Raw genomic sequence first — 109,522 nt, 5'->3', positions numbered from 1 at the left:
AGCGAGCTGCTCTGCGAAGCCTTCCTGCACGCCTTCACCGGCCAGCCGCTGCCCTGTGACGACGACCTGCGCAAGGATCACCCGGACAGCGTCCCTGCCGAGGCCCGCGCCATCATGGAAGCCCTTGGCAAAGAGATCGAAGACTTCGACGCCGAGTAATGCGGCTGCCCATGGCAAACGATGCATCCCTTTCAATGACGCGGCCCGGTGCCGCGTCATGCTTATCTGCCGTCTCCCCCTTCAGCCTGCGTCACTACCAGAGCGACATGCAGAGCCACAGTCATGACCACGCCCAGCTGGTGATCCCCCTCGTCGGCCCCCTCGAGATCGAGGTGCAGGGCCGGGGATGTCGCCTCGCCCCCGGTTTTGCCTGCATCATCGCCCCTGGCCTTCGCCACGACTACGCCGCCGATCCGGCGCACGTGTTTCTGGTGCAGGAGAGCCACTGGCTGCCAGCCGCCCTGGGGGACCACCCCTTCGTCGAGCTGGATGAGGCCCAGCGCCACTACCTCGCCTTCCTGCACCGCATGGTGGCCGAGGGGCGCCACGTGGCCGGCATGGATCAGGTGTGGCTCGGGCTGCTGACCGAGGGACGCGGCATGGGCCCTGCCGTCGCACCCCGCATAGCCCCTCGTATCGCCAAGGTGCAGCGTCATATGGAAGCCCACCTCGCAGACCCCCTCACCAACGAGGGACTCGCCGCCATCGCCTGCCTCGGCCTGAGCCAGTTCAAACACGCCTTTCGCCAGCAGGTGGGCACGAGCGTCTCCCACTACCTCAGGATGCGGCGCATGGCGCTGGCCCGCACCCTGCTCGCCCGCACCCGGCTGCCCGTCGGCGAAGTGGCCAGCCGCTGCGGCTACCAGAACCAGGGGGCCTTTGCCGAGCGCTTCCTGGCCGAGACCGGACTGACCCCTTCCCTCTGGCGCCGGCAAAACGGCCGCCTGCCGTAATCGGTCGGCTCTTTGCCGAAGACAATCCCCGGGCATTCGAGGCATGCTGAGGCTCATGCACGGTATGGGCAACGAGGAGCCAAGATGCAGACCATAAGCTGGCAGGATTTCGAGATGGTGGAGCTCAGGGTGGGCACCCTGGTGCGGGTCGAGCCCTTCCCCGAGGCGCGCCGCCCCGCCTACAAGGTGTGGGCGGATTTCGGCCCCGAGCTCGGGGTGCGCAAGAGCAGCGCCCAGATCACCGACCTCTATCGACCGGAGGATCTGGTGGGCCGCCAGATCGTCGCCGTGGTGAACTTTCCCCCCAAGCAGATAGGCCCCATCCAGTCGGAGTTTCTGCTGACCGGCTTCTATCGCCCGGATGGCGCCGTGGTGATCGCCATCCCCGAGCAGGCGGTGGAGAACGGCGCCAAGCTGGGGTGAGACGACGGCAAGGCAACCAGAGAGCAGAAACAAGAGAGGCGACCCCCGGGGTCGCCTCTCTTGTTTGATGCTGACGGCCTGGCTTATTTCAGCAGGCTGAACAGCAGGGCCGAGACCGCCAGGGCACCGGTCAGCAGGATGAAGCCGTTGACCCAACGGTGACGGAAGCGGGCCAGCGCCTCCACCTTGTAGATGGCCACCACCGGCATGATGAAGAGGATCATGGCGATGACGGGACCGGAGAGGGTCTCCATCAACCCCAGAATGCCCGGGTTGATGATGGCGGCGCCCCAGATGGCGAAGAACATCAGGGCGATGCCGAGCTTGTCCGCCTTCGCCAGCGGCAGGCCGGTGGGCTTGGCGATCAGGCTTTTCAGGCTCTCGCGGGCACCGAGGAAGTGGCCGAGGAAGGAGGAGCTGATGGCGATAAAGGCGATGAGCGGCCCCAGGGTCACGATCACCGGGTTGTCGGTGATGTTGGCGAGATAGGAGAGCACGGAGACGTTCTGGGCCTTGGCCTCGGCCAACTGAGCCGGGGAGAGGCTCAGCACGCAGGAGAAGACGAAGAAGAGCACGAAGCCCACCAGCATGACGGTGGTGTTGCGCAGGATCAGGCCGCTCTTGGTTTCGGCCTGCTCCCCGTATTCCCGGCGCTGCACGTTGGCAAAGCCCGAGATGGCGGCGGCGTGGCTGAAGGCGAACACGGTGACCGGCAGCGCCAGCCAGACGGTGTTGAGGAAGCTCGTGCCTTCAAAGGCGGTCACTTCCGGCCACTGCCACTGGGGAATGAGGTAGCAGGAGAGGGCCAGCAGGATCGCCGCAAGCGGGTAGACCATGACGGCGAAGGCCCGCAGCATCGCCTTCTCGCCGGCCAGCATCACGGCGATCATGGCGAACACCAGCACGCCGGAGAGCATCACCCGATCCGGGGAGGCCAGGCCGAGCTGGTTGACCATGAAGCTCTCCACTGTGTTGGTCAGCCCGACGCCGTAGATGAGCAGGATCGGGAAGATGGAGAGGAAATAGAGCGCCGAGATGAGGCGCCCGGCCATCTTGCCGAAGTGCTCCTCGGCCACCTCGGTGAAGTCGGCCTGGGGGCGCGACGACGAGAGCACGAAACGCGCCAGCCCGCGGTGGGCGAGGAAGGTCATGGGACCGGCCAGCACGGCGACGATGATGAGGGGCCAGATCCCCCCCAGACCCAGGTTGATGGGCAGGAACAGAATGCCGGCGCCGACGGCGGTGCCGAACAGGCTGATGACCCAATGGGTGTCGTGGCGACGCCAGCCGGTGCTGGCCATGGTGGAGGGGGAACCGGACAGCTCCCGTGAGACGTCTGCAGATAAACTCATCGATAAATCACTTTTACGTAGTATTAAAATCTAAAAAGATTGTGCTCCTTTAGCATTTAATTCTCAAAAAGGGAGACTGGCAGATCTCACTGGCAAAGCCCTGTTCCACCAGTGAGATTGGGAGGAAATTTCACCCCGGATTATTCGATTAATCCTGACATTAACCAAAAGTTAGGAATATAAAACCAAAATTAAAACCGACGTCGATTTTTTGTTTCGATGAAATGCATGTTTTCAGAATTAAATGAAATTTATGCCAGTGCAGCCAGATTGGATGTGATGATCCACTGCCGTTATCGCCATCACTAGCGAATCTCCCTAAAATCCCCGTAACCAGCCAGTGGATCACACCAATGCAATCAGGCGACCCTGTGGTCGCCTGATTGCATTCCCTGCGAGCTGGTCGACCCGTCAGTGGGCCAGAATGCGACCCCAGGCGAGATCCGGGTCCCCCATCACGATGAAGTCCGGGTTCTCCAGCGACTCGGTCTCGTTGTAGCTCAGCGGTTGCAGCGCCAGGCTGAGGATGCGCCCCCCTGCCGCCTCCACGATGCACTGGGCGGCAGCGGTATCCCACTCCCCGGTGGGGCCCAGGCGCACGTAGCAATCCGCCACGCCTTCCGCCACCAGGCAGGACTTGAGGGAGCTGGAGCCGAGCGGGATCAGCTCGTAGTGGATGGCCGGGTTGAGGCGACGGGTCAGGTTCTCCAGTTTCTGGCGGCGGCTGATGGCCACCACCAGGGAGTCTGGCTGATCGTGTTCATGATGGATGGCGCTGATGGGACGGCTCTCGCCGTTCGCCTCCTTGAAGGCGCCGTGACCACGCACCGCCCAGTAGAGCAGATCGGATTCGGGGGCATAGATGACCCCGAGCACCGGGACATTGTCCCGCACCAGGGCGATCAGGGTAGCGAAGTCGCCGCTGCCTGCGATGAACTCACCAGTGCCGTCCAGCGGGTCCACCAGCCAGTACTGGCGCCAGTTCGCACGCTGGCTGAAGGGGATGTCGGCCGCCTCTTCGGTCAGCACGGGGACATGGGGAGTGAGCGCTGCCAGCGCCTGTTTGAGGTAGGCATCGGCAGCAAGATCGGCACTGGTGACCGGGGTCGCATCCTCCTTCAACTGGCGTTCGAACTGACCGCCGCGATAGATCTCGTGAAGGATCCTGCCCGCCTCACGGGCGATCTCCTTGACCTCGGGTATCCAGGCCAACAACTCCTGCATGGTGCTTACCTCTGCCTCTGATTGCCAAACAGACCCTCTGCGGGCTAATTTCCCTGCTCCGCCAGCCATTTGCTGGCCAGCAGCAGGGCACTGATGCTGCGCGACTCGGTGAAGTCCGGTCGTGCCAGCAACTCGTCGATCCGGTTGAGGGGCCAGGGGATCACCTCAAGAGGCTCGGGCTCGTCACCGACCCGCTGCTCGGGGTAGAGATCCCGCGCCAGCAAGATGTCCATCCGGCTGGAGAAATACCCCGGCGCCAGCGACACCTGCTTGAGCAGGGTCAGGCTGCTCGCCCCGAAGCCCGCCTCCTCCATCAGCTCCCGGTTGCCCGCCTCGAAGGCATTTTCACCGGGGTCTATCAATCCCTTGGGGAAACCCAGCTCGTAGGAGTGGGTGCCCGCCGCGTACTCGCGCACCAGCAGCAGGGTGTGGGCATCGAACAGGGGCACCACCATGACGGCACCCCGATTGCCGCCGCGCATCCGCTCGTAGACCCGCTCCTCGCCGTTGGAGAATTTCAGGTGAAGGGACTCCACCTTGAACAGCCGGCTCTCGGCCACGATCTCGGCCTTGAGGATCTCCGGCTTGCTCTTGTCATGGGCCATGGTCTCGACACTGAGGTGGACGGGATTGCGCTTGTGGGGATCGCTCATCGGAGGCTGACTGCTCGTTAAAAAATCGTGTTTCAAGAGTAAACGACTCCCCTGCCGAACACCACGGGGCAAAGAGGGGAAAGATGTCTGAAAAATCCGTTATAATGCGCCCCGTTTTTCCCATCACCACAGACATCGCGAGGCCCCATGTCGACTCCCCTGCCCTGGCACCAGATTGATACCGTGTTGCTCGACATGGATGGCACCCTGATCGATCTCCATTTTGACAGCCATCTGTGGCAAACCCTGGTGCCGGCGCGCTACGCCGAGCGACTCGGCCTGCCGCTGGCCGAGGCGAAGGCGCAGATAGACACCCACTATCATGCGGTCAACGGCACGCTCGACTGGTACTGCGTGGATTACTGGACCCGGACGCTCGGGCTCGACATCCGCGCCCTCAAACAGGAGATCCTGGAGAAGATCCAGTGGCGCCCCAACGTCATTCCCTTCCTTGCCGCACTCAAGGCCGCCGGCAAGCAGGTGGTGCTCTTCACCAATGCCCATCCCGCCAGCCTGTCGGTGAAGGATGCACGCCTCGGCCTCGCCCAGCACCTCGATCTGATGGTGAGCACCCATGAGCTCGGGTGGTCGAAGGAGAGCCAGCACTGCTGGCAGGCACTGGCCGAGCGGCTGGCCTTCGACCCGGCCCGCACCCTCTTCGTGGATGACAGCGAGCGGATCCTGGCCGCCTCGGCCGAGTTCGGCATCGCTCACCAGCTCGGCATCCGTCACCCCGACAGCCAGATGCCGCCGCTCACCTTCCAGCACTTCCCGGCGCTCGAGGACTACGCCGACCTGCTCCCTCTCGGCGCCTGACACGCACAAGGCCCTCTTCACGAGGGCCTTGTCACATCAGCTCAACAGCCTGCCGAGCGCATCCCGTTCATGAAAGCCCTCAGGCCGCATCGCGCGGGGCCAGCACCCCCATGCTGGCCAGGTAGTCGAGGGCGCTTGGGGTGAAGCCGACCTCCGTGAGGTGCGCCGCCGTGAAAGGGGCTGCATGCAGAGGCAGGCCGCGGCTCACCCGTTCCATCCAGTCCGGATTGCCAAGGGCCGCCGTGCCCACCGCCACCAGATCGGCGCCGCCGGCCAGAGCCCGCTCCGCCGAATCTGCGTCGCGAATCTTGCCCGCCACCATGAGCGGCACCCGCCCGGCCAACCCGACCCTTACCGCCTCCAGCAGGGCGCCGCCGTCGGGATCCCCTGCCACCGCCTTGAAGCTGTCCCCCATGGAGAAGTGCAGGTAGTCGATCCCCTCGTCCACCAGCAGGCGCGCCACCGCCAGCTGATGGGCCAGTTCGATGCCCTGGATATGGGCATAGCTCTCGGGGGAAAGACGCACCCCGACCAGGAAGCCCCGGGGTAGACGGGCGCGAATGCCGCGCACTATCTCCACCAGGATCCGCGCCCGGTTCGCGAGGCTGCCCCCCCAGCGGTCGGTGCGCCGGTTGTGCAGGGGGTTGAGGAAGTTGCAGAGCAGGAAGTGGTGGGCTGCGTGCAGCTCGACCCCGTGCAGGCCGGCACCATGGGCCCGCTCGGCAGCGATCACAAAGGCGTCAATGATCGTCAGAATCTCCGCCTCGCTCAGCCCCTTGACCCCGAGGGGGTAACGCCCGCCCGGCGCCAGCGCGCACGGGCCGACTGGCGCCCCGTCGTTCAGCTCTGGCAGAGCCCGCATCCCGCCGTGATGCAGTTGCACCACCGCCAGCGCCCCGGCCTGCCGCGCACTGTCGGCCAGGGCCGTGAAGGCCTGCTGCTGGGCGTCCGTCATCAGGGCAGGCTGCCCCGCCCAGCAGCGTCCGCCGGGCCGCACCTGGGTGGCGGCGGCAATGAGCAGGCCGAAGCCGCCACGGGCGCAGCGCGCCAGCCAGTCGAGCTCGGCCTGGCCGGGATCACCGCCTGCGCCGCTCATGTTGTGGGTCAAAGGGGCCAGCACGGCCCGGTTCTTGAGCCGCAATCCGGCTCGCTCGAAGTGGAAGCTGTCGCCCAGTGTCTTGTTCATCGTCCTCTCCCGGGATCGCAATGGCATGGCGGCCACTATAAACCCGGGCCACCAGGATATAATCAGGCGCACAAGCAAGACATTCATTCCCAGCAAGACACAATAGGCCACCCCTCATGCGTCACCACAAGCTCGACACTCTCTACCTGATGCGCCTGCTGGTCGCCATCGTCCGCTGTGGATCCTTCGCCGCGGCGGCGGCCCAGCTCGGCATCACCCCGAGCAAGGCGTCAAAAGATCTGCGCCACCTGGAGCAGAGCCTCGGCAGCGTGCTCCTGAGTCGCACCACCCGCCGGGTACAACTGACCGACGCAGGAGAGCTCGCTTACCGCCAGGCCGACCAGATGATCGCCCTGCACGAGCAGTTGCTGGACGGCCTGCAGCGCCGCCGCTCGGCACTGTGCGGGGAGCTGCGCATCACGGCGCCGGATCTTTGGGGAGAAGTGGTGCTGACTCCGGTGCTGCTGCGCTTTCGCGCCGACCACCCGGAGGTGCGGATCATCGCCGACTTCAGCAATACCCCGGCCGACCTGCTGCGCGACAACCTGCACGTGGCGTTTCGCAGCACTGAGCTCGGCACCCAGCCCTACCTGGCGCGCCCCATCGCGGTGGACGATCTGGTGCTCTGCGCCAGCGCCGACTACCTGGACCGCCACCCGCCCCTCAGCACACCGCAGGATCTGCACCAGCACAGCCTCATCACCCGCAGCCAGGAGTACGGCCGCCACGAGCGCTGGCCCCTGCTTGCCCAGGGGCGCGAGATCCCTCTCGAGGTAGCGGGCGAGCTGGCCTTCAGCAGCAAGAAGGCGATTCACCAGGGGATGCGCCAGGGACTGGGGATAGCCCGCCTGCCGCGCTACCTGGTGGCGGCCGAGCTGGCCGAGGGGGTGGTGCGCGAAGTGCTGCCGGACTATCGCCCCAAGGGGGCCCATTTCTACGCCCTCTATACCCAGCGCCGGGCCGAGTCGGCCCTGGTCGGCCACTTCCTCGACTACGTCATCGAGGCGCTCACCCCTTCATGAGCAGATCACCAGGTGGTACTGCTTCTTGCCCCGGCGCAGCAGCAGGTAGCGGCCGAACAGCCGATCGTCAGCGGTGAGCGGCTCATCCCGGCGGATCGCACCGTTGACGCTGACGGCCCCCGCCGCCAGCAGCTCGCGGGCGATCCGCTTCGAGTTGGCCAGGCTGCACTCCACCAGCAGGGTCACCAGATCCGTTTCCCCCTCGATGCAGCTGCTTGGCATGCCATCTTGCGCCAGCTGGGCCAGATCGCTCTCCCCAAGGCGGGCTACCTCGCCACTGAACAACGATTCGCTGATGCGCTGCACCGCCGCCAGCGCCCCCTTGCCGTGTACCAGTTCGGTCAGCTCGTCCGCCAGCACCTGCTGGGCCAGCTTGCGCCCCTGCCGCTTCGCATCCTCCGCTTCCAGCGCCTCAATCTCGGCCAGCGGCATAAAGCTGTAGTAGCGCAGGAAGCGGTAGACATCCTCGTCTGCGGTACCGAGCCAGAACTGGTAGAAGGCGTAAGGGGAGGTGAGCGCCGGGTCGAGCCAGATAGCGCCCCCCTCGGTCTTGCCGAACTTGGTGCCATCGGCCTTGGTGATGAGCGGCAGCGTCATGCCATAGACCTGAGCCTGATGCAGCCGCCGTGTGAGATCCATGCCGCTGGTGATGTTGCCCCACTGGTCGTTGCCGCCGATCTGCAGGGTGCAGCCGAGGCGTTGGTTGAGCACGGCGAAGTCCTGGGATTGCAGCAGGGTGTAGGAGAACTCGGTGAACGAGATGCCCTGATCCGGACGGGCCAGGCGCTGGCGCACCGATTCGCGGGCCAGCATGGCGTTGACCGAGAAGTGCTTGCCGATGTCCCGCAGAAAATCGAGGGCGGACATCTGCCCCATCCAGTCGGCGTTGTTGACCAGCAGCGGCGCCGCCAGCCCGTCGCTCGCCGGCAGCAGCGCTTTTATCTGGGCCGACAGGCTGGCGACCCAGCCCTGCACCGTCTCGGCGCTGTTGAGGGTGCGCTCGGTCGCCTTGAAGCTGGGATCGCCGATAAGGCCGGTGGCACCGCCCACCAGCGCCACCGGGGTGTGGCCCGCCAACTGGAAGCGGCGCAGCATCAACAGTGGCACCAGATGGCCGATGTGCAGGCTGCCAGCGGTAGGATCGAAGCCGCAGTAGACGGTGCGCGGGGTGGCAAGATGGTCGGCCAGCGCCACCGGGTCGGAATTCTGGGCCACCAGGCCGCGCTGGGTCAGCTCATCGAGCAAGTGAGGATTTGTCATGGAGGGCTCCAACAGCAAGAGAAAGAGGGCCATCCTCGCCGCTTGCGGTGCTGGCAGATATGTCCCCCAGGGGACAGTTTTGCCACTCTCGTGCTAGCATTCATCCATTGTGGGAAGCCTGCCCGCCACCCGGAAGCCATCGCCATGACCCAACCCCTCACCGCAGATACCCTGACCCGCAGCATGACTGAGGTGGTCGATGCCCTGCACGGCAGCGGCTTCCCGGCAGCCCTGGTGCGCCTCATCCAGCAACAGGTGGCGTTCGACTGTGCCCTGCTGCTCGGGGTGGGGCTGCGCCCCGTCTACCTCTACGACAACCTGCATCATCAGCGGGCCCTATTGTTCGACCGCTACCTCACCCGCCACTTCAGTCAGGATCCCTTCATGCAGGCGCTGGAGCAGGGGCTGGGTGCCGGGGTCTGGACCCTGGCGCAGGTGTCGCGGGGGCGGCTCGACCCCGAGTATCGCCACCACTTCTATCAGGCCACCGGCTGGCAGGAAGAGGTGGGGCTGATCCTGCCGGTGCGCGGCGGCCTCACCCTGATGCTGTTTCTGGGCCGCCTCGACAAGCGCAGCTCCCTCAGCCGTGACGAGCTGGCCAGGCTGGAGGCACTGTTCCCGCTGGTCCACTCCCTGTGTCGCCAGCACTGGCGGGAAGAGACACCCCGCCTGGCCCGCAGCCCGGCCAGGTCAGATGGCACTGACCTCAAGGGGGCGGTGGAGCAGGCTATCGCCAGTGTGGGGGGAGATCAGCTAACCCGGCGGGAGCGCCAGGTGGCGGGTTTGCTGTTGCAGGGGCTGGATACCGAGGCCATTGCCGGTGCACTCGGCATCGGCAGCGGCACGGTGAAGAATCACCGCAAGCATCTCTACGCCAAGTTGAACCTGCACTCCCGGGCCGAGCTATTCAGCTTCTTCCTCAATCACCTCATCACGGCGCCAGCCGGCGCGCCCCCATAACGACACCACCCCGCCGGGGCGGGGTGGTTCAAACCATGGGCAACGTCGTCAGATGCGGCCCTGATAACGCAGCGGGAAGCGCCCCTGCCCATCGGGCTGGCCGAGGAAGGGGAGCCCCTGCTTCATCTGGTCCGGCAGCTCGGGACCCGGTTTCAGGGTGCCCTGGAACAGGTACTGGCGATTGGCCTGCAACTCCAGCTTGCCCAGCACCTGCACCGCCTCCGAGCCCTGCTTGATCTCGGCCACCAGCCGGGAGTCGAGACAGGTGAGCGTGATCTCGGGATCCCCCAGGGCCAGCTTGCCCGCCGGGGTGTCCGCCTGTGCGTCATACCAGTGAAGATCCCCGTAAAGGTTGTCGCACCAGGGAGTGCCCTGGGCAAACTGATCGATCTTGAGCTGCAACTGACCCGTCGCCGTCAACGGGAAGGGGGGTCTCATCGGCACCCGCTCCAGCACCCAGGGGGCCGGCGCATTCAGGGTGATGTCGCGCCCGAAAGCGGCACCGTTCCAACCCAGGATCCCCTGCCCGTTGAGTCCGCTGCGCTCGCCAAAGCGCACCGACACCTCGGGCGCCAGCCGCAGCAGGGACCAGCCATCGAGATCCCAGCGCAACTGGGTGAGGGACTCGCTGGCATATTGCACCCGGGCGGCCTGACCGCTCCAGAGGGTGCCGCTCACCCCCTCCAACCGTACCAGATTGGGGGGCAGCGGCAGATGGCGCACCACCAGGGATGCTGGCAACTGGGCCAACAGGAAACCGAGATAGGCCAGCAGGAAGAGACTGGCGATCACTATTTTTCGCTTCATTGGGAACGACTCAACTGCAAACGTCTGACCTTGACCAGCCCGGGGGACAGCCCCTCGCGGGCCAGCTCGATGATCTGCACCTGGACGCCGTATTGATCCGAGAGGGTCGCAAGCCAGATCAGCAGATCATCGAACGGCACCGTGTCTATCCATACCTGCAGCTCCTGACCCTGGGGCTGCAAGCGGGCAATCTTGATCTTCTGGTTGAAGGCGGTGCGGTTCACCACGCCGTCCAGGGTACCGCCGGTATCGATCTGGCGCCCCTGTCCCCCCTGCATCGCCAGCACCTCCTGTCCCTTCTCCTTGAGCCAGGCCAGGGTCTGCTGCTGGTTCACCACCTGCCGCTCGCGCTCGGCAATGCGATTTGCCACCGGCTGCCAGATCGCCCAGTAGAAGAGCCCGATGAGCAGCACGCTGCCCCCCACCGCCACCAGCCGCTGCTCGCGGGCACTGATGCCGCGCCACCAGCTCTGCAGTTTGTCCATCATGACGACCTCCCCTTGAGCACCAGCGCCCCTTCGACCTTGCCTTCGGTGCTTCGCACCTCACCCTGCTGCACCTCGAAGCGCTTGCCCGCCAGCTCGCGGAAACGTTCGATCTCGGTGAAGCCGGGGGCCGTCACCTGCAACCTCAGCTCGCCCCGGGCTGCATCGAAGCGCAGCACTTCGGGCTTGAGGCCGGGCACCTCGGCAAACACCGGGGCCAGCTCGGTCAGGAGCAACAGGACGCCATCCTGCGGAGCCTGCCCCAACTGCTGGAGGTGCTGGGTCATCTGGCTGCGCACGTTGACGATGCGCGTCTCCCCCGGGAAGATCCGGGTGTAGACCTGCCGGATCTCAGCCTTGAGGGCCTTGTCCTGTTCCGCCAGCTGGTGCAGATGCACACCGCGCTGCACCAGGGCCACCAGCAACAATACGCCTGCCAGCACCGCCACCTTGCGCCACTGCAACCAGTAGCGGGCGTATTCGGTCTGGGGACGATAGGGCCCCTGCAACAGGTTGGCCTGGCAGGTCAGCGCCCCTCTCGCCAGCAACAGCATGGGCAGTTCCGGGTCAGCCCCCTGCCAGTTGCCCGCCGCCATGGCGGGGATGGGAGTATGGCAGTGAAGGGTGACGGGTTCGGTCTGCGCTGCCAGCAGCATGGCCAACAGAGATTCCTCCGCCACTATGCCCTGACGGGGGCCCTGGCGGACCAGCCACTCCTCCCCCAGCTGCAGGGCTGACCAGCCATCGGCGGCGAGCGGCAGCGCCAGCACGTCGGGCAGCAGGTGCAGGGTCTTGAGCCCTGCCTGCTCCAGCCAGCCGAGCCAGGAGTGCATCTTCCCCTTGTCCACCGCCATCAGATCCACCTCGCGGCCCTGATGGCCTAGCACCACCAGGTGCAGATCGTCCACGTCTGAGGCGATCTGCTCCTCCAGCAGATAGGGCAGGGCCGCCGCACTCTGGCGGCTGTATTTGCCCGGCAGATTGACCCGCCGGAAGATAAGATCGCTGCCGGGCACCAGGGTCACCACGGGGCGACCACCGGCACGCTCCTGCAGCTCGCCGAGGGCGTGCGCCGAGGCCAGGATGCCGGAGGCGATGATCTCCTGCTCCTGCGCCGACCAGACCAGCCAGTGCACTGGCTGCTGCGCATTGGTCCCCAGACGGATGACCAGACTCTCGCTCACTAATGTCTCTCCTGCCATGCCCGATCCTCCCTCAGGGGGGCGGGCGCACAGCCATGGGTTGCAGTCCAATCGGGGGATGCGCAGGGTAGCGAAACCGCCCCACGCCCCCTTGTTATTCGGCGCCGCCGCTCAGGCGACGCAGCATCACCAGCTTGTTGTCCTTGCCACGCTGGAAGACGGTCTCAAGCCTGGCGCGGGTCTCCCCCACCTCCGCCAGCAGGCGGGCCTCGAAGAAGCTGCTCTTGATGTCCAGGGCGCCATCCAGCCCGGTGATGGCACCCGGCTGAACCTGCAACTGCTCCGTCATCTCCTGCTTGTTCTTCCACCCCTTCTTGGGGCGGCTGGTCAGCACCCGCTTGGCATCGTCCAGCCCGATCTTCCCCTGGTAGAGCCCCACCAGCAGGGCCGCCTGCTCCGGCCGGATGGTGTTGATGTTCACCACCAGCTTGTCATTGGGCAGGGAGCACACATAGGGGGCCAACCGGGCGTACAGGCTGGCGCTCACCCCGCGCACTGCCCGCAATTCGTCGGTGCCCAGCATCCGCTGGTTAGCCACCAGGTAGGGGGGATTGAGTCCCTCGTAGTAGGCATCCTCGGCCCCGTTGCTCGAGACCAGCTGGGTATCCTTGTCGGTCCAGTCGCGGATGGCGTCCGTCAGCTGCACCGCTTCGTAATCATCCACCTCGAGCTGGGCGAGCAGGGCCCGGAACACCTTGAACTGGTAAGGCTGGGCGTCGAGATCGTCGCCGTTCTCCCCCTCCTTGAGGGGCACGCTCAGGCTGTTGAGGTTGAAGCAGGATTGCAGATCCCGCACCCGGCCCGAGAGAGTGCCATCCTCCACCGGGAAGACCCCGTCCTCCCGCGCCCAGTTCTGTCCCAGACTCACCCGATCCGGGTCATCCTTGAAGTCCTGGTTCAGCACCTTGATCACCAGGGCCTCCGCCGACATGGCATACCACCAGGCCTGCTTGCCCAGGGTGAGGTTGGCGGTGCGGCGCAGCTCAAGTTGCAGGCGGCCGCTCATGTTGCTGGCGACGATCACCATCACCGCGAGGATGAGCAGCACCACCAGCAGGGCCATGCCCCGCTGTCTGCCGGGGGCCGAAGGAGGGCGGGAGCGCTTAATTGCCATTGTCCGCCCTCTGGCCACCAGCGCCGTTCAGGAACTGGCGACGTCGAATAGTGCCGTCATCCTCCGTGACGGACAGGGGAAAACGACGATCAGTTACCATTCTCAGCCCTCTGGCCACCAGCACCGATCAGGAACTGGCGACGTCGAATAGTGCCGTCATCCTCCGTGACGGACAGGGGAGAACGACGATCAGTTACCATTCTCTGCCCTCTGACCACCGGCTCCGATCAGGAACTGGCGGCGGATGGTGCCGTAGTCTTCAAGCTCCAGCTCCACCGCCAGCCCATAGGGCAGCAGGTCGCGTTGGGTCCACTCCTCCTTCCACTGTCCCTTGTCGTAGAAATAGAGGCGCAGCGCCGTCACGCCAGTCAGCACGGGCTGAATGCGCGGCTCGGTGCCAATGGCCGGATCCGGATAGAGGTAGCTCAACCGCTCCAGGGTCTGCCCCTTGAGACGCCAACCCACTCGTTGCAGGCCGGAGCGCGGCAGTATGCCGTCCGGATTGAGCCAGCCGCCGCGAATGAAGGCCATGCCCCAGTCGTCGCTTTGCTGGCCGAAGCGGGACGCCGCCAGCAGCACCTTGTTGTTCTCGCCGTCGATGCGACCGCTGCGCGGCACCATCTGGGTGACGTCCCGCTCCAGCAGGCTGAAGGCGAGCTGCAGTTCCGAAAGGCGGGCCTCCTTGCGCTTGGCCACCTCGTCGCTGGTCAGCACCCCTTGCAGCACCTGATAGGCCCCCAGGCTCAGGGTGGCGAAGATGGCGATGGCCACCAGCATCTCAAGCAGGGTAAAGCCGCGGTGGCACGATGGGCGGGGGTTGCTCTGGATCATCGGCTGACACCGGCTCCGGATCATGGACGCACGTTGATGAATGTTCATCGGCTGAGATAGGTCCGGATCATGGCCACCGGGCTCTCGGCCTTGGGCGCGGTGCGCACTTCCATGTCCAGCGCCCTGAAGTTGCTGTCAGCCGTGGCGACGCCGCGATAGCGCCAGTACCAGGTCTGCCCGGCCATCTCCTCGTCCCCTTCCACCCAGCTGTCTCCCGGCCACTTGCCTTCGAGCTTCTGCTGCACCAGCTGATTCTCCACCACCCAGGTCGCCAGGGTCTTCTGCTCCAGATAATTGAGGCCGGCCAGGTGTTCGCTCGCGGTCTTCATCACCGCCAGCCCGGCGATGGCAAACACCGCCAGGGCCACCATGACCTCCAGCAGCGTCATGCCGCGCCCCCGGGCGGGGCCGCCCGACAGAGCGGTGCGACGCGCTAGAACGCCCCCTGCGGGCCTGGCGCTCCTCACTCTTCTTCCTCTTCATCCTGCAACAGGGAGAGACGACCGAACTCGTCCCCCCTGACGGTGCGCAGGTAGTGCAGATCCTCGTCCTGCTGGCTCAGGGTCAGCACGAAGGGAGAGAGCTCTCCCCCCGGAAAGACCAGGATCTGGGGTGTCCGCTCGCGCTCGTCCCGACCCTGCTCCTGGCGTTCGTCCGACGCAGTACGCCAGTTGAAACCTTCCAGCTCCACCGCCAGGGTCATCCCCTCCGGCAACGTCACCGGCCCCAGCAACTTGTCACCGGTCAGTGCACGCCACTTGCGATCCTTGGGATCCCGGGACATAAACTGCCAGCCGTTCTCCTCGACCCGCAGCCCCAGCAGCCTGCCATCCATCACCGAATATTCCTGGGCCTGCTGCAGGGTCGCCATGAAGCGGCGCGCCTGCTTGTCGAGCTCCCGATCCCCCCTGGCGCCCCCCATGCTGAGGGTGACGGCAGTGGCCACCAGTCCCATCAACATGGCGACCAGCAACACTTCCAGCAGGGTAAAACCGGCCTGGTGACGGGCCCAAGAGGCCACCTTCATTCAGGCAGCCCCGGGGTAGCGCAGTGAGCACGACGCGGCGGAATCACTTATTGGAAGTCCTTCAGGTTCCAGTTGCCGATGTCGTCATCGGTCCCGGCTTCGCCGTCCATCCCCATGGAGAAGATGTCGATCTTGCCGAACTGGCCCGGGCTCAGCAGCTGGTACTGGTTGCCCCAGGGATCCTGCGGCAGGCGCTTGATGTAGCCCCCTTCCCGGTAGCTGCGCGGCTCAGGGGATGCGGTCGGCTTGTTGACCAGGGCATCCAGCCCCTGCTCGGTGGTGGGGTAGCGGTTGTTGTCCAGCTTGTACATGTCGAGGGCGTTTTCCAGCGCCACTATGTCGGAGACCGCTTTTTGCTGATCCGCCTTCTCCTTGTTGCCCATCAGGTTGGGCACCACCAGGCTGGCCAGGATCCCCAGGATCACGATGACCACCATCACTTCCAGCAGGGTAAAACCCGATTGACGACGCTTTTGCATGACTGACTCCCTAACGAAATGAGATGGCATGAGCCATCAACGATTAACTGTTAAACCACGATCATTCGATTGAATTTGCAGGTTCGAATGGCGAAGCCTATTCGGGCACCCGACCCTCACAGATTCACCATGTTGTTGAGCTCCAGGATCGGCTGCAGGATCGACATCACGATAAACAGCACCACCCCGGCCATGGAGACCACCAGCATGGGCTCGAACACCCCGAGGGCGATGTTCACCTGGGTTTCGAACTCCCTGTCCTGGTTGTCCGCCGCCCGCTCCAGCATGCTGTCGAGCTCGCCGCTCTGCTCGCCCGAGGCGATCATGTGCAGCATCATGGGCGGAAAAATTCGAGTTTCATCCAGCGACTTGCGCAGGCTGGTCCCCTCCCGCACCCGCTCGGTGGCCTCACCGATGCGCATGCGGGCATAGTCGTTGGAGAGCACTTCGCCGGCGATCTTCATTCCCTCCAGCAGGGGGACGGCGCTGGCGTTGAGGATGCTCAGGGTGCGGGCAAAGCGGGCGGTGTTGAGACCGCGGCTGACCCGACCGATCACCGGCAGGCGCAGTATCACCTGGTGCCAGCGACGACGACGCTTGTCGTCGGTCAGCCACCAGCGCCAGATCAGGCCGCCAATACCAAGGAGCAGCAGGAACCAGAGGCCATAGTGCTGCAACAGCTCGCTGGTGCCGATGAGGAAACGGGTGGTGCCCGGCAGTTGCTGGCCCATGTGTTCGAACTGGGCCACCACCTTGGGCACCACGGCGGTGAGCAGTATGGAGATGACCCCCACCGCCACCAGGGTGAGGACGATGGGATAGATCATCGCCTGCAGCAGCTTGGTGCGCATGTGCTGGCGCTGCTCGGTGTAATCGGCGAGACGGTTGAGCACCTTCTCCAGGTGACCGGACTTCTCGCCGGCCGCCACCATGGAGCGGAACAGCTGGTCGAACACATGGGGGAAGGCCCCCAGCGAATCGGCCAGGGAATACCCCTCTACTACCTTGCTGCGCACCGTCGCCACCAGGCTGCGCAGGTGGGCCTTCTCGCACTGCTCGGCGACCGCCTTGAGGGCCTCTTCGATGGTGAGACCGGCCCCCACCAGGGTCGCCAGCTGGCGGGTGATGAGGGCCAGTTCTGCGGTGGAGGCACCACGGCGAAACAGCACGAAGCGGTTCGCCTCCCGCTTGGCCTTCTCGGTGGTCTCATTCACCTCGAGGGGGGTCAGCCCCTGCTCGCGCAGCAGCTGGCGCACCTGGCGGGCGGAATCCCCTTCCAGCACGCCGCTCTTGTTGCGCCCCTTGCCGTCGAGAGCCTTGTATTCAAATGCCGCCATTTCAGTCTTCCCGGGTCACGCGCAGCACCTCTTCGAGGCTGGTCTGCCCCTTGAGCACCTTGTCGATGCCGTCGCGGCGGATGCTGGGGGTGTGACCCCGGATCAGCCGCTCGATGGCGAGCTCGCCGCTGGCACTGTGGATCGCCTCGCGCACCGCCTCGTCCACCACCACCAGCTCGTGGATGCCGGTCCGGCCGCGATAGCCGGTGTGGTTGCACTGCTCGCAGCCCACCGGACGCCAGATCTGCTGATCCGGCGCAAGCTCGATGCCCATGGCCAGACGCTCCTGCTCGGTGACAGGGTGCGGTGCGCGGCAATCCGGGCAGAGGGTGCGCACCAGCCGCTGGGCCAGTACCGCCAGGAGCGACGAGGAGAGCAGGAAGGGCTCGATCCCCATGTCCCGCATCCGGGTGATGGCGCCGATGGCGGTATTGGTGTGCAGGGTCGACATCACCAGGTGACCGGTGAGGGATGCCTGCACCGCGATCTGGGCGGTCTCGAGGTCACGGATTTCCCCCACCATCACCACGTCCGGATCCTGGCGCAGAATGGCGCGCAGGCCCCGGGCGAAGGTCATGTCCACCTTGCTGTTGACCTGGGTCTGGCCCACCCCTTCGAGGTCATATTCGATGGGGTCTTCGACGGTCAGGATGTTGCGATCCCGGGAGTTGATCTCCGAGAGGGCCGCATAAAGGGTGGTGGACTTGCCCGAGCCGGTCGGGCCCGTCACCAGAATGATGCCGTGGGGCTTGCGAATGAGTTCGCTGATGATGTTGCGGTTGGCCAGCGTCATGCCGAGCTGCTTGAGCTCGAGGCGCACGTTGTTCTTGTCGAGCAGTCGCAATACCACCCGTTCGCCGTAGCTGGAGGGCATGGTGGAGACCCGCACGTCGACGGCGCGGCCGCCGATGCGCAGTGAGATGCGGCCATCCTGGGGCACCCGCTTCTCGGCGATGTCCATGCGCGACATGACCTTGATGCGCGACACCAGCAGGGAGGCGAGTTTGCGATGGGGGCGCAGGATCTCCCGCAGCACCCCATCGATGCGAAAACGGATCACCAGGGCCCGCTCGAAGGTCTCGATGTGGATATCGGACGCCTCTTCTTTTATCGCCTCGCTCAACATGGCATTGATGAGGCGAATGATGGGGGCGTCGTCGTCGGCGTCCAGCAGATCCTCGCTCTGGGGCAGCTCTTCGGCCAGGGCAAAGAAGTCCATCTCGTTGCCGAGATCCTCCATCAACTGACGCGCCTCGGAGGAGTCACGCTGATAGTGGGCCATCAGGAGCGTTTCGAACTCGTCGTTGCCAAGCTGCTCCACCGCGAAGGCACAGCCCGCCACCCGTCGCACCTCCAGCAGGGTCTGGGGGGCGATCCCCTGACGACAGAGCAGCACCGGGGCACCCTGGCGCTCGGTCAGGATGGCCCCGAAGTTGCGGGCAAACGCGAACGGCAGTTCCGGCAGGGGAGCCGGCAGCTCGCTGCCATCGAGCTGGTAGGCGGCCATCAGGGCTTGCTCTGCACGAAGGGCTGCTCCTGCACCTGGGCGCGCACGCCGGTGGCAGTCGCCTGCTGCTGGGCCTGCATTCTCTGGATCTGCTGCTGCACCTCGGGGGACATCATCACGTCCTGGCCATAGGCGGGCAGCACCTGGCGAGCCGGCGAGGTGGCATAGCCCTCTTCCGCAGCCCGGCTCAGCTGTTCGGCCCTGAACAAGGTGTACTTGTTGCTGGAGACCCCGGAGTAGACATTGGCGTCACGCAATATGGTCGGGCGGATGAAGACCATCAGGTTGCGCTTGGCGGTGGAGGTCTTGGAGGAACGGAACAGGTAGCCCAGCACCGGAATGTCCCCGAGCAGGGGCACCTTGGAGATCTGCTCCTGGGTCTGTTCGTCCATCAGGCCGCCCAGCACCACTGTCTCGCCGCTCTTGACCAGCACGGCGTTCTTCACGGTACGGGTATCGAAGGTGGGGCCCAGGTTGGCGGTCCCGGTCGCCTGCTTCTGTGCCACGCTGGAGACTTCCTGCTCGATGTTGAGCAGCACGGAATCTCCTTCGTTGATCTGGGGCGTCACCACCAGCTTGGTCCCCACCGTCTTGCGCTCTATGGTGTTGAACACCTGATCGCTGGTGGTGGAGCTCTGGGAGCCGCTCTGCACCGGCACTTCCTGACCGACGTTGAAGGAGGCCTCCTTGTTGTCCATGGTGACGATGCTCGGGGTGGAGAGGATGTCGTTCTTGCTGTTGGTGGAGAGCGCCGTCACCAGCGCCGCCCAGTCTCCGTGATAGAAGCCTGCCGCCATGCCGCTGAAGCTGCCCGCCAGGGATGACAGGCCGTCGGTGTTGCCGTTGTCTTTGTAATCCTTGGCGGCGATGGCCAGGGAGCCGATGGGCAGACCGGTGTCGGTGAACTGGGTGCCGCCGCCATTGGTGTTGGCCCACTGCACCCCGAGGTTCATGCCGTCACCATCCGATATCTCGACGATGATGGCCTCCACCAGCACCTGGGCACGACGAATGTCGAGCTTGGCGATGACCTGCTCCAGCTCGGCCATCACGTCCGGCTGGGCGGTGATCACCAGGGCATTGGTGGTCTCGTCGGCGGAGATGGCGAGCTGGCCGCCGCCGATGCTGGCACCGCCCGTGGCCGTGGCAGCCGCCCCGCCCTTCTTGTCGGCGGCGATGCTGGAGCTGACCCCCTTGAGGACGTCCACCAGATCCTTGGCCTTGCCATATTTCAGGTAGAAGACCCGGGTGTTGCCCTGGCTCTGCAGATCCCGGTCGAGCTGGCGCACCATCTGGATGATGCGGGCACGGGCCTTGGGCTCGCCGCTGATGACCACGGAGTTGGTGCGCTCGTCGGCCACCACCTTGGGGGAGAGCAGCAGCGAGGCGTTGGCCCCCTGATTGCTGCCATCCTTGTTGAGGTTGGTCACCAGCCGCACCATCTCGCCGGCGGAGGCGAACTTGAGCTTGATGACGTCCATGTCCTGATCCCCCGCCTTGTCCACCCGGCGAACCACCTCCACCAGGCGGTTGACCACGGCGGCGCGGCCGGTGATGAGCAGCACGTTGGAGGGCTCGTAGTGGACCACGTTGCCGCCGCCGGCGTTGTCGTTGAGCTGACGCAGCAGGGGGGCCAGTTCACGGACCGAGACATTGCGCACCGGTACCACCCGGGTCACCATCTCGTCACCCACGCCGGGGTTGGTGTCATCCACCACGGGGATGGCCGAGGTCTTGGCATCCTTGGAGCGCACTACCTTGAGCACGCCGTTGTTCATGGGCACCACGGCAAAGCCGTAAACGTCGAGCACGCTCAGGAAGAACTGGTAGTACTGATCCTCGTTGAGCAGGTCATAGCTGCGCACGTTGATCTTGCCGCGTACCGATGGCTCTATGATGATGGTTTTGTTCAGGTTCTTGCCGACCGTGTTGATGAACTCCTCGATGTCGGCGTTCTTGAAACTGGCGGAATACTCGGTGGCCCAGGCAGAACCGGCCATCATCAAGGCTGCCGCCATGGTGGCCAGACGCCAGCCCTTCCCTTTATTTGTCATTCTTGGTGCTACTCCAATTCATTATTCTGACAAGCCGACATAGACGTCGTAGAGCTGTCCTTGCCGCTCGACGGTGACGGTCATTTCCGTGGCGCCCGCCACCTGCTGCATCGCCTGCATGGCCTGGGCGTTGTCACGCAGATCCAGGCCGTTGATGCTGACCGCCAGATCGTTGGCGACCAGTCCGAGTTGATTGAACAGTTCCGGATTGCGACCCGGGTTGAGGCGATAGCCGGTCATGCGACCGTCCACCCGGACCGGAGAAATATTGAGGTAATCGGTGATCTTGCCCGGGTTGCCCAGCAGTTCGCTGCGCACGGAGGAGAGTCCCTCCTGGCGGGCCGGTTTGGGCAGGGGCTTGCCATACTCTTCCCCGTCCAGCATCAGGGTCTCGTCACGGCCGTCCCGGGCGATGATGACCCGATCGGCAAACACCTGGCGTATCCTGGCCTGGGTACCGTCGATGTAGTCTCCGATGCCGTAAGAGTTCTGTGTCCCGTTGTGGGCGATGATGGCGATGGACTTGGCGGGATCCGAGCTTGCCAGCACCCCGTTGAGCTGGGCGTTGAGCTGGGTTTTCGGGGCATCCGCCGCCACCGTCTCTGCCGCCTTGTCCGCCTGGGGTTGCAGCGCCTTGCCAAAGAGAGAGAGGCGGCTGAGGTTGCCAAGATCGAGGCGATCGCCGCCACTCCCCTGCACCGAGGTGACCGAGGGTTGCCAGGGGGTCAGGGGAGCGGGCTGGGCCAGTTCGTACAGGCGCCAGGTGAGCACGGCACACTGCTGGGCCAGCAACAGCAGCAGAAGCCAGAACAGGGGCTGGCTGAAACGGGAGAGTGGCATGGCCTTGCAGCGAGCCAGAAGGGAAGTCAACAAATCATCCCTGAACGGTAGCGTCATCTTTCTCAAAATTGTCTGGCATCCAAGTCGGTTGGCTATTGTGTACGGCAATGGACCCAGAGACAACCGACCGGATGGGACCAAGGGGTGAAAATTCAGTTTCCGTCACACCCGGATGCCCCCTGTTTCTATCCCGGGGCCCGCCTCTGGTATAATCAGGCACCTTTTCAGCCATCCCGGAGCCGATCCATGTCGAATCCAGCACAAAGCAGCACTCAGGTCCGTCTCGACAAGTGGCTGTGGGCCGCCCGCTTTTACAAGACCCGCAGTCTGGCGCGGGATCAGATCGACGGCGGCAAGGTGCACTACAACGGCCAGCGCACCAAGCCGGGCAAGGCGGTCGAGGTCGGCGCCCTGGTGCGATTCTGGCAAGGCCAGGACGAGCGGGAGGTGCGGGTGCTCGAGGTGAGCGAGCAGCGCAAATCCGCCCCGCTGGCCCAGCAACTCTATGAAGAGACAGAGGCCAGCCTGAAGAAACGGGCCGAAAACAGCGAAGCCCGCCGCTTCAACAGCCAGTTTGCCCCAAGCCCGGAGCGCCGACCCGACAAGCAGGAGCGACGCCAGCTTATCCGGGTCAAGCAATCCTAATCCGCGTCTGTGGCCCCGTTATGACGACAGGTGGAGGAATTAGTTCCTAACCACCTGTTTAACAATGTGTTTATTTTTCCCCAAGAACATCCTAGGAAACCATGATGAGTAACCAAGACCTCCTGTATCGCTATCTGTTCGAAGAGTACGAAGTGCGTGGGGAGCTGGTCCAGCTGGATCGTACCTACCGCCACATCATCGACGCCCAGAACTACCCGGTACAGGTGCAGCACCTGCTGGGCGAGCTGCTGGTTGCCACCAGCCTGCTGACCGCCACCCTCAAGTTCGAAGGCTCCATCACGGTGCAGCTGCAGGGGGACGGTCCGGTGCGTCTGGCCGTCATCAACGGCGACAACAACCAGCAATTGCGCGGCGTGGCACGCTATGAAGGGGAATTGCCGACGGACGGCAAGCTGCAAAGCCTGATCGGCAACGGCCATCTGGTCATCACCATCACTCCGGATCAGGGAGAGCGCTATCAGGGCATCATCGCCCTGGAGGCCGACACCCTGGCGGCCTGTCTGGAGCACTACTTCGCCCAGTCCGAACAACTGGCCACCCGCCTCTGGATCCGCACCGGCCACCACGAGGGCGAGCCCCGTGCGGCGGGCATCTTGCTGCAGGAGCTGCCGGCCCAGAGCGAGGATCACAGCGAAGATTTCGACCACCTGGTCCAGCTCACCACCACCATCAAGGACGTGGAGCTGTTCGGTCTGGACGCGGAAGAGATCCTCTACCGCCTCTACCACCAGGACAAGGTACGGGTGTTCGATCCCCAGGCCATCGAGTTCCGCTGCACCTGCTCCCGCGCCCGTTGCGAAGGGGCCTTGCTGCAGATAGACAAGGAGGAAGCGGTATCCATGGTGCAGGAGCTCGGCAAGATCGACATGCACTGCGATTACTGCGGCGCCCACTACGAATTCGACGGGATAGACATCGAAACCCTGTTCAGCAGGGCTCCCGGTAATGATGCAAACCAGTTACACTAATCAAAGGCGGGCAAAACCCGCCTTTAACTTAAATAACAAAAAAATACCCTATTTTATAAAGTTTGATGGCGATCGCTAAAAACCACCACCTAGGTGGTAGCATGAACGTCAGATAGAACCCTACACACCTCTGAACCCAGGAGAATACAATGACAATCGTGGTAGAACCCACCCTGGCCCAACAACTGAAGCTGGACCAATACGGTATCAAAAACAGCCAGGAAATCGTTCGCAACCCCTCCTATGAGCAGCTTTTCGCTGAAGAGACCCGCTCAGACCTTGAGGGCTTCGAACGTGGCGTCGTCACCGAGCTTGGCGCCGTCAACGTCAACACCGGCATCTTCACCGGCCGCTCCCCTAAAGATAAATATATCGTCAAAGATGCCACTACCCAGGATACTGTGTGGTGGTCTGACCAGGGTAAAAACGATAACAAGGCGATTACCCCGGAAGTGTGGTCACATCTGAAAGGGCTGGTCACCAAACAGCTGTCCGGCAAGCGTCTGTTCGTGGTGGACGGCTTCTGCGGCGCCAACCCGGACACCCGCCTGGCGGTGCGCATCATCACCGAGGTGGCCTGGCAGGCGCACTTCGTGAAGAACATGTTCATCCGCCCGAGCGAAGAGGAGCTGAAGACCTTCAAACCGGACTTCGTGGTGATGAACGGTGCCAAGTGCACCAACCCGAACTGGAAGGAGCAAGGTCTCAACTCCGAGAACTTCGTCGCCTTCAACATGACCGAGAAGATGCAACTCATCGGCGGCACCTGGTACGGTGGCGAGATGAAGAAGGGCATGTTCTCCATGATGAACTACTTCCTTCCCCTGCGCGGCATCGCCTCCATGCACTGCTCCGCCAACGTGGGCAAGGATGGGGACGTGGCCATCTTCTTCGGCCTCTCCGGCACCGGCAAAACCACCCTCTCCACCGATCCCAAGCGTCAGCTGATCGGCGATGACGAGCACGGCTGGGATGATCACGGCGTGTTCAACTTCGAAGGGGGCTGCTACGCCAAGACCATCAAGCTCTCCGAAGAGGCCGAGCCGGACATCTACCACGCCATCCGCCGCGATGCGCTGCTGGAGAACGTGACCGTGGCCGCCGATGGCACCATCGACTTCGACGACGGTTCCCGCACCGAGAATACCCGGGTCTCCTACCCCATCTATCACATCGACAACATCGTCAAGCCGGTCTCCAAGGCGGGTCACGCCACCAAGGTGATCTTCCTGACCGCAGACGCCTTCGGTGTGCTGCCCCCGGTCGCTAAGCTGACCAAGGAGCAGACCAAGTACCACTTCCTGTCCGGCTTTACCGCCAAGCTGGCCGGTACCGAGCGCGGCATCACAGAGCCGACCCCGACCTTCTCCTCCTGCTTCGGCGCGGCTTTCCTCAGCCTGCACCCGACCAAGTACGGCCAGGAGCTGGTGAAACGGATGGAAGCGGCAGGGGCTGAAGCCTATCTGGTCAACACCGGCTGGAACGGCACCGGCAAGCGGATCTCCATCAAGGATACCCGTGGCATCATCGACGCCATCCTGGATGGTTCCATCGAGAAGGCGCCGACCAAGGTACTGCCGGTGTTCAACCTGGAAGTGCCGACCGAGCTGCCGGGCGTCAACCCCGCCATCCTAGATCCGCGAGACACTTACGCCGACCAGGCCGAGTGGGATGCCAAGGCGGCCGATCTGGCCGGGCGCTTCATCAAGAACTTCGAGCGCTTCACCGACAACGACGAAGGCAAACGCCTGGTCGCGGCGGGCCCGCAGTTGTAAGAAACGCGCCTCGCGTCTCACAATCCCGTACCGGTCAGCCCTGCTGGCCGGTATTTTTTTGGCCGATGCGCGGCATATGGCTCCCGCCAAGCCTTGCCTTGACGGCCCTTGCGCGTTAGATTCAGCCAAACTTTATACAATATACAATTTTGCAACCTGCCCGTGACCCCAGCATGACCCCACCTTACAAGACCCGAACCCAGATGGTGATGGAGAACCTCCGTGGCCGGATATTGCGTGGCGAGTTTGCAGCGGGCGCCCCCCTGCGCCAGGACGCCATCGCCAAGGAGCTGGCGGTGAGCCGCATCCCGGTGCGAGAAGCCCTGATGCAACTGGAAGCCCAGGGGCTGGTGAAGTTCGAGGCCCATCGCGGCGCCGTGGTGACCATGCTGGATGCCTCGGCCATCGAGGAGCTCTTTTATTTGCGGGCACTGCTCGAAGCCGATACCCTGTTCCACGCCGTCGACCTGATGACGGAGGAGACCTTCGCCCAGGCGCAAGCCATCCTCGCCCAGTTTGATCTGGCGCTGGAGTCTGGCACCCAGATCGAACACTGGGCCGAGTTGAATCACCGCTTTCACGCCACCCTCTACCAGGCAGCCAATCGCCCCCAGGCACTGGAACTGATCGCCCAGATCAATCTGAGCTGCGACCGCTATGTGCGTTTCGAACTGCTGTTCGCCCAGGGCGGCGTGGACAAGGCCGAGCGGGAGCACGCTCGACTCCTTGAACTGTGCCGCGCCCGGCGCAAGCACGAAGCAGTGGTACTGCTCAAGCAACACATCGAGGCGGCAGGCCAGTCGATCAGACAGATCCTGGCAGGCGGCCACCATCAATGAACACTCACATCACCACAAGCTGGCAATAACGACATGAACCATTTCGAGATTATTGAAACCCGCGTCGCCCAGGTCAGGGCCACACTGGCCACGCTGGAGCTGGACGCCTTCATCGTTCCCCACGACGACGAGCATCTGGGGGAGTACATTCCCGCCTATGCCGAGCGGCTGGACTGGATCACGGGTTTCAACGGCTCCGCCGGGCTCGCCATCATCATGGCGCATCGGGCGGCCCTGTTCATCGACGGTCGTTATACCGTGCAGGCGCGCATGCAGGCGCCGGCCGAGCTGTTCGAGTTTCTCCACCTCAATGAAGACCCCCACGTGCAGTGGCTGGCGGAGCAGTTGCCCTCAGGCTCCCGGGTCGGTTTCGATGCCCGCCTGCACAGCCTGGCCTGGTATCAGAACGCCAACGCCGTACTGGCCGATCACGGCATCGAGCTGGTGCGCATCGACGAGAACCCCATCGATCTGCACTGGAGCGATCGTCCCGCCCCGACCAAGAGCCCTGTCATCCTCTACAGCGAGGAGCTGGCGGGCCAGTCCAGCCAGGCCAAGCGCGAAATGCTGGCCAGCGATCTGCGCAAGCGCGGGCTGGATGCGGTGCTGCTGACCCAGGCCGAGCCCATCAACTGGCTGCTCAACCTGCGTGGTCGCGACGTGGAACGCCTGCCGGTGGTGCTGGGCTTTGCGGTACTCTACGCCAACACCACCATGGATTTCTTCGTCGATACCGACAAGATCGACTGCTTCGCCTTCAGCCAGCACGTGGGGCAGGATGTCTCCGTCTACCCCATCGACAAGCTGGGTGACGTGTTGCAGCGCATCGGCGAGGATCAGCAGAAGGTGCTGGCCGACCCCAACACCGCCAACGCCTGGACCCAGCTCGTGATGGAAGAGGCAGGCGCCATTCTGGTGGCCGGCCAGGATCCCACCATGCTGCCCAAGGCGTGCAAGAACCCCGTGGAGCTGGCCGGCATGCGTGCCGCCCACCTGCGCGACGGCGTTGCCGTCACCCGCTTCCTGGCCTGGCTGGATCGCCTGATCGCCAGCGGCGAGTTCGACGGTGTGGACGAAGGCACCCTGGCCGACCAGCTGGAAGCCTTCCGCCACGAGCAGGAGCACTATGTGGAGCCGAGCTTCGACACCATCTCGGCACTCGGCCCCAACGCAGCCATGTGCCACTACCGCCACACCAACGGTACCCCGCGGGCCTTCGGCCAGGACAGCATCTATCTGGTGGACTCCGGCGCCCAGTACCTGGACGGCACCACCGACATCACCCGCACCGTCAAGGTGGGTGAGGTGACCGACGAGCACAGGGCCATGTTTACCCGGGTGCTGCAAGGTCATATTGCCCTGGATCAGGCCCGCTTCCCCCGCGGCACTGCCGGCATCCAGCTCGACGTGCTGGCCCGCATGCCCCTGTGGCAAGCCGGCTACAACTACGACCATGGCACCGGCCACGGGGTCGGCCACTTCCTCAGCGTGCACGAAGGCCCGCAGCGCATCGCCCCCAAGGGCAGCCTGGTGGCCCTGCAGCCGGGCATGGTGCTCTCCAACGAGCCGGGCTACTACCGGGAAGATGCCTTCGGCATCCGCTGTGAAAACCTGGTGGTGGTGACCGAACAGGAGGCCCGTGGCGAGCTGACGATGCTGGGCTTCGAGCGACTGACCTATGTGCCGTTCGACATCCGCCTCATCGATCGCAGCCTGCTGAGCCCGGCGGAGTTCCGCTGGATCAACGAATACCATGCGGAGGTCTACCGCCGTCTGAGCCCGCTGCTGGAGGGCGAGGATCTCGCCTGGCTGGAGCAGGCGACCAGCCTCCTCTGATGACACAGGGCCTGCGGGCCCTGTTTCTTTATCCGCGGCATGCCACAAATGCCCCCCTTGCATCGACTCCCCGCCCCTTCTACCCTGTGCCTCCTTTTTGGCTGCCCCGCAGCAGAGACCCGATGAGAGGAGCCCCGATGCACTCGTCCCCCGTATTGCGCCTTGCCACCCACACCGACATGCACGCCATCTGGCAGATAGATGCCGATGTCTTCGGCGAGGATGTCTACCCCGGTTTCTTCTTTCGCCAGGCCATGGATCTGTGGCCCGAACTGCTGGTTGTCGCGGAGCGGGAAGGCCGGCTGCTGGGCTATGCCCTGGGCGGGCTTGGTCAGGATCGGTCGCAGGGCTGGCTGCTCTCCCTCGCGGTGCGCCCCGAAGCGCGCGGCTTCGGCCTGGCCGAGCAAATGATGTTGCAGGTGGAGCAGGGACTGCTGAAACTGGAAGTTGAGCGGGTCAGACTGACCGTTGATCCCGCCAATCCGGCCCAGCGCCTCTACTTCAGGCTGGGTTATCAGCAGTTGGCAGAAGAGAGAGGCTACTTCGGGCCAGGCGAGGATCGCCTGCTGCTGGAAAAAGCCCTGACCTGACCATCCACCACCGGCACGGGAGCCTTCCGGCCACATAATTGGTTACACTTTGCGGGTTTAATGCGCAATCTGGTTGACGTAAAGTGCAATTCATCACCAGATTAATCCGATGCCCGCCCAGGAGGCCCATCATGTTCAAACGTATTGCTCTCGTCACCCTGCTGGCGGCCACCACCGCCATCACCGGCTGTGCCAACAGCGACGTCTACTCCGGCGATGTCTACACCAAGGATCGCGCCAAGCAGGTACAGACCGTCAGCTATGGCACCATCCTCTCCACCCGCCCCGTCAAGATCCAGGCCGATGAAAACTCGCTGATCGGCACCATTGGCGGTGCCGTGGTCGGCGGCCTGCTCGGCAGCACCATAGGCGGCGGTCGTGGCAGTGACATCGCGGCGGCCGGTGGCGCCATCGCGGGTGCGGCGGCCGGCAAGGCGGCAGGGGACAAACTCAACCAGGTTGACGGGGTCGAGCTCGAGATCAAGAAAGAGAACGGCGAATCCATCGTGGTGGTACAAAAGGCCAGCCCCACCTTTGTGCCTGGCGCCCGGGTCCGCATGACCCAGGGCAACGGCACCATCAACGTGGCCGTGGTGAACTGATAGCGCCGTTCAAGGTGCAACTGCCATAAAAAAGGTGAGCCCGGGCTCACCTTTTTGCGCTCTGCACCACTTAAGATTCACTCCCCCAGATGCAGCCAGGCCGCGATGGACAGCTGCAGGCCCACCAGGTCGGCATGGTGGAACAGGGCATGCAGTGATGCACGATCCCCGGCCACCTGCACCATCAGACGCTGTTGCGCCTGCAGGTCGGCCAGCCAGGAGGGGGGCACCGTCAGCGTGCCTGCTGCCTCGGCAACCAGGGATACCCCCTCGAGCAGGGCATGCAGCGCCCGTTGTTGTTCGCCAGCATCGCCACTCTCGAGCCAGAGCTGCTCATGATGCTGCCAGTGCTGCAGACCCAGGGTAATGCTGACCTTCTGATCTTTGCCCACAATCCTTTGCAGGGGCTGCACGGCCAGTGGCTTGCCAAGCCCAGCCAGCCTGTATCCGCGCTGCGCCTTGGACTGGGCACCCAGCCGCAATCCTCCCAGCGCCGCCAGCTTGCTCGCCAGGGTGAACAGGGCGCGGGCATCGCCGGATTTCAGCTCCAGCTCCAGCTCGTCGATCCCGATACGCCCCAGGGCACCGACAATCTCCCCCTGATCCCAGGCCAGCTCGATCTCGGCATCTCCGAATGCGATCAGCCAGTGGCGGCGCAGGAAATCGGTGCTGAACTGGGCCACCAGACGGCTCTGGAGTTCATCGCGCACCACCAGACTCGGCCAGATATCGGCAGGAAAGGCAGACAGGGTCGGAATGGTTCCCTCCACCGGGGTGTTGTACTCGGGTCTGGCGTGCAATCCGCCCACGACCTGCCCCCGGCACTTGATGGTCTGCTCGGAAAAATCATCGCTGCGACGAATGCGCAACCCCATCTCGAGCCCACGCAAACCCAGGTCGGGCGTGTCGAAATAGACGTTGCCAAGAGCGGCTTGATTGGAAGAGATAATCTCTAGTGAATTCAGAAGGTTGGAGATGGATTCTTGAATATTGCTGGTGACGAAAAACTTTATCTCGATCTCAGTTTGCATAGTCATTCCGGGCTGGCGGGCAACTTTGGGGGGCATGTTCGGGGTCGCGAGGATATAATGCCAGCGACAGTTCACGATTAATTCACGGTTTTATTGATGGCACAGTTCGGTTACCATGCGCCCCTCATAAAATCGTATCGAGTGTTTTTTCACCGACACAGGTTTGGCCATGCCAGTAAATACTATTTTGGGTCTTTTTGCCAAGTCCCCCATCAAGCCGCTGCAGAAGCATATCGTCAAGGTTCACGTGTGCTGCGAACAGCTCATTCCCTTCTTTGATGCCGTTGCCGAAGACCGCTGGGAAGATGCCGAGAAGATCCGGCAACAGATCGCCCAGCTGGAAAAAGAAGCGGACATCCTCAAGCGCGAAATCCGCTTGAAACTCCCCCGCGGCCTGTTCCTGCCGGTCGCTCGTACCGATCTGTTGGAGCTCTTGACCCAGCAGGACAAGATTGCCAACCGTGCCAAGGATATTTCCGGCCGCATGCTTGGCCGCAAGATGGAATTCCCCACCGAGATGCGCGCCGATTTCATGGCCTATCTCAAACGCTGTATCGATGCGACCGCCCAAGCCGAAAAAGCCATCGGAGAACTCGATGAGCTGCTCGAAACCGGCTTTAAAGGACGTGAAGTTGAAATGGTTGCCGAGATGATCCACCAGCTGGATCTCATCGAGGACGATACTGACACCATGCAGATCGGACTGCGCCAACAGCTGCAAGCCGTTGAGCACAAATACAATCCGATCGACGTTATGTTCCTCTACAAGATCCTCGAATGGGTAGGTGACCTGGCTGATCAGGCAGAGCGCGTTGGCGCCCGTCTGGAATTGATGCTGGCTCGTTCGTAATCGACTGACTGGGTAAACACTACTAATGGACATTATCGCAAATTACGGCACCACCCTGGTGCTCGTGGCGGCCTTGTTCGGCTTTTTGATGGCCTGGGGCATTGGTGCGAACGACGTCGCCAACGCCATGGGCACATCGGTCGGCACCAAGTCCCTGACCATCCGTCAGGCGATCATCATCGCCATGATCTTTGAATTTGCCGGTGCCTATCTGGCCGGTGGCGAAGTGACGGCCACCATCCGCAGCGGCATCATCGACAGCAACGCCTTTGCCGACACGCCGGATCTGCTGGTGCTCGGCATGATCGCCTCCCTGCTGGCTGCGGGTCTGTGGCTGATCCTGGCCTCCTATTTCGGCTGGCCCGTCTCCACCACCCACTCCATCATCGGCGCCATCGTGGGCTTCGCCGTGGTGAGCATCGGTCCGGAAGCGGTACAGTGGAACAAGTTTGGCGGCATCGTCGGCTCCTGGGTAGTCACGCCGGCCATCTCGGGCATCATCGCCTACTTCATGTTCATCAGCGTGCAGAAGCTCATCTTCAACACGGACAACCCCCTGGACAACGCCAAGCGCTATGTCCCCTTCTACATGTTCCTGACGTCCCTGGTCATCTGCCTGGTCACAATCAAGAAGGGGCTGACCCACGTCGGTCTGCACCTGAGCAATGGCGAAGGCGCGCTGCTCTCCGTCGCCATCTCCATCGCGGTGGCGTTTGCCGGCTGGATCTATATCCGCGGCCAGCAGTACAACCCGAAAGATGACAGCAAGATGCACTTCGCCAACGTGGAGAAGGTGTTCGGCATCCTGATGATCATCACCGCCTGCGCCATGGCCTTCGCCCATGGCTCCAACGACGTGGCCAACGCCATCGGCCCGCTCTCTGCAGTCGCCTCCATCGTGGCGGCCGGCGGCGAGATCGGCGGCAGCTCCCACATCGCCTGGTGGATCCTGCCCCTTGGCGGCATCGGCATCGTCATCGGTCTGGCCACCATGGGCGAGAAGGTGATGGCGACCGTCGGCACCGGCATCACCCACCTGACCCCGAGCCGTGGCTTCGCCGCCCAGCTGGCCACCGCCGCCACCGTGGTGATCGCCTCCGGCACCGGTCTGCCCATCTCCACCACCCAGACCCTGGTGGGTGCCGTCATGGGTGTCGGTCTGGCACGGGGCATCGCGGCCCTGAACCTGGGCGTGCTGCGCAACATCGTGGTCTCCTGGGTCATCACCCTGCCCGCGGGCGCCATCCTGGCCATCGCCATCTTCTACGTGCTGCAGGCCTGCTTCTCCTGAGCAGCCCACGCCGCACGACAAAAAGCCCGGGTCATTGACCCGGGCTTTTTTATGCTTCGCCCATATTACGCCGTCGATTGAGCGTCGATCGGCTGCGGCGCTTACTCCTCGATGAAGGTCCACTCGTCGCGCACCCGGCTGATGGCATCAAGCCGCCGCTTGGCAAGCTGCTCGCGGATTGCCTCCCCTTTGAAGCCGGCCGCCACTATCTCCTTGACCGGCACAGCCTGCGCCGCCTCCAGGGCCTCGGCGACATAGTCCGGCTGACTGTAGACCTTCTCTTCGAAGCCGGTACGACCGTGGAAGTCGGCGCGACAGGCATCGAGCAGCTGGGCAAAGCGCTCCGGTCTGCGCCAGGCATCGGCCTTGTCGAATACCTTGAGCAGGGTCGCGGGCTTGAGCTCGAAGGCAATGTGGATATGGGTGTGCAGGTCGCTCACCAGCAGCGCCAGATCGCGACACTCGTTCGGCACCCGGAAGCGCTCGCAAAAATCCCGAATGAGCGGCAACCCCTTCTGACCATGGCCGTGATGGCTCGGCCAGAAGGCGGGCGGAGTGAGCCCTTTGCCAAAGTCGTGGCAGAGGGACGCGAAGCGCACGGTCAATTCGGGGGAGAGACGACATGCCTGCGCCAGCACCATCATGGTATGGATGCCGGTGTCGATCTCCGGGTGCCATCTGGCAGGGGCCGGCACACCGAACAGGGCATCGAGCTCGGGGAAGAGCGCCTTGAGTGCGCCGCATTCGCGCAGCACCTCGAAGAAGATCTGGGGTGTCGACCCCAGCAGCACTTTTTCCAGCTCCTTCCAGACCCGCTCCGGGGTCAGATGGGCCAGCTCTCCAGCCTCCGTCATCTCGCGCATCAACCCCAGCGTCTCGGGGGCCACCACGAACCCCTGGGCATGGAAACGGGCGGCGAAGCGCGCCACCCGCAGGATGCGCAGAGGATCCTCGGCAAAGGCCGGCGAGACATGGCGCAGCAACCGCGCCTCTAGATCCTGCACGCCGCCGTAGGGATCGTGCAGTTGCCCATCCTCATCTTCGGCGATGGCGTTGATGGTGAGATCCCGGCGCAGCAGATCCTGCTCCAGCGTCACCTCGGGGGCGGCATGGCAGACGAAGCCGGTGTAACCCTGCCCCTGCTTGCGCTCGGTGCGCGCCAGGGCGTACTCCTGCTGGGTTTTGGGGTGAAGAAAGACCGGAAAGTCTCGGCCCACCTGGGTGAATCCGAGACCCAGCATCTGCTCCACCGTGGCGCCGACCACCAGGTGATCCCTGTCACCCTGGGGCAATCCCAACAGGCGATCCCGTACCGCCCCTCCGACCAGATAAATCTGCACGCGCACTCTCCCTCGATAAACTTGCCCCGATGATACCGCTTTTGGCCAAGAGAGACGATGTGCACCCGTCGCACCGGGCTCTCCATCACTCGGCCGGGCGGCTGCTTCCCGCCATCGTCCCGGGCGACTCAGCCCGTGGTTCGAGCCAGCTCCCCTTATGGTATCCGGGTCTTTGACATCCCTTTTGGGAGGCTTTAACCTGCCGCCCATAACAATGGAATGGATCCTTATGTACACACAGTTCTTCGGTCTGTCGGAGCCCCCGTTCTCCATCTCGCCCAACCCCAAATACCTCTATATGAGCGAGCGTCACGGGGAGGCCCTCGCCCACCTCAACTACGGGTTGCAGGACGGTGGCGGCTTCGTGCTGCTGACCGGGGAAGTGGGTACGGGAAAGACCACCGTCTCCCGCTGCCTGCTGCAGCAATTGCCCGCCGACACCGAGATCGCCTACATCCTCAATCCCTCTCTGACCGAGCGGGATCTGCTGGCCGCCATCTGCGACGAATTCCAGTTGCCCTACGGCGAAGAGGCCAGCCTCAAGCAATTGTTCGACCTTATCCGGGATCATCTGCTGGCGAATCTGGCGGCAGGCAAGCGCAGCGTGGTGCTGGTGGATGAAGCCCAGCACCTGCTGCCCGGCGTGCTGGAGCAGTTGCGACTGCTCACCAATCTGGAGACAGACGAGAAGAAACTGCTGCAGGTGGTGCTCATCGGCCAGCCCGAGCTGCAACAGATGCTGCGCCAGCCCCTGCTGCGCCAGCTGGCCCAACGGATCACCGCCCGCTATCACCTGCTGCCGCTGTCGCGCCAGGATGTGGATGCCTATGTCCGCTTCCGGTTGCAGGTGGCAGGCTGCGTCCAGCCCATCTTCACCCCCAGGGCCATCCAGACCCTGCATCGCCTCTCCGGAGGCATTCCCCGTCTCATCAACCTCATCTGCGACCGCGCCCTCATCGCCGCCTTCGCCCGTGGCAGCCACAAGATAGTGCACGGGGACATCAGCCAGTCCGCGTATGAGGTGAGCGGCATTCGCGACGAGGGAAGCTGGCAATCCGGCCTCACGGTCGCCCTGGTGGGCGCCCTGCTGGTCGCCACCGGCTGGTGGGGCTGGCAATTCTTCGGATTCTTCCCAGCCCGCCCCCTGGTCAAGGTCGAGGTACCGGTCAAGGTGGATGACACGCCGGAGCAGCAGGCCCAGCTGACCCGCGCCATCAATCAGGCGCTGGAGCCGGACGTCGCCATGCAGAATCTCTACAAGGTATGGGGCTACCAGGCCGAGCTGGAGGAGGCAACCTGCGACAATGCCCCCCGTGCGGGCCTGCGCTGCCAGGAGGGAGAAGCCTCCCTGGCGCAATTGCAGGCGCTGCAATACCCGGCCCTCATCAGTCTCACCGACGAGACCGGCGGCCTCTATTACGCCACCCTGGTCAGCCTGGGGGCGGACAAGGCTTCCCTGCTCATCGGCAACCAGAGCTGGCAGGTGGACAGGCAGTGGCTCTCCGACGCCTGGGGCGGCAGCTACACCCTGCTCTGGCGCATGCCCAGGGGCAACGTGCCCCTGATAGCGAGCAATGCCGGGGCTGCCCAGGTGCAGTGGCTGGACAACGCCCTTAGCCGCGCCATGCAGCAACCCGATCGCAAGGTGAGCCGCTTTGATGCCACCCTCAAGAACAAGCTGCAACAGTTCCAGCGCGAGCAGGGACTGACCCCGGACGGCATCGCCGGCAGCAACACCCTGCTGCGGCTGAATGTGGCCTCCGGCGAACCCATGCCCAGGCTGGAGGATGAATCCCTGCGAGCCAGCACGCCGGTCGATCTCGACAGCGTGGCGGATGATGAGACGGATCCCATGGTCGAGGAGGCCTCCTGATGTCCACCCTGCTCAAGGCCCTGCGCCGGGCCGACCAGCCCCAGTTCACCCCCCATATGCCGCTCATGGGTCTGCCCGTGAGCCAGGAAGAGGAGCCCAACCGCCGCTGGATCTGGTGGGCCCTGGTGCCCCTGGCCCTGGTGATGGGCGCCGCCGCCAACTATGGCTGGCACCTCTATCACCTCAAACCCGTGGAACAGCAGGTCGAAGTGAAGGAAGTGGTGACTCCTCCCTTCGTGCGGGTCGAACCCAGGCCCATGATCACCCGGCCGCTGCCGCCCCCCCTGCCGGAGCCAGTGGTCGCTCCAAGACCTGCCGCAACCCCGGCTGCGACTACCGCAAACCAGGGGGGACAGAGTCTGGCAGAACGGCTGATGGCCGCCCTCAACAACACGCCGCTGGTGGAAGAGAGTGCGCCACAGGCTCAGGTCCAGACCAGTGCCATCCCCCTCGGCGCCCTGGCTCCGGCCTTGAAACAGCAGGTGCCGTCCCTGACCTATGGTGCCCACAACTACTCCTCCGACCCGGCCAAGCGGGCCGTGGTGCTCAATGGACGGGAGTGGCGCGAGGGCAATGAGATCGCCCCCGGTGTCATCCTGGCAGCCATCGCCCAGGACTACATCGTCCTGCAGGTCGGCGGCCAGTATGCCAGCCTCAAGGCGCTGCAAGACTGGCGCGGCTGATCTGCCGGCATCCAGTGGCCCTCCCCCGGGAGGGTCAGCGCCCATTCTGAGGGAGCCCGAGAGCTCCCCTTTTTAATCAATAACCTACACTCGACCTTTGCCATGCGCCGGGTCGGGGATCGCCCTCCTGATGGCGGGCGGACTTATCATCAGAACATGAGCACACTGTGAGCCACTCAGACAACACCACCTTCGCCACCCGCATTCTGGACTGGTACCAGATCCACGGCCGCAAGACCCTGCCCTGGCAGCAGGACAAGACCCCCTACCGGGTCTGGGTCTCCGAGATCATGCTGCAACAGACCCAGGTTGCCACTGTCATCCCCTATTACGAGCGGTTCATGGCCCGCTTCCCCGACGTGCTGACCCTGGCCAACGCCCCCATCGACGAGGTGCTGCATCACTGGACCGGGCTTGGCTACTACGCGCGCGCCCGCAACCTGCACAAGGCTGCCCAGCAGATCCGCGATCTGCACGGCGGCCTCTTTCCGGAACAACTGGAAGAGGTGATGGCCCTGCCCGGCATCGGTCGCTCCACCGCCGGGGCCGTGCTCTCCCTCTCTCTGGGCCAGCCCCACGCCATCCTGGATGGCAACGTGAAGCGGGTACTCACCCGCTGGCTGGCGCTGGCGGGCTGGCCGGGCCAGAAGCAGGTCGAGCACGATCTCTGGGAGCTGGCGACCCGCCTCACCCCGCGCGTCGGGGTGGCCCAGTACAACCAGGCCATGATGGACATGGGGGCCACCGTCTGCACCCGCAGCAAGCCCGCCTGCGAGCGCTGCCCGGTGCAGGCCGATTGCCAGGGGCTGTCGCAGGGCAACCCCACCGCCTACCCTCACAGCAAGCCGAAGAAGAGCATTCCGGCACGCAACGGCATTATGCTGATCATCCGCCACGGCGATCAGCTGCTGCTGGAGAAGCGTCCGCCGCAAGGGATCTGGGGCGGGCTCTACTGCTTCCCGCAGGTGGAATCCCTCACAGAGGTGACCGGGCGACTGCGGGAGTTGGGGCTGGAGGATGCCGCCTATCAGGAGCTCGCTGGATTTCGTCACACTTTCAGTCACTTCCACCTCGACATTCGCCCTTTGCTGATCGAAATGGCTGTTCCGCCCGCCCCCCTGCTCATGGAAGCGGATACCCGACTCTGGTATAACTTACGCCATCCTGCCGAGGTGGGATTGGCGGCGGCCACGGCCCGTCTGCTCGCCTACCCGGACTTACAACCAGACTTGCAACCACAGAGGTCAACATGAGCCGTACCGTATTTTGCCTGCGCCTGAAGAAAGAAGCGCCGGGTCTCGATTTCCAACTCTACCCCGGTGAACTCGGCAAGCGGATCTTCGACAACATCAGCAAGGAAGCCTGGACCGAGTGGCAGAAGAAGCAGGTCATGCTGATCAACGAGAAGAAGCTGAACATGATGAATCTCGAGCACCGCCAGTTGCTGGAAAAAGAGATGGTCAGCTATCTGTTCGACGCGGGTGAAGTCCAGATCGACGGTTACACCCCTCCCAGCCAGTGAGCGGGAATCGAGTCAAAGGGCCAGCGTCCCCCTGAGTCGTCAATATGCCGCAGGGTGACACCAATCCTGGCTCAGGCCAGTCAGTGACGGGCGGCCCCACCGCCCGGTTTGAGGATCTTATGGGTCGTTTTTTTGGGCTGCTGTGCGCCCTGCTGTTTCTCTCTGCCTGTTCATCCACCCCCCAGACCAGCGGGAGTGGCGATGATGATCTGGTCAACGGCAAAGACGTGCGCGGTTTTGAACACATGATCAGTGCGCTCTCCCATAACGTGAACGAGATATGGGGGCGCGAGGCGCTGTTCGCGGGCAAGTTTGACTACGTCAAATACACGGATCAGTACAAGAGCCGCGCCCACATCGATTTCTCCAGCGGTCACATCATGGTGGAGACCGTCTCGGGTCTGGATCCCCGCGCCCACCTGCGCCGCGCCATCATCGAAACCCTGCTGACCCCGGACGATCCGGCAGAGGTCGACCTCTATTCCGACCGTGAGATCATGCCAGGTGGCGAGCCCTTCCTCTATGGCCAGGTGCTGGACAACCAGGGACAAGCGATCCGCTCCAGCTGGCGTGCAGAGCGTTATGCCGACTATCTGATCGCCAACGCGATGAAGAAGCGCACCCTCGGGATCCGCAACATCTTCTTCATCGACATTCCCATGGTGGCCAACCACGAAGACAGGCGCGGCTACAAATACGCCAGCATCATCCGCGATGCCTCCCGCAAGTACGGGGTCGCCGAGAGTCTCATCTACGCGGTGATCAAGACCGAGAGCAGCTTCAACCCCTATGCGGTCAGCCACGCCAACGCCTATGGCCTGATGCAGGTGATCCCGGCTACCGCTGGGCGGGATGTCTATGTGAGGGTCAAGGGCAAGGATGGCCAGCCGACCAGGGAAGATCTGTTCAATCCGGCCTACAACATCGATGTGGGGACCGCCTACCTGCACCTGCTGCAGACCGTCTATCTGGCGGATATCCAGGATCCCCAGTCCCGCCGCTATGCGGTGATCTCCGCCTACAACGGTGGTGCGGGAGGGGTGCTCAACACCTTCTCCAACGATCGCAAGGCGGCCCCCGGCATGATCAACCGCCTCTCCCCCGAGGCCGTCTATCAGGTACTGACCGAACAACATCCCAAGGCAGAGGCTCGCCGCTATCTCTACAAGGTCAATCAGGCCGAGAAGGGGTTCAAGCGAACCGTCGCAAGCCGGGCTGGCTGATGGCATGCAAGAAGGGCGCTCCTGGAGCGCCCTTCTCATTTACTGTGGCCAGAAAGCTTACTTGGCGATGAAGCCACCCTTGCTCAGGGGCGCAGCCCCCACCTTCTCCAGGTGTTCCACCTCGACTTCGGTCTTGTTCCAGCTGTGGTCCACCTCGCCGCGCACGCGGATCAGATCGTCAGGGCCTACCTCGGTACCGCGCCACACGTCACCGTCCACCTCCACTTCCACCTCGCCGCTGTCGTCACGGAACAGGTAGTTTTCGCCACCCAGGTGTTTGACCAGTTTGCCTTCCAGGGTCACCCACTGATCATCGGCCACGTCTTTCAACTGGGCGACCGATACCTTGTTCTGCTCCTTGGGGCCGGTGTAGGCCGCCATGGCGAAGGAAGAGACGGACATCAGGGCCACCAGGGCGATTGCTTTTGCGTTGTTCATTTCATGCTCCTGTCTTTGCGGTATGAGGGCATCTTGCCCGGGGGCGCGTGAAACAAACGTGAAGCCTCCCCATTCAGGGAGGAGTGATGTGATCGCAAGCGATTAAATGGCCACGGCATGCTGCAAAAATGTATTCGAGTGGATACCTTTTCACCTGGCCATGCGGGTTCCCAGCCCGCCGCCATCGAGGAACAGCCCGCAGGCCCGCCCTGCCCCATCCATGAGAACAGCTACATGAACAAATGGCTTTTGTGTTTATTGGGTCTCTTCGCCCTCACGGCCCATGCCGCCGAGACGCGTCCCCCCTTCTCCCGCATCGTGATGTTCGGCGACAGCCTCTCCGATACCGGCAAGATGTACGACAAGATGCGCGGTTACCTCCCCTCCAGCCCGCCTTACCATCAGGGCCGCTTCTCCAACGGCCCGGTCTGGCTGGAGCAGCTCACCCAGCACTTCCCGGGCCTCGCCATCGCCAACGAGGCGGAAGGGGGCGCCACTGCCGTGGCCTACAACAAGATCTCCTGGAACCCCAAGTATCAGGTCATCAACAACCTGGACTACGAGGTGACCCAGTTCCTGCAAAAGGATGGCTTCAAGCCCGACGATCTGGTGATCCTCTGGGTCGGTGCCAACGATTACCTGGCCTATGGTTGGAACACCGAGCAGGATGCCAAGCGGGTGCGCGATGCCATCAGCGATGCGGCCAACCGCATGGTATTGAACGGCGCCAAGCAGATTCTGCTGTTCAACCTGCCGGATCTGGGCCAGAACCCCTCGGCCCGCAGCCAGAAAGTGGTCGAGGCGGCCAGCCATGTCTCCGCCTACCACAACCAGCTGCTGCTGAACCTGGCACGCCAGCTGGCCCCCACCGGCATGGTGAAATTGTTCGAGATCGACAAGCAGTTCGCCGAGATGCTGCGCGAGCCGCAGAACTTCGGCCTGAGCGACACCGAACACGCCTGCTATGGCGGCGGCTATGTGTGGAAGCCGTTTGCCTCCCGCAGCGCCGCCACCGACAGTCGACTGGCCCCCTTCAATCCCGAGGAGCGCCTTGCCATCGCCGGCAACCCCCTGCTGTCTCAGGCCGTCGCAACTCCCATGGCGCGCCGCAGTGCGGGCGAGCTGAACTGTGAAGGCAAGATGTTCTGGGACCAGGTCCACCCCACCACAGTGGTACACGCTGCCCTGAGCGAGCGGGCTGCCGCCTTCATCGAACAGGAGTACGAATTCCTCCCTCGATAACGGAGGCCATCCTGCCAGGGCCGGCGCCTCGCCGGCCCTCTTGCCGACAAGGATAAGCAATCCATATGACACCCATCACAGATTCGAGTCACGGTTCCCCGGCGGTCTTCTGTCTCCACTATGATGCAGATGGATATCACAATATGTTTTATATCAGTTGCTTGTAGATCGAGAAAAGCGAGCTACGTTTAAACGTGTTGTGGTCGAACACAGGCCCAACCCACGAGGCGAGGCGACATGAATTCGCGCTCCCCACACACAAGATTGCAGAGGCATCTATGAACAAAACACTGATTACCTTGCTGGTTTCAGGCTTGCTTGCGGCCAACGCCCAGGCAGCCGGACAAGACAACACCTGGTATGGCGGTGCCAAACTGGGTTGGTCCAACTTCTACGGTGTCGATGAAAGCAATTCCATCGCCATCACCGACAAAGACGACGATGAAGTCGGCGCCGGTGCCTTCGCCGGTTACCAGATCAACCAGAATCTGGGTGTCGAACTCGGTTATGACTACCTTGGCAAGCTCAAGTACAGCGGCACCCGCAATGGCGCGGCCTTCAATGACTCCGTGCAAGCCCAGCTGGCCCAGCTCACGCTGAAACTGGGCTTCCCGGTTGCGGACAATCTGGACCTTTACGGCCGTGTCGGGGGCGGCTATGGCTGGACCGACAGCGATCAGCTGGAAAACGACAGCCGCTTCACCTTCGTCGGCGCGCTCGGTGCGGAGTATGCCCTGAGCCTGGATTGGGCAGCCCGCCTCGAATACCAGTACAGCACCCCGTATGGCAGCCGTGACGATACCGGCCTGCGCATGGACAACGGCCTGCTCTCCCTGGCCGCCGTCTACCGCTTCGGTCAGGTTGCACCGGCTCTGCCGGTCGCAGCTCCCGCCCCCGCGCCCGAGCCCGTGATGGTCGACAAGCAGTTCACCCTGAGCTCGGACGTGCTGTTTGACTTCAACAAGGCCACCCTCAAGCCCCAGGCCGGGCAGGCCCTGGATACCCTCTACAGCCAGATTGAAGAGGAAAGGCCCAAAGACGGTTCGGCCACCGTCATCGGCTATACCGACCGCATCGGCTCCGAGGCCTACAACCAGAAGTTGTCCGAGCAGCGTGCCCGGACCGTGGCCGATTACCTGATTGGCAAGGGCCTGCCGGCCGACAAGGTCAATGTGGAAGGGCGTGGCAAGCAGTCTCCCGTCACCGGCGACAGCTGCACCAGCAAATCCAAGCGTGAGCTGATCGTCTGCCTGGCCCCGGATCGCCGGGTAGAGGTCAAGGTACAGGGCGTCTCGGAAGTACAGCAATAACGACGACCCCAAACAAAACGGGAGGCCATGGCCTCCCGTCTTTTTTTATGCTTCCTCAGATGCGCGTGCGCACATCCGCCGCAATCTGATCGAGCAACAGTTGCCAGCCCTGCCCCAGCTCGTTCACCAGGGCGCCATACCCATCGGCAGGCAGCACCCGCTCCTGCTGGAAGGGAACATCTCTCAACACGACCCCCTCCTCCGTCAGCAGGCGCCAGCGACCGCTGAGCAGGGCGCGGCCGTCGTGCCGCCCCTGGAAACGCTCGACCGAGATGCTCAGCACAGGCCCCTTGCGGGCCCCGTCCTGACGCACCACCCAGCCAGGCAAGCGGCTGGAGAGGCCATTGAGGGTCAACTGGTTCAACTGGGCATCGAGGGAACCTGCCCAGCGATGGTACTCGGCAAAGTGCAGCTCCTTTCCCTCCAGCTGATAGACCAGGCTCATCCGGTCAAGCTGACCGGACAGGGCGACGGGCCGCAGCACCAACTGGTGCTGCGGCTGCGCCGTGGTGACACTCGACGGCGCCGTGTCGGCATCCAGCGAATAGTAATGCAGCGTGGTCGGCGCACTGCCACATCCCGCCAGCAGGCCCAGCAAGGCCAACGTCATCATCCGTTTTTTCATCATTTTCCTCGCTTGGGCTCGGGATCCCGCGGACGAGCGCGGTCAAAGATCAGCGAACTCGGCTGCTCGTTCAGTGAATGGACCAGAGGTTGCAACTCGCTCATCAGCTGGTTGAGGGATTGCACCGACTGGCGCAGCTCCTGATTGGTCTGGGAACCGGCATCATAGGTCTGCAACGTCTCCTGCAACTGCTTGAGGCTCTGGTTGAGGGAGGCCGGCAACTGCTGGGTCGACTGCTGACCGGTAAACTGCTCCAGATTCGCACTCACGGCACTGACATGCTTGAGCGTCTTGTCCAGTGTCATCAGGGTGCTGTTGACCTGAGTAAGGGTGGTGGCCATGTCCATGTCGACGAACTTGTCGAGGATGAGGTTCACCTTGCGTTCGATCTGATCCAGCCCGGCCTGGGCAGTCGGGAAGACCTGATAGCCCGCCATCTTGAGCGGCTGATAGACAGGCGCATCCGGATAGAAGTTCAGATCGATCACCTTGCCCCCCGTCAGCAGGCTGGCGGTCTTGAGGCTGGCCCTCAGCCCTTCCTTGAACTGCTTGTTGAACAGGGCCCGCCACTGCTCCTTCTCCGCATTGGCATAACGGTGGGAGAGACGCTGCACCTCGATGCGCGCCAGCACCGGGATCTGCCGGCTCTTGAACAGCTGGACGCCCTTGTCGTCGATGAGATAGGGAGCCGAGATGACGGTACCGACCCGGATGCCGCGATACTGTACCGCCGCGCCGGGATGCAGCCCGCCCACGTCATTGTCGAACAGGAAGACATAGTCGATGAACTGATCCAGGCTACCGGCCAGCACGCTCTCCTCGTCCTTGAACAGCACGAACTCGTCGTTCTGTTTCACCGGCTCCCCCGGCAACCAGCCGGGAGGCAGCCCCATGGTGATGCCGCCGTTGATCAGGCTCTCCAGCGAGTCCATCTTCACCTTCATCCCCTCGCTGCTCATGGAGACCTCGAAGCCGGGCGTCAGCCAGAACCGGGAGTTGCTGCTCACCAGGACGTCATAAGGCGCGTTGATGAAGAGCTGGTACTGCATCTCGCTCTTCTCGGGCAGGAACTTGGCCTCTTCGACCTGGCCGATGGTGAATCCCTGATAGCTGATGGGGGAGCCCGCACCCAGCGCGTTGGCATCCCGGCTGGACAGGGAGAGCCGCAATCCCCTAGCATCCAGGGATGCCAGGGGTGGCCTGTCCAACATGGCGTATTCGCTTCGCGCCCTGCCCTTCTTGCCGGGAGAAAGCTCGATATAGGCACCGGAGAGCAAGGTGCCAAGACCGGAAACGCCCTCACGCCCGACCCTGGGCTTGACCACCCAGAACTGGCTGTCTTTCTTGAGCATGCCGGCGGCGGCATTGGTCAGGCGAGCCTTGAGCACGGCATGGCTGTAGTCCTCGCTGAGCTCCACCGTCTCGATACGGCCCACCTCCACTTCACGAGAACGGATCACCGTCTTGCCCGCCACTATGCCCTCGGCGGTCGCCACCGTCAGGGTGAAGCTCGGCCCTTGTGAATACCAGTGCTGGAACAGCATCCAGGCGCCGATGAAGAGCGCCAGCAAGGGCACCATCCAGATAGCGGCAGCCGAACTCATGAAATCAGAGCCCGGTTTCCACCTTGTCTTACGCTCACTCACGTTCGCGTTCTCCTTGTTGTAAATCCCAGATCAGGCGGGAATCGAAACTCATGGCAGCCACCATGGTGACCAGTACGACCCCGGCAAAGGCGACGGCCGCAGGGCCAGGGTAGATGGTCATCAGATTGTCGAGCCGGATGAGACCGGCCAGGATGGCCACCACAAAGACGTCGATCATCGACCAGCGCCCCACAAATTCGGTCATGCGATAGAGTTTGAGCTTGCCGAGGGGAGATGCCCCCTGGCCGCGCTGCACCACGTAGCAGAGCCACAGCAGCGCCAGGATCTTCACCAGCGGCACCACCACGCTTGCGAAGAAGATGACGGCGGCAATGGGGTAGGAGCCCATTGCCCACAGCAGCACCACCCCGCCCATGATGGTCGAGGGGCTGTCATCCCCCAGGAACACGGTGTCCATGATGGGATACAGGTTGGCTGGGACATAGAGGATCACCGAGGTGATCAGCAGGGCCCAGGTGCGGTTCAGACCACCCGGCTTGCGGCTGTGCAGGTGATCCCCGCAGCGAACGCAACTATGGGCATCCTGCTCGTTCAGGGCGCCGCAGATGTGGCAGCCCACCAGACCGCACGCCAGGGCGCTCTCTTCGGGATCCAGCTCCCTCGCCGCCGTCGGGCCGAACAGCCGCTGCCACAGCCACATCCGATCCAGGGAGGAGATCATCTTGATGAGCAGCAGGGTGTAGCCAACGAAGGCCCAGAACGACAGCCCCATCTTGATGTCGGCCATCCCCATCAGCTTCACCAGAGAGATGAGCACGCCGATGAGGAAGACGTCCACCATCAGCCAGGGCTTGATCCGGCACAGCAGGCGGCCAAGGGAGCGCAGGGCCTTGCTGTGCAGATCCTTGTCCAGGCGCCACAGCACCAGCATGATGGAGCCGATATAGACCAGCGGCAACCCGATCAGGGTAATGCTCAGCACGGCCCCGAGGAACAGGTAGCCTTGATCCACCAGGGTGGTGATGCACTGCAGGAAGGTCATCTCCTGCCCCACCCCCTTGGCCGAGAACGACATGAAGGTAAAGGCGTTGGAGAGCACGAACATGATGATGGCCGCAAAGCCATAGGCGATAGGCCTGCGCTCCTGCTCAGGCAGATGACGAGTCAGGGTATGGCCGCAGCGCGGACAACTGCTCGTCTCCCCCACGGCCAGCTCGGTGGCCGGCACCAGCAGATCACACTCTTCGCAGGCGGTCGCGTCATGGGTATAGGTGGGTGGATGTTGGTGTGAAACCGGATGCAAGATAAGACCCCAGCATGAGGCCCGCCACGGGGCCAGAGCCGCCAATTATTGCAGCAGCGGCCCCTGCCGACCAGCCCTGTCGTTGTCCATCCTGCCCGGGTGTGAGAATGACTTTGACAAGGCAGTGCCCATTTAGCACAATCAAACGCCACTTTTTTTCCGCGGGACAATAATTTATGACAACTGAATCCCCAAGCTACTCCACTATCGAGCAGGCCTTCTCCCTCGGGAACGGGCAAGATTCTGCCCTCAACTGGTTGCGCAAAAACCGTAGCCAAGTCGCCATCTTCCTGGTGAGCGGCATCAAGCTGGAGGGGACCATCAGCGGTTTTGACCAGTACAGCGTGCTGTTGACCGATGCCCATGGCAATCAGCAACTGGTCTACAAGGCCAAGATTTCCACCATTGCCATGCACTCCGGCCGTCCTGCCGTCAGTATCCAGCGGGCCCGCAAGCCACGGGTTTCCATGGCGCCGCGCCCCCATGGCGCCCCCAGCCGTTATGACGACAACCAGGGTGGTGGCAGCGAGCAGTAAATCTCGCCACTGCCCATCCTGACGGTGTCGCTGCGTCAGCCAGTGACATCTGCTCCCCACTCTCATGTTTCGCCTGTCCCGTATGAGAGTGGGGCTTCTCTCCCGAGCCGGTTGTTGACCCGCTCGTCTTCGTTACTCAGTAGGTCAACCCGACCGGTTTTCCCTCTCTGACCATGCAGACCTGCATACCGGCCGCTTCACCGGCCTGTGCGCCTATGCCCGTGTCCTCGAACACCAGACATTGATCGGGCTCGACCCCCAGGCGTCGCGCCACCAGCAGGAAGGTGTCTGGATGGGGTTTGTGCAGCTCCACGTCGTCGGCGGTGACCACCACGGGGAAGTACCGATCCAGCCCTGTGTTGCGCAGCACCGCTTCGGCATTGATACGGGGGGAGCCTGTCCCGATGCCCATGGGGATCCGGCCGTGATAGCGTTCCACCAGATCCAGCATGGCCGGGAAGGGGGTGGCCTTGTGCAGGTTGGCGACATAGTGTTCGGTCTTGCAGCGTGTCACCACCAGGGGATCCAGCGCGATCTGCTGCACTTCGGCCACCAGCAGGGCTATCTTGCGGCTGGGCATGCCTCCCAGCTCATAAAACCAGTCGGCGTCGAACCGAAAGCCAAACTCGCTGGCGGTGTGCTCCCAGGCGGCCAGGTGCAAGGGCATGGAGTCCACCAGAGTGCCGTCGAGGTCGAAAACCAGGCCTTGAAATCCGGATAGGGTCATGGTGCAGGATCTGTCTGTGAAAAATGGGCCCCCATTCTAGCCAGAGCGCGGGCGCATCGCCATGCGCCAGATGGCGAGAAACGCTTGCCACCTCATTTATACAGAGCTGCGTGGATCTGAAAGCACACACGTATACAGATCAGCATGGATCTGATGCCGGGCAGGCAGCCCCCACGCAGGTGTCAGCGATAGGCCAGGGTACAGGCCCGCCCTTGGGATTTGGCGTGATAGAGTGCCTGATCCGCCTGCTCGGTCAGGGTTTGCCACTCCTTGTCCGATGACGGGACCAGATAGCTGAACCCGATGCTGACGGTGAGTGTCGCCGCCACCCGGGAGGCCGGATGGGGAATTTGCAAGGCGTCAAGGCCGTGGTGGATCTGCTCCGCCAGCCGCTCCGCCTCTCCCGGCTGCGGTGAACACAGAGGATGACAAACTCCTCCCCCCCATAGCGGGCCACCAGGTTGGTACGCCGCCGCTCGGTGTCCTGCAGCAGTGCCGCCACCCGCTGCAGGCACTGATCCCCCTTGCCGTGGCCGAAGTGATCGTTGTAGGACTTGAACTCGTCCACATCGATCATCAGCACCGCCAGCACGCCCTGATGGCGGCGAGCCCGCTCCCACTCCCGTTCCATGGTGATGTCCCATTGGCGGCGGTTGGCGATGCCAGTCAGGGGATCTTCCAGAGACAGCAGAGAGAGGCGCCGGTTGGCCTCCTCCAGCGCCCGGTTGGTATCGGCCAGTTGCCGGGTCCGCTCCTGCACCCTCAGCTCCAGCTCCCGATTGAAGCGCTCAAGCTTCTCCTGGGTGCGCTGGCGGATCAGCAACTGGGAGAGCACGGCGGCATACTGCTTGAAGATCTCGCTCTGATACGTCTTGAGGGGGCGCCGCCAGAGCAGGTTGTCGGCGGCGATCCAGCCGATGGGGGTACTCCCGTCCCAGAGCGACACCATGGCGTTCCAGCCGCGACCCACCTCCTGCTTCTCGTAATAGAGAGGCGTGTCCTCCAGCACCAGGACATAGTCCTTGCGACGCAGCGCCTCCTGCACTGTGGGGTGATCCGGAATGGGGCTGATGAAATGGCGCTCGTCGATGAGCTCACCCGCCTCGTTGGTACCCCAGGTACCGTGCATGGTCTTGAATTCACTGTCAGTCAGGAAGATGGCGATGCGATCGAACTGCAACTCCTGGCGGGCCAGTGCCACCGCGTCGTGCAGCAGACGATCCTCGCTCTCGCAGCGGGAGAGCTTGACCCCCACCTGATGCAGCGCCTGCAGCATGCTGAGGAAGGAGTCCTGCAGGGCCTGGCTGCGCACGAGGTCTGCCTGGGTGTGGAGCCGCTGATCCCGCTCCAGATCCACCTGTCCCGCGAGTCGCCGACTCTCGAGCTCGGCGGCGAGATAATGCATGAGCAGCTGGATGCTCTGCTGTTGGCGTCTTGGCAGGCGATCGAGACGACGGCGGGTTTCCAGATAGACCACAGCCTCCAGCCCCTTGTGACGCTTGAGGGGGAAGCTGGCGCGCAGGCGCGGGATCTCGGGTTCGACGCTCTCCCGCTCCCAGATGGCTCGGGTCGGCGCGATGGGCTCCACCAGCAACTGGCCGAGCGCAAGGGAACGTTCGATGAAGAGGATGGGCAACTCGAGGGAAGAGAGGACGTCAGCGCTCAGGCAGAGCAGACCCTGTTCCGGGCGATAGTGATAGAGCTGGGGCGTCGGAGCACGCAGCCACAGATAGATCTGTTCAGCCTCTGTTTTTTCCCTGACCGCAGACAAGGTCACTTCACAGAGATGTTCAAAACTGGTGAAGTGCTCCGGATCCCATTCTTCCATGCCAAATCATCCTTGGTTGTATCCAAGCGAGTATATCGGCAAAGCCCGGCCATTAATTGACCGGGCAATCAAAAGCGAGATCCAGAGCCCAGTTTTTACAACAGATTCAATGCCTGCATGGCACTGCGGATGCGCTCGCGGGTGGCCTCGGAGAGCGGCATCACCGGCAGACGGCACTCTTCGCTGCACAGACCCAGCAGAGAGACCGCATACTTGGCCCCTGCGGGGCTCGGCTCGGCGAACATGGCCTGGTGCAGCGGAATGAGCTTGTCCTGCAATTCGCGGGCAGCTTGCCACTCACCGGCCAGCGCCAGGTTCTGCACCTCGGCCACCAGCTTGGGGGCCACGTTGGCCGTCACCGAGATGCAACCCTGGCCACCACCGATGTTGTAGGCCACGGCGGTGGCATCTTCACCGGAGAGCCAGGCAAACGGCTTCTTGATGAGCTGGCGTTCAACCCAGGGGCGGGCCAGATCACCGGTGGCATCCTTCACGCCGGCAATGCGCGGCAACTCGGCCAGACGGGCCAGGGTCGCCGGCTGCACGTCAACGATAGCGCGGGGCGGAATGTTGTAGACGATGATGGGTTTGGTGGTGGCGTCGTGCACCGCCTTGAAGTGGTGGTAGAGCCCTTCCTGATTGGGGCGGTTGTAGTAACCGGCCACATGCAGGGTGGCATCCGCCCCCATCTGCTCGGCATAGCGGGTGTATTCAATGGCTTCAACCGGGTTGTTGGAGCCTGCACCTGCGATCACGGGAATGCGCCCGGCCACCAGCTTGACCACCAGCTCCACCACGCGGCAATGCTCATCGTGGGTCAGGGTCGGGCTCTCCCCGGTCGTGCCGACCGGCACGATGCCATGGGTTCCCTGCTCTATGTGCCACTCCACCAGGCGAGCCAGTGCGGCCTCGTCCAGCTGGCCCTGTCGAAATGGGGTGATCAGGGCAACTATCGAACCTTGAAACATGGGATTTCCTTCTCCTAAACAGATGGATTGGTCAATAAAAAGCCCCGGTACGGGAGTCGCTACCGGGGCTTGAATCGTCTCAGGGATGAGAGGTTACGCGCGCACGCCAGCAGGCCCGATTGTCAGGCTATGTTTATGCTTTCGTTTCGATACGCATGACCGCATTGCATCATCTCTGGGTAAATAGGCGTCTGGGCATATTTCGGGAACACGGCATAAATGTCAAGGCGAAAGCGGCCATGTATAATGGCCGCCCAAAAATGCGTGGAGAGACCCAATGAGCCGTCCTGTCAGTGCCGTCAGTCAGATGCTGGAACGTAACCAAGCCCTCTTTGTCGGCAAGCGGCTGTTGGTGTGCGGTGCCCTGGAGGATGATTATCCTCGTCAACTGGCCGAGCTGGCACAAAGCCTGACCGTCTTCACCACGGATTACTGCTATTACCGCACCCAGCAGGCCGTTCTGGGAGATGCCATCCTGTTCGATCACCAGCTGGGTGGCGCCCCCCGATTCGATGCCCTGCTACTGCTGATGCCCAAGGCCAAGGCCGAGGCGCAATACCTGCTGGCCATGATGACGCCGCTGCTCGAAAGCGGGGCCGACCTGTTCCTCGCCGGCGAGAACCGGGGCGGCATCAACGGGGCAGACAAGCTGCTGGCACCTTATGGCGAGAAACCGATCAAGCGCGACTCTGCGCGCCGCTGCTCTCTCTACCACGGCACGCTCGACAAACCGGTCGTCCCCTTCGAGCTGGACGCCTGGTTCAGTCGCTATGAGTGCCAGGCGGGCGACACCACCCTGACCGTCATGGCCCTTCCCGGGGTCTTCAGTGCTGACGGCCTGGATCTCGGCACCCAGATGCTGCTGGCGAGCCTCCCCCCCGTAACGGGCAAGCTGCTCGACTTTGGCTGCGGCGCCGGCGTCATCGGTTCCGTGCTGGCCAAGCGCAACCCGGCCCTGGCCGTCACCATGGTGGATATCAATGCCCTGGCACTGGAGTCCAGCCGCCGAACCCTGGCGGTCAACGGTCTGAGCGGACGTGTTCATGCCTCCGATGTCTATTCCGACATTGCCGAAACATTCCAACAGATTGTCTCGAATCCCCCCTTCCATGCCGGGCTCAAGACCTTCTACGCCGCCACCGAAACCTTCCTGGCAAAGGCACCTGAGTACCTGACCGCAAATGGCGCCCTGACCATAGTCGCCAATGCCTTCCTGCGATACCAGCCTATACTGGATGCGCACTTCAAACAGACCGAGGTGATCGCGGGTGATGCCAAATTCAAGGTGTATCTGAGCAAAGCTTAAAGAAGTGCAACGGTTGTAATAAAACAAGTAGAGAGTGCCAGACGGGATCTGTTAAGGTACCAAGAAAACGTTTACCACCCCTTTAGGGGTGTTTTTTTCGCAGCGACATGAAAACCTTTTCAACATCATGATCTCAGGGAGAGAACGACGATGGCAGGCATACTCACCATGATACTGGCAGGCGGTGAAGGTACCCGACTGCAACCGCTGACCACCACCCGCAGCAAACCCTCCGTGCCCTTTGGCGGCAGTTACCGGTTGATCGACTTCGTGCTCAACAACTTCGTCAACGCCGACTTCCTGCGCATCTATGTACTCACCCAGTTCAAGTCCCAGTCCCTTTACCTGCACATGAAGAAGGGCTGGAACATCGTCGGCATCACGGATCGCTTCATCGACCCCATTCCGGCCCAGATGCGAATGGGCAAACGCTGGTATGACGGCACCGCAGACGCCATTTACCAGAACCTGCGCTTCATCGAGATCTCCGACCCCGAGCACGTCTGCATCTTCGGCTCCGATCACATCTACAAGATGGACGTGAGCCAGATGGTGAGCTTCCACAAGCAGAAAGCGGCCGCCCTGACCGTCGCTGCACTGCGCATGCCCATCGAGGAAGCAAGCGCCTTCGGGGTGATCGAGGTGGATCAGGAAGGGCGCATGATTGGCTTTGAAGAAAAGCCCCGTCACCCGAAACACATCCCCGGCGACCCCACCCAGGCCCTGGTCTCCATGGGCAACTACATCTTCGAGACCGAGGCCCTCTATCGGGAGCTCAAGCGGGATGCCGCCGAGGAGAACTCCAGTCACGATTTCGGCAAGGACATCATTCCCAGCCTGTTCCCCCGTGCCCCCGTCTATGTCTACGACTACAGCACCAACGTGATCCCGGGCGAGAAGCCCAACGTCTACTGGCGCGATGTGGGGACGCTCGACTCTTACTGGCAGGCACACATGGATCTGGTGGCCGACGATGCCCCCTTCTCTCTCTACAATCGCAAGTGGCCGCTGCACACCCATTACCCGCCCCTGCCCCCCGCCACCTTCATCGATACCGACGACTGCAAGGTCAAGATCGCCAACTCCCTGATCTCCGGTGGCTGCTTCATTCAGGGCAGCCAGATCCAGCGATCCATACTGGGATTTCGCTGCAACATAGGCCCCTGCAGCCACATCAGTGAATCCGTGCTGCTGGGGGATGTGAAAATCGGTGAAGGTTGCTCCATTCGCCGCGCCATCATCGACAAAAACGTTGAAATTGCACCCGGCACCGTGATCGGTGAGAATCTGGACCATGACAGAGAGCGGTTTACCGTATCCGAAGGCGGTATCGTCGTGGTACCTAAGGGAGCAAGAGTTGGCTATTAACCCACTGAAAATCCTGTTTGTAGCCTCGGAGGTTGAGGGGCTAGTGAAGACCGGGGGCCTGGCGGATGTGGCCAAGGCCCTGCCGCAGCATCTCGCCCGTCAGGGGCACGATGTGCGCATCATTATGCCCTTCTACAAGACCATCAAGCGCCGGGACGAGGCCACCCTCCTCGCCTCGCGCTGGCTCCCCACCCCCCAGGATCGCAGTGATATCAGCTATCGCATCCATCAGCTGGAACTGGACGGGATCTGCGTCTATCTGCTCGATTGCCCGCACTATTTCGACCGCCCCCAGCTCTATGCCGAGAACAACCAGGCCTATCCCGACAACGGTGAACGCTTTGCCTTTCTGGCCGCGGCGGCCCTGCATGCGTGCGAACAGCTGGGTTTCGCTCCCGACATCGCCCACTGCAACGACTGGCACACCGGTCTGCTGCCGCTGCTGCTGAAAACCCGTCATGCCCACAACCCCTTCTTCCAGCGCACCCGGTCGGTCATCAGCATTCACAACGCGGCCTTTCAGGGCGTGTTCGATCGCCAGCAGTTCTGGGCCGTGCCGGAAATCCACGACTACGAGCAGCGCATCAACTACGACTATGGTCACATCAATCTGCTCAAGTGCGGTGTGCTCTACGCAGACAAGATCAATGCAGTCAGCCCCAACTACGCCAGCGAGCTGCTGACACACCTGGGCGCTCACGGCATGGCCAGCGTATTCCAGCAGCGGGCAGCTGACCTGCGTGGCATCCTCAACGGCTGTGACTATCAGGACTGGGATCCCGCCTTCGATCCCCTGTTGCCCGCCACCTATGATGCCGACAACCTGGATGGCAAACACACCTGCAAGCGCATCCTGCAGCAGGAGACGGGGCTCCCCGTCGGCAACCTCCCCATCTATGGCATGGTGTGTCGACTGACCGAGCAGAAAGGAGTACACCTGCTCATCCCGGCGCTGGACAAGTTCTTGCAGCATCAGGTCCAGGTAGTGATCGTGGGCTCCGGTGATCCCTCTCTCGCCGCCCAGTTGCAAAGCATTGCCCAGCAGCATCCCGACAAGTTTGCCTTCATCAATGCCTATGACGACCGTCTGGCCCACCTGGTGGAGGCTGGCGCCGACTTCTTCCTGATGCCTTCTCTGTTCGAGCCATGCGGGCTCAACCAGATGTACAGTCTGGCCTATGGCACCCTGCCCCTGGTGAGGGCTGTCGGCGGATTGAAAGATACCGTCGTGGACTGGGATGCCGACCCGACGCACGCGACCGGTTTCTGCTTCAACGATCCCACTGCCAGCACCTTGCTCGATGCCATGCGCCGCAGCCTGCTCCATTATCTGCAGGAGCCGGCACGTTTTGCCCGTGTGCAGCACCACGCCATGAACACCCGCTTCGACTGGGCAGACTCCGTCATCCTGTACGAACAGATGTATCAGGATGCGCTGGCCACCGTCTGACGCCGATTGCTGAAGTTTTGTGCCCTTGGCACGCCTTTATCCGTCAACAGCGAAAAAAGTCCCCTTTGGCTGTTGACGCCCCCCCAAAACTCTATAGAATCCCCCACCGCAGTGATGCGAAGGTGGCGGAATTGGTAGACGCGCTAGCTTCAGGTGTTAGTGTCCCACGGATGTGAGGGTTCGAGTCCCTCTCTTCGCACCATACTGCAACATGCTCTTATCAGACGGCATGTAAATTCAGACTGATAACCCGATGTGCGAAGGTGGCGGAATTGGTAGACGCGCTAGCTTCAGGTGTTAGTGCCCCCCGGGTGTGAGGGTTCGAGTCCCTCTCTTCGCACCATGCTTTTATCAGACAGCATGTAAATCCAGACTGATAACCCGATGTGCGAAGGTGGCGGAATTGGTAGACGCGCTAGCTTCAGGTGTTAGTGCCCCCCGGGTGTGAGGGTTCGAGTCCCTCTCTTCGCACCATGCTTCTGGCATGTAAAACACAGAAAATGCGCTCCAACCGCATTTAAAAACCAGCTGGAGAAAATCAGTGTGCGAAGGTGGCGGAATTGGTAGACGCGCTAGCTTCAGGTGTTAGTGTCCCACGGATGTGAGGGTTCGAGTCCCTCTCTTCGCACCATCATTCTGCAAAGGCCCGTTACGAGAGTAACGGGCCTTTTGTGTTTTCATGCCCCATGGCTATGCTGTTGAAGATGCTGCGCCACCACGGGGGTTTTCCCATGATCCTGGATACCGATATTCACAACTTCTATGAGCATCTGGTGCTCAAGGAGATAGAAAAACAGGGGTTGGCTCGAACATTGACCCCCTATCAGCTGGCAGACCTCTGCTGCCTGACACTCAACCAGCTTCCTTCCCACTACATCCGTCACGATGTCGACATGATCTACTTCACGACAGACGCCGAACGCAGCGAGATGGAGAAGAAGGTCATCGCCTCCCTGCGCCAGGCCTACGACAAGATCCAGGCCGTCCCCACTCGCCAGGCTTAATGCCAGCCCTGCTGCCAGAGCAGAGTGACGACCCCTGTCATTCCCGCAACCGGCAGCAGGATCAACACCGGTCTCAGCCTGGGTTCCAGCATGACCCAGGCAGCCAGCAAGAATCCCAGGCTCCAGAACCCGTATTCCTTCTCCTGACCCCAGACCAGCACCGCCAGAAGGGCGGCCAAGAGCAGAGCGCGTGCTATCCAGTTCATTGGCATTGGTCCGAAAAAGATTAATGATAACTATTATCATCCTTGGTGTTGTCATCTGCAATCGAACTTACCTATGGATCTCCGGCTATCAAACGGTGTCGATTGAACAGTGAAAAATGCCGATCAGATCAACTATTTTGTGGGATTTTAAAATTTTAAAGCTGTTTTGCCGAATGAGCAGGGATTTTACACCTCCGCTTTATGGTAGATTGCGCCCTCTTTTGGTAAGCCTCTCGGGATCGACGCATCCGCAGGACGAGAGGGGCTGACCTTGGCGAGCAAGAGTTTAGGGAGCGTCTATGCAAAACCAACAACACCACATCCGATTGCCGGGCATGTCGCAAGTATTTGCCTGCCTGGCCATTTTCCTGGCCCTGGCCTTCTCCTTCACCAGCGTGCTGGATCTGCCAATCCAGCTGGCACTGTTCATCGCCTGGTTCGTCATCATGGGACTCGGCATCAAGCTCGGCCACGATTACAAATCCCTGGAGCAGGCGGCAGTCGACGGCGTCGCCAAGGGGATGGGGGCCATCCTGATACTGATCTCCGTCGGTGCCCTGGTGGGCACCTGGATTGCCGGCGGCATCGTCCCCAGCATCATCTACTTCGGCCTCAAGGTGATACACCCCTCCATCTTCCTGCTGGCGACCCTGATCATCTGCTCTCTCACCTCGCTGGCCACCGGCACCTCCTGGGGCTCGGCGGCCACCGCCGGCATCGCCATGATGGGCATAGGCCACAGCCTGGGGGTACCCGCGCCGCTGGTAGCCGGTGCCGTGCTCTCCGGAGTCTACTTCGGTGACAAGCTCTCCCCGCTCTCCGACTCCGTGGTGCTGGCCTCTACCATGTCCAACGTCGACGTGATGGAACACATCAAGGGGATGCTGCCCATCAGTCTGTTCTCCTACGTCATCACCGCCGCCCTGTTCACCGTGGTCGGCATGCAGTACTCCGGCAACGTCAGCCTGGAGCAGGTCAATCTGGTGATGGACGCCCTCGACAAGCAGTTCAACATCACCCCCATGGCCATAGTGCCCGTGGTGCTGGTGCTGGGCCTGTTGGCCAACCGCAAGCCCGCCTTCCCGGTGATAAGCTTCGGCGCCTTGCTGGGTCTTGTCTGGGCCATCGTCTTCCAGGACATGGATCCGGTGAAGGCAATGCACTCCGCCTACAGCCCGTTTGCCATCACCTCCGGCGTCGACTTCATCGACAACATCCTGGGCCGCGGCGGTATGGAGTCCATGCTGGGTTCCGTGGCCGTCATCATCTTCGGCTTGGGCTTCGGCGGTCTGCTGGAGAAGGTCGGCATCCTGGAAGTGATCGCCAGCGCCTTCGAGAAGCGCATCAACAGCGCCGGCAGCCTGACCAGCCACACCATCGGCACCGCCTTCCTGGCCAACGTGTTCGGTTCCGCCATGTATGTGTCCCTGATCCTGACCCCCAAGATCATGGCCAAGAACTACGACAGACTGGGGCTTGCGCGCAAGAACCTCTCCCGCAACGCCGAGTTTGGCGGCACCCTCACCTGCGGCATGGTGCCCTGGAGCGACAACGGCATCTTCATGGCTGGTGTCCTCGGGGTGGCGACCCTCGACTACCTGCCCTACATGTGGCTCAGCTTCACCTGCATCATAGTGACCATCACCCTCGCCTATCTGGGCAAGGGAGTGAACCGTGTACCGGTCACAGAGGCAGTGACAGCCCGCTAATTTCCGTAAAAACAACGACAAAGGCGCCATCACGGCGCCTTTTGTCTGGGCGCGATTCGAGGTTAAGCTGGCACTCACCTTGATCGCACGTGGCAGGACGCCCAGATGAACTTCACCTTTCGCCAGATCCGCTATTTCGTGGCGGTAGCCGACAGCTTCTCGGTCAGCCGCGCAGCCGCCGAGCTGCACATCTCCCAGTCGGCGGTCACCAGCGCCATCCGCGAGCTGGAGACCGAGCTCGGCGCCGCCCTGTTCGAGCGCAATCCGCGCGGGGTCAGCCTCACCACCCAGGGCCACCAGTTTCTGCTGCACGCCCGTCGCATCCTCGGCGCCATGACCGAAGCCAGCCACTCTCTCAAAGCGGTAGCCCAGCAGGATCAGGGGCGGCTCACTATCGGCGTAACGACCCTGGTGGCAGGCTACTATCTGTCGGAGGCCCTCGGCCGCTTTCGCCGCGCCTTCCCGGCGGTGCAGATCGAGGTGAAGGAGGATGAGCAGCCCTATCTCGAGCACCAGATCGTCAACGGTGAGGTGGATGTGGGGATCCTGATGACCAACCGCACCATCCGCCAGGAGGCGTTCGATGCCGAGCTGCTGACCCGCTCGCCGCTGCGGGTCTGGCTCGCCGCCAACCACCCCCTCTGCGCCGAGTCGACCCTCTCCCTCAAGGCGCTCGGCGAGGAGCCCATGATCTCGCTGACCGCCGACCAGCTGGACCAGATCATCGGCGGCGGCCTACGCCGCTACGGTATCGCGCCGCGCATCGTGCTGCGTACCGCCTCGGTGGAAGCGGTGCGCAGCCTGGTGGCGAGCCAGCTCGGGCTCGCCCTGCTGCCGGACTTTGCCTACCGCCCCTGGTCGCTGGAGCAGGAGCGGGTCGAGGCCCGCGCCATCAAGGAGCCCATCCCCGCCATCGACATCGGTCTGGTGTGGCGGCGCGGCTCGCGCCTTGACTGGGCCGCACGCGAGTTCATCGACATCGCCAGAGATCAGAGCCGGCTACGGGCCCGCCAGCACCTCCCCCGCTAGGACTGAGCCTGAACAGCCGTGACTCCGGCAAAAAAATCAGATTCATCCGCACTCGATATCGATTTTACAGATACCCAAGCCGTTAAAAATTGAAATTCTCATTGCTCCCGGCTTCTCCTACGCTCATGACTGGTTAACAGGATGTTAATGCCTACTGTGGCGCCGCCACGGTTGCCAATCATGCAAGGAGAGCAAGATGAAATTGACCCCTCTGACCCTGGCCCTGATCCCGGCGCTGCTGGCAAGCCAGGTCCAGGCTGCCCCCACCACTCTCGGCAAGGGTGAAGGCCAGCTCAACATCGTGGCCTGGGCCGGCTACGTGGAGCGCGGCGAGACCGACAAGAACTACGACTGGGTCACCGGCTTCGAGAAAGAGACCGGCTGCAAGGTCAACGTCAAGACGGCCGCCACCTCGGACGAGATGGTGGCGCTGATGAACGAGGGGGGCTTCGATCTGGTGACCGCCTCCGGCGACGCCAGCCTGCGCCTCATCGCCGGCGGCAAGGTGCAGGCACTGAACCTGGCGCTCATCCCGAGCTACGGCAAGATAGACCCCCGCCTGCAGAATGCCCCCTGGCACACGGTGGACGGCAAGCACTATGGCGTGCCCTACCAGTGGGGCGGCAACATCTTGATGTACAACACCAAGGTGTTCCCCAAGGCGCCCGACTCCTGGAACGTGGTGTTCGAGGAGCAGACCCTGCCGGACGGCAAGTCCAACAAGGGTCGGGTGCAGGCATTTGACGGCCCGATCCACATCGCCGATGCCGCCCTCTATCTGATGAGCCATCAGCCGGCGCTCGGCATCAAGGATCCCTACGAGCTGAACGAGGATCAGTACAAGGCCGCCCTCGACCTCCTGCGCCAGCAGCGCAAGCTGGTGGGACGCTACTGGCACGACGCCTTCGTCCAGATCGATGACTTCAAGAACGAGGGGGTGGTGGCCTCCGGCTCCTGGCCGTTCCAGGCCAATACCCTGATCGCCGACAAGCAGCCCATCGCCACTACCGTGCCCAAGGAAGGGGTCACCGGCTGGGCCGACACCAGCATGGTGCACAGCGAGGCCAAGAACCTCACCTGTGCCTACAAATGGCTGGAGCACTCCCTCAACAACAAGCTGCAGGGGGATCTCGCCTCCTGGTTCGGCTCCGTGCCGGTGGTGCCGGCCGCCTGCGAAGGCAATGCCCTGCTCGGAAAAGAGGGGTGCAAGACCAACGGCATCGACAACTTCGATCGGGTTCACTTCTGGCGTACCCCTGTCTCCCAGTGCAAGAGCCAGGGAACCTGCGTGCCCTACTACCGCTGGGTCTCGGACTATATCGCCATCCTGGGTGGTCGCTGAGGTGCCTCAGTAAATGCCGATATGGGGCCGGACAGGAGTCCGGCCCGCTTCCCACACAGACAAGGACGCCCCATGAATGCCGTACAATTTGACCGGGTCAGCCGCCACTATGGCGAGGTGAAGGCGGTCGACGACATCTCCTTCCAGATCCCGTCCGGAGAATTTTTCACCCTGCTGGGGCCGAGCGGTTCCGGCAAGACCACCTGCCTGCGGATGATCGCGGGCTTCGAATACCCGAGCGAGGGGGAGATCCGGCTGTTCGGCGAGCCCTGCTCCACCGTGCCCCCCTACGATCGCAACCTCAATACCGTGTTTCAGGACTACGCCCTGTTTCCCAACATGGATGTGCGCGACAACATCGGCTATGGCCTGATGCTCAAGGGCGTCGCCAAGGCGGAGCGTTACCGCAAGGTGGACGAGATGCTGGAGCTGGTGCGTCTGCCCGGCGTCGGCAACCGCAAGCCGGGCCAGCTCTCCGGCGGCCAGCGCCAACGCATCGCCATCGCCCGGGCACTGATCAACCAGCCGCGCATCCTGCTGCTGGACGAACCGCTCGGGGCGCTCGACCTCAAGCTGCGCGAGCAGATGCAGCTCGAACTGAAAGCCTTGCAGCGCCAGCTCGGCATCACCTTCATCTTCGTCACCCACGATCAGCAGGAGGCGCTCTCCATGAGCGACCGGATCTGCATCTTCAATCAGGGCAAGATCGAGCAGATAGCCGCACCGGATACCATCTACGACGCCCCCGCCACCCCCTTCGTCGCCCGCTTCGTCGGCACCGTCAACCTGTTCGAGGGGGAGCAGGCCCGCCGGCTGTGCGGCGATGCTCAGCAGATGATGGTCCGCCCTGAGCGGATCCGGCTCGCCGAGGCCGGCACACCGGGCTGGTCAGGGGAGGTGCGCGAAGTGGAGTACCTCGGTCCCTTCGTACGCTACCGGGTCGATCTCGGCGAGCAGCTCGAGCTTATCGTCAACCACCCCAACGAGGGCCAGGCCCGCCTGCCCCGTGGCGCCCGAGTCAGCCTCAGCTGGCCGGAGCAGGCGATCCATCGCCTGCACACCGCCCCTCAGGGAGCTCAACCATGAGCGCCCCCCACAGTGCGAGCCTTGCCATGAGCCAACCCACTGCCCCCCTCTCCTATCGGCCGCTGCGGCGCCTCTCCACCCTGCTCTACGGGCGGCCGGGTCTGCTGTTGGCCATCCTGCTCGGGCCGCCCCTGCTGTGGCTCGGCATCATCTATGTCGGCTCCCTGCTGATGCTGCTCTCCAACGCCTTCTTCGGGCTGGACGAGTTCAGCGGCCAGATCCGCCACGAACTGGGCCTACAGAACTTCGTCGCCCTGCTGCGGGCGGAGAACCTGGACGTGATCCTGCGCACCGTCGGCATGTCGCTGCTGGTGACCCTGGCCTGCGCCCTGCTCGGCTTTCCGGTGGCCTACTATATGGCGCGCTACACCAGCGGCAAGACCCGGGCCCTGTTCTACGTCGGCATCATGCTGCCGCTCTGGTCCAGCTATCTGGTACGCGTCTACGCCTGGAAGCTGATCCTGGCCAAGGAGGGGGTCATCAGCTGGCTGGCAGATACTCTGGGAGTGGACTGGCTGCTGGACGCCATCCTCTCGCTGCCGGTGATAGGTGGCCCGTCGCTGTCGTTCTCGCGCATCGGCACCTTCATCGTGTTCGTCTACGTCTGGCTGCCCTTCATGATCCTGCCCATCCAGGCGGCGGTGGAGCGGATCCCGCGCTCTTTGCTGGAGGCGAGCGGCGATCTCGGCGCCACCCCGGCCCAGACCTTTCGCACCCTGATCCTGCCGCTGGCCCTGCCCGGCGTGGTGGCGGGCTCCATCTTCACCTTCTCCCTGACGCTGGGGGACTACATCATCCCCGGCATCATAGGCAACTCCACCATGTACATAGGTCAGGTGGTCTACATGCAGCAGGGCACGGCGGGCAACCTGCCCTTCGCCGCCGCCTTCTCGCTGGTGCCGATCCTCATCATCGCCATCTACCTCACCATCGCGAAACGCTTGGGGGCTTTCGATGCGCTCTAATACCTCCATGAAACGGGACCATGGCAACCAGCCTTCCGGCCTGCTCAAGTACGCGGCCATCGGCGGCCTCCTGTTCCTGCACTTTCCGATCCTGTTCATCTTCCTCTACGCCTTCACCAGCGAGAGCAAGAGCTACCAGTTCCCGCCCCCCGGGCTCACCCTCAAGTGGTTCGAGGTGACCCTCAACCGCCCAGACGTGTGGCGCGCCATCCAGCTGTCGCTGGAGGTGGCCGGGCTCGCCACCCTGGTGGCCATGGTGCTCGGCACCCTGGCGGCGGGAGCCATCGCCCGCAGCCGCTTCTTCGGCCAGGAGGTGGTGTCACTCTTGCTGGTGCTGCCCATCGCCCTGCCCGGCATCGTCACCGGCATCGCGCTGCGCTCAGCCTACGGGGTGATGGAGATCCCCTTCAGCTTCTGGACCATCGTCATCGGTCACGCCACCTTCTGCGTGGTGGTAGTCTACAACAATGCCCTGGCGCGCTTTCGCCGCACCAACCAGAGCCTCATCGAGGCATCGATGGATCTCGGCGCCGACGGCTTCCAGACTCTGCGCTACGTGATCCTGCCCAACCTCGCCACCGCGCTGCTGGCGGGGGGCATGCTGGCGTTTGCGCTGAGCTTTGACGAGGTGATCGTCACCACCTTCACCGCCGGCCAGCAGACCACGCTGCCGATCTGGATGTATCAGGAGCTGATCCGGCCACGGGACAGGCCGGTCACCAACGTGGTGGCGCTCATCATAGTGGCCTTCACCACCATTCCTATTCTGCTTGCCTACTACCTCACCCGCGACGGCCAGGACGTCACCGGCAGTGGCAAATAACGACTCAACGCGTGCGCAAGGATGCAACCATGAAACTCTCTACCCAACTCTTGATCGACGGTCAGTTCGTCACCGGTGACGGCCAGGCCGAGCCCATCCTCAACCCGGCCACCGGCGAGCTGATCGCCTCGGTGCCCGAAGCCTCGTTCGAGCAGGTGAACCGGGCGGTGAACGGCGCCCAACGCGCCTTCGCCCAGTGGAGCCGCACCACGCCAGCCCAGCGCAGTACCCTGCTGCTGCGCCTGGCCGATGCCATCGAGCGCCACGCCGAGGAGTTTGCGGCGCTCGAATCCCTCAACTGCGGCAAGCCCTATCTGGCGGTGCTCAATGACGAGCTGCCCGCGGTAGTGGACTGCTTCCGCTTCTTCGCCGGCGCCGCCCGCTGCCTGCAGGGGCCGCTGGCGGGGGAGTACATCGAGGGGCACACCAGCATGATCCGCCGCGACCCCATCGGTGTGGTGGGCAGTATCGCCCCCTGGAACTATCCGCTGATGATGGCGGCTTGGAAGATGGCCCCCGTGCTCGCCGCCGGCAATACGGTGGTGCTAAAACCCTCCGAGCAGACCCCGCTCACCGCCCTGCGCCTGGCGGAGCTCGCCAGCGAGCTCTTCCCGCGCGGCGTCATCAACATCGTCTGCGGCCGGGGCGAGAGCGTGGGGGCACCGCTGGTGGAGCACCCGCTGGTACGCATGGTGTCCCTCACCGGTGACATCGCCACCGGCCAGAAGATCCTGCAGAGCGCCGCCCGCACCATGAAGCGCACCCACCTGGAGCTGGGGGGCAAGGCGCCGGTCATCATCTTCGACGATGCGGATCTGGAGGCCGTGGTGGCCGGTATTCGTACCTTCGGCTTCTACAACGCCGGCCAGGATTGTACCGCCGCCTGCCGCATCTACGCCCAGGGCAAAATTTATGACAAGTTCGTCGCCGCCATGACGGATGCGGTCGCCTCCATCAAGGTGGGCGGTCCGCACGAGGAGGGGGTGGAGATGGGGCCGCTCATTTCGGATCGGCAGCGCAACCGGGTGGCCAGCTTCGTGGAACGGGCCCAGAGCAGCGGTCACGTGGAGGTGACGGCGGGGGGCAAGATCCGCCCCGGCAACGGCTTCTTCTTCGAGCCGACCCTGATCGCCCACGCCCGTCAGGAGGATGAAATCGTGCGCCGAGAGGTGTTCGGCCCCGTGGTGTCGGTGACCCGCTTCACCGACGCCGAACAGGTGGTGCAGTGGGCCAACGACTCGGATTACGGCCTCGCCAGCTCGGTCTGGACCCGGGATCTCGGCCTTGCCAGCAAGGTGGCCAGCCACCTGCAGTACGGCTGCACCTGGATCAACACCCACTTCATGCTCACCTCCGAGATGCCCCACGGCGGCATGAAGATGTCCGGTTACGGCAAGGATCTCTCCCTCTACGCGCTGGAGGACTACACGGTGCCGCGCCATATCATGGTCAAGCTCTAGGCTCCACTCCGTCCCCCTGAAAACAAGATGGCCCCTTGGGGCCATCTTGTTTTGCATCAGGTCTGTGCATCCCTGCTGTGCACCGACGCAGCGTCACCATTCACCCGACCTCGACCCGCATCAACGTCATGACAACCGCCACAACCAGTGGTGATCCAGAATCAGCAGACCAAACAGCAGCATCAGGTGATAGATGGAGAAACGGAAGGTGCGCATCGCCTGGCCGGGGCGCTCCTCATATTTCAACAACCAGCCATGCCAGCAGAATCCAAGGTTCAACCCAAGGCTGCCGACCAGGTAGACAAGCCCCGACATACCGATCAGATAGGGCAGCAGGCAGACGAGCGTCAGGATCAGCAGATAGAGCAGGATGGCTGTCTTGGTGAAATCGGTGCCGTGGGTGACGGGCAGCATGGGAATGTCGGCACCGGCATAGTCATCGCGCCGGTGGATGGCCAAAGACCAGAAATGGGGCGGCGTCCAGGTAAAGATGATCATCACCAGCAGCCAGGGCTCGGCCGAAAGCTGCCCCGTGATGCTGGTCCAGCCCAAGAGCGGTGGCATGGCTCCCGCCAATCCGCCGATGACGATATTCTGCGGCGTGGCCCGCTTCAGCAGCAGGGTATAGACGACCGCATAGCCGAACAGGCTGGCCAAAGTCAGCCAGGCAGTCAGGGGATTCACGCCCCAATGAAGCAGAACAAACCCCGACAGTGCCAGACAGATCGCAAAACTCATCGCCTGCCCCGGCGTGATCCGTCCCATGGCGACCGGGCGCCAGCGCGTTCTGCGCATCCGGGCATCGATGCCGCTATCCAGAGAATGGTTCATGGCCGCCGCCCCGGCAGCGAGCAGTCCAATCCCCGCCAGGCCCAGTATCATCTCGTCCAGAGAGGCGCGTGTCGGCTCGGCCAGCAGCATGCCCACCCAGGCGGTCAGGAGCAGCAGGGCGACCACCTTTGGTTTGGTCAACTGACAATAATCGTGCACCCGGCGGAGGGCGAAGCGCTGTACCCGCCCTCTCCCATTCATGTCCGGCTCCTGACCATCCCAGGGGATGGCAAGGGGTCGTGATGATGCAAAGAGAGGCTCCCGCGCGCCAGCACACAACAGGCCAGCAGGTGGGCGGCCACCAGATTGTGTGCAAGGGCGTTGGCCAGCGGCAGGGCCAGATGGACGTTCGCCAATCCCAAGGCAATCTGCACGGTCAGCAGACCCAGCAACAACCAGCCAAACCCTCTCAAGGGGGGCCGCTGGCAGAGCAGCGCGAGGGCGAAAGCACCCACCAGCAAGGCCGTGGTCAGCGCTCCCAGGCGATGGGCGATGTGAATGGTCTGGCGCGCCTCCTTGTCCAGCACGCCGAACTCATAACTGGCGTGACCCAGGGGGAGATGAAAGGCTTGCGCCCAATTCAGCTCTGCCTGCCAGTTGCCCTGGCACAAGGGAAACTCCACACACGCCATGGCCGCATAGTTCGCCGACGTCCAGCCCCCCAGCGCGATCTGCAGCAGCAGCACGCCGCAGGCCATGCTGCCAAGCCAGGACACACCCTGGTGTACGGGCGGGGATACAGTGAAGCCTGCCAATTCGGCCCGATAGAGCCAAAGCACGGTCAGGATGGCGAAGCCGCCCAGCAGATGAGTGGTCACCACCAGAGGATGCAGGGCCAGGGTCACCGTCCACATACCCAGCGCCGCCTGACCTGCAACCAGCACCAGCAAGATGAGCGAGAGGTGACGCAGTCGGCCACCTGTACGCCAGCCCAAGCCGGATAGGAGCACAATCACGCCTCCCAGCACCCCGGCGCAGTAGCGATGCACCATCTCGCTGCGCGCTTTGTGAGGAACAAGCGGGCTGGCCGGATAACGTTGTGCCGCCAGTTCCGCATGCTCAGCGCGGGGAATGGCCAGGGAACCATAGCAACCTGGCCAATCGGGGCAAGCCAGCCCGGCATCCGTCAACCGGGTATAAGCACCGAGCGCGATGACCAGTACTGCCAGCGCAATGGCCACGGAGGCCAGCCTCTTGTGCATCTTCATATGCCGCCTCGTTGACCGTGCAGTAACCAGAAGATGCGAGTTCCATGCCGACGGCATCGTCACTGCACCCCACGCTGATATTTGAGCAGTTGCTGCAGATCCGACAGTACCGCCTTGCCAAGCAACGGCCAGGTCGTCGTGCTGCCGGGTACCTCGTAACGCAAGATGGCCAGCCCGCGGGCGTCCACCAGCAGTATATCCCCCTCCCTCATTTCAGTGTTTGCCTCGTGAGGTGGTGTCAACTGGACCAGCTCCAGCTTGTCCAGATTACGGCCAAGTGCGGCCTGGATACGTGCCATCAGCGCGGGGACCTGCCGGCATTGGCCCTCGCAGCGAGGGGCCACCAGATAGACCAGTCGCCATTGGTGCTGATGGGCAGGAAGCGGTTGCAACAGGTAGATCTCCTGGTGCAGCCAGTGCCCCTTGCTGCGCGTGCCGGGTTCATACCAGCCCTGATGAAGCGTCAGAGCCGCCAGCACCACAGGCAGCAGGATCACCGCGGCAAAGAGCGCGGGCACCCGCCAGCGTCGCCATCCGCTCATGGGGAGCACCTCCTTGTCAGCATGACCCCCCCTGACAGAACCACCAGCGCCAAGCCGAGCCATTGCACCGCATAGGCCCGGTGTTTTTCGGGCGGCATGACATTGTGCTGGTAGTGATAGAGGAATGGGGTTCGTCTTTGATACAACACGGCGTCTGCAAGCGGGGCTCCGATTGCCTGTCGCAGGGTCTCGACCCTGATGGATTGCAGCCGGTTCGGGTAGGGGCCTGGTTCTATGTTCTGTCCCAACAGGAAGCCGCCGGGAGCCATGCGCAGAACACCTTCAAGGGTCATTGCGGCGGGAATGGCGGGATTGGGCAATTGCGACCTGTCGGATGGCGCGGGCACCCATCCCAGGTTGACCAGCAACTGTGAGGATCCCCCCTCTGTGCGTACCGGGATGAGCACGTCATAGCCAACCTCCCCGTTGACGATCTGGTTGTCCAGCAACCAGACATAAGGGCTGATCCACTCGGCTTTCCCTTGCAGAGGCTGGCCATCCAGTGACTCCGGGTGTTGCCAGTCGATCTGGGCCAATGTCCTTGGCCCGGCCTGCTGCATCTTTGCCATCTGCGCCAGCCAGGCCGTTTTTTCCATTCCGCGCTGCCACTGCCAGAACGCCAGCTTGCACAAACCGGCCGTCACCACCAGAGTGAACAACAAGACGAACCAGCGTCTGTGATGCCATGGTCGTCGCTTGTCTCGTGCAGCCGAATCGCGCATATCGAGGAGGATCCCAAGATGTTGATCAAGGTCGTTCTGGTACTCATGCTGCTGCTCATCATCGGCCAGCTGTTTCACGCCCTCTGGCTGATGCTCAGTGCAGGCAATACGCAAAAGATGTCGGTACCTCTGGGCCGGCGCGTCTTCTTCTCCCTGCTGGTGGTCATCATACTGCTGCTCTCTCTCGCGATGGGCTGGCTGGAACCCAACCCGCGCCCCTACTGAGCACGGCATCAAAGCAGGTAGACAAAGACGAACAGACAGAGCCAGACCACATCGACGAAGTGCCAGTACCAGGCCGCAGCCTGGAAAGCGAAATGACGCTGTGGGGTGAAATGATCCCTCAGCATGATGCGCAGCCAGATGATGGTCAGGAAAAGGGTGCCCAGCAGCACGTGCAGTCCATGGAACCCGGTCAGAATGAAGAAGGTATTGCCATAGATGCCGGAATCCAGCCGCAGTCCGAGATCCCGATAGGCATGCAGATACTCATAGCCTTGAAACCACAGGAATGTCAGCCCGAGCACCACGGTTACCAGCAACATCCCCTTGAGCCGCATGCGTCTGCCGTTTTCCAGACTCATGTGTGCAAACAGTAGGGTCACGGAGGAGCCGAGCAGGATCAAGGTATTGATGAGGGGGATCCCCTGCCAGGGCATGGCCTGGGTCGTGGCCCCGCCGGGCGTCTTGAGCAGGGGCCAGTGAGCGGTGAAATCCGGCCACAGCAGCTGGCCCGTCATCACCCTGTGGCCCGCACCATCCAGCCAGGGCACCGCAAGCTGGCGTGCATAGAACAGCACTCCGAAAAAAGCCAGAAAGAACATCACTTCGGAGAAGATGAACCAGACCATGCCCTGCCTGAAGGATCTGTCCATCTGGGCGCTGTAGAGCCCGGTCATGGACTCCCGGATGATGTGACGGAACCAGCCAAACAACATGAATGCCAGCAGGGCGACACCGGCCATCATCAGATACCGGCCGAAACCGGTCTGCCCACTCGCCACTTCATTGACCAGATGCCCCGCCCCCAACGCCAGGAAAAACAGTGCAATGGCACCAATGATGGGCCAGCGACTCTGGTCCGGGACATAATAGGTCTGGTTCACCTTGGCCATGGTCATTTCCTCTGTGCGAGTGCCGGTGCAGGTACGGACTCCGTGATGTCATAGAGCGAGTAAGAAAGCGTGATGGTATTGATGCTGTCCGGTAGTGCCGGATCGATATAGAACTTGAGCGGCATCAGCTTGCTCTGCCCTGCCCTCAGCTCCTGGCGATTGAAACAGAAACACTCCACTTTCTTCAGATAGGCTGCGGCGGGACCGGGAGAGACCGACGGGACCGCCTGACCCACCATGGTCCGCTCCGTGGGATTGAACACCCGAAAGTTGACCATCTTCACCTCCCCCGGCCGCACCGACAGCCGAGTCGTCTCACCGCTGAACTCCCACGGCATCCGGGTATCCGCATGAGCAAGAAACTCGATCTGGATGCTCCGCTTGCTGTCGATCACCGCCCGCTCCGTACTGGCCGCTTGATCAGACGTCTTGCCATTGAGGCCGGTGATCCGGCAGAAGACGTCATAAAGCGGCACCAGCGCAAAGGCAAAACCAAACATGACGAGCACGACCAGAGCCAGTTTTCTGAGCAAGGGGGCATGACTGACCTGGGTCATATGACCTCCCTAACGCTCTTCCAACCGGATATCCGGCGGAGTCTGGAAACTGTGATAGGGAGGGGGAGAAGAGAGCGTCCATTCCAGCCCCTCGGCCCCCTCCCATACCCGATCGCTCGCCTTGGCTCCGCCTCTGATGCATTTGATCACGCCCCAGACAAACAGCAGTTGGGACAGGCCGAAGGCAAAACCCCCCAGGCTGATCAGCATGTTGAAGTCGGCAAATTGCAGGGCGTAATCGGGAATGCGGCGAGGCATGCCCGCCAGCCCGACAAAATGCATGGGGAAAAACAGCACATTGACCGAGACGAGCGAACACCAGAAATGCCATTGGCCGAGCCGCTCGTCATACATGTGCCCCGTCCATTTCGGCAACCAGTAGTAGGCAGCGGCCAGGATCGAGAAGACGGCACCGGTCACCAGCACATAGTGGAAATGGGCCACTACGAAATAGGTGTCGTGATACTGAAAATCAGCCGGTGTCATGGCCAGCATCAGCCCGGAGAAACCGCCAATGGTGAACAGAGTGATGAAGGCGATGGCAAACAGCATGGGGGTCTCGAATGTCAGAGAACCACGCCACATGGTGGCAAGCCAGTTGAACACCTTTACCCCTGTCGGCACCGCGATCAGCATGGTGGTGTACATGAAGAACAGCTCCGCCACCACGGGCAATCCGGTGGTGAACATGTGGTGAGCCCAGACCATGAAGGAGAGCAAGGCGATGCTGCTGGTGGCATAGACCATGGAGCGATAACCGAACAGCTTCTTGCGGGAGAAGGTCGGAATGATGCTGGAGACGATGCCGAAAGCCGGCAATATCATGATGTAGACTTCCGGGTGCCCGAAGAACCAGAAAATGTGCTGAAACAGGACAGGATCCCCCCCACCGGCCGCATCGAAGAAACTGGTCCCGAAATACTTGTCCGTCAGCACCATGGTCACCGCAGCCGCCAGCACCGGCATGACAGCGATGAGCAGAAACGCCGTGATGAGCCAGGTCCAGACAAACAGCGGCATCTCCATCCAGCCCATGCCCGGCGCCCGCAGGTTGAAGATGGTCACGATGACGTTGATGGCCCCCATGATGGAGGAGATCCCCATGATGTGAATGGCAAAGACAAACAGGGCCGTGCTGTTGCCGCTGTACTGGGTGGACAGGGGGGCATAGAAGGTCCAGCCAGAACTGGGGCCGCCTCCCTCCATAAACAGGCTCGACAGGAGGATGAGGAAAGCAAACGGCAGGATCCAAAAGCTCCAGTTGTTCATGCGGGGCAGCGCCATGTCAGGGGCACCAATCATGATGGGGATCAGCCAGTTGGCGAGGCCGGTGAAGGCAGGCATGACGGCACCAAAGACCATGATGAGGCCGTGTACCGTGGTCATCTGGTTGAAAAACAGGGGTTCCACCAGTTGCAGTCCGGGCTGGAACAGTTCTGCCCGGATCACCATGGCCATGGCGCCACCGGTAAAGAACATGGTGAGGGCAAAGCACAGATAGAGGGTACCGATGTCCTTGTGATTGGTGGTGTAGAGCCAGCGCCTCAGACCGGCCGCTGGCTGGTGGACATGTTCGCTGTGCGGGGTATCCGTGATTCCATCACTCATGCCGACGCCTCACTTGTCCTTGTCCGGATTGACCGGGTTGAGAAGGGACTGCACCTCGGCTGGCTGCACAAGGTCACCGGTCTTGTTATCCCAGGCATTGCGTTCATAGGTGATGACGGCGGCGAGTTCCTGTGCCGTCAACTGTTTGCCAAAAGGTTGCATCGCCGTACCACTCCGGCCATGCAACACCGTATCCAGATGCTGGGCACGATGCTCCGCCTGTGTGGTCACCTTGCTGCCATTGAGCGCCGGGAAGATGCCGGGCAATCCGGTACCCGCGGGCTGATGACAGGCCGCACAGTGGCCCAGATAGACTTTCTCCCCCAGCGCCATGGCTTGTGGCAACGTCATGGTCTCCGCTGCCTGCACCTGTTGCTGTGCCTTGGCGGTTGCCTGCTCGTCTCCCTTCCTGGCAATCCACGCCTCGAACTCCTCTGCGGATTTGGCCACCACAACCACGGGCATGAAACCGTGATCCTTGCCGCACAGCTCGGCGCACTGCCCACGATAGGTGCCCGGCTTGTCGATCCGCGTCCAGGATTCGTTGATGTAGCCAGGATTGGCATCTTTTTTCACGGCGAAGGCGGGAACCCACCAGGAGTGGATGACATCGTCCGAGGTCATCAGGAAACGGATCTTCTTGCCGACCGGCAATACCAGAGGGTTATCCACCTCCAGCAGATAATTGCCGCCCTTGGGGGCATCACCGGAGATCTGCTGTTTGCTGGTCGCCAGCAGGGAATAAAACGCCACCGGATACTCGAGGTATTTGTAATGCCATTTCCATTGCGAGCCCGTGACGAGGACGGTGAGATCGGCCTTGGAGGTATCCTCCATCTTCAACAGGGTCGAGGTTGCCGGTGCCGCCATCGCGATCAGTATCAACACGGGGATGGCAGTCCACAGCAACTCGATGCGAGTGCTTTCGTGAAACTGGGCGGCTTTGGCACCGCGCGATTTTCGATGGTGCACGATGGACCAGAACATGATGCCGAAGACGAGCAGACCGATGACGCAACAGATATAGAAAATCGTCATGTGCAGGTCATAGACCTGCTGACTGATGGCGGTCGCCCCGCGCGTCATGTTGAACCGGATCTCATTGGCAAAGGCGCTGCTGCTGATGAACCACATCATCATTCCGGCACCTGCCTGAGCTGCATCGTTTCTCACATTGCACTCCCTGTGCACGTTGGAGAAGATGGCCTGCATTCAATACACCTAACGCTAACCATCTGAAAATAATGCATTTATTAAAACTCATTTCACATTCAAGTATTAGTCCATATTCAGAAAAAACCAAAATGCAGACAGCCCTGACCAGGCTCATCAGAGCAGTGGCAATAGGCAAAACGCGAGCAGGGAAGAGGGAGAAACGGGTCCCGGGGTGGCCACGTCTTGAACGGGGAGAGCTTCAGCCATGGTGAGTCGAATCGATGTGCAGAACCCGGGAGGGGCCCTCCCGGGCTCCGTGGTTTTCTGCCGTGCCAGAGGCGGGGGTCAGCCCGCTGGTGCTTGCTGAGCCAGCAGTCTGACCAGCAGGGAGCGCAATGCTTTTATCAGGGCGGGTTTGCCCACGACGCCCTGTCGGGCAGCCAGCTCGGACCAGGGCGCATATTGCCAGATGGTGGCGATCAGCAACCGTCGTTCATCCTGACTCAACGCATCCAGCATCATCACTTGCCGGAGCAGCCAGCGTTGCAGTGTCGCCTGGCACAATTCGAATGGCTTGTGATGGTGGGCAAAGCAATCGAGTTCCCGATGCTCGAATTCATCCAGATCCGGCACATGAGTGACAGGTCCGCCTCTGAGGGATAGCCAGACCAGTTCGGTATCCAGCCTCTTGAGTTCACCCGCCAGCAGGGCCGGCAACTGGCTCATGAAACGCTGTCGCCATTGCGCCAGCTCGGCGTGATATTCCGATTGCAGCGGCATCAGCAGCAAAGCTGCATGACTGCCGCTGGCCGCATCGCGCTGCAGACCAAGACGCAGCACCTTCAATCCCGCCTTGAGCCAGAATGGCAGCAGATCTGGACTGGCGGAGAAGGCAGATCCCAGATAATCAACCCCTAATGCCCGATAATGTGATACCAGCTTGTCCAGCAACCAAGACCCCAGCCCGAGACGATGAAGGGCAGGATGGATGGCGATGCGCATCACCCTGGCATAAGAGCGCTCCCCCGCCGTCACGAAACCGGCGTGGGCCAGCAGCGACTGGGGCAGCAGATGTCCACGAGGGCGCCGTCGTCCGGCCCAGATCGCGTGCGCCAGATCAGGGGGGATATTGCCCTCCCGCGCGACCAGCGCCACCCCGAGCAACTCCTGTCCCTGCTCCATCAGATGAATGTCGAGATCCGGCCCCTCCAGCAAATACCGCAGATCACTGGGGCTGGTCTGGTAGTGAGCCAACACGAGCAGGCCGAACACCCGATTGAGCAGCGCGTCATCACGGGCCAGCTCATCTTGTCCGACCAGGCGCCAGGTCGGTGATGTCGGGGGATGAGGTGCCGATATGTCGGCATTCAGACCAAGGAGCCGGAAGATCAGAGGCTCCAGCGGATCGCTCAGGCTCCAGCGAATGGGCTCCACCAGGCGCAGCTCCTGCCAATCCGGGGTTTGCTCATCGAGTACCCTCTTGAAGCGCAGATGAAAGCCACGCCCCGTCCCCTCATAGCCATGCTCCGTTGTAGCGAAGACAATGCGACTGTGACGGGCCAGCATGGCCTCCAGCAGTGGGGTCGGGATGGCTGCGGCCTCATCCACCAGCAACAGATCCGCCAGCACGTCTCCTTGAGCCACCCGATCAGGGGACACATAGCTCAGACCGGCCAGCCGCTCAGGCATCTCTGCCAGCGCGCGCTCTGCATGGGCAAAAAGTGTCGCCACTGTAGCGTGGGAAGGGGCAGTCACCGCTATCGTCAAGGCCGGATCCCGACTCAGCAAGTCGGCGCTCGCCAGCCCCAGCACGGCGCTCTTGCCACGACCGCGATCGGCGCTCAGCACCAGGGGGCGACGGCGATGGCCGTGCAACACGTTGTGGATGGCGGGCAGCGCACGGGCCTGATCCGCGCTCAGCGGCCGGTCCCCGTCGAGAGGCTGCCAGGTAATATCACAAGAGGCAGGCGTCAGATCTCGCGCCGGATCTTCTTCCAGCAACCGTACCAGACGGGAGATGAACCCCTGCCCGGCACGATCGACCTCCTCTGGCTGGGCGACCAGCCTCTGACGATCAGGGTCTGGGTAGGTCGGCCATGCCTCCCGCGGCGGGGTCAGCAGAAGCAAGAGCCCCCCAGCCCTCAATGTCCCCGCCAAGGCACCGAATGCATCGGGGTGAAAACCGCTGAAGGCATTGAATACCAGGGTGTCGCACTCCTGACCGAGCCGTTGAAGCGCCTTGGCGGCAGGCTGCGGAGCATGATGCTCAGGACCCTGCCCCAGCCAGAACACCTCTCCCCACAGCAAGGATTCGGCGCGAACGATGCAGTCATCCTCCTCCCCTTCCAGCCAGATCAGACGCCGCTCGCCGGCATGAGCGATAGCGTGGCGCAAGGCGAGCAGCTCGGCTGACATCATGGAGCTGGGCTGGCGTCTGGCTTAACACGGGGTTCAAACATGCGCTCCCCCATCTGGTCGATGAAGGTATGGGCCTTTTGCACCATGAAGCGCTCGGCATCCGCCGGGTTGGCAAAGAGATCGGAGCGGATGAAGCGATGGGTCTGTAATTGCCCGTCGATCTCCCTGGTGATGCGACCTGCCAGCCTGTATTGCCCCCCTTCCGCCATGGGCTCGGGATAGATGAGATAGCCCATGCATTCGATGGGCTCAACCTCGGGGCTCTGGGCGATCTCTCCCTTGAACAGGGCATTGAATAGTCTTTTGAACATGTTCGCATCCTCTCTGATGAAGGCATTCTCCCCAAGGGTGGAATCACTGGCAAGCTCGGGATCTTATTACCATTCGTTCTTTGCACTACGAACCATTCTCATTTAGATTTCATCTCATTCCAGCATGAGGTCCAGATTATGTACGTGTGTTTGTGCCGCGGCATCACAGATAACCAGATCCGCAAGGCGGTACAGGCAGGCAAGACTGAATTCCGACAGTTGAAACAGTCGCTGGAAGTCGGTACTCAATGTGGTAAATGTGTGCGCATGGCGATGGAGATCATCGCTACCGAAATCGACAAGATGGAGTCAGAGCAGGCACCGCTCTATTACGAAGTGGCGTAAAACCGCCGACTTCTCGTCTTCATCTCTCCTTCTGCCCTCCAGGGGACGACTTTCCCCATCACGTTATGGTCATGTTTCTGGACTAAGCTCTAGTGATCGTTGCCTAGGCTCGAACACGAGGAGTAATGTCGATGAAAGGAGATCCCAAAATCATTGCCCACCTCAACAAGGTGCTGGCCAATGAGCTGGTTGCCATCAACCAATACTTCCTGCATGCCCGCATCTATGATGACTGGGGCCTCAAGGGGCTGGGGCACAAGGAGTATCACGAATCCATCGATGAGATGAAACATGCCGACGAGCTGGTCAAGCGGGTGCTGTTTCTGGAAGGGCTGCCCAACTTGCAGGATCTGGGCAAGCTGCGCATCGGTGAGACGGTGGAAGAGATGCTGCGCTGTGACTTGTCTCTGGAGATGGACGCCATCCCCGACCTGAAAGTCGCCATCACCTATGCCGAGTCCGTGCAGGACTACGTCAGCCGCGACCTGTTCCAGGAGATCCTGGAAGATGAAGAGGAGCATGTGGACTGGCTGGAAACCCAGCTCGATCTCATCGCCCGTATCGGTCTGGAAAACTACCAGCAATCCCAGCTCCACGCCGAGTCATCCTGAATCGCGATGACATCAAGAGACAATCCCAACCCGCCCAGGCGGGTTTTTTCATGGCGCCAGCGGCAGAGATCTTGCCGAACGATACGGTGGCCAACCTGGCTGCTGACAAGGCAGGCCAGAGGCTGTCAGGATGGCAGGCGCCGGATTGAACCGCCTCCGGGATCACAGTTACGATGCATGGGGCAGCGGCAGGCGCCGCTTTCGATTAGGATACGACCCCATTCCCATCATTTTGCTACGGATGACCTCCATGGAACTGATTGCACGCGAGATGGCGCCCCACAAACGGGTTGCCCTGGTGGCTCACGACAACATGAAAGCCCCTCTGCTGAGCTGGGTGCTGCGCCGCAAGGAGGAGCTCAAGCTCCACCATCTCTATGCGACCGGCACCACGGGCACCCTGCTCGGCAAGAAGGCGCAGCTGCCCATTACCTGCCTCTTCTCCGGCCCCATGGGAGGGGATCAGCAGCTCGGCGCCCTCATCGCCGAAGGGAAGATAGACGTGATGATCTTCTTCTGGGATCCCCTCAATCCCGCCGCCCACGATCCTGACGTCAAGGCCCTGCTGCGCCTCGCGGCTGTCTGGAACATCCCGGTCGCCACCAACGAGGCGACGGCGGACTTCATCATGGACAGCCCGCACATGCAGCAGGCATTCAGCGTCCAGGTACCCGACTACGCCGGCTACCTCAAGTCCAGAACCGAATAAACAACGCCAGACAGCAAAGAGCCGGAACAGATGTCCGGCTCTTTTCTTTCATGGGGGGAAAGGTCAGCGCTGGAGGCTTTTCTGCGCGAATTTGGGCCTGGCATTCATGATCTGCTCCACCTGCTCGTCGCTCATCTTGCCCCGCGACAGCCCCAGAACCTTGTAGGTCAGCAGAGGGCGCGCCGGCAGGGCGATCATCAGGGCGCGGATCTGGTTCTCGTCCTCCTTCTCTCGCGCCGGCTTGCCGTAGGCGTAGGTGAGCACGCCGGCATCCATCAGGTTTTTGACGGCGGGTTCGGTGATCGGCAGGTTTATGACGCTTTTCCGTTGCAGTACGAACTCCCGCAGCACCGCCTTCTCGTTGAAGTCGAGGAAGCCAATCATCTGGGCCAGTTGATCCTGCTGGCGGCGGGACTGCCACTCGTCACAGGCCCACTCCCAGGCGATCAGGAAGCCCTGACTGCAGAAATAGGAGATGGCGATCAACATGCCGACCCCAAGCCAGGCCGCATGAGTCGTGGCCCACTGGCTCACGGCACCTTTCATCAATCCGGCCGGAAACAGCAGGATGATGCTGCAGCAGAGCAGCAGCCAGACCATCAGCCAGTTGAGGCGATTAAGCTGGTAAAAATGTTGGATCCACCGTTTCATCGTTCACCCTTCCCAAGTCAATGTGGACAGTAGCCAACTCATAGCAATCGCTGTGCCAGCACAAGGATCCCCGTAAAAAGATCAGGATCCCGGACGGGAGAGTCGAGGGGGTTGTCACATCCTTTTACAACTTGTCGCGCGGATCATCTCCTGTTGGCCTTGCGCCTCACCGAGCCACTTGGTAAAAAGCCCGCACTGTCACTGGGGAGTAGCAACCCGCCCGAAATCCGGGCAGGGCCCATGTCAACACTCTTGGATCCGCAGATCCATGGCATGGGCGGCGATAGCACCTATCGTCCTGCAAGACCTTTGGCCCCGATATGCACGCCAGCCGGGCGAGCCGTATCGGGTCCATCGGTTGTTCTGCTCGCCTGGCGGTTACTCATCATGCTGATCACCCTGCTGTTATTTCTGATCTCTGCCGTCAGCATCTATCTGGCCTGCGAATACTTCGTCAACGGCATCGAATGGACCGGCCATCATTTCAAACTGTCCCAAAGTGCCACCGGTTCTCTGCTGGCCGCCCTCGGCACGGCCCTGCCCGAATGCATCGTCACCCTGACCGCCCTGCTGATGGGGGATGCCCCCGCCCAGCAGCAGATAGGCATAGGTGCGGCCCTCGGCGGCCCGCTGGTGCTGGCTACCATAGGCTATGCTGCCGTCGGCGTGACCCTGCTGCTGTGCATGAGCCGGGAGCACAGAGCCATCAATGGCGAGGTGCAGCGCGAGATAGGCCGCGATCAGGCCTGGTTTGCCGGCATCTTCCTGCTGGCCGTGCTGCTTGGCATGGTGGCCTTCACCGATAAAACCTGGCTGGCCCCCCTGTTCGTGCTGATGTACCTCCTCTATGTGCGACGTGAGCTGAAACAGACCGACAGCCACGATGCCGAATTGCCCTCCCCCCTCAAGCTGGATCCACACGCCAGGATCCCGGCGCTCGGCAAGGTGCTGCTGCAAACCCTGGTGGCGCTCGGTGTGGTGGCGCTGGCGGCCCAGCTGTTCGTTCACCAGCTGGAGAACATGGGCGAGCTGTTCGGCCTCTCGCCGGTGCTGGCGGCCCTGCTGCTGAGCCCGGTGGCCACCGAAATGCCCGAGCTGATGAACGTGCTCATCTGGGTGCGGCAGGGCAAACACCGGCTGGCACTGGCCAATATCTCGGGGGCCATGATGATCCAGGGCACCATTCCCAAGGCGTTCTGCCTGCTGTTCACCCCCTGGCTGCTGGATAGCACCATGATGGCCTCCTCCCTGGTGACGCTGCTGGCGGTCGCGCTGCTGTGGAGGGGGTTCAGTCGGGAGCGGATGACGGCGGGCAGGCTCGCCCTGGTGGGACTGGTTTACCTGGGTTTCTGCGGCTGGCTGATGATGAGCTGAGGGCCGGCATCTGCCTCTGGCGCAACAAGAAAGGGCAGGATCCCATCCTGCCCTTCATCTCACAAAGTAGTCTCAATCAGGCCGAGCCGAGGTCTCAGAACTGCTGGAACCAGCGCTGGATCTGGGCCGGATCCTTGCTCTGGGTCAGGGCGAGCATCAGCAGCACCCGCGCCTTCTGCGGGTTGAGGGTCTCGGCGGCGACGAAGCCGTACTTGGCGTCGTCGATCTCCGCATCCAGGGTGGTGGAACCGGTCGGCACGCGGGCGGAACGCACCACGCGAATGCCGTCCTTGCTCGCCTTGGCCAGGGTGTCGAACAGGGTGTGGTAGAGGTTGCCGTTGCCCACCCCGGCGCTAACGATACCGTCAAACTTGGCATCCACCAGGGCCTTAGCCGGCAGGTCCGAGGCGTTGGCGTAGCTGTAGACGATGCCGACCTGGGGCAGCTTGTCGAGCTTGCTCACGTCAAACGGGGTCTTGCTGGTGTGCAGACGGGCCGGGCTGCGCTGGTAGTCGATCTTGCCGTTGTGGATGTAGCCGAGCGGGCCGAAGTTGGGGGAGGCGAAGGTCTGCACTCCTGTGGTGTTGGTCTTGGTGACGTCGCGGGCATCCAACACGGTGTCGTTCATCGCTACCATGACGCCACGTCCCTTTGAGGCGGGGTCGGAGGCGGTCACCACGGCGTTGTAGAGGTTCATGGGGCCGTCGGCGCTCATGGCGGTGGAGGGGCGCATGGCGCCCACCAGCACCACCGGCTTGTCGCTCTTGACGGTCAGATTGAGGAAGTAGGCGGTCTCCTCCATGGTGTCGGTGCCGTGGGTGATGACGATGCCGTCCACGTCATCCCTGGCCAGCAGCGCGTTGACCCGCTTGGCCAGCGTGAGCCACACCTCGTCGTTCATGTCCTGGGAGCCGATCTTGACCACCTGCTCACCCTGCACGTCGGCCACGTTTTTCATCTCGGGCACGGCGGCGATCAGCGTCTCGATGGCCACCTTGCCTGCCTCGTAGTTGGACTGGGTGGCGGACTGGCCCGCCCCGGCGATGGTGCCACCGGTGGCCAGAATGTGCACGCTGGGCAGCGCCATGGCCATAGGGGAGAGGGTCAGGCCGAGCACGGCGGCGATCAGGGTCTTGCGAATGGGAAGGGTCATGCTGCAATCCTTTTGGATGAGGGAATTGCAGCATTTTTATTCTTTTTAAACGGAATTTAAGTGATCACTCTCACCAATAAAAAGAAGTAAACAGAATATTAGTCTAATTTATACCAATTAAGTGATAATTCACTCTACCTGAAAGCCTCTCGCCTCGATCAGGGAGATCAACTCGGCTTTGCTCAGCTCGCTCTCGATGACGGCCTGGCGGCTGGCAAAGTCGACCGTGGCGGTGCGGACTGCTGGCTGGGCCAGCAAGGCCTTTTGCAGGCTGGCAGCGCAGCCGCCGCAAGACATGCCGGTAACGGTGAGTTCGATGGTCATGGGCTCTCTCCTCTGTCGATGTGACATCAGCCTAAAGCTGCCGCCTCCGGCAAGGTCAAGGGCGAATGCCGATCCCGTCAACCCCGGGTCGTGCATCATGGCGGCACCCCATCACCCCATCAGTCCCAGGTAGTTCATCAGGGCGGCCCCCAGGCTGGTGGTGACGAGCGAGCCCAGGGTGGTGGTGGCGATGATGTTGGCCGCGAGGGCACTGTCACCCCCCATGGCACGGGTCATCACATAGCTGGCGGCGGCGGTGGGGGTAGAGCTGATGAGAAACAGGATGCCGAGGGCCTGCGGGTTGAAGCCGAGGGCCCAGGCCCCCAGCACCAGCAGCACGGGGATGCAGCACAGCCGGTTGACCGTGGCCCAGCCGGTCAGCATGGCGCCGCCGCGCAAGGCCTTGAGGTTGAGGCTGGCACCGGTGCACAACAGGGCCAGCGGCAGGGTCATGTTGGCGAAATAGTTGCCCGTGGTAATGACCAGTTGGGGCAGTTCGATGCCGAGCAGACCGAAGGGCAGGGCCGCCAGAATGGCGATGATGAGGGGGTTTTTGACGATCCCCTTGAGTATGGGGGCGAGCCCCTTTCCGCCCCCCAGGCTGCGGGTCAGGGTGATCACCGCGAGCACGTTGTAGAGCACTGTAATGGAGCCCACCAGCAGGGCGGCGGCCCCTATCCCCTCCGGGCCGTAGGCGTTTTGCACATAGGCCAGCCCCATGATCCCCATGTTGCCGCGAAAGCTGCCCTGCACGAAGATGCCCCGCAATTTCTGCTCGCTGATGAAACGGGCCGCCAGCACCTCCAGCACCAGGAAACCGGCGAGGGTGCCGAGCAGGCCGTAGAGGATGAGCCAGGGGCTCGGCATGGTGGAAAAATCGGTGCGCACCATGCTTAGAAACAAGAGAGCTGGCAGGGTGACCTGGAACACCAGACGGGAGGCGGACTCGACGAAACTGTCGGGCAAGAGACCCAGCCGCTTGAGCCAGATGCCGAGTACCAGCACCAGACAGATGGGGCCCGTGATGGAGAGAGAGAAGTGCAGACTTGCCAACAGATCCATGATGCGCGTCCTGTGCAACGGCGAAGAAAGTCGCCTGGGAAAGGGCATTCTAACGCCATGGGCTTGTATTCACAGGAGTTAATCACAACAATGTCTGCATCCCGGTTGTCGCCCTCCCCTGTCACGGATCCCCCATGGAAAAGAAACTGACCATCCTCGATATCGCTCGCCTCAGCGGGGTCGGCAAGTCGACCGTCTCCCGGGTGCTCAATCAGGATCCCAAGGTCAATGCCCAGACCAGGGCCAGGGTTGAATCGGTGATCGCCCAGCACGGTTTCGTCCCGAGCAAATCGGCGCGGGCCATGCGCAGCCAGAGCCAGCAGGTGGTCGGCATCGTGGTGTCGCGCCTCGACTCCAGCTCCGAGAACCAGGCGGTGCGCGGCATGCTGGAGACCCTCTACCAGCGTGGCTACGACGCCGTGCTGATGGAGAGCAAGTTCTCCCCCGCCAAGGTGAGCGAGCACCTGGCGGTGCTGGAGCGGCGCGGGGTGGACGGCATCATACTGTTTGCCTTCAACGATCTGGACTATGCCGCCATGGCGCCGCTCAGGGAGAAACTGGTGCTGATGGCCCGCGAGCGCCCCGGCTTCTCGTCGGTCTGCTTCGACGATGACGGGGCGGTGCGCGCCGTGCTCGCCCACCTCGGGGAGCGTGGCCTGACCGAGGTCGCCTATCTCGGGGTGGAACGCAGCGATCTCACCACCGGGCTGCGTCGGCATCAGGCTTACCTCGACTACTGTCGGGAACAGGGGCGCACGCCCCGCAGCGCCCTCGGGGATCTCGGTCTGCAAAGCGGCTATCGGCTCGCGGCCGAACTCCTCAGCCCCACCACCCAGGCCATGGTCTGTGCCAGCGACACCCTGGCCATCGGCGCCGCCAAATACCTGCAGGAGCAGGGTCGCACCGACATCCTGGTGAGCGGCCTTGGCAGCAATCCCATGCTGACGTTCCTCTTTGCCAACACCCTCAGCCTGGATTTCGGCTACAAGGACGCCGGCATCCTGGCCGCCAGACAGCTGCTCGACCAGATTGAAGAGGGGCAGCCCCCCAGAGCGACCATCGCCCCCTGTCAGCCCCTGTAGTCTATCTTTTCCTCCATTCCCGGCGTTTTGCGCTTTTTGTGACCAGCGCCACGAATTGGGAACGTTCCCATTGCCGATGCCAGCCACTGGCTTCATGCTGATTGGGAACGATACCAATAAACGGGCGGTCCTTGGCCAGCCGGTAAAGACACGACCATTATTCATGGAGTCACAGAGGGAAGGCTCATGTCAAAAGTCAACACACAGCATCTGGCGCAGCTGATCGAGCGGATCGGCGGCAAAGAGAACATCACCACTGTCAGCCACTGCCTGACCCGGCTCAGGTTCGTGCTGGCCGATCCGGCCAAGGCCGATCCCAAGGCCATCGAGACCATCCCTTCAGTGAAGGGGAGCTTCACCCAGGGCGGCCAGTTCCAGGTGGTGATCGGCAACGAGGTGGATCAATGGTACAAGGCGCTCACCCAGGAGATCGGCGTGAGCGGCGGCAGCAAGGAGGCCGCCAAACAGGCCGCCCGCCACAACATGAACCCGTTGGAGCGCGGCATCTCCCACCTGGCGGAGATCTTCGTCCCCCTGCTGCCCGCCATCATCACCGGTGGTCTGATCCTGGGCTTTCGCAACGTCATCGGCGACATCAAGATGTTCGACGACGGCACCCACACCCTCACCGAGATCAGCCAGTTCTGGGCCCAGGTGCACGCCTTCCTCTGGCTGCTGGGTGAAGCCATCTTCCACTTCCTGCCGGTGGGTGTCTGCTGGTCTGCGGTGAAAAAGATGGGCGGCTCCGAGATCCTCGGCATCGTGCTGGGTATCACGCTGGTGTCGCCGCAACTGATGAACGCCTATGGCATCGGCCAGCAGACCCCGGAAGTGTGGGACTTCGGCCTCTTCGTCATCCAGAAGGTGGGGTATCAGGCCCAGGTCATTCCGGCCCTGCTGGCGGGTGTCTTCCTCGCCTGGGTGGAGACCAGCCTCAAGCGCATCATCCCGGCCTATCTCTACCTGGTGATTGTGCCCTTCATCTCCCTGCTGCTGGCGGTGATCGTGGCCCACGCCCTGATCGGTCCGTTCGGCCGCTGGATTGGTGACGGCGTCGGCTTTGCCGCCAAGGCGGCCATGACGGGTTCGTTTGCCCCCATCGGCGCCGCCCTGTTCGGCTTCCTCTATGCGCCCCTGGTCATCACCGGCATCCACCACACCACCAACGCGGTGGACCTGCAACTGATGCAGAGCATGGGCGGCACCCCCATCTGGCCGCTGATCGCCCTCTCCAACATCGCCCAGGCGTCTGCGGTCGTCGGCATCATCCTGATCAGCCGCAAGGAGAACGAGCGGGAGATCTCGGTCCCGGCCGCCATCTCCGCCTATCTCGGGGTGACCGAGCCGGCCATGTACGGCATCAACCTCAAGTACAAGTTCCCCATGCTGTGCGCCATGGTGGGCTCAAGCTGTGCGGCTCTCATCTGCGGCTTCGCCGGTGTGATGGCCAACGGCATCGGGGTGGGCGGCCTGCCGGGCATCCTCTCCATCCAGCCGCAATACTGGGGCATCTACGCCATCGCCATGCTGGTGGCCATCGTGGTCCCCGCCCTGCTGACCCTGCTGGTCTACAAGCGCCAGCAGGCTGCCGGCAAGCTGGATCTGGCCACGGCCTGATCCACACAACCTCGGCGGAGCGCTGGCTCCGCCCTTTATCGTTGCCCTGTTCCAACTAATCCGGTTTCAACCAATGAGCGAACCAACCATGACACAGACACCCTGGTGGCAAAGCGCCGTGATTTACCAGATCTACCCCAAGAGCTTTCAGGATTCCGGCGCCCGTGGCACCGGTGATCTCAAGGGGATCATGGCCCGCCTCGACTACCTCAAGACCCTCGGCGTCGATGCCCTCTGGCTGACCCCGGTCTATGTCTCCCCCCAGGTGGACAACGGCTACGACATCGCCGATTACCTCAACATAGATCCCGCCTACGGCACCATGAGCGATTTCGAGGCCCTGCTGGGCGCCGCCCATGCGCGCGGCATCCGCATCGTGATGGATATCGTGGTCAACCACACCTCCACCGAGCACGCCTGGTTCAAGTCGGCGCTGGGAGACAAGAACAGCCCCTACCGCGACTACTACATCTGGCGCGATCCGGTGGATGGCGGCGTGCCCAACAACTGGCAATCCAAGTTTGGCGGCAGCGCCTGGGAGCTGGACTCATCCACCGGTCAGTACTACCTGCACCTGTTTGCCCGCGAGCAGGCGGATCTCAACTGGGAAAACCCGGCCGTGCGCGCCGAGGTGAAAAACATCATCCACTTCTGGGCCAAGAAAGGAGTGGATGGGTTCCGCCTCGACGTTATCAACCTTATCTCCAAGGATCAGGCGTTCCCGAATGACGAGATTGGCGATGGCCGCCGCTTCTATACCGACGGGCCGCGCATCCACGAATTTTTGCAGGACGTGAGCCGCGACGTGTTTGCTCCTGTCGGCGCCATGACGGTGGGGGAGATGTCCTCTACTTCGCTGGAGCACTGCCAGCGCTATGGCGCCCTCGATGGCTCCGAGCTCTCCATGGTGTTCAACTTCCATCACCTCAAGGTGGATTACCCGGGCGGCGACAAATGGACCAAGGCCCCGTTCGATTTCCTCGAACTCAAGCGCATCTTCAACCACTGGCAGAGCGGTATGCATGGCAAGGGGTGGTCGGCGCTGTTCTGGTGCAACCACGATCAGCCACGCATCGTCTCCCGTTTCGGCGATGAGGGCGAGCATCGGGTAGTGGCCGCCAAGATGCTGGCCAGCACGCTGCACGGCCTGCAAGGCACCCCCTACATCTATCAGGGGGAGGAGATCGGCATGACCAACCCCGGCTATCAGCGCATCGATGACTATCAGGATGTGGAGAGTCGCAACATCTTCGCCATCAAGCAGGCGGAAGGGATGAGCGAGGCCGAGATCCTCGCCATTCTCGGCGCCAAGTCCCGCGACAACTCGCGCACCCCGATGCAGTGGAGCGCCGCCTCCAACGCCGGTTTCACCAGCGGGACGCCCTGGCTCAAGCCTGCCGCCAACTATTCCGAGATCAACGCCGAGACGGCGCTCGCCGACCAGCACTCGGTGTTCTGGCACTACCGGGATCTCATCGCCCTGCGCAAGAGCCATCCCATCTTCACCCAGGGGGATTATCAGGAGCTGCTGGCAGGGCACCCGCAGATCTGGGCCTATGTCCGCCGCGCCAACGGTCAGACCCTGCTGGTGGTGAGCAACTTCTACGGCGAGCCGGTGGAGTTTACCCTGCCTGCCGAGCTGCAAAGCGGGGAGGGGCGACTGCTGCTTGGCAACTACCCGGATAGCCCGGCCCGCCCGCAATCCTGCAAGCTGCGCCCTTACGAATCCCTGATCTGGCTGATGGAGCAATGATGACTGACGCAACAACAGTGCAGCGGCCCGCCGTGCGTGGCCCCGAGTGGCAGAAGATGGTGGCGGGAGCGCCCTATGATGCAGGGGACCCCGAACTGCGGGCTGCGCGGGAGCAGTGCCGCGCCCTGCTGGGAGAACTGAACCGAGAGCGAACCGATGCCCCTGGCTGGGATGAGCGACTCACCCGCCTGCTGGGTGGCCGCGCAGAACGCTGTTTCATCACGCCCCCCTTCTTCTGCGACTATGGCACCAACATCTTTGTCGGCGAGAATTTCTACGCCAATTTCAACTGCACCATCCTGGATGTGTGCGAGGTACACATAGGCGACAACGTGCTGCTGGCCCCCGGAGTGCAGATCTACACCGCTACCCACCCGGTGGCGGTAGCGCCTCGCATCAAGGGGGTGGAGTTCGGCAAGCCGGTGCGCATCGGCAACAACGTCTGGATTGGGGGCAGCGTCGTCATCTGCCCGGGCGTCACCATAGGGGACAACAGCGTCATCGGGGCGGGGTCCGTTGTCACCAGAGACATTCCGGCAGGCGTGGTGGCGGTCGGCAATCCCTGCCGGGTCTTGCGCCCCATGACGGCAGAGGAGCTGGCGCCCGGGGCACCTGGCTGACACAGAAGGGGCAGGCCGTACCTGCCCCTGTTCGTTTCCCTGACGGCGCTCCCGCAATGCCGGCAAGGCTTCGGCGCAGCCCCCTCTTTACCCGGGCAGCAAGGCGCCGCAACGCTTGTGCTGTCCCATGACCACCAGAGTCTTGAAACTGCGCACCTGGTCCCTGGCATGGAGCACCCGACGGGTGAACTGCTCGTAACTTTGCATGTCCCTGGCGGCCACTTGCAGCACGAAGTCCTGCTCCCCCGTCACATACCAGAGATCCATCACCTCGGGTTCCCGCTGCAGGCTGGCGATCATCTCATCGACGATGCGGCCATGATCCCGCTCCAGGGTCACCAGCACCAGCATGGTGATGGGCCAGCCCATGGTGGACGGTGCCACCAGCGCCACTTCCCGCTCGATGAGACCGGACTCCCGCAAGGCGCGGACGCGGCGGTAGCAGGCAGGGGCGGAAAGACCGACCCTGTGGGCCAGCTCCGGCGTGGGCAGACGGGCATCCTGTTGCAGCTCGGCGAGGATGAGCAGATCAAATTTGTCGGTCATGGGGTTCATTAGATAAAAATTATCGCACAAGGCCAGTATTAGACCGGTTTTACCCAAGTCTCCAGATATATTTTACTGCTCATCGTCCTGCCCGGTATGAATACCATGCAACCCAATCCCAATGCCCTCTCCTCTCTTCTGGCCGTCCTGCTCGCCATGCTGTCGATCACCCTCGGCGCCTCCCTGGCCAAATCCCTGTTTCCCCTGCTCGGAGCCGCAGGCACGACCCTGTTCCGGCTGGGGTGCGCCGCCCTCCTCCTCTCCCTGGTGTTTCGCATCTGGCGTGCCCCCCTCGACCGACGCACCCTGCTGGGCGCCATCCCCTACGGCCTGTCGCTTGGGGCCATGAACCTGCTCTTCTATCTGGCCATCGCACGCATTCCCCTCGGCGTAGCCCTGGCCATCGAGTTCATCGGCCCCCTGACGGTGGCCCTGCTCTCCTCACGCCACCGGGCAGACTTCATCTGGCTGATACTGGCCATCGCCGGGCTGCTGCTGCTCTTGCCCCTGCGGGCAACACAGCAGGCCATCGATCCCCTGGGGGCCGCACTGGCTCTCGGGGCTGGCCTCTTCTGGGGGCTCTATATGCTCACCGGAAAGCGGGCAGGAGCCTTGCTGGGCGCACAGGCTCCGGCGCTGGGCATGTGGGTGGGCACCCTGCTGGTATTGCCCTTCGGGCTGGAGGGTGCGATCGAGGCGTCATTCACCGTCCCCGTGATCCTCACCATCATCGGGGTGGGGCTGCTCTCGAGCGCCATCCCCTACTCTCTCGAGATGTTTGCCCTGCGCCGCCTTCCCCTCAAGAGCTACGGCATTCTCACCAGCGGTGAACCGGCCATGGGAGCCTTGATGGGACTGGTATGGCTGGGTGAGCAGTTGCCCCCGTCCCAGTGGCTCGGGATAGCCGCCATCATCGCCGCCTCCATGGGCACCACCTGGCAGGCGGGTCGTCGACAAGCGGGCTCCGCCTGAACCAAAAAAATCGGGGCCGGCGATGACCGGCCCCGGGGATGGCACGAGCGCGTCAGGACGAGTAGTCGTAACAGCGTTTGAGCTCGCCGAAGTCATAGAAGAAGCTACCCACCGCAATGGGGGCGCAACCTGCCTTGAAGGCGAGCTCCTTCTCGTTGTAAAGCATCTTCACCAGCACCCGGCCGGCCTCGTTGCGGTAGACATCCCACTGGATGTTGGCCGCATAGGGAGAGACCCAGCCGCCACGCCATTCGTTGTTTTCCTGGCTCATCAGCACGCCAAGCTGGGCGCTCTGGCGGCTCCCTTCCAGCTCCATCAGGGCCGCCAGCGGGATCAGGGTCTCCGCATGGGCGAAGCGCAGCTTGGCGACATGCTCACCCGCCTCTTCCACCACCTGGGTCTGTACCTCGTTGAAGAGGCCGTCAAGCAGGGGCTGGGCCACGGCGTAGGTGGCGCTCTGGCTGGCAAGACTCGGCCCCTTCTCGTAGAAGTCCTCGGCATCGGAGAGGTAGGAGAACCAGGCAGACTCCTCTGGCGTGATGAACTGCTCGAGATCCCAGGATCCGCCTTGTGCCTGCGCCTCCCGGATCATCCCCGGGCCGATGATGAAGAGGTTGTAGAGCATGAGGGCGGCGTCCACCTCGTCGCGCACATGGGTCTTGCCACCATCCTCCGGATTCACCGCCACATAATCCACCCCGGCGGCCAGCTCGTCGACGAAGGCCTTGCTGTAGAGACGCTCGAGCATCTCGCGGGCCATCACCCGGGTCCTGGGCAGGGCCTTGAGCGCATCGAGGGCCTCGGTCAGTTCGGGAGCAGGAGCCACCCCGTTCTCTTCGTCCCCGACAAAGGCCTGATAGGCCTGGAAGGTGGGCAGATACCGGGTGTACTCCCCCTGCGGCTCGGTCTTGTGGAAGTAGAGCTCGAACTTGTTGCGCAGCCCCTTGTCGATCTCGGAAGGGTTCTCCTGGCTGACGTAACAGTCGGGGCTGTCCGTCACCAGAGAGACCCGTTTGGCCAGGCTCTGCATGAAGAAGTAGGCGCTTTCGTTGGCGCGATCCTTGCCCGATGTCTCGACCTTGAGGCAGAGGGGAGTCGATTCAGTGGTCAGCAGGGTGGGCAGCCGTTCGGCGAGCCGGGTCGCCAGGTTGGCGTGCTCCTCCTTACCGAGCGCACTCAGCAGGCCATAGCCGAGGGTCTGGTTGGCGGCCGTGACGGCGTCCACCTTGGCGCCGAGCCGTTGGCCCAGCTCGGTCAAGGCCCCCTGTCTCGCAGCCTCCTCCCACACCAGCTTGGTCAGCACATCGTATTTGGGGCTGGACAGCGAGCGGGAGCCATGGCGTGCCACCAGTTCGGTGAAGACGGGACTAAAGCCTTCAGGGGCAACCTCATAGCTGTTCATTGCCTGACGGGCGGCATAGACCGCCTTGGTGCTGTATTGATAGTCGCCGACGGCAGGCGAGGAGGAGTCGTTGCCCGAATGGCAGCCGCTCAGCAGGGTGGCCGCCACGCAGGCGGCAAGGGAAGAGACGCGAAACATAGTCATCCTTGAACCAGTGTGAAAATGAAGCCGCACAGTACGCACCGGATGTGACAATCCCGTGTCAGGTCTGGGACATGCACCTCTCTCCGGAAGGGTGACTCCCCTCCAACCTGCCTGCTTCCTCCCCACAAAACATCATTCACATTTTTTGAACGTGTAGGCCAGTTTATCTCGCTAACAATGACCGGGTGAGGCGCTTAATATTCACACATCGCTTAGGCAGGAGCGCCAAGCCGCAAAACAACTGGTCGTTCATGGCAGTCCCCCATACACATGGGTGACAAACATCCGTGACAAAACAACACACCATTTGAATGACCTCTTGCAAGGATGCATTGATGCAGGCCTGTCAGGCCTTGCCAATGACATAAAAACCAAGAGAGTGAATGAACATGAAAAACGTGATCAAGATGCTGGCCGTTGCAGGCCTGATGAGTGCCGGTGTTGCCCAGGCTTCCGTCCCCGCCGACTTCAACGCCACCCCGGGTGTGCTGTTCGTGAACTGGCATGCCAGCGCCGCCATGGCCGGCAAGGCCAACCCCATGCTGGAGGTGCGCGATGAATCCGGTGATCTGGTGGCCTCCGTCCACGCCAACCTGATGGGTACCCAACAGGTACAGATCCCGAGCCGCGCCCAGGGCAACCTGACCGTCAGCCTCGGCGATCAGAGCAGCGATTACCGCATCCCGTTCGGTATCGGCAGCGGCAATCCCCGCTGATCAACGCAGACGACTTCCCTCCCGGGTCTGGCAAAGACACGCCGACCAGGCGAGAGATCAACGACAAGGGCGCCATCAAGGCGCCCTTGTCGTCGTTGCCGTCGGCACGCACGGCTACTGGGTGAAGACGGGACCGAAGCCGGATCCCCACAGGATGGCCGTGGCAGCCAGCACGCAGACCAGCAGCACCAGGCCGACCGTCACCACTGAGCTGGCGTAGATGAATCCCTGCTCCTTGGTGATGTGCATCAAGATGGGCACGCCGATATAGAGCAGGTAGACGGAATAGGTCAGCCCGACCAAACCGATGAGCATCACGAACCAGAGATGTGGGAAGAAAGCGGAGAAGCCCACCATGAAGAGTGGCGTGGAGGTGTAGGCCGCCAGCTCCAGCGAGGTCGTGTAGCTGGGATCCGAGCCGAAGGTATGCCCCATCCAGTGCACCAGATAGGAGAGTGCCAGCACGCCGATGATAAGGGTCACGTACATGGCGACCGACAGCTTGAATGCGCTGTTGGCGGTCAGGGTGATGGGATCGCCGACCCCGATGCTCCAGCCGATGTGAACGGCGGAATAATAGGCGCAGATGGGAGGGATAAGGGCCACGAGCAGGATGTGGGTCAGACTGTTTCTGAAGCTGTCGTGCCGCTCGTCTATGGTATGCCATTCGGTGTGGGGATGGGCATACAATCCCCATAAGTGATTCAATATCATAGCGTTATTCCTTCTCTACGTCGGTGGTTGGCGGATCGATACCGGGCTTTCTCCTCTGATTGCCTCATGTCCGGGCGCTGGTGGCGCCATCGCTTGCCATGGCATGCGATGACTTTAAATAAAGTCGCTCCACCGCCGCTGCGTCAAGCAAGGTCGCCGGGCCAGCCGGGAGGGATGGGAAGACAGCAGGAGGGCACGGAGGCGGGCACTGATGGCACCCGCCGTCGGCGCTCCCGTCAATACTGCTTGGTTTTAGAGGCAAAACCCGCGAGGAAGAGACCGGTCAGGAACATGCCGCAGAAGGCTTCGATGGCCGACAGCAGTTGCAGCGGCGAGGAGGTCTGGGAGATGTCCCCATAACCCAGGGTCACGAAGGTGACGATGCTGAAATAGAGGGAGCGCCCCAGATGGCCGTGGGTTGCAGACTCCGGCGCCAGGAAATAGGTCAGGGTCGCCAGCAGGATCACCCCCATCGACATCAGCAGGCTCCTGATGGGACGCTCCCCAAACCCCCAGGTGATGAAGCTGATGAACTTGCCCGCGCACTTGAGATAGCACAACAGGGAGAGCCAGCACTTCGTCATCGGACCGCTGCGCAACCAGCGCTCCCGGAACAGCTCCCGCGGGCTCGCCAGGGACTTCATCTCGTGCAGCTTCTCCTTGTAGTAACACTCGCCGGCGTCGACGGTGTCACCCACGCTGGAGAAGAGACGCTTGGCATTGCGATAGAGTTTGCTCGCCTCGTTGTGGTCGATCCGCCCATTGTCGTTGTAGACCACCTCCACCTTGTCCAGGTTGGTGTGCTCCATGGTGGCATCGAAGTTCTTGGCGCTGACGCTGAAGTTTTTCAGCACCGCCCGGGAGGAGTGGAAGCGGATCTCCTCGCACTCTATGGTGAAGTCCTGAAAGACCCCGTCCTCCAGCGCCAGCTCCCGCTTCTTGGCCCAGGCCCTGTGGTCCCACAGCAGGGAGTCGAACAGATCGAGCCCGATCACCCCGCCATTGACCCTGACCCCCTTGGCCGAGCAGTGCCACAGATAAACCTTGGAGTTGTTGACGGCCCCATCGAGAGAGAGCTCGTCGAGACAGGTAAAATCGAGCAACCGGCCGGAGATGATGGGGCTTTTGAGGGCAACACCGCCGATGTTGAGCAGACGATGCTTGCCCAGCACCTGGGCTTCCCCCTTGTTGTTCTCCGAGACCGAGAGCAGGCTTTGCACCCGTTTCACCTCGTCATTGCCATGTTTTCCCGCCAGCCACATGCTGTAAGGCTCGAAACGGGTCTCCGAGCGGATGAGGCCGCTCTTGCGCAGGGATTCCAGTGCACTCGAGGCGCTCTCATACAGACGGACCTTGTCGTCGCTCATGTAGACACAAAGGCTCAGCACGCAGCGGGAGCTGATGAAGCGGGCGATGCCGATCTGGAAGATCACGCTTTTTTCTATCTTCTGCTCCGCCATCCAGTCGTCGAAATGGGGCAGCGACGCCACCAGCAGCGCCCAGATACGGGGATAATCGTTCTCACGCCGCCACTCGTTGAATTGCTCGGGGGAAAGCTGCCAAAGCTCTGTTGCATTCATAGATGACCTCAGTAATGGAGATGTTCTCGTCGGTGATTCTCTGTCAAGTGCAACCAATAGAAGCGAGCTTACAACAGCAACGAATGGCCCCTAAGAATCAGGAGAAAAAAAGTTAACCATTTGAAAAAAATGCATAAATGCTTTCTCACACACCAAAAAATGAACGCTCAGAGATAAAAAAAACTCCCGACCGGGAGCTTTTTCTATGGGCAGTACGCGATGGCGTTACGCCTCCAGGCTGATGCCGATGTTGGAGACGCCGTCCTGGGCCGCGAAGGCGCGGATGGCAAGGATGCGGTCGCTGTCCCGTTCATGGGCCACCCGTTTGAGCAGTTCGACCTGGAACTCCAGCTCCGCCTCCATGTACTCGTGCTCATAGAGCTCATCATCGCTGAGATCCCGCTCTTCCAGCATCTCGATGAAGCCGGCGACCGTGCCGACAGACGCATGGCTGGCGTCGTTGGCCTCTTCCCCCACCCGGCAGATCACCGAGTTGTAGGCACAACCCAGCGCCACGCAGGCGTCCAGTGCCGGATAGGCGCCGTAGGATTCAAACTTGCGGGGATCGGGAATGTAGACTTCAAACGCTTCCAGAATGGCACCAAGATTGACGCGGGATCCCTTGACCGTCAGGTAGTTCCACATCTGATCCAGCGCGTGACGGAATGCCCTCGCATCCCCGAAACCGGAGGCCTGGGTAAAGAGCACATAGTTGGGGTACATGCGCTCTGCCAGCGCCAGGGTATAGACGGTTTGCTGCCAGGGCTGCAGCTCGGCCAGTCGCTTATAAAACTTGTCACCAAACACTGGAGTCGGATCCTTTGCAAAATGTGGGGCAGATTGTAGCCCACGAGGGCCCCGTCTAAAAATGAAAATGCGCCCTGCTCGACTATCTTGCTCGATCAACTGGGGTAAGATGGAGACAGCATCCCTCTCGCCTTGCCATAAACACGATAAGGAACAAGAGTATGAGCCAACGTACCCTGCTGCTGTTGAGTCAGGACAACAGCCACTATGAACGCCTGCTCAAGGCGGCCCATCTTCCCCATCTGCACATTCTTCGGGCCGACAATCAGGCCGAGGCCGAACAGCTTATCGGTGACGCTCATATCCTGATGGCCGAGCCTGCCCGGGCCAAGCCGCTGCTGGCCAAGGCCGGCAAGCTCAGCTGGCTCCAGTCGACTTATGCCGGGGTCGATGTGCTGCTGGACGCCAGTTGCCGCCGCGACTACCTGCTCACCAATGTCCGCGGCATCTTCGGCCCCTTGATGAGCGAGTATGTGTTCGGCCATCTGCTCAGCCTGACCCGCCAGTTGCCACTCTATCGCGAGCAGCAGCAACAGGGCGTCTGGCAGAGCCATCCCTACCAGGGCTTGAAGGGAAAGACGCTGCTGCTGCTCGGCACCGGCAGCATCGGGCAGCATATCGCCCACACCGGCAAGCATTTTGGCATGAGGGTGCTCGGCATCAGTCACAGTGGCCGTGAGCGTGCCGGGTTCGATCAGGTGTACCAGTTGCCGGCACTCAACAAGATGCTGGCCCAAGCCGATGTCATCGTCAGCGTGCTGCCCGCCACCCGCGAGACACGCCATCTCTTCACCGCCGAACGCTTCAGCCACTGCAAACCGGGCGCCATCTTCTTCAACGTCGGCAGGGGCAATGCCGTCCATGAAGGAGATCTGCTGGCGGCACTGCAAGCCGGCAAGCCCGCCATGGCGGTGCTAGATGTGTTCGAGCAGGAACCCCTGCCCGCTGACAGCCCGCTCTGGCACCAGCCCAATCTCATCGTGACGCCCCACAACAGCGCCTACAGCTTCCCGGAAGATGTAGCCCAGATCTTCATCCGCAACTACATCCGCTTCATTGATGGTCAGCAGCTGGACGGCCGGATCGACTTTGACAAGGGTTATTGAAGCCGTTCTGCAATGAAAAGGCCCCGCCAGTTGGCGGGGCCTTTTTCGTCAGGAGGGCGCCGTTCAGCCCGCCTCCATCTCTTTGCGGTAGCTCTTCACCTTGGCGAGGAACTGACGCTTGTCCTTGCCGGAGAGCGGCTCCGCCATCGGCAGCTTGATCTTCATGGGATCCACCGGCCGGTTGTTGATGCGTACTTCGTAGTGCAGGTGAGCACCGGTGGAACGGCCCGTGTTGCCGGAGAGGGCTATCTTGTCGCCCATTTTCACCTTCTGCCCGGGTTTCACCAGCAGCTTGCTCAGGTGCAGGTAACGGGTCATCAGGGTACGACCGTGCTTGATCACGACATAGGTGCCTGCCAGCGGGTGGCTGGTTGCCTTGAGGACCACACCGTCACCGGTCGCCATGATGGGCGTGCCTACTGGCAGGGCAAAGTCGGTCCCCTCATGGGGCCGGACCTGCCCGGTAATGGGATGACGGCGATTCGGGTTGAAACTGGAGCTGACCCGGTAACGGCTGTGAGTCGGATAACGGCGGAAGCCGCGCTCCAGGCTGTTTGCCTGACCGTCATAATAGTTGCCATCTTCCGACAACCAGGCTGACACGGCCTTGCCCTGGCTGAACACCTCGACCCCCAGCAACTGGGTATTGCCCGTACTCTTGCCCTCGACCGTCTCCTGACGGACCAGCACCTTGAACTTGTCACCTTTTTTCAAATCCTTGGCGAAGTTGAGGCGCCACTGGAACAGGTTGGCAATCTTCTGGATGTGGTTGGCCGGGATCCCGGCATTGCGGGCGCTGACGTAGAAGCTGCCGTTGATGACACCGTCATAGCTCTTCTGTTGCCACTCCACCTCTTCATTGAGCATGTTGGCGCTATAGGTGTCGTCGGTACGCTCCAGCACCAGGGTCTGCTTGATGTTCAGGCGGATCTTCAACTGCTGCAGAATGTTGTCCTGATCGATCAGCAACTCGATGGTCTGACCGGGTTTAAGACGCGCCAGGTTGTTCTTGGCATCCGCATCCAACACCTTGTAGAGGGTGGTGGTGGACAGCCCCAGGTTGTTGAAGATGGTGGTCAGGTTCTCGCCGTTGCGTACCCGGTAATCCTGCCATTGAGGCGTGGCATCCGCCGGGATGTCGTCTTCGGGAGCAGCTGACTCGACCAGCTCGTGATCCGGAATGTCGTTGAAGTCGGTGTTGTCTTCGTTGGTTGCGGTGCCCGTGGTGGCGATCGGCAACTCCAGACGAAGTGGCCGCTCCAGGATGTCACCGGGAGCTGGCAATACGGCTACCGCTGACAGCGTCATGGCCGTGAGCAATAGCATGGCATAGAAATGCTTGCGGGGAACCGGGGGTTCCCAATTGGCAGCCTGAGCTACCAAGGGACGGAGACGTTTCATCCGCTATCCTGTTATTAGATCTAAGGGTGGTGGTTGTGGGTCTGTTTTTATGAGTTTTTATTATGAAAACCGAATATCTGGCTTTTAGACCTAAATACTTACAAAAAGTTCATAGCTCCATGCACGAAACTCACATTTTATGCATAACCTTCCAGCATGGGCAGAAATGATCGTCATTTTCAGCCATTTTTTTCTATTTTTAAGAACCAAGTCCGGTTGTGGTGCTCTCCGGCCCAGAAAATGTTGCAAAAACATCTCCATGGAGTGGGTATGTCATTGGCAAAATTGTTAAATGTAATCATTCTGATCCTCTTCACCATCGGCGCCGCGCTGCTGCTCGTGCTGGAGATCACCACAGTACGACAGTCTATTCTCGACCAGATGTCAGCCAACCTTGAAACCGCCATCACCGCGCTGGGGCTGGTGCTGCAGGGTACCTTGCTCAACGATGACAAGGTCCTTGCCGAGACCATAGTGAACGCCATGTTCGACGGAGGTTTCGTCAACTCCGTCGTCCTGCTGGATCCGGATGGCCAGGTGCTGTTCCAGAAGGTGTTCCACACCGCACAGCAAAATATTCCAGGCTGGCTCCCCTCAGTTATCGACATGCCACCGGTCAAGATTGAGCAGGAGTTGACCGACGGCTGGCGCATTCTCGGTACCCTCACGCTCGAGGGACACAAGGGTTACGCCTACCAGCATCTGTGGAACGCCATCAGTCGTACCGGACTTGCGCTGCTCGCCGGCCTGCTGGTGTTCAGTCTGGTGATCACCTGGGTGTGCCGCCGCCTGCTACGCCCCCTCGAACAGATCAGTCTGCAGCTGACCCGGATCCGCAAACGCCAGTTCAGCGGCAACCTGCCAACCCCGTGGCTTCGCGAATTGCAGGAAGTCGTCGTCTCCATCAACCAGCTGGTCTCCGAACGCAAACGGGACCTGCTGCAACAACGGCTGAAGATCACCCAGCTTGGCAAGCACGACGCCCTCCTGACCCACCAGAAGCTCGTTGGTCTGGTCGACACCGATGGCAACACCTATCAGCAGCATTTCTTCTCCACTCAGGGGAGTATCAGGCTCTACAGCCGCCTGTTACCCAAGCACCCCCCCACCACGGACAGCTCGCCGGATGAAATTCGGGCGCTGCTCAACGACTGGCTGACCCAGAAGGCGGAAGGGCTCCAACTGCCTCTCAGCCTGCTCGGCCATCCAGACTGGGCGCAGTTTGCCCCCGTGCTGGCCAGCGCTCGTGGCAAGACGCTGGACTGGCGCTGGGATCTGGCTATCTTCCCCCCCCTGGCCGAGGAGCGACTGACTGCACTCCAGTCTCAGGGGATTGAGCTGGCGTTCAGCAACATCCCGATGAACAACGACAATCTGGCCAGACTCGACCCCATCAGACCCGTCTTCATCAGTTGCCAGCTCACCCAGTCCCCCCTTTATTGGAACCTGCTCTCCCAATGCCTCCATGCTTCCGGCTACACCTTGCTGGCGGAAGCCGGCGACGTGAGCGATGTGGACATGCTGCGCAGTTGGGGCATCGATGGTTATGCCACTCAGGAGAATGCATCATGAGGATCCCGCTGCTGCTGCTCGCCCTGCTGTGGCAACCGACCCTGCACGCGACCACCATGACCATAGGCACCGGGGGGGAGCAAGGCATCTATTACCAGGTCATCAAGGAGTTCTGCAGACTGGCCAAAAAAAGTGACCCCACGATGCCCTGCAAACTACAGGCCAGCTCCGGGTCCATCGAAAATCTCCGCCAGCTGAAAGCGGGAGAGGTCCCCTATGCCCTCGTCCAGTCAGACTGGCTCTATCAGGCCAGCCAGGGCACGGGGCCTTTCGTTGCCCAACCACAACGCGAGCTGAGGGCTCTCTTTGCCACCCACGCCGAACCTTTCACCATAGTGGTGCGAGCCGATGGGGATATCACCACCCTGGAGCAGCTCAAGCTGGCCCCCATCGACATGGGCCTGAAGAGTTCAGGGACTCGGCAAACGGCATTGGCCCTGTTCAATGTTTTGGGTGCAAAGGAGCAGGATCTTGATTTGAAGAGCGTCGCCAATCTCTCCGAAGCACTGTGCAGTAAACAGATCGATGCCTATGGCCTCGTCATGGGTCATCCCAACCGTATCGTGCTCGACACCGCCAAGCGCTGCGACGTGCGCTTCCTGGCGATCGAGGGGCCCGTCAGGGACCAGCTGCTCAAGGGGGTCAGGTATTATCAGCGCAGCCAGGTGCCGGCACGCATCTACCCGGGCAACCTCAAGGCAACCCCGACCTTCGCCATCGCCGCCACCCTGGTGACCCATGCCGCCACACCGGATGACGAGGTCTATCGGCTTACCCGGGCCATGCTGAGCCAGCAAACCAGTTTCAACGAACAGACCTATGGCTATGCGAACCTGTTTCACAAGGCGCGCAACAAGATTGGCCCGGTGCTGAGTGTCGAACAGCATCCGGGCGCGGCAAAATATTTCGAGGAGTTGAAGGCGGCGGGCAAGTTATAGCTGGCGACGGGGGGAGCGCAAATGCTCGCTGGAGAAGCGGCTCTGCATCGAGGTCCACTGGGCCAGGCGATCGGCGCTCCCCGCCAGGGTTCCCTCGCGACGAGATTTCATGATCCAGATGCTTTTGGCATCGAAACTGTAAACCGGCTGCAGATCATTGCGCTTGCTCCCCGGCAGGATGCGGCCATTGATGTTGTCCAGCACCAGGGGATCTGACTTGATGGTCGAGAAGTACAACGTCACCATGTGGAACTGGTTGTAACGGAGTGCCTTCACATAGGCCAGCCGCAGTTTCTTCTCGTCGACCCCCAGCTCCATCAGGGTGTAGTACTTGGCGATGCTGTAGTCCTCGCAATCCCCGCCTCTCGCCCCGATGAACTCCAGCGGATTGGCCCAATAATCATCATCCCCCCACAGTCTGGGATCCTCGCTGTAGGTCAGGTTGTTGAAGTAGTTGTTCACCAGCTCCAGCTTCTGCTGGTCCGTCGTTCCGGCCCTTGGCGTCAGCAGACGAGAGAAGGCCTCGGACCGCTGGATCGCTCTGGCGCCATAGACCGCCTGCATTTTTGCCCTGAGTTCCGGGCTGGCGATGTGTTCGGAAAGACCGGATGCCTGTATGCCGGATCCCAGCAGGGTCAGCGTGCAGGCAGAGACGAGCAACCATTTCATGACTGACACTCCATATCAGATGCTGGAGGTCAGTATAGTTGGCCGCGCCGCCTCTATCGTCAATGTCGGGCAAGGCCTAGCGGCACTGGGCGAAGGCATCCGCCAACTGCTGCATGAATTGCGGATAACCGTCCGGACCGAGCGGCACCTGCTCGCCGACTTCGTCCAGCAGCAGCACCTTGGCCCCGGTATTGCGGGCAACCGACTCGATCACCGCCGGGGAGAACTGCGGCTCGGCGTAGATGCAGCTCGCCTTTTTCTCTTCCAGCGCCTTGCGGATGTCAATCAGCGTCTTGGCTCCCGGGCGACGCTCCGGGCTCACGGTGAAGTGTCCCTTGGAGCTCATGCCGTAGTGACGCTCCCAGTATCCATAGGCTTCGTGGAACACGAAGTAGCCCTTCTGATCCACCGCCTCCATCTGCACGGCGATCACCTTGTCCAGGGCGTCAACCTTGCCCTCGAAGGCCGCGAGATTGGCGGCATAGCGCGCCTGGTTGGCAGGATCCAGCTTGCCCAGTTCGGTTGCAATCGCCTTGGCAATCACCTTGGCCTGGGTTGGACCCAGCCAGATGTGGGGATCCACCCCTTCGTGGTGGTGCCCTTCATGGCCCTCGTCGTGCGAGCCGTGGTCGTGGGCGGCATGGTCATGATCCTTGTCATCATGGTGATGATCGTCATGCTCCCCCTGGGTCGCATAGTTGTACAGCGGCATGCCGGGAACCTGGGTCAGGGTCAATACATGAGGATGCCGGGCAAGGGGTTTGGCCATGAAGCCTTCCAGTTCCGGACCGACCCACACCACCAGATCGGCCTCGTTGATGCTGCGAATATCGGAAGGGCGCAGGGAAAAATCGTGGGGCGACGCGCCGGTGGGCAGCAGCACCCCGGGCTCGCTCACGCCATCGGTGATCGCCGCCGCGATGAAGCCCAGGGGTTTGATGGTGGTCAGCACCTCGAGGGCACGGACAGGCAGACTCACCGCCATCAGGGCAGTGATCAGAGCAAGAATTCGCATAGAGGTCTCGTCAGGGAGTGTGTGTGTGATAATATAACAAACCAACGTCGTCGTTGTTATATTATAACTCTCACAGGCTGTAAACCCCGGAGCTGTCATGACCCAACTGGTGGAGCTGAAAGAGGTCTGTCTCTCATTTGACGGACGACTCGTGCTCGACAAGGTCTCCTTTACCCTGAACAAAGGCAAAATCACCACCCTGGTCGGCCCCAACGGGGCGGGCAAGAGCACCCTGAGCAAGCTGGTGCTGGGTTTGCTCAGCCCAGATTCGGGGGACATCGTCCGCCGCCGCGATCTGCGGGTCGGCTATGTACCCCAGCGCCTCTATCTGGACCCCACCCTCCCCCTGACGGTGCGCCGCTTCCTGCAACTTGGCAAGAACAGCCGCCTCTCCATCGAGGAGGCGCTCAATCGGGTCGGCGCCCAGGATCTGCTGGATAACCGGATGCAAAAGCTCTCCGGTGGCGAGATGCAGCGGGTACTGCTGGCCCGCGCCCTGCTGGTCAAACCCGAGCTGCTGGTGCTGGACGAACCGGTGCAAGGGGTAGATATCACGGGCCAGATCGAGCTCTATGCCCTCATCAGCCAGCTGGCCGCCGAGTTCCACTGCGCCGTGCTGATGGTCTCCCACGATCTGCACCTGGTGATGGCCAGCACTCACGAGGTGATCTGCCTCAATCGCCACGTCTGCTGCCACGGCGAGCCACAGAGCGTGGCCCGCCACCCGGAATTTGCCCGCCTGTTCGGGCGACCGGAGCGGGAGGTGCTGGCGGTCTATACCCACCATCACCACTGCGATGGCGAACACCATCATCATGAACCGCAGGCTCCCGTCATCCGCCTGCCCTCTCGCAACAACTAGGATCTTCACGTGGACAGCTTTCTGTTATACGCCCTCGCGGCCGGACTCGGCATCGCCCTGCTGGCCGGGCCGCTTGGCAGCTTCGTGGTGTGGCGCAAGATGGCCTATTTTGGCGACACCCTCTCCCATGCCTGCCTCTTCGGCATCGCCCTCGGCATCCTGCTGCAGGTGGACCTCACCCTGGCGGTCGTGGTCTGCTGCCTCGCCATGGCGATGCTGCTGGTCATCATGAGCCGCAACCAGCAGGTGGCCACCGACACCCTGCTCGGCATTCTGGCCCACAGCGCCCTGTCGCTGGGTCTGGTCACCCTGAGCTTCATGGACAACGTGCGGGTGGATCTGATGGCTTACCTGTTTGGCGACCTGCTCTCGGTGCAGCCCATGGACCTGCTCTGGATCTACGGCGGCGGCGCCCTGGTGCTGCTCACCCTGTGGCGGCTCTGGGATCCCCTGCTCTCCATGACCATCTCGGAAGAGCTGGCCCGGGTGGAAGGGGTGCGGGTAGATGTGCTGCGCTGCGTGCTGATGTTGCTGATAGGCCTGGTCATCGCCGTGGCCATGAAGTTCGTCGGGGCGCTCATCATCACCTCCTTGCTGATCATTCCCGCCGCCACCGCCCGCCGCTTCAGCCAGACCCCGGAGCAGATGGCCGGCTTTGCCGCCCTGACAGGCTGTCTCGCCGTGCTGGGGGGCCTTGCCCTCTCCTGGTATCAGGACACCCCGGCCGGTCCCTCGGTCGTAGTCTGCGCCACCACCCTCTTTGTACTGAGCCAGTTCAAGCGCACCTGACCCGCTCCTGATGGCCCTGGTCTCGCCAGTGCCATCAGGCCTCCCGAATCAGACTCCTGCGTCGTGGGCTGCGCCGTCCATTCTGCATAGGGCACCCAGCCCGTTCAGACACGCCTGAGAGGCTCGTTTTCCCCGGGTCTCAGGCTCGCCTGCGACTCCTGCCACAGCCACTGACGCAATCGGCTGATGGCGGGTTCATGGGCGCGCGAGCGCTTGAAGACGAAATAGAAGTTGTCGCCGGTCTCGAGGGCGTGCAGGGGCAGCCGCACCAGACGCGGATCCTCCGGCTGCAACATGTAGTCGTTGATGAGCGCCATTCCCTGGTCCCAGTTCGCCGCCTCCAGCGCGAGCAGGATATGGCTGAAATGGTGCACCCTCGCCTCGGGGGGAATGGTCAGCCCCCCCATTTCGGCCCAGCGCCGCCAATCTTCCCCCTTCTCGCGGTAGATAGCCTGGATGGAGAGCAGCGGCAGCTGCCACAGGGTGGCGGGCCAATCCCCTTCCACCTGCTGCCACATCCGGCGACTGCATACCGGCATCAGCCGCTCCCGATAGAGCAGATCGTGCATGTAGCCCGGCCCTTCGGGGGAGACGGTGATGAAACCGTCCGCCACCCTGTCGGAGAGCTCGGGATCTTCCGCCACCATCTCCAGGCTGAGATCCAGCTCGGGATAGAGCTGGCGCAGCCCGGCCAAGCGAGGGATCAGCCACTTCACCGCAAAGGAGCTGTAGACCGCGAGCCGCACCCGCATCTCGCCTCCACCGCGCAACTGCTCGCTACTCTGGGCAATCTGGACCAGCCCGGCGGCGATCCCCTCGAAATAGATCTCCCCCTGGGGCGTCAGGGAGAGCAGCCGCCCCTGGCGCAGCAGCAGCCGCTCCCCCAGAAAATCCTCCAGCAGACGGATCTGGTGACTGACAGCACTCTGGCTGACATTGAGCTCCAGGGCGGCGCGGGAAAAACTCAGCAGGCGGGCAACCACCTCGAAATATTGAACGGCGCGCAGGGGGGGCAGCTTCATTATCCAAATTTCTCATGTGTGATGATTTTTTATCATTTTACTGGATAACAGACCGCGGGCTACCCTCCCCTCATCTGAATCTGGAGGTGGTATGAATGCAGTCGGGATAGGCATCCTCTATCTGGTGCTCGGCAACATGGTGGCGGTCTTCTCCGATGCCCTGGTCAAGGTGCTGGAGCCGGACCAGCCCATTTTCCAGTTTGTCTTTTTCCGCCAGCTCTCCGCGGCCCTGCTGCTCGCCCCCTGGCTGCTCTGGTCCTGGCGGCGCAACCCGCCGGTAGCCCTCAAGTGGCACCTGCTGCGGGCCCACATCTGGGCCGTCGGCGTCTGCCTGATGGTGGTCGCCCTCACCCGGCTGCCACTCGCCACCGCCAACGCCCTCTTCTATGCCGCCCCGCTGCTGATGGTGCCGCTCGCGGTCTGGCTGGCGGGGGAGGCACTCTCGCGCCAGAAGGTGCTGACGGCGCTGCTCGGCTTCGTCGGAGTACTCATCGTGCTGCGCCCGACCGAAGTAAACTGGGCCGCCCTGGCGGCGCTCGGGGTGGCGCTCTCCCTGGCGGTCAACAACCTGCTGATCAAGCGCATCCCGCTCCAGCAGCCCATCGCCCAGACCCTGTTTTTCACCAATGTGCTGAGCATGCCCTTCATCCTGGCGCTGGCCTGGTGGGAAGGGGGCGAGTGGCAATGGCAGATGTGGTGGCCCGCCTTCGGCTCCTCGGCGCTCATCATGGTCTACGCGGGGCTGTGCGTGATGGCCTATCGCAAGGCGGAGGCGAGCAAGATCGCCTCGGCGGAGTACACCGGGCTGCTGATGGCGGTCGCCATCGGGGTCTGGCTGTTTGACGAACAGCCAGGGCTGCCGCTGCTGCTGGGGTGCCTGTGCATCATACTGCCGCTGGTCGCCATGGCCCGCAGCAAGCCCAAGCCCCAGGCCGAGCCGGCGCTCTAGCCTGCCGGGTCAAGCAGGGGGGCGACCCTCTGCTGCAGATGGGGGATCACTGCCTGCTCGAACCAGGGGTTCTTCCTGAGCCAGAGGGTGTTGCGCGGGGACGGGTGCGGCAGCGGCAACCAGGCCGGGCCATAGTCCGCCCAGTGTCGCACCGTCTCGGTGAGCGATCCTTTCGCCGCCGCCCTCAGGTAGTAAGCCTGCGCATACTGGCCGATGAGCAGGGTCAGCTCGATGTTGGGCAGCAGCATCAGTACTTTGTCGTGCCAGGTGGGGGCACATTCCGGGCGCGGCGGCAGGTCCCCCGACTTGCCCCTGCCGGGGTAACAGAGCCCCATGGGCATGATGGCGATGCGGGATTCATCGTAAAAGGTGGCCTTGTCCACCCCGAGCCACTGGCGCAGCCGATCGCCGGAGGGATCGTCCCAGGGGATGCCGCTGGCGTGTACCCGGGTGCCGGGGGCCTGGCCGATGATGAGCAGACGGGCGCGCTCGTTGCCGCGGATCACCGGCCTTGGGCCGAGCGGCAGGTGGGCCTCGCACAGGCGGCAGGCCCGGATCTGTTCAAACAGGGGATCGAGTCGGTTCATGGGCCCGATAGTACCAGAGTTTTCTCCCCGCTCCCGCTTGTGAAAGGGGCGGCGGATACTTATCATGCAGCCGCCATTGTTTAGTTTAATAAACGGAGAGAGATGAAGAACTGGATGGGCACCGGCAGCGCGGCCCTCTCATTCGTGCTGTGGGGCATGCTGCCCCTCTATTACCAGTTCATGCCCGAGATCAACATGTGGGAACTGCTCTCCCACCGGGTGCTCTGGTCCGTGCTGCTGCTGGGAGGCCTGCTTCTGCTCCTCGGCCAGCGGGTGCCCTGGGGGGCCCTGCGCGGTGATCCCCGGCAGCTCGGCCTCGTGCTGCTGGCAGGCCCCGTGATGTCCATCAGCTGGTGCATGTTCACCTGGTGCCTGACCACGGGCCAGGTGCTGGCCACCAGCCTCGCCTTCTTCATGACCCCGCTCTTCAACATCGCCTTTGCGGTGCTCTTCCTCAAAGAGAAGCTCACCCCGCAAAAACACCTGGCGGTGGCGCTCGCCCTGGCGGGGCTCGCCTACATGCTCTTCTCCTACGGCCAGCTGCCCTGGTTCTCCCTCGTGATGGGGGCCAACTTCGCCCTCTACGGCCTCATCAAGAAGAAGGTGAGACTGGACGCAGGTACCAGTCTCTATCTGGAGTCCCTGGTGCAGTTGCCCGTCGCCCTTCTCATCATCGGCTGGCTGACCTTGCAGGGCACCAGCCAGTTTATGGCCGGTGACTGGACCGAGCGCCTGCTGCTGATGGGCAGTGCCCCCGCCACCCTGCTGCCGGTGGGGCTGTTCTGCTATGCGGTGGCGCGCACGCCCATGAGCACGGTGGGGCTGCTGCAATACATAGAGCCGAGCCTCGCCTTCCTGCTCGCCCTCTTCTGGTTTGGCGAGATCCCGGATCCGGTGAAATCCGTGGGCTTTGCCTTCGTCTGGGCCGGCCTGCTGGTGAGCCTGCTGCCCCTGCACCGGCTTGGGCGCCAGCGGGCCAGGTGGCGCACCTCGTGACCCTCGCCACCCCCACTCCCTCCCGCTGGTTTGTCTATCTGGTGCGCACCGGCACCGGGGCACTCTATGCGGGGATCAGCACGGATCCCGAGCGGCGACTGCGTCAGCACCAGAGCGGCAAGGGTGCCAGAGCCCTGCGCGGCAAGGGCCCCCTCTCCCTGGTATGGCAGCAGGAGGTCCCCGGCAAACGCGAGGCGCTGCGCCTCGAGTACCGCCTCAAGCAGCAGAGCAAGGCGTTCAAGGAGCGCCTGGTACACGAGCCGGCGTTGTGGCACGGCTGGCGCCTTTCCTGGCTTGCCACCCCGCACACCGACCCTGTGTCGCCCCCATAAAAAGGGCCACTGCAAGCAGTGGCCAAGGAAGGATACGAAATCAGGGAGGCTTAACGGTAGGTGTTCGACTGCTTGCGCCTGTTGCTGAGGAGCCAGCACACCACCAGCACCACCAGCAACCAGGGCGCCAGCTTGATGATGAGGGCAAACATGCCGGCCAGGGCGCCAAACAGCACGAAGACCCCGCTCACCAGCAGCATGGCCAGCACGGTGAATCCGGTCAGCGCCATGCCGATCAGCACCAGGATCAAGACGATAAATTCCAGCATGTTGTGCTCCTCACGGGCTTGCACTTGCCGACGGGGCGATCCGGAGATCACCCCAGCCAGCGTTGAAGTTCACGGCGGGGAGGCATGACGAGCACCCCCACCAGATAGAGCGCCAGGGCCAGCGGCGGCATCAGGATCAGGGCGAGCAGGGCCACCACCCGCACCGTCACTCCGGACACCCCCAGCCCTCTGGCAAGACCGGCGCAGACCCCGGTCAGCTTGCGATGGGCGAGATCCTTGGGCCAGGGTGTCATGGTTATGCCTCCACCTTCTGACCCTTGAGCCGGGCCAGTTCCCGCTCAATCTCGTCGTTCAGCTCCAGTTCGCGGAACTGGGCCTCGAGGGACGGATTCTGCCCCAGGGTCGCCGCCTCCAGCTGGGCCTCCAGCTGATCGACCCGGTTCTGGAAGCCGTCGAAGCGGGCCACCAGCTCGTGCATGCGCTGGTTGTCCACCTGGGCACGGGCGCGGATGCGGCTGTGGGCGGTCTGCTCGCGCAGGGTCAGCATCTTCTGCTTCTCCCGCGCCTCGGTCAGCTTGGCCGCCAGTCGCTCGCTGTCGGCGGTGAGCTGGGCCAGCACTTCGGCCACCCGCGCCTTGTCCTCTTCCAGCCGCTCGCACTGCTTCATCTCCGCCAGCTTCTCGGTGAGGGCGGCACGGGCCAGATCTTCGCGGCCCTTCTGGATGGCGAGTTCGGCCTTGGCTGCCCACTCCTGGATCTGGTTGCGCAGCGCCTGCTGATGGCGCTCCAGCTGTTTCTGTTCGGCGATGACGCGGGCGGCCTGGGTTCTCATCTCGACCTGGACCTGCTCCATCTCCTCGATCATCAGGCGCAGCATCTTCTCCGGCTCTTCGCTCTTGTCGAGCAGGCTGTGCAGGTTGGCATTGATCACGTCGGTCAGGCGGCTGAATACGCTCATGGTCTGGCTCCTTGTTGATGGGGTGTCACTCTCTTCCCATGACATTACAAGAGCCGTGCCAGAATGTTTTTGCCTTTATTTACAATTAGATGAAAGTTAACGATGGATGTTCACCGGATACAACGTGGTGAAAAAAACCAACAAGATGGTGATTTTCACCAATAAAAAAGGGAGCCAGCGGCTCCCTCTCTTCTCTGCAACCGGGCTCAGGCCGCCGGTCGATGGCCGAGCTTGCCATCCAGCTCCGCCAGCTTGGCTTCCATCTTCTCCCGGCAGGTGTCGGAGAGCTCGCGAATGCCAGCGGCGCCGTGCTCCTTGCTGCACACCGGGGCCATCACCTCCAGCAGCACCTCGCCGTTGTCCCAGCGGTTGAGATCGACCTGACCGAAGTAGCTGGAGCAGACGATGGGCACCACGGGCACCTCGGCCTGGACGGCAGTGTGGAAGGCCCCCGCCTTGAACGGCAGCAGACCGCGCCCCTGGGAGCGGGTCCCCTCCGGGAACATCCAGATGGAGGTGCCGCGATGCTTGATGCGATCCACCACCTGGCCGATGGTGCCGATGGCGCGGGAGCGGTTGGAGCGGTCGATCAGCACGTTGCCGGAAAGCCAGAAGATGAGGCCGAAGAAGGGGAGCCACAGCAAGCTCTTCTTGCCCACCGCCACCACGCCGGGCTGCACGGCGCCGGTCACGGTGAAGATGTCGTAGTTGCTCTGGTGATTGCAGACGTAGACCGCCGGTCCCACCGATTTGACCTCGTCGGCCACCGTCACCCGGACCTTGAGGCCGATCAGCGGGCAGACCGCATGATACATGCGGGCGAAGACATAGACGTTGTTCGGGTGGCGCGGGCGCACCAGACAAAGCAACAGGCCGAACAGGAACCAGAAGACGAGCAGCAGTGCCAGCAGCAGCACACGGGCAAGTTTGAGCATCGAACACCTCGGAATTTGACTCGGCGCAGTATACTGGTCCCCCTTTTAGCGAACAAGCGTTCGCCAGACAGAACCGACCAGCCCCGGACGTCACCGGTCACCCCGGCTTGCCCCACCCGCCATTGCCCGCTAGGATGTGGCCATCTTGATGAACGGGGCGAGCATGATTTTGCAACAACGCGCGGCGACACGACTCCTGCTGCTGGTCTGCCTGCTGGTGCTCAATTGCGCGGCCCAGCCGCTGGCCCGCCTCGCCCTGCTCGATCACGCAGTGAGTTGCCAGACCCTGCCCCAGTTTGCCTCAGCCGACGACCAGGCCGACAAGGGCACGCCCGCCAGTGTGCAGCCCAACAGCTGCCAGCTCAACGGCAAGTGGCTGAGCGCCGCCAGTCTGCTGTGCGTGGAGCAACTCTTCTTCGCCATCGCCTTCGTGATTGCCCTGCTGGTGCCCCTGTCACGGCGCGCGCCGGCACTGCCTCCCCCCATCAATGTCTCGCCGCCGGAGCGGCGACTGCACCTCACCCTCTGCGTCTGGCGGGAATGAGTTCAGCCGCGCTTTTTCAGCCTGCTGTCACTCATTTTTTTGCGAGACCCAACACATGTCGAATCTCTTCAAGGCGGCCCTGCTACTGGGCAGCCTGCTGTGGCAATCCAGCGGATTGGCCAGCGATACGGGGTGGCTCACCCGCCCCCAGAACAGTCACGCCAAGGTCAGGCTGCAAGCCGACCGCAGCGTCCCGGATCAGACCCGCATCCTGCTCGATGTCCAGCTGGAGTCAGGCTGGAAGACCTACTGGCACAGCCCGGGTGAAGGGGGCATAGCGCCCCAGATCCTGTGGGATGAGCCGGTCGGCGACTTCCAGTGGCACTGGCCCACTCCGCGCCCCTTCGAGGTCGCCGGGCTCAGCACCCAGGGCTATCAGGAGCAGGTACGCTTCCCCCTGAGCCTGGGCTACCCGGCCGGACAGCCGCTCAAGGGCACCTTGCGCCTCTCCACCTGCAGCAATGTCTGCATCCTGACCGACTACCCCTTCACCCTGGCGGCGGATGAGCAAGCGCCGGCCGGCTTTGACTTCGCCTGGGCCCGGGCCATGAGCACCCTGCCACAGACGCTGCCCGCCGACACCCGGGTCGAGCTCGGCTACCAGCATAACCAGCTGCAACTGCGGGCCGAGCGGGCAGAAGGCTGGCAGGAACCTGCGCTCTTCATCGATGCGCTGGAGGGGGCCGAGTTCGGCAAGCCCGCGCTCGAGGTAAGCGGCACCACCCTGATTGCCCGGGTGCCGGTCAGCGATGGCTGGCAGGGGGATGCCCCTGACTTGCGTGGCCAATCCCTCGGCCTGCTGCTCACCAGCGGCGAGCAGGCCTGGCAGACCCGCGCCACCATCGCCGATCCCCTCGCCCTGCCGGCCCCGGGGCAGCCACTCCTCTGGCTGCTGGGGGCAGCGCTGCTCGGCGGTCTCATCCTCAACCTGATGCCCTGCGTGCTGCCGGTGCTGGCTCTGAAACTTGGCACCGTGCTGCAGCAGCAGGAGCGCGAACAAGGAGGCGTGCGCAAGCAGTTCCTCGCCGCCAGCGCCGGGATAATCACCTCCTTCTGGGTGCTGGCAGCCATGAGCAGCCTGCTGCGCGCCACACAAGGGGCCGTAGGTTGGGGGATCCAGTTCCAGAGCGCTGGTTTCATCGGCTTCATGGTGCTGGTCACCCTGCTGTTTTGCGCCAACCTGCTGGGGCTGTTCGAGATAAGGTTGCCCAGCAACCTCAACACTCGCCTCGCCACCCGCGGCGGCGAGGGGCTCGGCGGTCACTTCCTGCAAGGGAGTTTCGCCACCCTGCTCGCGACCCCCTGCTCGGCCCCCTTCCTCGGCACCGCGGTGGCCTTTGCACTGGCGGCGCCCCTCGGCCAGCTCTGGCTCATCTTCACGGCCCTCGGCCTTGGCATGAGCCTGCCCTGGCTGCTGGTGGCGGCCCTGCCGCGCCTTGCCCTCTGGCTGCCCAAACCGGGGCGCTGGATGGAGCGACTGCGCATCCTGCTCGGGCTGATGATGCTGGGCTCCAGCCTCTGGCTGGCGAGCCTGCTCGGCAACCATCTGGGCACCACGGCCACCGGCTGGCTGATGGCCGCCATGGTGCTGGCGCTGCTGATGGGCATCCTCTGGCGCTATGGCCTGCGCGGCTTCACGCTGGCCCTCTCCCTCTCGGCACTCATCGGCGGCGCCCTGCTGCTGGGGGGCGCCCTCACGGTGAAAGGGGGTGGCAGCGTCGATCGCATCGCCTGGCAGCCGCTCTCCGAACAGGCCATCGCCGACGCCCTGGCCCAGAACAAGCGGGTCTTCGTGGATGTCACCGCCGACTGGTGCGTCACCTGCAAGGCCAACAAATACAACGTGCTGCTGCGTGACGAGGTGCAGCGCGCCCTGTCGGCCCCGGACGTGGTAGCCCTTCGCGGCGACTGGAGCCGGCCGAGCGATGCCATCTCCGTCTTCCTGCGCCAGCGTGGCGCCGCCGCCGTTCCCTTCAACCAGATCTACGGGCCCGGCCTGCCGGAAGGAGAGGTCCTCTCTCCCCTGCTGGACAAGGCCGACTTGCTCGACAGCTTGCACAAGGCCGGCCTCGTTCAGGCCGATGCCACCCATTTCTAAGGAGAATGCCATGAGACTGCGAACCCTGACCCTCTGCACCGCCCTGGTCGCCGCCACCCTGGGCACCCCCACGCTGCACGCCGCCCCCTTCACCCCGGAGCAGGAGGCCCGCATCAAGGAGCTCATTCGCGAGACCCTGATCGCCAACCCCGGGATCCTCGACGAGGCAGCCGAATCCTGGGAGAAACAGAACGCCGCGACCCAGCAAGCCCAGATGGGTGACTTCATCAAGGGCAACCAGGACGTGCTGTTCAACAGCCCCACCAGCCCGCGCCTCGGCGCCAAGCATCCCAAGCTGACCCTGGTGCTGTTCACCGACTACAACTGCCCCTACTGCAAGCAGTTCGACCCGGCGGTCGCCAAGCTGCTCGCGGCCTATCCGGACGATCTGGGGCTGGTGATCAAGCTGCTGCCGTTCAAGGGACAGACCTCCGCCAAGGCAGCCCAGTACAGCCTGACCCTGTGGCAACAGGATCCTGCCCGCTTCCTCCCCCTGCACGACAAGCTCATGAGCAAGCAGGGGATGCTGACCGAGACGGACATCAACAAGGCGCTGGCCGCCACCGACAACCTGACCCTCAAGCCCGCAGGCAAGGCCACCGAAGAGCTGCGCAACAGCCTGCGCATCGGCACCCTGCTGGGCGTGCAAGGCACCCCGGCGACCCTTATCGGCAACCAGCTGGTGCCGGGTGCCATTCCCTATGACGAGCTGGAGCAGCTGGTCAAAGCCGAGCTGGCCAAGCGGAGCTAAGCCATGGCCGAGGATACAGGCATAAAGGCCCCCCGCTGGCGCCGCTGGGGCAAGGAGGCGCTCTGGCTGCTGCTGATGGCGCTCGTCATCACCACCCTGGTGGATCTGTGGCGCAGCCCCACCCTGCCGGCGGGGGCCATGGAGACCCCCTTCACCCTGCAGGACG

110 protein-coding genes, 4 tRNA genes, 4 pseudogenes and 1 riboswitch (2 of these 119 only partly in view) are annotated in these 109,522 nt (G+C 62.5%); of the genes and pseudogenes, 61 read left to right on the top strand and 57 right to left on the bottom strand.

Annotated elements, in window-relative coordinates:
* The 3 genes from metJ to AB5Y68_RS20300 form a co-directional block, all read left to right on the top strand.
* Window positions 1–159, top strand: the final stretch of a protein-coding gene (metJ, locus tag AB5Y68_RS20310; protein ID WP_005327165.1) for a met regulon transcriptional regulator MetJ. It extends 165 nt beyond the left edge of the window; only the last 159 of its 324 coding nucleotides appear in the window; its start codon lies off the left edge, out of view; it ends in the stop codon at window positions 157–159.
* Between the two features lie 35 nt (window positions 160–194).
* Complete coding sequence (locus tag AB5Y68_RS20305) at window positions 195–953, top strand: AraC family transcriptional regulator (protein WP_039040614.1); 759 nt, start codon at window positions 195–197, stop codon at window positions 951–953.
* 84 nt (window positions 954–1,037) lie between these two features.
* A complete protein-coding gene (locus AB5Y68_RS20300) occupies window positions 1,038–1,376 on the top strand; it encodes a tRNA-binding protein (RefSeq protein ID WP_010675707.1) in 339 nt (112 codons plus the stop codon).
* 83 nt (window positions 1,377–1,459) lie between these two features.
* Here the strand turns inward: AB5Y68_RS20300 and AB5Y68_RS20295 are convergent, their stop codons facing one another.
* The 3 genes from AB5Y68_RS20295 to nudE form a co-directional block, all read right to left on the bottom strand.
* Window positions 1,460–2,728, bottom strand: a complete 1,269-nt coding sequence (locus AB5Y68_RS20295) for an aromatic amino acid transport family protein (protein ID WP_029314815.1) — start codon at window positions 2,726–2,728, stop codon at window positions 1,460–1,462.
* Window positions 2,729–3,139: 411 nt separating this feature from the next.
* The gene (gene cysQ, locus AB5Y68_RS20290; RefSeq protein WP_010675709.1) at window positions 3,140–3,952 is read right to left on the bottom strand and encodes a 3'(2'),5'-bisphosphate nucleotidase CysQ; all 813 of its coding nucleotides are present in this window, start codon (window positions 3,950–3,952) and stop codon (window positions 3,140–3,142) included.
* Between the two features lie 44 nt (window positions 3,953–3,996).
* On the bottom strand, window positions 3,997–4,605 hold the full coding sequence (gene nudE, locus AB5Y68_RS20285; RefSeq protein ID WP_039040577.1) for an ADP compounds hydrolase NudE: 609 nt from the start codon (window positions 4,603–4,605) through the stop codon (window positions 3,997–3,999).
* A gap of 147 nt (window positions 4,606–4,752) precedes the next feature.
* Here nudE and yrfG point away from each other — a divergent pair, with 147 nt between their 5' ends.
* The gene (gene yrfG, locus AB5Y68_RS20280) at window positions 4,753–5,421 is read left to right on the top strand and encodes a GMP/IMP nucleotidase (protein WP_029314817.1); all 669 of its coding nucleotides are present in this window, start codon (window positions 4,753–4,755) and stop codon (window positions 5,419–5,421) included.
* 79 nt (window positions 5,422–5,500) lie between these two features.
* On the opposite strand, the gene AB5Y68_RS20275 is transcribed toward yrfG, so the two are convergent.
* Window positions 5,501–6,607: an NADH:flavin oxidoreductase gene (locus AB5Y68_RS20275; protein WP_039040578.1), complete on the bottom strand. Its 1,107-nt coding sequence runs from the start codon at window positions 6,605–6,607 to the stop codon at window positions 5,501–5,503.
* 116 nt (window positions 6,608–6,723) lie between these two features.
* On the opposite strand from AB5Y68_RS20275, the gene AB5Y68_RS20270 reads away from it, so the two are divergent.
* Complete coding sequence (locus tag AB5Y68_RS20270; RefSeq protein ID WP_039040579.1) at window positions 6,724–7,629, top strand: LysR family transcriptional regulator; 906 nt, start codon at window positions 6,724–6,726, stop codon at window positions 7,627–7,629.
* Here AB5Y68_RS20270 and tyrS read toward each other — a convergent pair.
* Window positions 7,624–8,889 (bottom strand): tyrosine--tRNA ligase, encoded by a 1,266-nt coding sequence (gene tyrS / locus AB5Y68_RS20265; RefSeq protein ID WP_039040615.1) that lies wholly within the window; start codon window positions 8,887–8,889, stop codon window positions 7,624–7,626. The two genes, AB5Y68_RS20270 and tyrS, sit on opposite strands and share 6 nt — an antisense overlap.
* 144 nt (window positions 8,890–9,033) lie before the next feature.
* Between tyrS and AB5Y68_RS20260 the strand changes: the two genes are divergently transcribed.
* Window positions 9,034–9,849: a helix-turn-helix transcriptional regulator gene (locus tag AB5Y68_RS20260; RefSeq protein WP_039040580.1), complete on the top strand. Its 816-nt coding sequence runs from the start codon at window positions 9,034–9,036 to the stop codon at window positions 9,847–9,849.
* A 48-nt stretch (window positions 9,850–9,897) separates the two neighbouring features.
* Here AB5Y68_RS20260 and exeN read toward each other — a convergent pair whose 3' ends face one another.
* The 14 genes and pseudogenes from exeN to exeC all read right to left on the bottom strand — a co-directional run bounded on the left by exeN (window position 9,898) and on the right by exeC (window position 21,565).
* Complete coding sequence (exeN, locus tag AB5Y68_RS20255; protein WP_039040581.1) at window positions 9,898–10,656, bottom strand: GspN family type II secretion system protein ExeN; 759 nt, start codon at window positions 10,654–10,656, stop codon at window positions 9,898–9,900.
* Window positions 10,653–11,144: a GspM family type II secretion system protein ExeM gene (exeM, locus tag AB5Y68_RS20250; protein ID WP_039040582.1), complete on the bottom strand. Its 492-nt coding sequence runs from the start codon at window positions 11,142–11,144 to the stop codon at window positions 10,653–10,655. The genes exeN and exeM overlap by 4 nt, the downstream gene beginning before the upstream one ends.
* Window positions 11,141–12,325, bottom strand: coding sequence for a GspL family type II secretion system protein ExeL (gene exeL / locus AB5Y68_RS20245; protein WP_080770049.1), 1,185 nt, complete (start codon window positions 12,323–12,325; stop codon window positions 11,141–11,143). The genes exeM and exeL overlap by 4 nt, the downstream gene beginning before the upstream one ends.
* Window positions 12,326–12,437: 112 nt before the next feature.
* Window positions 12,438–13,457: a GspK family T2SS minor pseudopilin variant ExeK gene (gene exeK / locus AB5Y68_RS20240; RefSeq protein WP_039040584.1), complete on the bottom strand. Its 1,020-nt coding sequence runs from the start codon at window positions 13,455–13,457 to the stop codon at window positions 12,438–12,440.
* A pseudogene (locus tag AB5Y68_RS20235) lies at window positions 13,447–13,521 on the bottom strand (type II secretion system protein GspJ); the annotation flags it as partial. The pseudogene AB5Y68_RS20235 and the gene exeK, both read right to left, overlap by 11 nt.
* Window positions 13,522–13,546: 25 nt before the next feature.
* Window positions 13,547–13,621 (bottom strand): annotated as a pseudogene (locus tag AB5Y68_RS20230) (type II secretion system protein GspJ); the annotation flags it as partial.
* 25 nt (window positions 13,622–13,646) lie between these two features.
* Window positions 13,647–14,288 (bottom strand): GspJ family T2SS minor pseudopilin variant ExeJ, encoded by a 642-nt coding sequence (exeJ, locus tag AB5Y68_RS20225; protein ID WP_039040585.1) that lies wholly within the window; start codon window positions 14,286–14,288, stop codon window positions 13,647–13,649.
* A 44-nt stretch (window positions 14,289–14,332) separates the two neighbouring features.
* Complete coding sequence (gene exeI, locus AB5Y68_RS20220) at window positions 14,333–14,677, bottom strand: GspI family T2SS minor pseudopilin variant ExeI (protein WP_039040586.1); 345 nt, start codon at window positions 14,675–14,677, stop codon at window positions 14,333–14,335.
* 74 nt (window positions 14,678–14,751) lie between these two features.
* The gene (gene exeH, locus AB5Y68_RS20215) at window positions 14,752–15,315 is read right to left on the bottom strand and encodes a GspH family T2SS minor pseudopilin variant ExeH (protein WP_039040587.1); all 564 of its coding nucleotides are present in this window, start codon (window positions 15,313–15,315) and stop codon (window positions 14,752–14,754) included.
* A 47-nt stretch (window positions 15,316–15,362) separates the two neighbouring features.
* Complete coding sequence (exeG, locus tag AB5Y68_RS20210) at window positions 15,363–15,794, bottom strand: GspG family T2SS major pseudopilin variant ExeG (RefSeq protein WP_010675723.1); 432 nt, start codon at window positions 15,792–15,794, stop codon at window positions 15,363–15,365.
* Between the two features lie 116 nt (window positions 15,795–15,910).
* Window positions 15,911–17,131, bottom strand: a complete 1,221-nt coding sequence (gene exeF, locus AB5Y68_RS20205) for a GspF family T2SS innner membrane protein variant ExeF (RefSeq protein WP_039040588.1) — start codon at window positions 17,129–17,131, stop codon at window positions 15,911–15,913.
* Window position 17,132: 1 nt separating this feature from the next.
* On the bottom strand, window positions 17,133–18,638 hold the full coding sequence (gene exeE, locus AB5Y68_RS20200) for a GspE family T2SS ATPase variant ExeE (RefSeq protein WP_039040589.1): 1,506 nt from the start codon (window positions 18,636–18,638) through the stop codon (window positions 17,133–17,135).
* On the bottom strand, window positions 18,638–20,692 hold the full coding sequence (gene exeD / locus AB5Y68_RS20195) for a GspD family T2SS secretin variant ExeD (protein WP_010675726.1): 2,055 nt from the start codon (window positions 20,690–20,692) through the stop codon (window positions 18,638–18,640). Before exeD ends, exeE begins: the two co-directional genes overlap by 1 nt.
* A 21-nt stretch (window positions 20,693–20,713) precedes the next feature.
* Window positions 20,714–21,565 carry a GspC family type II secretion system variant ExeC gene (gene exeC, locus AB5Y68_RS20190; protein WP_272865916.1) on the bottom strand — a complete coding sequence of 284 codons (852 nt, stop codon included), beginning with the start codon at window positions 21,563–21,565 and terminating at the stop codon, window positions 20,714–20,716.
* Between the two features lie 213 nt (window positions 21,566–21,778).
* On the opposite strand from exeC, the gene hslR reads away from it, so the two are divergent.
* The 7 genes from hslR to AB5Y68_RS20155 all read left to right on the top strand — a co-directional run bounded on the left by hslR (window position 21,779) and on the right by AB5Y68_RS20155 (window position 28,808).
* Window positions 21,779–22,177, top strand: a complete 399-nt coding sequence (hslR, locus tag AB5Y68_RS20185) for a ribosome-associated heat shock protein Hsp15 (RefSeq protein ID WP_010675728.1) — start codon at window positions 21,779–21,781, stop codon at window positions 22,175–22,177.
* A 104-nt stretch (window positions 22,178–22,281) separates the two neighbouring features.
* Window positions 22,282–23,166 carry an Hsp33 family molecular chaperone HslO gene (hslO, locus tag AB5Y68_RS20180; protein ID WP_039040591.1) on the top strand — a complete coding sequence of 295 codons (885 nt, stop codon included), beginning with the start codon at window positions 22,282–22,284 and terminating at the stop codon, window positions 23,164–23,166.
* A 149-nt stretch (window positions 23,167–23,315) separates the two neighbouring features.
* Window positions 23,316–24,941 carry a phosphoenolpyruvate carboxykinase (ATP) gene (pckA, locus tag AB5Y68_RS20175; RefSeq protein ID WP_010675730.1) on the top strand — a complete coding sequence of 542 codons (1,626 nt, stop codon included), beginning with the start codon at window positions 23,316–23,318 and terminating at the stop codon, window positions 24,939–24,941.
* 173 nt (window positions 24,942–25,114) lie between these two features.
* Complete coding sequence (locus AB5Y68_RS20170; RefSeq protein WP_039040592.1) at window positions 25,115–25,780, top strand: GntR family transcriptional regulator; 666 nt, start codon at window positions 25,115–25,117, stop codon at window positions 25,778–25,780.
* 33 nt (window positions 25,781–25,813) lie between these two features.
* On the top strand, window positions 25,814–27,616 hold the full coding sequence (locus AB5Y68_RS20165) for an aminopeptidase P family protein (RefSeq protein WP_039040593.1): 1,803 nt from the start codon (window positions 25,814–25,816) through the stop codon (window positions 27,614–27,616).
* A 137-nt stretch (window positions 27,617–27,753) separates the two neighbouring features.
* Window positions 27,754–28,206 (top strand): N-acetyltransferase, encoded by a 453-nt coding sequence (locus tag AB5Y68_RS20160; protein ID WP_010675733.1) that lies wholly within the window; start codon window positions 27,754–27,756, stop codon window positions 28,204–28,206.
* Window positions 28,207–28,337: 131 nt separating this feature from the next.
* Window positions 28,338–28,808 carry a glycine zipper 2TM domain-containing protein gene (locus AB5Y68_RS20155; RefSeq protein WP_010675734.1) on the top strand — a complete coding sequence of 157 codons (471 nt, stop codon included), beginning with the start codon at window positions 28,338–28,340 and terminating at the stop codon, window positions 28,806–28,808.
* A 77-nt stretch (window positions 28,809–28,885) separates the two neighbouring features.
* Here AB5Y68_RS20155 and AB5Y68_RS20150 read toward each other — a convergent pair whose 3' ends face one another.
* A complete protein-coding gene (locus AB5Y68_RS20150) occupies window positions 28,886–29,839 on the bottom strand; it encodes an inorganic triphosphatase (RefSeq protein ID WP_039040594.1) in 954 nt (317 codons plus the stop codon).
* A gap of 169 nt (window positions 29,840–30,008) precedes the next feature.
* Between AB5Y68_RS20150 and AB5Y68_RS20145 the strand changes: the two genes are divergently transcribed.
* Complete coding sequence (locus AB5Y68_RS20145) at window positions 30,009–30,689, top strand: TIGR00153 family protein (RefSeq protein WP_010675736.1); 681 nt, start codon at window positions 30,009–30,011, stop codon at window positions 30,687–30,689.
* Between the two features lie 25 nt (window positions 30,690–30,714).
* Window positions 30,715–31,980, top strand: coding sequence for an inorganic phosphate transporter (locus tag AB5Y68_RS20140; RefSeq protein WP_039040595.1), 1,266 nt, complete (start codon window positions 30,715–30,717; stop codon window positions 31,978–31,980).
* Between the two features lie 101 nt (window positions 31,981–32,081).
* Here AB5Y68_RS20140 and AB5Y68_RS20135 read toward each other — a convergent pair whose 3' ends face one another.
* Window positions 32,082–33,320 carry a multifunctional CCA addition/repair protein gene (locus AB5Y68_RS20135; RefSeq protein ID WP_010675738.1) on the bottom strand — a complete coding sequence of 413 codons (1,239 nt, stop codon included), beginning with the start codon at window positions 33,318–33,320 and terminating at the stop codon, window positions 32,082–32,084.
* Window positions 33,321–33,549: 229 nt separating this feature from the next.
* On the opposite strand from AB5Y68_RS20135, the gene AB5Y68_RS20130 reads away from it, so the two are divergent.
* The 5 genes from AB5Y68_RS20130 to mltC all read left to right on the top strand — a co-directional run bounded on the left by AB5Y68_RS20130 (window position 33,550) and on the right by mltC (window position 38,621).
* Entirely contained in the window at window positions 33,550–35,193 is a 1,644-nt protein-coding gene (locus AB5Y68_RS20130) for an ExeA family protein (protein ID WP_010675739.1), read from the top strand.
* Complete coding sequence (exeB, locus tag AB5Y68_RS20125; protein ID WP_010675740.1) at window positions 35,193–35,876, top strand: GspB family T2SS assembly factor variant ExeB; 684 nt, start codon at window positions 35,193–35,195, stop codon at window positions 35,874–35,876. The genes AB5Y68_RS20130 and exeB overlap by 1 nt, the downstream gene beginning before the upstream one ends.
* 167 nt (window positions 35,877–36,043) lie before the next feature.
* On the top strand, window positions 36,044–37,129 hold the full coding sequence (mutY, locus tag AB5Y68_RS20120; RefSeq protein ID WP_039040597.1) for an A/G-specific adenine glycosylase: 1,086 nt from the start codon (window positions 36,044–36,046) through the stop codon (window positions 37,127–37,129).
* Complete coding sequence (locus AB5Y68_RS20115; protein WP_010675742.1) at window positions 37,126–37,398, top strand: oxidative damage protection protein; 273 nt, start codon at window positions 37,126–37,128, stop codon at window positions 37,396–37,398. The genes mutY and AB5Y68_RS20115 overlap by 4 nt, the downstream gene beginning before the upstream one ends.
* A gap of 119 nt (window positions 37,399–37,517) precedes the next feature.
* Window positions 37,518–38,621 carry a membrane-bound lytic murein transglycosylase MltC gene (mltC, locus tag AB5Y68_RS20110; RefSeq protein WP_010675743.1) on the top strand — a complete coding sequence of 368 codons (1,104 nt, stop codon included), beginning with the start codon at window positions 37,518–37,520 and terminating at the stop codon, window positions 38,619–38,621.
* Window positions 38,622–38,678: 57 nt separating this feature from the next.
* On the opposite strand, the gene AB5Y68_RS20105 is transcribed toward mltC, so the two are convergent.
* Window positions 38,679–39,059, bottom strand: a complete 381-nt coding sequence (locus AB5Y68_RS20105) for a YgiW/YdeI family stress tolerance OB fold protein (RefSeq protein ID WP_039040598.1) — start codon at window positions 39,057–39,059, stop codon at window positions 38,679–38,681.
* 234 nt (window positions 39,060–39,293) lie between these two features.
* On the opposite strand from AB5Y68_RS20105, the gene AB5Y68_RS20100 reads away from it, so the two are divergent.
* Both AB5Y68_RS20100 and ompA read left to right on the top strand, forming a co-directional pair.
* Window positions 39,294–40,301: an SGNH/GDSL hydrolase family protein gene (locus AB5Y68_RS20100; RefSeq protein WP_039040616.1), complete on the top strand. Its 1,008-nt coding sequence runs from the start codon at window positions 39,294–39,296 to the stop codon at window positions 40,299–40,301.
* Window positions 40,302–40,579: 278 nt separating this feature from the next.
* The gene (gene ompA / locus AB5Y68_RS20095; RefSeq protein ID WP_039040599.1) at window positions 40,580–41,611 is read left to right on the top strand and encodes a porin OmpA; all 1,032 of its coding nucleotides are present in this window, start codon (window positions 40,580–40,582) and stop codon (window positions 41,609–41,611) included.
* 55 nt (window positions 41,612–41,666) lie between these two features.
* On the opposite strand, the gene AB5Y68_RS20090 is transcribed toward ompA, so the two are convergent.
* The 3 genes from AB5Y68_RS20090 to AB5Y68_RS20080 are packed head-to-tail and all read right to left on the bottom strand — an operon-like array spanning window position 41,667 to window position 45,146.
* The gene (locus AB5Y68_RS20090) at window positions 41,667–42,236 is read right to left on the bottom strand and encodes a membrane integrity-associated transporter subunit PqiC (RefSeq protein ID WP_039040600.1); all 570 of its coding nucleotides are present in this window, start codon (window positions 42,234–42,236) and stop codon (window positions 41,667–41,669) included.
* The gene (pqiB, locus tag AB5Y68_RS20085) at window positions 42,236–43,882 is read right to left on the bottom strand and encodes an intermembrane transport protein PqiB (protein ID WP_039040601.1); all 1,647 of its coding nucleotides are present in this window, start codon (window positions 43,880–43,882) and stop codon (window positions 42,236–42,238) included. Before pqiB ends, AB5Y68_RS20090 begins: the two co-directional genes overlap by 1 nt.
* A complete protein-coding gene (locus AB5Y68_RS20080; protein ID WP_039040602.1) occupies window positions 43,875–45,146 on the bottom strand; it encodes a paraquat-inducible protein A in 1,272 nt (423 codons plus the stop codon). Before AB5Y68_RS20080 ends, pqiB begins: the two co-directional genes overlap by 8 nt.
* A gap of 176 nt (window positions 45,147–45,322) precedes the next feature.
* Between AB5Y68_RS20080 and hfq the strand changes: the two genes are divergently transcribed.
* A complete protein-coding gene (hfq, locus tag AB5Y68_RS20075) occupies window positions 45,323–45,682 on the top strand; it encodes an RNA chaperone Hfq (protein WP_039040603.1) in 360 nt (119 codons plus the stop codon).
* Between the two features lie 136 nt (window positions 45,683–45,818).
* On the opposite strand, the gene AB5Y68_RS20070 is transcribed toward hfq, so the two are convergent.
* The 3 genes and pseudogenes from AB5Y68_RS20070 to dapA all read right to left on the bottom strand — a co-directional run bounded on the left by AB5Y68_RS20070 (window position 45,819) and on the right by dapA (window position 49,205).
* Window positions 45,819–46,409: an HAD family phosphatase gene (locus AB5Y68_RS20070; protein WP_039040604.1), complete on the bottom strand. Its 591-nt coding sequence runs from the start codon at window positions 46,407–46,409 to the stop codon at window positions 45,819–45,821.
* A 182-nt stretch (window positions 46,410–46,591) separates the two neighbouring features.
* Window positions 46,592–47,040: pseudogene (locus AB5Y68_RS20065) on the bottom strand (diguanylate cyclase).
* Between the two features lie 1,292 nt (window positions 47,041–48,332).
* On the bottom strand, window positions 48,333–49,205 hold the full coding sequence (dapA, locus tag AB5Y68_RS20060) for a 4-hydroxy-tetrahydrodipicolinate synthase (RefSeq protein WP_039040606.1): 873 nt from the start codon (window positions 49,203–49,205) through the stop codon (window positions 48,333–48,335).
* Between the two features lie 277 nt (window positions 49,206–49,482).
* On the opposite strand from dapA, the gene rsmC reads away from it, so the two are divergent.
* From rsmC to AB5Y68_RS20020, 8 genes and pseudogenes are all read left to right on the top strand, one after another.
* Window positions 49,483–50,511, top strand: a complete 1,029-nt coding sequence (gene rsmC, locus AB5Y68_RS20055; protein ID WP_010675754.1) for a 16S rRNA (guanine(1207)-N(2))-methyltransferase RsmC — start codon at window positions 49,483–49,485, stop codon at window positions 50,509–50,511.
* A gap of 147 nt (window positions 50,512–50,658) precedes the next feature.
* Window positions 50,659–51,879, top strand: a pseudogene (gene glgC, locus AB5Y68_RS20050) (glucose-1-phosphate adenylyltransferase); the annotation flags it as partial.
* The gene (glgA, locus tag AB5Y68_RS20045) at window positions 51,869–53,329 is read left to right on the top strand and encodes a glycogen synthase GlgA (protein ID WP_039040607.1); all 1,461 of its coding nucleotides are present in this window, start codon (window positions 51,869–51,871) and stop codon (window positions 53,327–53,329) included. The pseudogene glgC and the gene glgA, both read left to right, overlap by 11 nt.
* A 116-nt stretch (window positions 53,330–53,445) precedes the next feature.
* Window positions 53,446–53,531, top strand: a tRNA-Leu gene (locus AB5Y68_RS20040).
* Between the two features lie 55 nt (window positions 53,532–53,586).
* Window positions 53,587–53,672, top strand: a tRNA-Leu gene (locus AB5Y68_RS20035).
* Between the two features lie 45 nt (window positions 53,673–53,717).
* Window positions 53,718–53,803 (top strand) — tRNA-Leu (locus AB5Y68_RS20030).
* A gap of 71 nt (window positions 53,804–53,874) precedes the next feature.
* Window positions 53,875–53,960 (top strand) — tRNA-Leu (locus AB5Y68_RS20025).
* A gap of 100 nt (window positions 53,961–54,060) precedes the next feature.
* Window positions 54,061–54,333 (top strand): late competence development ComFB family protein, encoded by a 273-nt coding sequence (locus AB5Y68_RS20020; protein ID WP_029314828.1) that lies wholly within the window; start codon window positions 54,061–54,063, stop codon window positions 54,331–54,333.
* Here AB5Y68_RS20020 and AB5Y68_RS20015 read toward each other — a convergent pair.
* A complete protein-coding gene (locus tag AB5Y68_RS20015; protein ID WP_010675758.1) occupies window positions 54,330–54,539 on the bottom strand; it encodes a hypothetical protein in 210 nt (69 codons plus the stop codon). The genes AB5Y68_RS20020 and AB5Y68_RS20015 overlap by 4 nt on opposite strands.
* 299 nt (window positions 54,540–54,838) lie before the next feature.
* On the opposite strand from AB5Y68_RS20015, the gene nhaC reads away from it, so the two are divergent.
* The 7 genes from nhaC (at window position 54,839) to AB5Y68_RS19980 (ending at window position 62,953) form a co-directional block, all read left to right on the top strand.
* On the top strand, window positions 54,839–56,248 hold the full coding sequence (nhaC, locus tag AB5Y68_RS20010) for a Na+/H+ antiporter NhaC (RefSeq protein WP_010675759.1): 1,410 nt from the start codon (window positions 54,839–54,841) through the stop codon (window positions 56,246–56,248).
* A 105-nt stretch (window positions 56,249–56,353) separates the two neighbouring features.
* Window positions 56,354–57,277 (top strand): LysR family transcriptional regulator, encoded by a 924-nt coding sequence (locus AB5Y68_RS20005; RefSeq protein ID WP_039039700.1) that lies wholly within the window; start codon window positions 56,354–56,356, stop codon window positions 57,275–57,277.
* Window positions 57,278–57,473: 196 nt separating this feature from the next.
* A complete protein-coding gene (locus tag AB5Y68_RS20000) occupies window positions 57,474–58,619 on the top strand; it encodes an ABC transporter substrate-binding protein (RefSeq protein WP_039039701.1) in 1,146 nt (381 codons plus the stop codon).
* A gap of 72 nt (window positions 58,620–58,691) precedes the next feature.
* Complete coding sequence (locus AB5Y68_RS19995; RefSeq protein WP_010675762.1) at window positions 58,692–59,705, top strand: ABC transporter ATP-binding protein; 1,014 nt, start codon at window positions 58,692–58,694, stop codon at window positions 59,703–59,705.
* A complete protein-coding gene (locus tag AB5Y68_RS19990) occupies window positions 59,702–60,670 on the top strand; it encodes an ABC transporter permease (protein ID WP_039039702.1) in 969 nt (322 codons plus the stop codon). Before AB5Y68_RS19995 ends, AB5Y68_RS19990 begins: the two co-directional genes overlap by 4 nt.
* A gap of 7 nt (window positions 60,671–60,677) precedes the next feature.
* Window positions 60,678–61,493: an ABC transporter permease gene (locus AB5Y68_RS19985; protein WP_039039703.1), complete on the top strand. Its 816-nt coding sequence runs from the start codon at window positions 60,678–60,680 to the stop codon at window positions 61,491–61,493.
* Window positions 61,494–61,522: 29 nt separating this feature from the next.
* Window positions 61,523–62,953 (top strand): gamma-aminobutyraldehyde dehydrogenase, encoded by a 1,431-nt coding sequence (locus AB5Y68_RS19980; RefSeq protein WP_039039704.1) that lies wholly within the window; start codon window positions 61,523–61,525, stop codon window positions 62,951–62,953.
* Between the two features lie 126 nt (window positions 62,954–63,079).
* Here AB5Y68_RS19980 and cyoE read toward each other — a convergent pair whose 3' ends face one another.
* The 4 genes from cyoE to AB5Y68_RS19960 are packed head-to-tail and all read right to left on the bottom strand — an operon-like array spanning window position 63,080 to window position 66,193.
* Window positions 63,080–63,985 carry a heme o synthase gene (gene cyoE, locus AB5Y68_RS19975; protein WP_039039705.1) on the bottom strand — a complete coding sequence of 302 codons (906 nt, stop codon included), beginning with the start codon at window positions 63,983–63,985 and terminating at the stop codon, window positions 63,080–63,082.
* Complete coding sequence (locus tag AB5Y68_RS19970) at window positions 63,982–64,992, bottom strand: heme A synthase (RefSeq protein ID WP_039039706.1); 1,011 nt, start codon at window positions 64,990–64,992, stop codon at window positions 63,982–63,984. Before AB5Y68_RS19970 ends, cyoE begins: the two co-directional genes overlap by 4 nt.
* A 59-nt stretch (window positions 64,993–65,051) precedes the next feature.
* Entirely contained in the window at window positions 65,052–65,534 is a 483-nt protein-coding gene (locus AB5Y68_RS19965; protein ID WP_039039707.1) for a hypothetical protein, read from the bottom strand.
* Complete coding sequence (locus AB5Y68_RS19960; RefSeq protein WP_039039708.1) at window positions 65,531–66,193, bottom strand: SURF1 family protein; 663 nt, start codon at window positions 66,191–66,193, stop codon at window positions 65,531–65,533. Before AB5Y68_RS19960 ends, AB5Y68_RS19965 begins: the two co-directional genes overlap by 4 nt.
* A gap of 81 nt (window positions 66,194–66,274) precedes the next feature.
* Between AB5Y68_RS19960 and AB5Y68_RS19955 the strand changes: the two genes are divergently transcribed.
* Window positions 66,275–66,481 (top strand): DUF2909 family protein, encoded by a 207-nt coding sequence (locus AB5Y68_RS19955; protein WP_039039709.1) that lies wholly within the window; start codon window positions 66,275–66,277, stop codon window positions 66,479–66,481.
* 8 nt (window positions 66,482–66,489) lie between these two features.
* Here AB5Y68_RS19955 and AB5Y68_RS19950 read toward each other — a convergent pair whose 3' ends face one another.
* The 6 genes from AB5Y68_RS19950 to AB5Y68_RS19925 all read right to left on the bottom strand — a co-directional run bounded on the left by AB5Y68_RS19950 (window position 66,490) and on the right by AB5Y68_RS19925 (window position 73,420).
* Window positions 66,490–67,371, bottom strand: a complete 882-nt coding sequence (locus AB5Y68_RS19950; RefSeq protein ID WP_039039710.1) for a cytochrome c oxidase subunit 3 — start codon at window positions 67,369–67,371, stop codon at window positions 66,490–66,492.
* A gap of 2 nt (window positions 67,372–67,373) precedes the next feature.
* On the bottom strand, window positions 67,374–67,928 hold the full coding sequence (locus AB5Y68_RS19945; RefSeq protein ID WP_039039711.1) for a cytochrome c oxidase assembly protein: 555 nt from the start codon (window positions 67,926–67,928) through the stop codon (window positions 67,374–67,376).
* A gap of 9 nt (window positions 67,929–67,937) precedes the next feature.
* Complete coding sequence (ctaD, locus tag AB5Y68_RS19940; protein ID WP_039039712.1) at window positions 67,938–69,536, bottom strand: cytochrome c oxidase subunit I; 1,599 nt, start codon at window positions 69,534–69,536, stop codon at window positions 67,938–67,940.
* A gap of 9 nt (window positions 69,537–69,545) precedes the next feature.
* Complete coding sequence (gene coxB, locus AB5Y68_RS19935) at window positions 69,546–70,676, bottom strand: cytochrome c oxidase subunit II (protein WP_234704014.1); 1,131 nt, start codon at window positions 70,674–70,676, stop codon at window positions 69,546–69,548.
* A gap of 360 nt (window positions 70,677–71,036) precedes the next feature.
* On the bottom strand, window positions 71,037–73,109 hold the full coding sequence (locus AB5Y68_RS19930) for a tRNA(Met) cytidine acetyltransferase TmcA (protein ID WP_039039713.1): 2,073 nt from the start codon (window positions 73,107–73,109) through the stop codon (window positions 71,037–71,039).
* Window positions 73,106–73,420: an HlyU family transcriptional regulator gene (locus tag AB5Y68_RS19925; protein ID WP_039039714.1), complete on the bottom strand. Its 315-nt coding sequence runs from the start codon at window positions 73,418–73,420 to the stop codon at window positions 73,106–73,108. Before AB5Y68_RS19925 ends, AB5Y68_RS19930 begins: the two co-directional genes overlap by 4 nt.
* 138 nt (window positions 73,421–73,558) lie before the next feature.
* On the opposite strand from AB5Y68_RS19925, the gene AB5Y68_RS19920 reads away from it, so the two are divergent.
* From AB5Y68_RS19920 to AB5Y68_RS19910, 3 genes are all read left to right on the top strand, one after another.
* A complete protein-coding gene (locus AB5Y68_RS19920) occupies window positions 73,559–73,765 on the top strand; it encodes a bacterioferritin-associated ferredoxin (protein WP_039039715.1) in 207 nt (68 codons plus the stop codon).
* 131 nt (window positions 73,766–73,896) lie between these two features.
* The gene (gene bfr, locus AB5Y68_RS19915) at window positions 73,897–74,376 is read left to right on the top strand and encodes a bacterioferritin (RefSeq protein WP_010675778.1); all 480 of its coding nucleotides are present in this window, start codon (window positions 73,897–73,899) and stop codon (window positions 74,374–74,376) included.
* Window positions 74,377–74,626: 250 nt separating this feature from the next.
* Window positions 74,627–75,085 carry a methylglyoxal synthase gene (locus AB5Y68_RS19910; protein ID WP_039039816.1) on the top strand — a complete coding sequence of 153 codons (459 nt, stop codon included), beginning with the start codon at window positions 74,627–74,629 and terminating at the stop codon, window positions 75,083–75,085.
* 63 nt (window positions 75,086–75,148) lie between these two features.
* On the opposite strand, the gene AB5Y68_RS19905 is transcribed toward AB5Y68_RS19910, so the two are convergent.
* A complete protein-coding gene (locus AB5Y68_RS19905) occupies window positions 75,149–75,736 on the bottom strand; it encodes a superinfection exclusion B family protein (RefSeq protein ID WP_039039716.1) in 588 nt (195 codons plus the stop codon).
* Window positions 75,737–75,927: 191 nt separating this feature from the next.
* Window positions 75,928–76,034: riboswitch (yybP-ykoY riboswitch) on the top strand.
* A gap of 89 nt (window positions 76,035–76,123) precedes the next feature.
* Here AB5Y68_RS19905 and AB5Y68_RS19900 point away from each other — a divergent pair.
* Window positions 76,124–77,110, top strand: coding sequence for a sodium:calcium antiporter (locus tag AB5Y68_RS19900; protein ID WP_368207497.1), 987 nt, complete (start codon window positions 76,124–76,126; stop codon window positions 77,108–77,110).
* A 94-nt stretch (window positions 77,111–77,204) separates the two neighbouring features.
* Here AB5Y68_RS19900 and ansB read toward each other — a convergent pair whose 3' ends face one another.
* From ansB to AB5Y68_RS19885, 3 genes are all read right to left on the bottom strand, one after another.
* Window positions 77,205–78,263, bottom strand: a complete 1,059-nt coding sequence (ansB, locus tag AB5Y68_RS19895) for an L-asparaginase 2 (RefSeq protein ID WP_010675782.1) — start codon at window positions 78,261–78,263, stop codon at window positions 77,205–77,207.
* Between the two features lie 129 nt (window positions 78,264–78,392).
* Complete coding sequence (locus AB5Y68_RS19890; RefSeq protein WP_039039718.1) at window positions 78,393–78,587, bottom strand: heavy-metal-associated domain-containing protein; 195 nt, start codon at window positions 78,585–78,587, stop codon at window positions 78,393–78,395.
* A 111-nt stretch (window positions 78,588–78,698) separates the two neighbouring features.
* Complete coding sequence (locus AB5Y68_RS19885; RefSeq protein WP_039039719.1) at window positions 78,699–79,649, bottom strand: AEC family transporter; 951 nt, start codon at window positions 79,647–79,649, stop codon at window positions 78,699–78,701.
* Between the two features lie 134 nt (window positions 79,650–79,783).
* Between AB5Y68_RS19885 and treR the strand changes: the two genes are divergently transcribed.
* The 4 genes from treR (at window position 79,784) to AB5Y68_RS19865 (ending at window position 84,721) form a co-directional block, all read left to right on the top strand.
* On the top strand, window positions 79,784–80,731 hold the full coding sequence (gene treR / locus AB5Y68_RS19880; protein WP_039039720.1) for a trehalose operon repressor TreR: 948 nt from the start codon (window positions 79,784–79,786) through the stop codon (window positions 80,729–80,731).
* Between the two features lie 186 nt (window positions 80,732–80,917).
* On the top strand, window positions 80,918–82,348 hold the full coding sequence (gene treB, locus AB5Y68_RS19875) for a PTS trehalose transporter subunit IIBC (RefSeq protein WP_039039721.1): 1,431 nt from the start codon (window positions 80,918–80,920) through the stop codon (window positions 82,346–82,348).
* Between the two features lie 88 nt (window positions 82,349–82,436).
* A complete protein-coding gene (gene treC / locus AB5Y68_RS19870) occupies window positions 82,437–84,101 on the top strand; it encodes an alpha,alpha-phosphotrehalase (protein WP_039039722.1) in 1,665 nt (554 codons plus the stop codon).
* Window positions 84,101–84,721 carry a sugar O-acetyltransferase gene (locus tag AB5Y68_RS19865; RefSeq protein ID WP_039039723.1) on the top strand — a complete coding sequence of 207 codons (621 nt, stop codon included), beginning with the start codon at window positions 84,101–84,103 and terminating at the stop codon, window positions 84,719–84,721. Before treC ends, AB5Y68_RS19865 begins: the two co-directional genes overlap by 1 nt.
* A gap of 87 nt (window positions 84,722–84,808) precedes the next feature.
* On the opposite strand, the gene AB5Y68_RS19860 is transcribed toward AB5Y68_RS19865, so the two are convergent.
* Window positions 84,809–85,267 (bottom strand): Lrp/AsnC family transcriptional regulator, encoded by a 459-nt coding sequence (locus AB5Y68_RS19860; protein WP_039039724.1) that lies wholly within the window; start codon window positions 85,265–85,267, stop codon window positions 84,809–84,811.
* A 96-nt stretch (window positions 85,268–85,363) separates the two neighbouring features.
* On the opposite strand from AB5Y68_RS19860, the gene AB5Y68_RS19855 reads away from it, so the two are divergent.
* Window positions 85,364–86,239 carry a DMT family transporter gene (locus AB5Y68_RS19855; protein ID WP_039039725.1) on the top strand — a complete coding sequence of 292 codons (876 nt, stop codon included), beginning with the start codon at window positions 85,364–85,366 and terminating at the stop codon, window positions 86,237–86,239.
* Window positions 86,240–86,291: 52 nt separating this feature from the next.
* On the opposite strand, the gene AB5Y68_RS19850 is transcribed toward AB5Y68_RS19855, so the two are convergent.
* Complete coding sequence (locus tag AB5Y68_RS19850; protein WP_039039726.1) at window positions 86,292–87,785, bottom strand: histidine-type phosphatase; 1,494 nt, start codon at window positions 87,783–87,785, stop codon at window positions 86,292–86,294.
* 383 nt (window positions 87,786–88,168) lie between these two features.
* Here AB5Y68_RS19850 and AB5Y68_RS19845 point away from each other — a divergent pair, with 383 nt between their 5' ends.
* A complete protein-coding gene (locus AB5Y68_RS19845) occupies window positions 88,169–88,501 on the top strand; it encodes a hypothetical protein (protein WP_039039727.1) in 333 nt (110 codons plus the stop codon).
* Between the two features lie 114 nt (window positions 88,502–88,615).
* Here the strand turns inward: AB5Y68_RS19845 and AB5Y68_RS19840 are convergent, their stop codons facing one another.
* The 3 genes from AB5Y68_RS19840 to AB5Y68_RS19830 all read right to left on the bottom strand — a co-directional run bounded on the left by AB5Y68_RS19840 (window position 88,616) and on the right by AB5Y68_RS19830 (window position 91,602).
* Window positions 88,616–89,215: a Yip1 family protein gene (locus AB5Y68_RS19840; RefSeq protein WP_029314835.1), complete on the bottom strand. Its 600-nt coding sequence runs from the start codon at window positions 89,213–89,215 to the stop codon at window positions 88,616–88,618.
* Window positions 89,216–89,451: 236 nt separating this feature from the next.
* Window positions 89,452–90,795, bottom strand: coding sequence for a potassium channel family protein (locus AB5Y68_RS19835; RefSeq protein WP_010675794.1), 1,344 nt, complete (start codon window positions 90,793–90,795; stop codon window positions 89,452–89,454).
* A gap of 225 nt (window positions 90,796–91,020) precedes the next feature.
* Complete coding sequence (locus AB5Y68_RS19830) at window positions 91,021–91,602, bottom strand: YjaG family protein (RefSeq protein ID WP_010672811.1); 582 nt, start codon at window positions 91,600–91,602, stop codon at window positions 91,021–91,023.
* 161 nt (window positions 91,603–91,763) lie between these two features.
* Here AB5Y68_RS19830 and AB5Y68_RS19825 point away from each other — a divergent pair, with 161 nt between their 5' ends.
* Complete coding sequence (locus AB5Y68_RS19825) at window positions 91,764–92,708, top strand: D-2-hydroxyacid dehydrogenase (protein WP_039039728.1); 945 nt, start codon at window positions 91,764–91,766, stop codon at window positions 92,706–92,708.
* A 63-nt stretch (window positions 92,709–92,771) separates the two neighbouring features.
* On the opposite strand, the gene mepM is transcribed toward AB5Y68_RS19825, so the two are convergent.
* Window positions 92,772–94,109 (bottom strand): murein DD-endopeptidase MepM, encoded by a 1,338-nt coding sequence (mepM, locus tag AB5Y68_RS19820; RefSeq protein WP_010672809.1) that lies wholly within the window; start codon window positions 94,107–94,109, stop codon window positions 92,772–92,774.
* 270 nt (window positions 94,110–94,379) lie between these two features.
* On the opposite strand from mepM, the gene AB5Y68_RS19815 reads away from it, so the two are divergent.
* Both AB5Y68_RS19815 and AB5Y68_RS19810 read left to right on the top strand, forming a co-directional pair.
* The gene (locus AB5Y68_RS19815) at window positions 94,380–95,681 is read left to right on the top strand and encodes a LapD/MoxY N-terminal periplasmic domain-containing protein (RefSeq protein ID WP_039039729.1); all 1,302 of its coding nucleotides are present in this window, start codon (window positions 94,380–94,382) and stop codon (window positions 95,679–95,681) included.
* Window positions 95,678–96,619, top strand: coding sequence for a TAXI family TRAP transporter solute-binding subunit (locus AB5Y68_RS19810; protein ID WP_039039730.1), 942 nt, complete (start codon window positions 95,678–95,680; stop codon window positions 96,617–96,619). Before AB5Y68_RS19815 ends, AB5Y68_RS19810 begins: the two co-directional genes overlap by 4 nt.
* On the opposite strand, the gene AB5Y68_RS19805 is transcribed toward AB5Y68_RS19810, so the two are convergent.
* Window positions 96,614–97,288 carry a transglutaminase-like cysteine peptidase gene (locus tag AB5Y68_RS19805; protein ID WP_039039731.1) on the bottom strand — a complete coding sequence of 225 codons (675 nt, stop codon included), beginning with the start codon at window positions 97,286–97,288 and terminating at the stop codon, window positions 96,614–96,616. The genes AB5Y68_RS19810 and AB5Y68_RS19805 overlap by 6 nt on opposite strands.
* Window positions 97,289–97,364: 76 nt before the next feature.
* Window positions 97,365–98,303, bottom strand: coding sequence for a zinc ABC transporter substrate-binding protein ZnuA (gene znuA, locus AB5Y68_RS19800; RefSeq protein WP_039039732.1), 939 nt, complete (start codon window positions 98,301–98,303; stop codon window positions 97,365–97,367).
* Window positions 98,304–98,400: 97 nt separating this feature from the next.
* Between znuA and znuC the strand changes: the two genes are divergently transcribed.
* Window positions 98,401–99,165 carry a zinc ABC transporter ATP-binding protein ZnuC gene (gene znuC / locus AB5Y68_RS19795; protein ID WP_039039733.1) on the top strand — a complete coding sequence of 255 codons (765 nt, stop codon included), beginning with the start codon at window positions 98,401–98,403 and terminating at the stop codon, window positions 99,163–99,165.
* Window positions 99,166–99,174: 9 nt separating this feature from the next.
* A complete protein-coding gene (gene znuB, locus AB5Y68_RS19790; RefSeq protein WP_010672803.1) occupies window positions 99,175–99,954 on the top strand; it encodes a zinc ABC transporter permease subunit ZnuB in 780 nt (259 codons plus the stop codon).
* Window positions 99,955–100,058: 104 nt separating this feature from the next.
* Here znuB and AB5Y68_RS19785 read toward each other — a convergent pair whose 3' ends face one another.
* Window positions 100,059–100,976 (bottom strand): LysR substrate-binding domain-containing protein, encoded by a 918-nt coding sequence (locus tag AB5Y68_RS19785; protein ID WP_039039734.1) that lies wholly within the window; start codon window positions 100,974–100,976, stop codon window positions 100,059–100,061.
* A gap of 91 nt (window positions 100,977–101,067) precedes the next feature.
* Between AB5Y68_RS19785 and AB5Y68_RS19780 the strand changes: the two genes are divergently transcribed.
* Window positions 101,068–101,925: a DMT family transporter gene (locus tag AB5Y68_RS19780; RefSeq protein WP_010672801.1), complete on the top strand. Its 858-nt coding sequence runs from the start codon at window positions 101,068–101,070 to the stop codon at window positions 101,923–101,925.
* Here AB5Y68_RS19780 and AB5Y68_RS19775 read toward each other — a convergent pair.
* Window positions 101,922–102,512, bottom strand: a complete 591-nt coding sequence (locus tag AB5Y68_RS19775; RefSeq protein WP_039039735.1) for a uracil-DNA glycosylase family protein — start codon at window positions 102,510–102,512, stop codon at window positions 101,922–101,924. The genes AB5Y68_RS19780 and AB5Y68_RS19775 overlap by 4 nt on opposite strands.
* Before the next feature lie 102 nt (window positions 102,513–102,614).
* Between AB5Y68_RS19775 and rarD the strand changes: the two genes are divergently transcribed.
* Window positions 102,615–103,508 carry an EamA family transporter RarD gene (rarD, locus tag AB5Y68_RS19770; protein WP_039039736.1) on the top strand — a complete coding sequence of 298 codons (894 nt, stop codon included), beginning with the start codon at window positions 102,615–102,617 and terminating at the stop codon, window positions 103,506–103,508.
* The gene (locus AB5Y68_RS19765; protein ID WP_052258822.1) at window positions 103,505–103,840 is read left to right on the top strand and encodes a GIY-YIG nuclease family protein; all 336 of its coding nucleotides are present in this window, start codon (window positions 103,505–103,507) and stop codon (window positions 103,838–103,840) included. Before rarD ends, AB5Y68_RS19765 begins: the two co-directional genes overlap by 4 nt.
* 50 nt (window positions 103,841–103,890) lie before the next feature.
* Here the strand turns inward: AB5Y68_RS19765 and pspG are convergent, their stop codons facing one another.
* The 4 genes from pspG to AB5Y68_RS19745 all read right to left on the bottom strand — a co-directional run bounded on the left by pspG (window position 103,891) and on the right by AB5Y68_RS19745 (window position 105,963).
* Window positions 103,891–104,109, bottom strand: a complete 219-nt coding sequence (pspG, locus tag AB5Y68_RS19760; protein WP_010672797.1) for an envelope stress response protein PspG — start codon at window positions 104,107–104,109, stop codon at window positions 103,891–103,893.
* A 47-nt stretch (window positions 104,110–104,156) separates the two neighbouring features.
* On the bottom strand, window positions 104,157–104,363 hold the full coding sequence (locus tag AB5Y68_RS19755; protein WP_039039738.1) for a PspC domain-containing protein: 207 nt from the start codon (window positions 104,361–104,363) through the stop codon (window positions 104,157–104,159).
* Window positions 104,364–104,365: 2 nt separating this feature from the next.
* Complete coding sequence (gene pspA, locus AB5Y68_RS19750) at window positions 104,366–105,028, bottom strand: phage shock protein PspA (protein WP_010672795.1); 663 nt, start codon at window positions 105,026–105,028, stop codon at window positions 104,366–104,368.
* 206 nt (window positions 105,029–105,234) lie between these two features.
* On the bottom strand, window positions 105,235–105,963 hold the full coding sequence (locus tag AB5Y68_RS19745; protein WP_039039739.1) for a 1-acylglycerol-3-phosphate O-acyltransferase: 729 nt from the start codon (window positions 105,961–105,963) through the stop codon (window positions 105,235–105,237).
* A gap of 163 nt (window positions 105,964–106,126) precedes the next feature.
* Between AB5Y68_RS19745 and AB5Y68_RS19740 the strand changes: the two genes are divergently transcribed.
* The 4 genes in view from AB5Y68_RS19740 to AB5Y68_RS19725 are tightly spaced (at most 55 nt apart) and all read left to right on the top strand, a layout consistent with a single transcriptional unit that may run on beyond the window.
* Window positions 106,127–106,507 (top strand): hypothetical protein, encoded by a 381-nt coding sequence (locus AB5Y68_RS19740; RefSeq protein WP_039039817.1) that lies wholly within the window; start codon window positions 106,127–106,129, stop codon window positions 106,505–106,507.
* A gap of 55 nt (window positions 106,508–106,562) precedes the next feature.
* The gene (locus AB5Y68_RS19735) at window positions 106,563–108,605 is read left to right on the top strand and encodes a protein-disulfide reductase DsbD (protein ID WP_039039740.1); all 2,043 of its coding nucleotides are present in this window, start codon (window positions 106,563–106,565) and stop codon (window positions 108,603–108,605) included.
* Window positions 108,606–108,615: 10 nt separating this feature from the next.
* Window positions 108,616–109,356: a DsbA family protein gene (locus AB5Y68_RS19730; protein WP_010672791.1), complete on the top strand. Its 741-nt coding sequence runs from the start codon at window positions 108,616–108,618 to the stop codon at window positions 109,354–109,356.
* Window positions 109,357–109,359: 3 nt separating this feature from the next.
* Window positions 109,360–109,522, top strand: partial view of a protein disulfide oxidoreductase gene (locus AB5Y68_RS19725; RefSeq protein WP_039039741.1) — the 5' end (the start) only. Its footprint extends 362 nt past the window's final position; the window shows 163 of its 525 coding nt (coding positions 1–163); its start codon is at window positions 109,360–109,362; its stop codon lies off the right edge, out of view.

The organism is Aeromonas sp. R6-1, assembly GCF_040908165.1.
Lineage (GTDB): Bacteria > Pseudomonadota > Gammaproteobacteria > Enterobacterales > Aeromonadaceae > Aeromonas > Aeromonas caviae.
Note: the sequence above shows the minus strand (reverse complement) of the source record. Positions and strands in the feature narration are given on the sequence as shown.

What these genes read in the sequence shown, in the direction of transcription:
- AB5Y68_RS19860 (WP_039039724.1), bottom strand. Translation starts at nt 85,267, where the DNA reads ATGACCGACAAATTTGATCTGCTCATCCTCGCCGAGCTGCAACAGGAT.
- exeK (WP_039040584.1), bottom strand. Translation starts at nt 13,457, where the DNA reads ATGGCAATTAAGCGCTCCCGCCCTCCTTCGGCCCCCGGCAGACAGCGG.
- AB5Y68_RS19835 (WP_010675794.1), bottom strand. Translation starts at nt 90,795, where the DNA reads ATGAATGCAACAGAGCTTTGGCAGCTTTCCCCCGAGCAATTCAACGAG.
- AB5Y68_RS19755 (WP_039039738.1), bottom strand. Translation starts at nt 104,363, where the DNA reads ATGACACCCTGGCCCAAGGATCTCGCCCATCGCAAGCTGACCGGGGTC.
- AB5Y68_RS19815 (WP_039039729.1), top strand. Translation starts at nt 94,380, where the DNA reads ATGTCATTGGCAAAATTGTTAAATGTAATCATTCTGATCCTCTTCACC.
- ctaD (WP_039039712.1), bottom strand. Translation starts at nt 69,536, where the DNA reads ATGAGTGATGGAATCACGGATACCCCGCACAGCGAACATGTCCACCAG.
- AB5Y68_RS20105 (WP_039040598.1), bottom strand. Translation starts at nt 39,059, where the DNA reads ATGAACAACGCAAAAGCAATCGCCCTGGTGGCCCTGATGTCCGTCTCT.
- rsmC (WP_010675754.1), top strand. Translation starts at nt 49,483, where the DNA reads ATGAGCCGTCCTGTCAGTGCCGTCAGTCAGATGCTGGAACGTAACCAA.
- AB5Y68_RS20000 (WP_039039701.1), top strand. Translation starts at nt 57,474, where the DNA reads ATGAAATTGACCCCTCTGACCCTGGCCCTGATCCCGGCGCTGCTGGCA.
- AB5Y68_RS19910 (WP_039039816.1), top strand. Translation starts at nt 74,627, where the DNA reads ATGGAACTGATTGCACGCGAGATGGCGCCCCACAAACGGGTTGCCCTG.
- AB5Y68_RS19850 (WP_039039726.1), bottom strand. Translation starts at nt 87,785, where the DNA reads ATGACTATGTTTCGCGTCTCTTCCCTTGCCGCCTGCGTGGCGGCCACC.
- AB5Y68_RS19730 (WP_010672791.1), top strand. Translation starts at nt 108,616, where the DNA reads ATGAGACTGCGAACCCTGACCCTCTGCACCGCCCTGGTCGCCGCCACC.
- AB5Y68_RS20150 (WP_039040594.1), bottom strand. Translation starts at nt 29,839, where the DNA reads ATGCAAACTGAGATCGAGATAAAGTTTTTCGTCACCAGCAATATTCAA.
- AB5Y68_RS20165 (WP_039040593.1), top strand. Translation starts at nt 25,814, where the DNA reads ATGAACCATTTCGAGATTATTGAAACCCGCGTCGCCCAGGTCAGGGCC.
- AB5Y68_RS19985 (WP_039039703.1), top strand. Translation starts at nt 60,678, where the DNA reads ATGAAACGGGACCATGGCAACCAGCCTTCCGGCCTGCTCAAGTACGCG.
- dapA (WP_039040606.1), bottom strand. Translation starts at nt 49,205, where the DNA reads ATGTTTCAAGGTTCGATAGTTGCCCTGATCACCCCATTTCGACAGGGC.
- AB5Y68_RS20145 (WP_010675736.1), top strand. Translation starts at nt 30,009, where the DNA reads ATGCCAGTAAATACTATTTTGGGTCTTTTTGCCAAGTCCCCCATCAAG.
- znuA (WP_039039732.1), bottom strand. Translation starts at nt 98,303, where the DNA reads ATGCGAATTCTTGCTCTGATCACTGCCCTGATGGCGGTGAGTCTGCCT.
- AB5Y68_RS19890 (WP_039039718.1), bottom strand. Translation starts at nt 78,587, where the DNA reads ATGACCATCGAACTCACCGTTACCGGCATGTCTTGCGGCGGCTGCGCT.
- tyrS (WP_039040615.1), bottom strand. Translation starts at nt 8,889, where the DNA reads ATGACAAATCCTCACTTGCTCGATGAGCTGACCCAGCGCGGCCTGGTG.
- treR (WP_039039720.1), top strand. Translation starts at nt 79,784, where the DNA reads ATGGAAAAGAAACTGACCATCCTCGATATCGCTCGCCTCAGCGGGGTC.
- AB5Y68_RS19945 (WP_039039711.1), bottom strand. Translation starts at nt 67,928, where the DNA reads ATGACCCAGGTCAGTCATGCCCCCTTGCTCAGAAAACTGGCTCTGGTC.
- AB5Y68_RS20100 (WP_039040616.1), top strand. Translation starts at nt 39,294, where the DNA reads ATGAACAAATGGCTTTTGTGTTTATTGGGTCTCTTCGCCCTCACGGCC.
- AB5Y68_RS19980 (WP_039039704.1), top strand. Translation starts at nt 61,523, where the DNA reads ATGAAACTCTCTACCCAACTCTTGATCGACGGTCAGTTCGTCACCGGT.
- AB5Y68_RS19855 (WP_039039725.1), top strand. Translation starts at nt 85,364, where the DNA reads ATGAATACCATGCAACCCAATCCCAATGCCCTCTCCTCTCTTCTGGCC.
- exeI (WP_039040586.1), bottom strand. Translation starts at nt 14,677, where the DNA reads ATGACGCTGCTGGAGGTCATGGTGGCCCTGGCGGTGTTTGCCATCGCC.
- AB5Y68_RS19995 (WP_010675762.1), top strand. Translation starts at nt 58,692, where the DNA reads ATGAATGCCGTACAATTTGACCGGGTCAGCCGCCACTATGGCGAGGTG.
- AB5Y68_RS20140 (WP_039040595.1), top strand. Translation starts at nt 30,715, where the DNA reads ATGGACATTATCGCAAATTACGGCACCACCCTGGTGCTCGTGGCGGCC.
- AB5Y68_RS19900 (WP_368207497.1), top strand. Translation starts at nt 76,124, where the DNA reads ATGCTGATCACCCTGCTGTTATTTCTGATCTCTGCCGTCAGCATCTAT.
- AB5Y68_RS20275 (WP_039040578.1), bottom strand. Translation starts at nt 6,607, where the DNA reads ATGAACAAGACACTGGGCGACAGCTTCCACTTCGAGCGAGCCGGATTG.
- AB5Y68_RS19780 (WP_010672801.1), top strand. Translation starts at nt 101,068, where the DNA reads ATGAATGCAGTCGGGATAGGCATCCTCTATCTGGTGCTCGGCAACATG.
- AB5Y68_RS20070 (WP_039040604.1), bottom strand. Translation starts at nt 46,409, where the DNA reads ATGACCCTATCCGGATTTCAAGGCCTGGTTTTCGACCTCGACGGCACT.
- mltC (WP_010675743.1), top strand. Translation starts at nt 37,518, where the DNA reads ATGGGTCGTTTTTTTGGGCTGCTGTGCGCCCTGCTGTTTCTCTCTGCC.
- AB5Y68_RS19920 (WP_039039715.1), top strand. Translation starts at nt 73,559, where the DNA reads ATGTACGTGTGTTTGTGCCGCGGCATCACAGATAACCAGATCCGCAAG.
- exeN (WP_039040581.1), bottom strand. Translation starts at nt 10,656, where the DNA reads ATGAAGCGAAAAATAGTGATCGCCAGTCTCTTCCTGCTGGCCTATCTC.
- rarD (WP_039039736.1), top strand. Translation starts at nt 102,615, where the DNA reads ATGAAGAACTGGATGGGCACCGGCAGCGCGGCCCTCTCATTCGTGCTG.
- hslO (WP_039040591.1), top strand. Translation starts at nt 22,282, where the DNA reads ATGAGTAACCAAGACCTCCTGTATCGCTATCTGTTCGAAGAGTACGAA.
- yrfG (WP_029314817.1), top strand. Translation starts at nt 4,753, where the DNA reads ATGTCGACTCCCCTGCCCTGGCACCAGATTGATACCGTGTTGCTCGAC.
- AB5Y68_RS19745 (WP_039039739.1), bottom strand. Translation starts at nt 105,963, where the DNA reads ATGCTCAAACTTGCCCGTGTGCTGCTGCTGGCACTGCTGCTCGTCTTC.
- AB5Y68_RS19825 (WP_039039728.1), top strand. Translation starts at nt 91,764, where the DNA reads ATGAGCCAACGTACCCTGCTGCTGTTGAGTCAGGACAACAGCCACTAT.
- AB5Y68_RS19785 (WP_039039734.1), bottom strand. Translation starts at nt 100,976, where the DNA reads ATGAAGCTGCCCCCCCTGCGCGCCGTTCAATATTTCGAGGTGGTTGCC.
- mepM (WP_010672809.1), bottom strand. Translation starts at nt 94,109, where the DNA reads ATGAAACGTCTCCGTCCCTTGGTAGCTCAGGCTGCCAATTGGGAACCC.
- hslR (WP_010675728.1), top strand. Translation starts at nt 21,779, where the DNA reads ATGTCGAATCCAGCACAAAGCAGCACTCAGGTCCGTCTCGACAAGTGG.
- exeD (WP_010675726.1), bottom strand. Translation starts at nt 20,692, where the DNA reads ATGACAAATAAAGGGAAGGGCTGGCGTCTGGCCACCATGGCGGCAGCC.
- cysQ (WP_010675709.1), bottom strand. Translation starts at nt 3,952, where the DNA reads ATGCAGGAGTTGTTGGCCTGGATACCCGAGGTCAAGGAGATCGCCCGT.
- coxB (WP_234704014.1), bottom strand. Translation starts at nt 70,676, where the DNA reads ATGATGATGTGGTTCATCAGCAGCAGCGCCTTTGCCAATGAGATCCGG.
- ompA (WP_039040599.1), top strand. Translation starts at nt 40,580, where the DNA reads ATGAACAAAACACTGATTACCTTGCTGGTTTCAGGCTTGCTTGCGGCC.
- AB5Y68_RS19885 (WP_039039719.1), bottom strand. Translation starts at nt 79,649, where the DNA reads ATGGATCTGTTGGCAAGTCTGCACTTCTCTCTCTCCATCACGGGCCCC.
- AB5Y68_RS19840 (WP_029314835.1), bottom strand. Translation starts at nt 89,215, where the DNA reads ATGATATTGAATCACTTATGGGGATTGTATGCCCATCCCCACACCGAA.
- AB5Y68_RS19905 (WP_039039716.1), bottom strand. Translation starts at nt 75,736, where the DNA reads ATGAAACGGTGGATCCAACATTTTTACCAGCTTAATCGCCTCAACTGG.
- AB5Y68_RS20160 (WP_010675733.1), top strand. Translation starts at nt 27,754, where the DNA reads ATGCACTCGTCCCCCGTATTGCGCCTTGCCACCCACACCGACATGCAC.
- znuC (WP_039039733.1), top strand. Translation starts at nt 98,401, where the DNA reads ATGACCCAACTGGTGGAGCTGAAAGAGGTCTGTCTCTCATTTGACGGA.
- cyoE (WP_039039705.1), bottom strand. Translation starts at nt 63,985, where the DNA reads ATGAATGGGAGAGGGCGGGTACAGCGCTTCGCCCTCCGCCGGGTGCAC.
- AB5Y68_RS20295 (WP_029314815.1), bottom strand. Translation starts at nt 2,728, where the DNA reads ATGAGTTTATCTGCAGACGTCTCACGGGAGCTGTCCGGTTCCCCCTCC.
- AB5Y68_RS19810 (WP_039039730.1), top strand. Translation starts at nt 95,678, where the DNA reads ATGAGGATCCCGCTGCTGCTGCTCGCCCTGCTGTGGCAACCGACCCTG.
- AB5Y68_RS20090 (WP_039040600.1), bottom strand. Translation starts at nt 42,236, where the DNA reads ATGAAAAAACGGATGATGACGTTGGCCTTGCTGGGCCTGCTGGCGGGA.
- AB5Y68_RS19805 (WP_039039731.1), bottom strand. Translation starts at nt 97,288, where the DNA reads ATGAAATGGTTGCTCGTCTCTGCCTGCACGCTGACCCTGCTGGGATCC.
- AB5Y68_RS20270 (WP_039040579.1), top strand. Translation starts at nt 6,724, where the DNA reads ATGCGTCACCACAAGCTCGACACTCTCTACCTGATGCGCCTGCTGGTC.
- AB5Y68_RS19970 (WP_039039706.1), bottom strand. Translation starts at nt 64,992, where the DNA reads ATGAAGATGCACAAGAGGCTGGCCTCCGTGGCCATTGCGCTGGCAGTA.
- AB5Y68_RS20130 (WP_010675739.1), top strand. Translation starts at nt 33,550, where the DNA reads ATGTACACACAGTTCTTCGGTCTGTCGGAGCCCCCGTTCTCCATCTCG.
- AB5Y68_RS19925 (WP_039039714.1), bottom strand. Translation starts at nt 73,420, where the DNA reads ATGTTCAAAAGACTATTCAATGCCCTGTTCAAGGGAGAGATCGCCCAG.
- treC (WP_039039722.1), top strand. Translation starts at nt 82,437, where the DNA reads ATGACACAGACACCCTGGTGGCAAAGCGCCGTGATTTACCAGATCTAC.
- AB5Y68_RS20115 (WP_010675742.1), top strand. Translation starts at nt 37,126, where the DNA reads ATGAGCCGTACCGTATTTTGCCTGCGCCTGAAGAAAGAAGCGCCGGGT.
- AB5Y68_RS19950 (WP_039039710.1), bottom strand. Translation starts at nt 67,371, where the DNA reads ATGGCCAAGGTGAACCAGACCTATTATGTCCCGGACCAGAGTCGCTGG.
- exeE (WP_039040589.1), bottom strand. Translation starts at nt 18,638, where the DNA reads ATGGCCGCCTACCAGCTCGATGGCAGCGAGCTGCCGGCTCCCCTGCCG.
- AB5Y68_RS20005 (WP_039039700.1), top strand. Translation starts at nt 56,354, where the DNA reads ATGAACTTCACCTTTCGCCAGATCCGCTATTTCGTGGCGGTAGCCGAC.
- AB5Y68_RS20305 (WP_039040614.1), top strand. Translation starts at nt 195, where the DNA reads ATGACGCGGCCCGGTGCCGCGTCATGCTTATCTGCCGTCTCCCCCTTC.
- exeJ (WP_039040585.1), bottom strand. Translation starts at nt 14,288, where the DNA reads ATGATCCAGAGCAACCCCCGCCCATCGTGCCACCGCGGCTTTACCCTG.
- ansB (WP_010675782.1), bottom strand. Translation starts at nt 78,263, where the DNA reads ATGACCCTTCCCATTCGCAAGACCCTGATCGCCGCCGTGCTCGGCCTG.
- AB5Y68_RS19845 (WP_039039727.1), top strand. Translation starts at nt 88,169, where the DNA reads ATGAACATGAAAAACGTGATCAAGATGCTGGCCGTTGCAGGCCTGATG.
- AB5Y68_RS19955 (WP_039039709.1), top strand. Translation starts at nt 66,275, where the DNA reads ATGTTGATCAAGGTCGTTCTGGTACTCATGCTGCTGCTCATCATCGGC.
- treB (WP_039039721.1), top strand. Translation starts at nt 80,918, where the DNA reads ATGTCAAAAGTCAACACACAGCATCTGGCGCAGCTGATCGAGCGGATC.
- pspG (WP_010672797.1), bottom strand. Translation starts at nt 104,109, where the DNA reads ATGCTGGAATTTATCGTCTTGATCCTGGTGCTGATCGGCATGGCGCTG.
- AB5Y68_RS20155 (WP_010675734.1), top strand. Translation starts at nt 28,338, where the DNA reads ATGTTCAAACGTATTGCTCTCGTCACCCTGCTGGCGGCCACCACCGCC.
- AB5Y68_RS20015 (WP_010675758.1), bottom strand. Translation starts at nt 54,539, where the DNA reads ATGAACTGGATAGCACGCGCTCTGCTCTTGGCCGCCCTTCTGGCGGTG.
- exeG (WP_010675723.1), bottom strand. Translation starts at nt 15,794, where the DNA reads ATGCAAAAGCGTCGTCAATCGGGTTTTACCCTGCTGGAAGTGATGGTG.
- AB5Y68_RS19930 (WP_039039713.1), bottom strand. Translation starts at nt 73,109, where the DNA reads ATGATGTCAGCCGAGCTGCTCGCCTTGCGCCACGCTATCGCTCATGCC.
- nudE (WP_039040577.1), bottom strand. Translation starts at nt 4,605, where the DNA reads ATGAGCGATCCCCACAAGCGCAATCCCGTCCACCTCAGTGTCGAGACC.
- hfq (WP_039040603.1), top strand. Translation starts at nt 45,323, where the DNA reads ATGACAACTGAATCCCCAAGCTACTCCACTATCGAGCAGGCCTTCTCC.
- AB5Y68_RS19865 (WP_039039723.1), top strand. Translation starts at nt 84,101, where the DNA reads ATGACTGACGCAACAACAGTGCAGCGGCCCGCCGTGCGTGGCCCCGAG.
- pckA (WP_010675730.1), top strand. Translation starts at nt 23,316, where the DNA reads ATGACAATCGTGGTAGAACCCACCCTGGCCCAACAACTGAAGCTGGAC.
- exeH (WP_039040587.1), bottom strand. Translation starts at nt 15,315, where the DNA reads ATGAAGGTGGCCTCTTGGGCCCGTCACCAGGCCGGTTTTACCCTGCTG.
- AB5Y68_RS19740 (WP_039039817.1), top strand. Translation starts at nt 106,127, where the DNA reads ATGATTTTGCAACAACGCGCGGCGACACGACTCCTGCTGCTGGTCTGC.
- pspA (WP_010672795.1), bottom strand. Translation starts at nt 105,028, where the DNA reads ATGAGCGTATTCAGCCGCCTGACCGACGTGATCAATGCCAACCTGCAC.
- exeF (WP_039040588.1), bottom strand. Translation starts at nt 17,131, where the DNA reads ATGGCGGCATTTGAATACAAGGCTCTCGACGGCAAGGGGCGCAACAAG.
- AB5Y68_RS20300 (WP_010675707.1), top strand. Translation starts at nt 1,038, where the DNA reads ATGCAGACCATAAGCTGGCAGGATTTCGAGATGGTGGAGCTCAGGGTG.
- AB5Y68_RS19990 (WP_039039702.1), top strand. Translation starts at nt 59,702, where the DNA reads ATGAGCGCCCCCCACAGTGCGAGCCTTGCCATGAGCCAACCCACTGCC.
- AB5Y68_RS20170 (WP_039040592.1), top strand. Translation starts at nt 25,115, where the DNA reads ATGACCCCACCTTACAAGACCCGAACCCAGATGGTGATGGAGAACCTC.
- AB5Y68_RS19965 (WP_039039707.1), bottom strand. Translation starts at nt 65,534, where the DNA reads ATGAGCGGATGGCGACGCTGGCGGGTGCCCGCGCTCTTTGCCGCGGTG.
- exeM (WP_039040582.1), bottom strand. Translation starts at nt 11,144, where the DNA reads ATGATGGACAAACTGCAGAGCTGGTGGCGCGGCATCAGTGCCCGCGAG.
- AB5Y68_RS20260 (WP_039040580.1), top strand. Translation starts at nt 9,034, where the DNA reads ATGACCCAACCCCTCACCGCAGATACCCTGACCCGCAGCATGACTGAG.
- bfr (WP_010675778.1), top strand. Translation starts at nt 73,897, where the DNA reads ATGAAAGGAGATCCCAAAATCATTGCCCACCTCAACAAGGTGCTGGCC.
- AB5Y68_RS20020 (WP_029314828.1), top strand. Translation starts at nt 54,061, where the DNA reads ATGATCCTGGATACCGATATTCACAACTTCTATGAGCATCTGGTGCTC.
- exeB (WP_010675740.1), top strand. Translation starts at nt 35,193, where the DNA reads ATGTCCACCCTGCTCAAGGCCCTGCGCCGGGCCGACCAGCCCCAGTTC.
- AB5Y68_RS19735 (WP_039039740.1), top strand. Translation starts at nt 106,563, where the DNA reads ATGTCGAATCTCTTCAAGGCGGCCCTGCTACTGGGCAGCCTGCTGTGG.
- AB5Y68_RS19775 (WP_039039735.1), bottom strand. Translation starts at nt 102,512, where the DNA reads ATGAACCGACTCGATCCCCTGTTTGAACAGATCCGGGCCTGCCGCCTG.
- nhaC (WP_010675759.1), top strand. Translation starts at nt 54,839, where the DNA reads ATGCAAAACCAACAACACCACATCCGATTGCCGGGCATGTCGCAAGTA.